General features: G+C 71.0%; 102 protein-coding genes, 2 tRNA genes and 1 riboswitch (2 of these 105 cut by a window edge). Of the genes, 62 read left to right on the top strand and 42 right to left on the bottom strand.

Features of this window, described 5'->3' with window-relative positions; translation table 11 throughout:
* From FFG40_RS16955 to FFG40_RS01345, 6 genes are all read left to right on the top strand, one after another.
* Positions 1-1,526: the 3' portion of a DUF6350 family protein gene (locus FFG40_RS16955; RefSeq protein WP_185974059.1), read on the top strand. Its footprint begins 523 nt before the window's first position; 1,526 of the gene's 2,049 nt are visible here — the last part of the coding sequence; its start codon lies off the left edge, out of view; it ends in the stop codon at positions 1,524-1,526.
* A gap of 41 nt (positions 1,527-1,567) precedes the next feature.
* Positions 1,568-2,161 carry a phosphoribosylglycinamide formyltransferase gene (purN, locus tag FFG40_RS01370; protein WP_071404669.1) on the top strand — a complete coding sequence of 198 codons (594 nt, stop codon included), beginning with the start codon at positions 1,568-1,570 and terminating at the stop codon, positions 2,159-2,161.
* Positions 2,158-3,792: a bifunctional phosphoribosylaminoimidazolecarboxamide formyltransferase/IMP cyclohydrolase gene (purH, locus tag FFG40_RS01365; protein ID WP_138802009.1), complete on the top strand. Its 1,635-nt coding sequence runs from the start codon at positions 2,158-2,160 to the stop codon at positions 3,790-3,792. The genes purN and purH overlap by 4 nt, the downstream gene beginning before the upstream one ends.
* Positions 3,793-4,381: 589 nt before the next feature.
* Entirely contained in the window at positions 4,382-6,190 is a 1,809-nt protein-coding gene (locus FFG40_RS01355) for an ABC transporter ATP-binding protein (protein ID WP_138802007.1), read from the top strand.
* Positions 6,191-6,291: 101 nt separating this feature from the next.
* Positions 6,292-8,091: an ABC transporter ATP-binding protein gene (locus FFG40_RS01350; RefSeq protein ID WP_138803384.1), complete on the top strand. Its 1,800-nt coding sequence runs from the start codon at positions 6,292-6,294 to the stop codon at positions 8,089-8,091.
* A gap of 37 nt (positions 8,092-8,128) precedes the next feature.
* Positions 8,129-8,557: a DUF805 domain-containing protein gene (locus FFG40_RS01345; protein WP_027466671.1), complete on the top strand. Its 429-nt coding sequence runs from the start codon at positions 8,129-8,131 to the stop codon at positions 8,555-8,557.
* A 49-nt stretch (positions 8,558-8,606) separates the two neighbouring features.
* On the opposite strand, the gene FFG40_RS01340 is transcribed toward FFG40_RS01345, so the two are convergent.
* The gene (locus FFG40_RS01340) at positions 8,607-8,957 is read right to left on the bottom strand and encodes an MGMT family protein (RefSeq protein ID WP_260678761.1); all 351 of its coding nucleotides are present in this window, start codon (positions 8,955-8,957) and stop codon (positions 8,607-8,609) included.
* A 29-nt stretch (positions 8,958-8,986) separates the two neighbouring features.
* On the bottom strand, positions 8,987-9,442 hold the full coding sequence (locus tag FFG40_RS01335; RefSeq protein WP_138802006.1) for a GNAT family N-acetyltransferase: 456 nt from the start codon (positions 9,440-9,442) through the stop codon (positions 8,987-8,989).
* Positions 9,443-9,527: 85 nt separating this feature from the next.
* Between FFG40_RS01335 and FFG40_RS01330 the strand changes: the two genes are divergently transcribed.
* Together FFG40_RS01330 and FFG40_RS01325 are read left to right on the top strand one after the other, a co-directional pair.
* Positions 9,528-10,811: an ROK family transcriptional regulator gene (locus FFG40_RS01330; protein WP_138802005.1), complete on the top strand. Its 1,284-nt coding sequence runs from the start codon at positions 9,528-9,530 to the stop codon at positions 10,809-10,811.
* 227 nt (positions 10,812-11,038) lie between these two features.
* The gene (locus tag FFG40_RS01325) at positions 11,039-13,477 is read left to right on the top strand and encodes a lamin tail domain-containing protein (RefSeq protein WP_138802004.1); all 2,439 of its coding nucleotides are present in this window, start codon (positions 11,039-11,041) and stop codon (positions 13,475-13,477) included.
* A 178-nt stretch (positions 13,478-13,655) separates the two neighbouring features.
* Here FFG40_RS01325 and FFG40_RS01320 read toward each other — a convergent pair whose 3' ends face one another.
* Positions 13,656-14,168, bottom strand: a complete 513-nt coding sequence (locus tag FFG40_RS01320) for a hypothetical protein (RefSeq protein ID WP_071245384.1) — start codon at positions 14,166-14,168, stop codon at positions 13,656-13,658.
* A gap of 154 nt (positions 14,169-14,322) precedes the next feature.
* On the opposite strand from FFG40_RS01320, the gene FFG40_RS01315 reads away from it, so the two are divergent.
* The 8 genes from FFG40_RS01315 to FFG40_RS01280 all read left to right on the top strand — a co-directional run bounded on the left by FFG40_RS01315 (position 14,323) and on the right by FFG40_RS01280 (position 24,742).
* Positions 14,323-15,165: a PhzF family phenazine biosynthesis protein gene (locus tag FFG40_RS01315; RefSeq protein ID WP_138802003.1), complete on the top strand. Its 843-nt coding sequence runs from the start codon at positions 14,323-14,325 to the stop codon at positions 15,163-15,165.
* A 213-nt stretch (positions 15,166-15,378) separates the two neighbouring features.
* A complete protein-coding gene (locus tag FFG40_RS01310; protein ID WP_138802002.1) occupies positions 15,379-16,737 on the top strand; it encodes an extracellular solute-binding protein in 1,359 nt (452 codons plus the stop codon).
* A gap of 106 nt (positions 16,738-16,843) precedes the next feature.
* Positions 16,844-17,794, top strand: a complete 951-nt coding sequence (locus FFG40_RS01305; RefSeq protein WP_111056610.1) for a carbohydrate ABC transporter permease — start codon at positions 16,844-16,846, stop codon at positions 17,792-17,794.
* A 5-nt stretch (positions 17,795-17,799) separates the two neighbouring features.
* Complete coding sequence (locus FFG40_RS01300; RefSeq protein WP_371836703.1) at positions 17,800-18,693, top strand: carbohydrate ABC transporter permease; 894 nt, start codon at positions 17,800-17,802, stop codon at positions 18,691-18,693.
* A 39-nt stretch (positions 18,694-18,732) separates the two neighbouring features.
* Positions 18,733-21,765 carry a glycoside hydrolase family 38 C-terminal domain-containing protein gene (locus tag FFG40_RS01295; RefSeq protein WP_138802001.1) on the top strand — a complete coding sequence of 1,011 codons (3,033 nt, stop codon included), beginning with the start codon at positions 18,733-18,735 and terminating at the stop codon, positions 21,763-21,765.
* Between the two features lie 328 nt (positions 21,766-22,093).
* Positions 22,094-23,053: a hypothetical protein gene (locus FFG40_RS01290; RefSeq protein WP_138802000.1), complete on the top strand. Its 960-nt coding sequence runs from the start codon at positions 22,094-22,096 to the stop codon at positions 23,051-23,053.
* 95 nt (positions 23,054-23,148) lie between these two features.
* A complete protein-coding gene (locus tag FFG40_RS01285) occupies positions 23,149-23,889 on the top strand; it encodes a histidine phosphatase family protein (protein WP_138801999.1) in 741 nt (246 codons plus the stop codon).
* Positions 23,879-24,742: an NAD(P)H-hydrate dehydratase gene (locus FFG40_RS01280; RefSeq protein WP_111124316.1), complete on the top strand. Its 864-nt coding sequence runs from the start codon at positions 23,879-23,881 to the stop codon at positions 24,740-24,742. The genes FFG40_RS01285 and FFG40_RS01280 overlap by 11 nt, the downstream gene beginning before the upstream one ends.
* 135 nt (positions 24,743-24,877) lie before the next feature.
* Here the strand turns inward: FFG40_RS01280 and FFG40_RS01275 are convergent, their stop codons facing one another.
* A complete protein-coding gene (locus tag FFG40_RS01275; RefSeq protein WP_138801998.1) occupies positions 24,878-25,315 on the bottom strand; it encodes a YdeI/OmpD-associated family protein in 438 nt (145 codons plus the stop codon).
* 184 nt (positions 25,316-25,499) lie between these two features.
* Between FFG40_RS01275 and FFG40_RS01270 the strand changes: the two genes are divergently transcribed.
* The 4 genes from FFG40_RS01270 to FFG40_RS01255 all read left to right on the top strand — a co-directional run bounded on the left by FFG40_RS01270 (position 25,500) and on the right by FFG40_RS01255 (position 29,582).
* Positions 25,500-26,645: an ABC transporter substrate-binding protein gene (locus FFG40_RS01270; RefSeq protein ID WP_138801997.1), complete on the top strand. Its 1,146-nt coding sequence runs from the start codon at positions 25,500-25,502 to the stop codon at positions 26,643-26,645.
* Positions 26,646-26,650: 5 nt separating this feature from the next.
* Entirely contained in the window at positions 26,651-27,604 is a 954-nt protein-coding gene (locus tag FFG40_RS01265; RefSeq protein WP_260678760.1) for an ABC transporter permease subunit, read from the top strand.
* A 104-nt stretch (positions 27,605-27,708) separates the two neighbouring features.
* Entirely contained in the window at positions 27,709-28,515 is an 807-nt protein-coding gene (locus FFG40_RS01260) for an ABC transporter permease (RefSeq protein WP_395875936.1), read from the top strand.
* Positions 28,512-29,582, top strand: coding sequence for an ABC transporter ATP-binding protein (locus FFG40_RS01255; protein WP_138801995.1), 1,071 nt, complete (start codon positions 28,512-28,514; stop codon positions 29,580-29,582). Before FFG40_RS01260 ends, FFG40_RS01255 begins: the two co-directional genes overlap by 4 nt.
* A 133-nt stretch (positions 29,583-29,715) precedes the next feature.
* On the opposite strand, the gene FFG40_RS01250 is transcribed toward FFG40_RS01255, so the two are convergent.
* On the bottom strand, positions 29,716-30,195 hold the full coding sequence (locus FFG40_RS01250) for an NUDIX domain-containing protein (protein WP_027466654.1): 480 nt from the start codon (positions 30,193-30,195) through the stop codon (positions 29,716-29,718).
* A 60-nt stretch (positions 30,196-30,255) separates the two neighbouring features.
* Here FFG40_RS01250 and nagB point away from each other — a divergent pair, with 60 nt between their 5' ends.
* Positions 30,256-31,041, top strand: a complete 786-nt coding sequence (gene nagB, locus FFG40_RS01245) for a glucosamine-6-phosphate deaminase (RefSeq protein ID WP_056071891.1) — start codon at positions 30,256-30,258, stop codon at positions 31,039-31,041.
* Positions 31,042-31,191: 150 nt separating this feature from the next.
* Here nagB and FFG40_RS01240 read toward each other — a convergent pair whose 3' ends face one another.
* Complete coding sequence (locus FFG40_RS01240; protein ID WP_138801994.1) at positions 31,192-32,367, bottom strand: MalY/PatB family protein; 1,176 nt, start codon at positions 32,365-32,367, stop codon at positions 31,192-31,194.
* Positions 32,368-32,411: 44 nt separating this feature from the next.
* A complete protein-coding gene (locus FFG40_RS01235) occupies positions 32,412-32,984 on the bottom strand; it encodes a TetR/AcrR family transcriptional regulator (protein ID WP_138801993.1) in 573 nt (190 codons plus the stop codon).
* A 77-nt stretch (positions 32,985-33,061) separates the two neighbouring features.
* On the opposite strand from FFG40_RS01235, the gene FFG40_RS01230 reads away from it, so the two are divergent.
* From FFG40_RS01230 to FFG40_RS01220, 3 genes are all read left to right on the top strand, one after another.
* A complete protein-coding gene (locus FFG40_RS01230) occupies positions 33,062-33,952 on the top strand; it encodes an SDR family NAD(P)-dependent oxidoreductase (protein WP_138801992.1) in 891 nt (296 codons plus the stop codon).
* Between the two features lie 40 nt (positions 33,953-33,992).
* Positions 33,993-34,457: a hypothetical protein gene (locus tag FFG40_RS01225; RefSeq protein WP_138801991.1), complete on the top strand. Its 465-nt coding sequence runs from the start codon at positions 33,993-33,995 to the stop codon at positions 34,455-34,457.
* 115 nt (positions 34,458-34,572) lie between these two features.
* Positions 34,573-37,020: a GH92 family glycosyl hydrolase gene (locus FFG40_RS01220; RefSeq protein ID WP_260678759.1), complete on the top strand. Its 2,448-nt coding sequence runs from the start codon at positions 34,573-34,575 to the stop codon at positions 37,018-37,020.
* Positions 37,021-37,036: 16 nt separating this feature from the next.
* Here the strand turns inward: FFG40_RS01220 and nagA are convergent, their stop codons facing one another.
* The 6 genes from nagA to FFG40_RS01190 form a co-directional block, all read right to left on the bottom strand.
* Entirely contained in the window at positions 37,037-38,203 is a 1,167-nt protein-coding gene (gene nagA, locus FFG40_RS01215; protein WP_138801990.1) for an N-acetylglucosamine-6-phosphate deacetylase, read from the bottom strand.
* Positions 38,200-38,607, bottom strand: a complete 408-nt coding sequence (locus FFG40_RS01210) for a YrdB family protein (protein WP_051596981.1) — start codon at positions 38,605-38,607, stop codon at positions 38,200-38,202. Before FFG40_RS01210 ends, nagA begins: the two co-directional genes overlap by 4 nt.
* A gap of 8 nt (positions 38,608-38,615) precedes the next feature.
* Complete coding sequence (gene purU / locus FFG40_RS01205) at positions 38,616-39,476, bottom strand: formyltetrahydrofolate deformylase (protein ID WP_110861849.1); 861 nt, start codon at positions 39,474-39,476, stop codon at positions 38,616-38,618.
* 81 nt (positions 39,477-39,557) lie between these two features.
* Entirely contained in the window at positions 39,558-40,934 is a 1,377-nt protein-coding gene (locus tag FFG40_RS01200) for an MFS transporter (protein WP_138801989.1), read from the bottom strand.
* A gap of 114 nt (positions 40,935-41,048) precedes the next feature.
* Positions 41,049-41,483: a MarR family winged helix-turn-helix transcriptional regulator gene (locus FFG40_RS01195; RefSeq protein WP_221935147.1), complete on the bottom strand. Its 435-nt coding sequence runs from the start codon at positions 41,481-41,483 to the stop codon at positions 41,049-41,051.
* Between the two features lie 56 nt (positions 41,484-41,539).
* A complete protein-coding gene (locus FFG40_RS01190; RefSeq protein WP_111032312.1) occupies positions 41,540-41,995 on the bottom strand; it encodes a MarR family winged helix-turn-helix transcriptional regulator in 456 nt (151 codons plus the stop codon).
* Positions 41,996-42,069: 74 nt separating this feature from the next.
* On the opposite strand from FFG40_RS01190, the gene FFG40_RS01185 reads away from it, so the two are divergent.
* Positions 42,070-42,942, top strand: a complete 873-nt coding sequence (locus FFG40_RS01185) for an NAD(P)H-binding protein (RefSeq protein ID WP_138801988.1) — start codon at positions 42,070-42,072, stop codon at positions 42,940-42,942.
* A 43-nt stretch (positions 42,943-42,985) separates the two neighbouring features.
* Here FFG40_RS01185 and FFG40_RS01180 read toward each other — a convergent pair whose 3' ends face one another.
* Together FFG40_RS01180 and clpS are read right to left on the bottom strand one after the other, a co-directional pair.
* The gene (locus tag FFG40_RS01180; protein ID WP_027466644.1) at positions 42,986-43,459 is read right to left on the bottom strand and encodes a DUF2017 family protein; all 474 of its coding nucleotides are present in this window, start codon (positions 43,457-43,459) and stop codon (positions 42,986-42,988) included.
* On the bottom strand, positions 43,456-43,761 hold the full coding sequence (gene clpS, locus FFG40_RS01175) for an ATP-dependent Clp protease adapter ClpS (protein WP_138801987.1): 306 nt from the start codon (positions 43,759-43,761) through the stop codon (positions 43,456-43,458). Before clpS ends, FFG40_RS01180 begins: the two co-directional genes overlap by 4 nt.
* A gap of 38 nt (positions 43,762-43,799) precedes the next feature.
* Positions 43,800-43,884, top strand: a riboswitch (ZMP/ZTP riboswitch).
* Between the two features lie 96 nt (positions 43,885-43,980).
* Between clpS and glyA the strand changes: the two genes are divergently transcribed.
* From glyA to FFG40_RS16950, 3 genes are all read left to right on the top strand, one after another.
* Entirely contained in the window at positions 43,981-45,258 is a 1,278-nt protein-coding gene (glyA, locus tag FFG40_RS01170) for a serine hydroxymethyltransferase (protein WP_017888107.1), read from the top strand.
* Entirely contained in the window at positions 45,255-46,190 is a 936-nt protein-coding gene (locus tag FFG40_RS01165) for a tetrahydrofolate dehydrogenase/cyclohydrolase catalytic domain-containing protein (protein ID WP_111091219.1), read from the top strand. The genes glyA and FFG40_RS01165 overlap by 4 nt, the downstream gene beginning before the upstream one ends.
* A 404-nt stretch (positions 46,191-46,594) precedes the next feature.
* Complete coding sequence (locus tag FFG40_RS16950) at positions 46,595-46,759, top strand: hypothetical protein (RefSeq protein ID WP_185974058.1); 165 nt, start codon at positions 46,595-46,597, stop codon at positions 46,757-46,759.
* Between the two features lie 131 nt (positions 46,760-46,890).
* Here the strand turns inward: FFG40_RS16950 and galK are convergent, their stop codons facing one another.
* Both galK and galT read right to left on the bottom strand, forming a co-directional pair.
* Positions 46,891-48,030 carry a galactokinase gene (galK, locus tag FFG40_RS01160; protein WP_138801986.1) on the bottom strand — a complete coding sequence of 380 codons (1,140 nt, stop codon included), beginning with the start codon at positions 48,028-48,030 and terminating at the stop codon, positions 46,891-46,893.
* Positions 48,027-49,124 (bottom strand): galactose-1-phosphate uridylyltransferase, encoded by a 1,098-nt coding sequence (gene galT, locus FFG40_RS01155; protein WP_138801985.1) that lies wholly within the window; start codon positions 49,122-49,124, stop codon positions 48,027-48,029. The genes galK and galT overlap by 4 nt, the downstream gene beginning before the upstream one ends.
* Before the next feature lie 64 nt (positions 49,125-49,188).
* Between galT and FFG40_RS01150 the strand changes: the two genes are divergently transcribed.
* On the top strand, positions 49,189-50,043 hold the full coding sequence (locus tag FFG40_RS01150; RefSeq protein ID WP_138801984.1) for a DeoR/GlpR family DNA-binding transcription regulator: 855 nt from the start codon (positions 49,189-49,191) through the stop codon (positions 50,041-50,043).
* On the top strand, positions 50,040-50,972 hold the full coding sequence (locus FFG40_RS01145) for an aldose 1-epimerase family protein (protein WP_138801983.1): 933 nt from the start codon (positions 50,040-50,042) through the stop codon (positions 50,970-50,972). The genes FFG40_RS01150 and FFG40_RS01145 overlap by 4 nt, the downstream gene beginning before the upstream one ends.
* An 88-nt stretch (positions 50,973-51,060) precedes the next feature.
* Here the strand turns inward: FFG40_RS01145 and FFG40_RS01140 are convergent, their stop codons facing one another.
* From FFG40_RS01140 to FFG40_RS01125, 4 genes are all read right to left on the bottom strand, one after another.
* Positions 51,061-51,381, bottom strand: coding sequence for a hypothetical protein (locus FFG40_RS01140; protein WP_027466636.1), 321 nt, complete (start codon positions 51,379-51,381; stop codon positions 51,061-51,063).
* A gap of 176 nt (positions 51,382-51,557) precedes the next feature.
* On the bottom strand, positions 51,558-52,394 hold the full coding sequence (locus tag FFG40_RS01135; protein WP_138801982.1) for an SGNH/GDSL hydrolase family protein: 837 nt from the start codon (positions 52,392-52,394) through the stop codon (positions 51,558-51,560).
* Positions 52,395-52,690: 296 nt separating this feature from the next.
* Positions 52,691-52,763: transfer RNA gene (locus tag FFG40_RS01130), tRNA-Lys, on the bottom strand.
* A 53-nt stretch (positions 52,764-52,816) separates the two neighbouring features.
* Complete coding sequence (locus FFG40_RS01125; protein WP_138801981.1) at positions 52,817-52,978, bottom strand: DUF2207 domain-containing protein; 162 nt, start codon at positions 52,976-52,978, stop codon at positions 52,817-52,819.
* A 127-nt stretch (positions 52,979-53,105) separates the two neighbouring features.
* Between FFG40_RS01125 and FFG40_RS01120 the strand changes: the two genes are divergently transcribed.
* The 3 genes from FFG40_RS01120 (at position 53,106) to FFG40_RS01110 (ending at position 55,700) form a co-directional block, all read left to right on the top strand.
* On the top strand, positions 53,106-53,735 hold the full coding sequence (locus FFG40_RS01120) for a DNA-directed RNA polymerase subunit beta (RefSeq protein ID WP_138801980.1): 630 nt from the start codon (positions 53,106-53,108) through the stop codon (positions 53,733-53,735).
* A 493-nt stretch (positions 53,736-54,228) separates the two neighbouring features.
* Positions 54,229-54,828, top strand: a complete 600-nt coding sequence (gene sigK / locus FFG40_RS01115) for an ECF RNA polymerase sigma factor SigK (RefSeq protein ID WP_027466633.1) — start codon at positions 54,229-54,231, stop codon at positions 54,826-54,828.
* On the top strand, positions 54,825-55,700 hold the full coding sequence (locus FFG40_RS01110) for an anti-sigma factor domain-containing protein (protein ID WP_138801979.1): 876 nt from the start codon (positions 54,825-54,827) through the stop codon (positions 55,698-55,700). Before sigK ends, FFG40_RS01110 begins: the two co-directional genes overlap by 4 nt.
* 215 nt (positions 55,701-55,915) lie before the next feature.
* On the opposite strand, the gene pstB is transcribed toward FFG40_RS01110, so the two are convergent.
* From pstB to FFG40_RS01080, 6 genes are all read right to left on the bottom strand, one after another.
* A complete protein-coding gene (pstB, locus tag FFG40_RS01105; protein ID WP_027466631.1) occupies positions 55,916-56,695 on the bottom strand; it encodes a phosphate ABC transporter ATP-binding protein PstB in 780 nt (259 codons plus the stop codon).
* Between the two features lie 49 nt (positions 56,696-56,744).
* Entirely contained in the window at positions 56,745-57,830 is a 1,086-nt protein-coding gene (gene pstA, locus FFG40_RS01100; RefSeq protein ID WP_027466630.1) for a phosphate ABC transporter permease PstA, read from the bottom strand.
* Positions 57,831-57,843: 13 nt separating this feature from the next.
* Complete coding sequence (gene pstC / locus FFG40_RS01095; protein ID WP_027466629.1) at positions 57,844-58,794, bottom strand: phosphate ABC transporter permease subunit PstC; 951 nt, start codon at positions 58,792-58,794, stop codon at positions 57,844-57,846.
* 143 nt (positions 58,795-58,937) lie between these two features.
* Positions 58,938-60,044, bottom strand: coding sequence for a phosphate ABC transporter substrate-binding protein PstS (locus FFG40_RS01090; protein WP_071245762.1), 1,107 nt, complete (start codon positions 60,042-60,044; stop codon positions 58,938-58,940).
* Positions 60,045-60,450: 406 nt separating this feature from the next.
* Complete coding sequence (locus FFG40_RS01085; protein ID WP_138801978.1) at positions 60,451-61,398, bottom strand: NUDIX domain-containing protein; 948 nt, start codon at positions 61,396-61,398, stop codon at positions 60,451-60,453.
* On the bottom strand, positions 61,395-63,560 hold the full coding sequence (locus FFG40_RS01080; protein WP_027466626.1) for an RNA degradosome polyphosphate kinase: 2,166 nt from the start codon (positions 63,558-63,560) through the stop codon (positions 61,395-61,397). Before FFG40_RS01080 ends, FFG40_RS01085 begins: the two co-directional genes overlap by 4 nt.
* Positions 63,561-63,767: 207 nt before the next feature.
* On the opposite strand from FFG40_RS01080, the gene FFG40_RS01075 reads away from it, so the two are divergent.
* From FFG40_RS01075 to FFG40_RS01055, 5 genes are all read left to right on the top strand, one after another.
* Positions 63,768-64,049, top strand: a complete 282-nt coding sequence (locus tag FFG40_RS01075) for a hypothetical protein (protein ID WP_027466625.1) — start codon at positions 63,768-63,770, stop codon at positions 64,047-64,049.
* Between the two features lie 117 nt (positions 64,050-64,166).
* Positions 64,167-69,587 carry a DUF6531 domain-containing protein gene (locus FFG40_RS01070; protein ID WP_138801977.1) on the top strand — a complete coding sequence of 1,807 codons (5,421 nt, stop codon included), beginning with the start codon at positions 64,167-64,169 and terminating at the stop codon, positions 69,585-69,587.
* Positions 69,588-69,670: 83 nt separating this feature from the next.
* Positions 69,671-69,910 (top strand): hypothetical protein, encoded by a 240-nt coding sequence (locus FFG40_RS01065; RefSeq protein WP_138801976.1) that lies wholly within the window; start codon positions 69,671-69,673, stop codon positions 69,908-69,910.
* 631 nt (positions 69,911-70,541) lie between these two features.
* On the top strand, positions 70,542-71,378 hold the full coding sequence (locus FFG40_RS01060) for a hypothetical protein (RefSeq protein WP_138801975.1): 837 nt from the start codon (positions 70,542-70,544) through the stop codon (positions 71,376-71,378).
* Positions 71,379-71,706: 328 nt separating this feature from the next.
* Positions 71,707-71,988, top strand: a complete 282-nt coding sequence (locus tag FFG40_RS01055; protein ID WP_138801974.1) for a hypothetical protein — start codon at positions 71,707-71,709, stop codon at positions 71,986-71,988.
* 318 nt (positions 71,989-72,306) lie between these two features.
* On the opposite strand, the gene FFG40_RS01050 is transcribed toward FFG40_RS01055, so the two are convergent.
* Positions 72,307-72,900 (bottom strand): hypothetical protein, encoded by a 594-nt coding sequence (locus FFG40_RS01050; protein ID WP_027466622.1) that lies wholly within the window; start codon positions 72,898-72,900, stop codon positions 72,307-72,309.
* Positions 72,901-73,153: 253 nt separating this feature from the next.
* Here FFG40_RS01050 and FFG40_RS01045 point away from each other — a divergent pair, with 253 nt between their 5' ends.
* From FFG40_RS01045 to FFG40_RS01035, 3 genes are read left to right on the top strand one after another with little or no spacing between them, the layout of a single operon-like run.
* Positions 73,154-75,907, top strand: coding sequence for a hypothetical protein (locus tag FFG40_RS01045; RefSeq protein ID WP_138801973.1), 2,754 nt, complete (start codon positions 73,154-73,156; stop codon positions 75,905-75,907).
* Positions 75,904-77,310 carry a hypothetical protein gene (locus FFG40_RS01040; RefSeq protein ID WP_138801972.1) on the top strand — a complete coding sequence of 469 codons (1,407 nt, stop codon included), beginning with the start codon at positions 75,904-75,906 and terminating at the stop codon, positions 77,308-77,310. Before FFG40_RS01045 ends, FFG40_RS01040 begins: the two co-directional genes overlap by 4 nt.
* Positions 77,311-77,347: 37 nt before the next feature.
* Positions 77,348-81,619 carry an FtsK/SpoIIIE domain-containing protein gene (locus tag FFG40_RS01035; protein ID WP_138801971.1) on the top strand — a complete coding sequence of 1,424 codons (4,272 nt, stop codon included), beginning with the start codon at positions 77,348-77,350 and terminating at the stop codon, positions 81,617-81,619.
* Between the two features lie 81 nt (positions 81,620-81,700).
* Here the strand turns inward: FFG40_RS01035 and FFG40_RS01030 are convergent, their stop codons facing one another.
* From FFG40_RS01030 to FFG40_RS01020, 3 genes are read right to left on the bottom strand one after another with little or no spacing between them, the layout of a single operon-like run.
* Entirely contained in the window at positions 81,701-83,716 is a 2,016-nt protein-coding gene (locus FFG40_RS01030) for a serine/threonine-protein kinase (protein WP_138801970.1), read from the bottom strand.
* Positions 83,717-83,764: 48 nt separating this feature from the next.
* Entirely contained in the window at positions 83,765-84,595 is an 831-nt protein-coding gene (gene mshD / locus FFG40_RS01025) for a mycothiol synthase (protein ID WP_138801969.1), read from the bottom strand.
* A complete protein-coding gene (locus tag FFG40_RS01020; protein ID WP_017888078.1) occupies positions 84,595-85,278 on the bottom strand; it encodes a response regulator transcription factor in 684 nt (227 codons plus the stop codon). The genes mshD and FFG40_RS01020 overlap by 1 nt, the downstream gene beginning before the upstream one ends.
* 136 nt (positions 85,279-85,414) lie before the next feature.
* Here FFG40_RS01020 and FFG40_RS01015 point away from each other — a divergent pair, with 136 nt between their 5' ends.
* The 3 genes from FFG40_RS01015 (at position 85,415) to FFG40_RS01005 (ending at position 87,517) form a co-directional block, all read left to right on the top strand.
* Complete coding sequence (locus FFG40_RS01015) at positions 85,415-85,696, top strand: hypothetical protein (RefSeq protein ID WP_128780538.1); 282 nt, start codon at positions 85,415-85,417, stop codon at positions 85,694-85,696.
* A gap of 136 nt (positions 85,697-85,832) precedes the next feature.
* Positions 85,833-86,435 (top strand): FABP family protein, encoded by a 603-nt coding sequence (locus tag FFG40_RS01010; RefSeq protein ID WP_111102485.1) that lies wholly within the window; start codon positions 85,833-85,835, stop codon positions 86,433-86,435.
* Positions 86,435-87,517, top strand: coding sequence for a folate-binding protein YgfZ (locus FFG40_RS01005; RefSeq protein WP_138801968.1), 1,083 nt, complete (start codon positions 86,435-86,437; stop codon positions 87,515-87,517). Before FFG40_RS01010 ends, FFG40_RS01005 begins: the two co-directional genes overlap by 1 nt.
* A 14-nt stretch (positions 87,518-87,531) precedes the next feature.
* Here FFG40_RS01005 and FFG40_RS01000 read toward each other — a convergent pair whose 3' ends face one another.
* Positions 87,532-88,305: a class I SAM-dependent methyltransferase gene (locus FFG40_RS01000; protein WP_138801967.1), complete on the bottom strand. Its 774-nt coding sequence runs from the start codon at positions 88,303-88,305 to the stop codon at positions 87,532-87,534.
* A gap of 44 nt (positions 88,306-88,349) precedes the next feature.
* On the opposite strand from FFG40_RS01000, the gene FFG40_RS00995 reads away from it, so the two are divergent.
* Positions 88,350-89,096, top strand: a complete 747-nt coding sequence (locus FFG40_RS00995; protein WP_071244006.1) for a phosphoglyceromutase — start codon at positions 88,350-88,352, stop codon at positions 89,094-89,096.
* Between the two features lie 183 nt (positions 89,097-89,279).
* On the opposite strand, the gene FFG40_RS00990 is transcribed toward FFG40_RS00995, so the two are convergent.
* The gene (locus FFG40_RS00990) at positions 89,280-89,828 is read right to left on the bottom strand and encodes an AAA family ATPase (protein WP_138801966.1); all 549 of its coding nucleotides are present in this window, start codon (positions 89,826-89,828) and stop codon (positions 89,280-89,282) included.
* Between the two features lie 50 nt (positions 89,829-89,878).
* Positions 89,879-90,547, bottom strand: a complete 669-nt coding sequence (gene phoU / locus FFG40_RS00985; RefSeq protein ID WP_027466613.1) for a phosphate signaling complex protein PhoU — start codon at positions 90,545-90,547, stop codon at positions 89,879-89,881.
* Between the two features lie 146 nt (positions 90,548-90,693).
* On the opposite strand from phoU, the gene FFG40_RS00980 reads away from it, so the two are divergent.
* Positions 90,694-91,860, top strand: a complete 1,167-nt coding sequence (locus FFG40_RS00980) for a cell wall metabolism sensor histidine kinase WalK (protein ID WP_027466612.1) — start codon at positions 90,694-90,696, stop codon at positions 91,858-91,860.
* Complete coding sequence (locus FFG40_RS00975; protein ID WP_027466611.1) at positions 91,857-92,537, top strand: response regulator transcription factor; 681 nt, start codon at positions 91,857-91,859, stop codon at positions 92,535-92,537. The genes FFG40_RS00980 and FFG40_RS00975 overlap by 4 nt, the downstream gene beginning before the upstream one ends.
* Before the next feature lie 96 nt (positions 92,538-92,633).
* Here the strand turns inward: FFG40_RS00975 and FFG40_RS00970 are convergent, their stop codons facing one another.
* Entirely contained in the window at positions 92,634-93,290 is a 657-nt protein-coding gene (locus FFG40_RS00970) for a hypothetical protein (RefSeq protein WP_138801965.1), read from the bottom strand.
* A gap of 141 nt (positions 93,291-93,431) precedes the next feature.
* Here FFG40_RS00970 and FFG40_RS00965 point away from each other — a divergent pair, with 141 nt between their 5' ends.
* Genes FFG40_RS00965 through rlmB form a run of 4 tightly spaced genes read left to right on the top strand, consistent with a single transcriptional unit; the run spans position 93,432 to position 97,668 of the window.
* Positions 93,432-93,914: a CarD family transcriptional regulator gene (locus FFG40_RS00965; RefSeq protein ID WP_017888066.1), complete on the top strand. Its 483-nt coding sequence runs from the start codon at positions 93,432-93,434 to the stop codon at positions 93,912-93,914.
* Positions 93,915-93,930: 16 nt separating this feature from the next.
* Positions 93,931-95,187, top strand: coding sequence for a 2-C-methyl-D-erythritol 4-phosphate cytidylyltransferase (gene ispD, locus FFG40_RS00960; RefSeq protein WP_395876581.1), 1,257 nt, complete (start codon positions 93,931-93,933; stop codon positions 95,185-95,187).
* A 32-nt stretch (positions 95,188-95,219) separates the two neighbouring features.
* On the top strand, positions 95,220-96,629 hold the full coding sequence (gene cysS / locus FFG40_RS00955; protein ID WP_138801963.1) for a cysteine--tRNA ligase: 1,410 nt from the start codon (positions 95,220-95,222) through the stop codon (positions 96,627-96,629).
* Positions 96,630-96,657: 28 nt separating this feature from the next.
* Positions 96,658-97,668: a 23S rRNA (guanosine(2251)-2'-O)-methyltransferase RlmB gene (gene rlmB, locus FFG40_RS00950; protein WP_027466607.1), complete on the top strand. Its 1,011-nt coding sequence runs from the start codon at positions 96,658-96,660 to the stop codon at positions 97,666-97,668.
* A 438-nt stretch (positions 97,669-98,106) separates the two neighbouring features.
* On the opposite strand, the gene FFG40_RS00945 is transcribed toward rlmB, so the two are convergent.
* Complete coding sequence (locus tag FFG40_RS00945; protein ID WP_111032331.1) at positions 98,107-99,423, bottom strand: DUF4032 domain-containing protein; 1,317 nt, start codon at positions 99,421-99,423, stop codon at positions 98,107-98,109.
* Between the two features lie 84 nt (positions 99,424-99,507).
* Positions 99,508-100,608 carry an ABC transporter ATP-binding protein gene (locus FFG40_RS00940; RefSeq protein WP_027466605.1) on the bottom strand — a complete coding sequence of 367 codons (1,101 nt, stop codon included), beginning with the start codon at positions 100,606-100,608 and terminating at the stop codon, positions 99,508-99,510.
* Between the two features lie 243 nt (positions 100,609-100,851).
* Here FFG40_RS00940 and FFG40_RS00935 point away from each other — a divergent pair, with 243 nt between their 5' ends.
* The gene (locus tag FFG40_RS00935; RefSeq protein ID WP_138801962.1) at positions 100,852-101,784 is read left to right on the top strand and encodes a thioredoxin domain-containing protein; all 933 of its coding nucleotides are present in this window, start codon (positions 100,852-100,854) and stop codon (positions 101,782-101,784) included.
* 103 nt (positions 101,785-101,887) lie between these two features.
* Here the strand turns inward: FFG40_RS00935 and FFG40_RS00930 are convergent, their stop codons facing one another.
* Positions 101,888-102,781, bottom strand: a complete 894-nt coding sequence (locus tag FFG40_RS00930) for a neutral zinc metallopeptidase (RefSeq protein WP_138801961.1) — start codon at positions 102,779-102,781, stop codon at positions 101,888-101,890.
* A gap of 103 nt (positions 102,782-102,884) precedes the next feature.
* Between FFG40_RS00930 and FFG40_RS00925 the strand changes: the two genes are divergently transcribed.
* Positions 102,885-104,027 (top strand): glycerol dehydrogenase, encoded by a 1,143-nt coding sequence (locus FFG40_RS00925; RefSeq protein ID WP_138801960.1) that lies wholly within the window; start codon positions 102,885-102,887, stop codon positions 104,025-104,027.
* Positions 104,028-104,038: 11 nt separating this feature from the next.
* Here FFG40_RS00925 and FFG40_RS00920 read toward each other — a convergent pair whose 3' ends face one another.
* Positions 104,039-104,842 carry an NAD(P)H-hydrate epimerase gene (locus FFG40_RS00920; protein WP_260678758.1) on the bottom strand — a complete coding sequence of 268 codons (804 nt, stop codon included), beginning with the start codon at positions 104,840-104,842 and terminating at the stop codon, positions 104,039-104,041.
* On the opposite strand from FFG40_RS00920, the gene FFG40_RS00915 reads away from it, so the two are divergent.
* Positions 104,841-105,626: an alpha/beta fold hydrolase gene (locus tag FFG40_RS00915; RefSeq protein WP_071244025.1), complete on the top strand. Its 786-nt coding sequence runs from the start codon at positions 104,841-104,843 to the stop codon at positions 105,624-105,626. The genes FFG40_RS00920 and FFG40_RS00915 overlap by 2 nt on opposite strands.
* A 53-nt stretch (positions 105,627-105,679) precedes the next feature.
* Positions 105,680-106,711, top strand: coding sequence for an aldo/keto reductase (locus FFG40_RS00910; RefSeq protein WP_138801958.1), 1,032 nt, complete (start codon positions 105,680-105,682; stop codon positions 106,709-106,711).
* A 231-nt stretch (positions 106,712-106,942) separates the two neighbouring features.
* On the opposite strand, the gene FFG40_RS00905 is transcribed toward FFG40_RS00910, so the two are convergent.
* Together FFG40_RS00905 and msrB are read right to left on the bottom strand one after the other, a co-directional pair.
* Positions 106,943-107,018: transfer RNA gene (locus FFG40_RS00905), tRNA-Thr, on the bottom strand.
* Positions 107,019-107,055: 37 nt separating this feature from the next.
* Positions 107,056-107,463, bottom strand: a complete 408-nt coding sequence (gene msrB, locus FFG40_RS00900; RefSeq protein ID WP_027466599.1) for a peptide-methionine (R)-S-oxide reductase MsrB — start codon at positions 107,461-107,463, stop codon at positions 107,056-107,058.
* A gap of 65 nt (positions 107,464-107,528) precedes the next feature.
* Here msrB and FFG40_RS00895 point away from each other — a divergent pair, with 65 nt between their 5' ends.
* From FFG40_RS00895 to FFG40_RS00865, 7 genes are all read left to right on the top strand, one after another.
* A complete protein-coding gene (locus FFG40_RS00895; protein ID WP_185974057.1) occupies positions 107,529-108,002 on the top strand; it encodes a GNAT family N-acetyltransferase in 474 nt (157 codons plus the stop codon).
* Positions 108,002-109,003 carry a DUF2332 family protein gene (locus FFG40_RS00890; protein WP_138801956.1) on the top strand — a complete coding sequence of 334 codons (1,002 nt, stop codon included), beginning with the start codon at positions 108,002-108,004 and terminating at the stop codon, positions 109,001-109,003. Before FFG40_RS00895 ends, FFG40_RS00890 begins: the two co-directional genes overlap by 1 nt.
* Before the next feature lie 97 nt (positions 109,004-109,100).
* Entirely contained in the window at positions 109,101-109,442 is a 342-nt protein-coding gene (locus FFG40_RS00885) for a DUF3263 domain-containing protein (protein ID WP_138801955.1), read from the top strand.
* Positions 109,439-110,044, top strand: coding sequence for a LytR C-terminal domain-containing protein (locus FFG40_RS00880; protein WP_138801954.1), 606 nt, complete (start codon positions 109,439-109,441; stop codon positions 110,042-110,044). The genes FFG40_RS00885 and FFG40_RS00880 overlap by 4 nt, the downstream gene beginning before the upstream one ends.
* Positions 110,045-110,224: 180 nt before the next feature.
* Positions 110,225-110,428: a cold-shock protein gene (locus tag FFG40_RS00875; protein WP_017888049.1), complete on the top strand. Its 204-nt coding sequence runs from the start codon at positions 110,225-110,227 to the stop codon at positions 110,426-110,428.
* 257 nt (positions 110,429-110,685) lie between these two features.
* The gene (gene groL, locus FFG40_RS00870; protein WP_138801953.1) at positions 110,686-112,308 is read left to right on the top strand and encodes a chaperonin GroEL; all 1,623 of its coding nucleotides are present in this window, start codon (positions 110,686-110,688) and stop codon (positions 112,306-112,308) included.
* A gap of 315 nt (positions 112,309-112,623) precedes the next feature.
* On the top strand, positions 112,624-113,520 hold the full coding sequence (locus tag FFG40_RS00865; RefSeq protein ID WP_138801952.1) for a hypothetical protein: 897 nt from the start codon (positions 112,624-112,626) through the stop codon (positions 113,518-113,520).
* Between the two features lie 202 nt (positions 113,521-113,722).
* Here the strand turns inward: FFG40_RS00865 and FFG40_RS00860 are convergent, their stop codons facing one another.
* Positions 113,723-115,343, bottom strand: the 3' portion of a protein-coding gene (locus FFG40_RS00860) for a cell wall metabolism sensor histidine kinase WalK (protein WP_138801951.1). It continues 74 nt past the right edge of the window; the window shows 1,621 of its 1,695 coding nt (coding positions 75-1,695); its start codon lies off the right edge, out of view; it ends in the stop codon at positions 113,723-113,725.

Raw genomic sequence — 115,343 nt, 5'->3', positions numbered from 1 at the left:
ACGCCGGCACCCAGCGCGTCATCGACCTGGTCGACCGCATCCCCGCCGTCTGGCGGTCCGTCGCCGGGTTCGGCCTGCGCGCCGGGACCGCCGCGACCGCCGTGGTCGTCGGCGTGGCCGCGGTGCTCGTCGGTCTGCTGCTCTTCACCTCGTTCGCCGAGGTCATCACCCTGTACGAGCAGTCGCACGCCGGGATCATCGGCGGCGTCGCGCTCACGGTCGGGCAGCTCGCGTTCCTGCCGGACTTCGTCGGGTGGGCGACCTCGTGGTTGATCGGCCCCGGGTTCGCCATCGGCACCGGGTCGAGCGTCTCCCCGATCGCCACGACCCTGGGTCCGATCCCCGGTCTGCCGGTCTTCGGCGCCTTGCCGACCTCCGGTCACACCTTCGGGCTCGTCTGGATCCTCGTGCCGGTCATCGCCGGGTTCGCGATCGGCGGCTCGATGCGACCGCGGTTGGTGCGGGCCCTGGGCGCCGCCGACTCCGCGCTGCACCGTGCGCTCGGCGGTGTCGTCGCAGGACTCGTGGCCGGTGTGCTCACGGGGCTCATCGCCTGGGTGTCGTCCGGCTCGTTCGGCCCCGGGCGCCTGACCGACGTCGGCCCGAACGCCCTGGCGGTCGGTGGGTTCGCCGCGCTCGAGGTCGGCCTGCCGGCGATCATCGCCCTCGCCGCGGGCAGCGACCTGGTCCGGCTGCCGGACCGTGGATGGACGCGGGAGCGCTGGACCGAGGCCGACGAACCCGACCATGACCACGACACGGCGCACGCCGGGGTCGACGTCGGCGAGGGGTCCCTGCTCGCCGCGCTCGACCAGGCCGGCGCCGGGCGCACCACCGACGTGCACCGCTTCGTGGTCGAGGAGTCCCACGACGGGTCGACCGCTGCACGGCCCCGCGCGACGACCGAGCACGCGACCGAGCCGGTCAGCAGCGAGCCCGCCGACGCCGCAACCGCACGGCCCACCTCCGCCCCCGCACGGCCCACCTCCCCACCCGCACCCGCACCCGCGCCCGTCGCACCGCGCGCCGGTGACACCGATCACGACGTCGAGCTCCCCGACTGGGCGAAGACCGACGCGGTGGCCGCCGACCGCCTGGCCGCCGAGCCCGGACCGGAGCGCCGCAGCGCCGGACGAGCAGCCCTGGGTGGCCTCCGCGACCGCCTGGCCGACGCGGCCGAGGGTGTCCGGGGACGAGCCGGTGCACTCCGCGACCGCGTGACCGGCTCCGACGCCGAGCCCCAGCGCCCCGGCTCCGAGCGGCCCGCAGCGCCCGCCCCGGCAGCTGCACCCACCCCGGTGCCCACCGACGCCCAGCCCGCGTTCCCGTGGAGCACCGAGGAGTTCGTCGCCGGCCGGGACGACGTCGACGAGACGGCCGAGGCGGACCGCGTGGACGTCGCGCCGGACACCCGAGCGCCCGCCTCGAAGCCGGCGGAGCAGTCCCGGCCGGCGAAGTGGGACGTCACCGACCAGATCCCCGAGGACGAACTGCCCTGGTGGCGGCAGCCGAAGGACGACCGGTAACAGCGCCCGTCGGGTGCGTGCCTGCCGGTAGGGTTGGTGCCGTGCTCGAACTGGTCGTCCTGATCTCCGGTACCGGGTCGAACCTCCGAGCCCTGCTCGAAGCGACCTTCGACGCCGAGTACCCCGCCCGTGTCGTCGCCATCGGTGCCGATCGTGACGCCGAGGGCCTCGGCCTGGGCGAGGAGTTCTCGATCCCGACCTTCACGGTGCCGTTCACCCGCTACGACTCGCGCGCCGAGTGGGGTCAGGCCCTGGCGGAGCAGATCCGCCCGTGGTCGCCCGACCTGCTCGTGCTCTCCGGCCTGATGCGCCTGCTGCCCCCGGCCGTGGTGTCCGAGTTCGCCCCGGGGATCATCAACACGCACCCGGCGTACCTGCCCGAGTTCCCCGGCGCCCACGGCGTGCGGGATGCCCTGGCCGCCGGGGTCACCGAGACCGGCGCGAGCGTCATCGCGGTCGACGACGGCGTCGACACGGGGCCGATCCTCGCGCAGGAGCGCATCCCGGTGCTGCCGGGCGACACCGAGTCGACGCTGCACGACCGGATCAAGCCGGTCGAGCGCCGCCTGCTCATCCAGACCATCCTCGACATCGCCAACGGCACCACCGACCTGAAGGGCACCCCGAGCGCATGAGCGTGCACGCAGCCGACCCCAGCCTCTACCGCGACCGTGACGTGGTCCCGGTCCGCCGTGCACTCATCTCGGTGAGCGACAAGTCCGGCCTGCTCGAGCTCGCCGGCGCCCTGGCCGACTCCGGGGTCGAGATCGTGTCGACCGGCTCCACCGCGCAGACGATCCGTGACGCCGGCTACGCCGTCACCGACGTCGCGAGCGTCACCGGGTTCCCCGAGTCGCTCGACGGCCGGGTGAAGACCCTGCACCCGTCGGTGCACGCCGGCCTGCTCGCCGACCTGCGGCTCGAGTCGCACGAGCAGCAGCTCGCCGACCTCGACATCGCGCCGTTCGAGCTCGTCGTCGTGAACCTCTACCCGTTCGTCGAGACGGTGGCGTCGGGTGCCGACACCGCGACCGTGGTCGAGAACGTCGACATCGGTGGCCCCGCGATGGTCCGTGCGTCGGCGAAGAACCACCCGAACGTGGCGATCGTCGTGTCCCCGGCGTCCTACCCCGAGGTCGTCGAGGCCGTGCGTGCCGGCGGCACCACGCTCGAGCTCCGGAAGCGCCTCGCAGCCCAGGCCTTCGCGCACACCGCCGCCTACGACACCGCGGTGGCGTCCTACTTCGCGAGCGACGTCGTCACCGCCGCTGCGGCCCCGACGACCGCCGGCGACATCCGGACCCCCGGTGCGTTCGACGAGCACCTGGCGGTCGAGGCCGAGCTGTCGGCGACCCTGCGCTACGGCGAGAACGCCCACCAGGCCGCGGCGCTCTACACGACGTCGGGCGGTACCGGCATCGCACAGGCGACGCAGCTGCACGGCAAGGAGATGTCGTACAACAACTACGTCGACGCCGACGCAGCGGTCCGCGCGGCCTTCGACTTCGACGAGCCCGCCGTCGCGATCATCAAGCACGCCAACCCGTGCGGCATCGCGATCGCCCCGGCCGACTCCGCCGACCCGATCGCCTCGGCCCACGCCGCCGCGCACGCCTGCGACCCGCTCTCGGCGTTCGGCGGGGTCATCGCCGCGAACCGCCCGGTCACCGTGGCCATGGCCGAGACCGTGAAGGACATCTTCACCGAGGTCGTCGTCGCCCCCGGGTTCGACCCCGAGGCGCTCGAGATCCTGTCGCGCAAGAAGAACATCCGCCTGCTCACGCTGCCGGCCGACTTCGCGCTCGCCGACCGCGAGGTCAAGCAGATCTCCGGCGGGTTCCTGGTGCAGGACGCCGACCGCTTCACGGGCTTCGACCAGGCCACCTGGACCCTCGTCGCCGGCGAGCCCGCCGACGAACAGACCCTCGCCGACCTGGCCTTCGCGTGGCGTGCGAGCCGTTCGGTGAAGTCGAACGCCATCCTGCTGGCGAACCAGGGCGCGAGCGTCGGCGTCGGCATGGGCCAGGTCAACCGGGTCGACTCCTGCCACCTCGCGGTGAACCGGGCCGGTGACCGCGCGACCGGCAGCGTGGCGGCGTCGGACGCGTTCTTCCCGTTCGCCGACGGCCTGCAGGTGCTGCTCGACGCCGGTGTCCGTGCGGTGGCGCAGCCCGGTGGCAGTGTCCGCGACGACGAGGTCATCGCCGCGGCGAAGGCCGCCGGCGTCACGATGTACTTCACGAGCGAGCGCCACTTCTTCCACTGATGTGAACAAATGGTGGCGAACCATTGCGCGCCGTGAGTCACTGTGAATAGTCTGTAAGGCTCCGCGGCAGGCAGCCGACGATCCCTCGGGACCGGCGGCACCGTGGACACAACGGTGACGAAGACGACGACTGGAGTGACGATGGACAACATGACCGGAACCGTGGCGACGGCCGCCCGCGCAGGTCTCGTGTCCGTCGTGGGGACCACTCCCGCACGGCGATCCCTGATCGCACCGCGGCCCCGCGCCGCGGCCGCCGTCTAGTCGGGCCGTTCCCACGGCCCCGCGGCGCAGCACCACCGGCGTCCGCGAACCACCCGCCTGAACCCGGGGGACGATCGTCCCTCGGCGCCTCCGGCCCGACCGACGTCACGCGAGTGACGGCGGAGACGCGACCACGCGCCCGGCCGATGATCACCACGCAACGCCACACCGAGCCTCCAGGCCGAAGCCGCGCCACGCGAGCAAGCAAGCAAGCAAGCAAGCAAGCAAGCAGCAAGCAAGCAAGCAAGCAAGCAAGCAAGCAAGCAGCAAGCACGCACCGCGCAGCGCGACCCGGGGACCCGGCAGACGCATGAGGACGCAACGCATGTCCAAGTCGCCCACCACGGCGCGCCCGTCCACCTTCCGCGCGATCGCGCGGATCTACCCCTACGTGAAGCCCTACCAGGGGCGCCTCATCGGCGGCATCGCCGCAGCGATGGGAGCCTCCCTGGTGGCGCTCGCAATCCCCTACGTGCTGCAGTGGCTCGTCGACGGTCCGCTGTCGTCGCGCGACTCGGCACAGATCTGGCCCGCCGGGCTCGGGGTGCTCGCACTCGGTGTGCTCGAGGCGTTCTTCATCGCCTCGCGCCGCCGGCTGGTGATGCGCCCCTCGACCCGCATCGAGACCAGCATGCGCAACTCGCTCTACGCGAAGCTGCAGGACCTGCCGGTCGCGTTCCACGACCGCTGGGAGTCCGGGCAGCTGCTGTCCCGTTCCGTGTCGGACCTGTCACTGATCCGGCGCTGGCTGGCCTTCGGGGTCGTCCTGCTCGTCGTGAACATCGTGACGATCGTCGTCGGCTTCGTCGTGCTGTTCACCTTCGGCTGGATCCTCGGGCTCATCTTCCTGATCGCGTCGATCCCGCTGTGGATCAACGGCCTGCTGTTCGAGCGCCGGTACTCCGCCGTCGCACGCCGCAGCCAGGACCAGGTCGGTGACCTCGCCACGAGCGTCGAGCAGTCGGTGCACGGCATCCGCGTGCTCAAGGCGTTCGGTCGCGGCGGCGCGAAGCTCGAGGAGTTCAGCGAGCAGGCCGAGGCCCTGCGCGGCACCGAGATCAAGAAGGCGAAGGCCATCGCGGGCATCTGGCTGTGGCTGTTGCTCGTGCCGGACGTCGCGTTCGCCCTGTGCCTGCTCGCCGGCATCTGGCTGGCGTCGCAGGGGCAGCTCAGCGTCGGCCAGCTGTTCGCGTTCTTCGCGACGGCGACGGTGCTGCGGTTCCCGATCGAGTCGATCGGCTTCCTGCTCTCGATGACGTTCGACACCCGCACGGCGGTCGACCGCTTCTTCGAGGTCATGGACTCCGAGAACACCATCACGGACCCGGAGCACCCGAAGACGATCGCCGAGCCGCACGGTGCCCTGTCGTTCAACGGCGTGCACTTCCGGTACCAGGACTCCGCGCCGCAGTACCCGGACCTGATCAACGGCGTCGAACTGCAGCTGCAGCCGGGCGAGACCATGGCGCTCGTCGGGCTCACCGGCTGCGGCAAGACGACGCTGCTCTCGCTCGTGCCGCGTCTGTACGACGTGACCGGCGGTTCGGTGACGATCGACGGGGTCGACATCCGCGACCTCACCCGCGAGGAACTGCGCCGGCACGTCGGCGTCGCCTTCGAGGATGCCACCCTGTTCTCGTCGACCGTGCGTGAGAACGTGCTGCTCGGTCGACCGGACGTGCAGGGTGCCGAGGCCGAGGCGCTCATGCGCGAGGCGCTCGACATCGCGCAGGCGTCCTTCGTGGACGACCTGCCCGACGGCGTCGACACCCGGGTCGGTGAAGAGGGGCTGTCGCTGTCCGGTGGCCAGCGTCAGCGCCTGGCACTCGCCCGAGCGATCGCCGCGCGGCCGTCGGTGCTGGTGCTCGACGACCCGCTGTCGGCGCTCGACGTCGACACCGAGGCGCGGGTCGAGGCGGGCCTGCGACGCGTGCTCGCCGACACCACGTCGCTCATCGTGGCGCACCGTCCGTCGACGGTGACGCTGGCCGACCGGGTCGCCCTGATGGAGAACGGCGTCGTCACGGCTGTCGGGACCCACCACGACCTGATGGCCACCAACGAGCACTACCGCTACGTCATCTCGTCGCTCGACGACGACGACGCGACCGCACGACAGGAGGCGATGGCATGAGCCAGCAGACCGACCAGAACCTGCCGGGAGGCACGGCGTCCGTCCCGCAGGAAGCTCCGGACGAGCAGTCTGCCGCGCCCGTCACCGCCTCGATCACCACCATGGGCGTGCGCGGCGAGGAGCGTGAGGACTTCACGAAGGCCGAGAGCAAGCGCCTGCGGCGCCGGTCCCTCGCCCTGCTCGGGTCCCTCGCCGCACCGCTGAAGCTCCGGCTGGTGCTGCTCGGCATCGTGGTCGTGGTCTCGACCGCCGGCACCGTCGCGGGTCCGGCGCTCATCGCGTGGGGCATCGACAACGCCCTGCCCGCGGTGATGGACCGGAACGACTGGGTGCCGGCGTTCGGCGTCGTCGCGACGTACATCGTCGTGGCCGTCCTCGGTGCGGTGCTCACGGCCTGGTACACGGTGCTCGCGGCACGGATCAGCCAGGCGATCCTGTTCGACCTGCGCAAGCGGGTGTTCCTGCACACGCAGCGGCTCTCGCTCGAGTTCCACGAGACCTACACGTCGGGCCGGATCATCTCGCGCCAGACGAGTGACCTCGACTCGATCCGCGAGCTGCTCGACTCCGGACTGAACCAGCTCATCCAGGGCGTGCTCTACATGGCGTTCACCGCCGTGGCCCTGGTGCTGCTCGACCCGACGTCCGGGCTCGTGCTCGCGGTGTCGCTCGTGCCGCTCTGGTTCCTGATCCGCTGGTTCCAGACGAACTCGCAGACGCTGTTCCGCTCCACCCGTGTCACCTCGGCGCGCGTCATCGTGCACTTCGTCGAGACGATGACGGGCATCCGCGCGGTGCAGGCGTTCCGCAAGGAGTCCCGCAACCGTGACGAGTACGGCGGCTACGTCGAGGACTACCGGGTGGCGAACACGAAGGTGTTCAACCTGTTCGGGACCTTCGACCCGGTGCTCGTGCTCATCGGCAACGCGACGCTCGCCGCGGTCGTCATCGTGGGTGGCTTCCGGATCGTCGGCGGGACGCTCGAGGTCGGTGCGCTGCTCGCGGTCGCGCTGTACGCCAAGCGCTTCTTCGACCCGGCGCAGGAACTCGCGATGTTCTACAACGGGTACCAGTCGGCCTCGGCGGCGATGGAGAAGATCTCCGGCGTCCTCGAGGAACGGCCGAGCGTGCCGGACCCCGTGAAGCCCACCCGTCTGGCGGACGCCACCGGGAAGATGGACTTCGACGAGGTCGTCTTCGCCTACAACAAGGGCAAGGTCGTGCTGCCGGAGTTCGACCTGCACATCCCGTCGGGGCAGACCATCGCCCTCGTCGGGTCCACCGGAGCCGGCAAGTCGACGCTCGCCAAGCTCATGGCGCGCTTCTACGACCCGACCCAGGGCTCGGTGAAGCTCGACGGCGTGGACCTGCGCGACCTCGACACGAAGGACATGCGCCGCGCGATCGTCATGGTCACACAAGAGGCGTACCTGTTCTCCGGCACCGTCGCGGACAACATCGCGCTCGGCAAGCCCGGTGCGTCGCGTGCGGAGATCGAGGCGAGCGCCAAGGCCGTCGGCGCGCACGAGTTCATCATGGCGCTGCCCGACGGGTACGACACCGACGTGAACAAGCGCGGCGGTCGTGTCTCGGCGGGTCAGCGGCAGCTGCTCTCGTTCGCGCGGGCGTTCATCGCGGACCCGAAGGTGCTCATCCTCGACGAGGCCACGGCGTCGCTCGACATCCCCTCGGAGCGACTCGTGCAAGAGGGTCTGGAGACCCTGCTCGCCGACCGCACCGCGGTGATCATCGCGCACCGGCTGTCCACCGTCGCGATCGCCCACCGGGTGCTCGTGATGGAACACGGCCGGATCGTCGAGGACGGCACCCCCGCCGACCTCATCGCCGGCACCGGGCGGTTCGCCCAGCTGCACGCGGCCTGGCGCGACTCGCTCGTCTAGGCCCCGATCGGGCTGCACCACGTGGTTGGCTTGCTCCATGAGCAACGACAGCGTGGTGCAGCCCGGCGGCGTCGCCCTGCACGACCCCTTCTACGGTGCCCCCTTCACCGAGGCCGTCCGACGGTTCTGGCGGAAGTACACCGTGTTCACCGGACGGGCATCGCGCGCCGAGTTCTGGTGGTGGTGGCTGACGTCGTTCGCGATCGGGCTCGTGCTGCAGCTCGTGCCGCAGGTGTTCACGCCGGACACCCCGGCGCTCGAGAACCCCGTCGGCTCGTACCTGTTCATGCTGTGGGTGCTCGCGACGCTCATCGGATCGCTCGCGCTCGGCGCCCGACGGCTGCACGACGCGAACCTGTCCGGGTTCTGGCAGTTCCTGCACGTGCTGCCGGGCCTCGGCTCGCTCATCGTGTACGTGCTGTGCCTGCTGCCCGCGAACCCGAAGGGTGCGCGCTTCGACCGCTGACGGCCGATCCGGGGCGGACCCCCGGCGGGCCGATCTGCGCGGACCGGGATCAGAACGGGTCGTCCGCGTCCGTGGCTGGTGACCAGCGCGCACGACGCATGTCGAGCCTCCAGGTCGACGTCCCCTGCACGAGCGGCGTCCCCTCGACGCGGTAGTGCTCGAGTGCCCGGGCCTCGTGGTGCAGCGGCGGGTGCCCACCCGCGCGCACCACGCGCCACCACGGCAGGTCGGCGCCCTCGTGCGCCATCACCTTGCCGACGGCACGCGACGCCCGCGACCCGAGGGCCGCGGCGACGTCGCCGTACGTCATGACGTGACCCGGCGGGATCATCCGCACCACCTCGGCGACGGCCGCACCGAAGTCGCCGGCATCGTCGGACGGCACGGTGTCGGATGCCACGGCGTCGGATCGTACGTCGTCGGGGAGCGCTAGAGCGTCAGGACCGCGAAGTGGTCGCCGTACTGGGTCTCGCGAACGACCTCGAAGCCCACGGCGCGGAAGAACGCCTCGGGGCTGTCGTCGCCGCCCGGCTCGTACACGACCGTCAGTCGCTCGAACCCACGGCTGCGTGCCTCGTCCGCCAGACCGTGCACGGCGAAGCGACCGACGCCCCGGCCCTGTGCGCTCGCCGCCACGTTGACGCGCCAGATGCAGCTGCGCAGCTCTTCCTGCGCGTTGTCGGCGTCGAACGAACCGATGATCAGGCCGAGGACCTCGTCGTTGTCGAGGACGACACGGGTCCACGCGGAGCTCGGCTTGACGTCGGACTCGGCGACCCCGTAGGTGGTCGGCTGCACGAACTGTTCCTGGCCCGGCTTGAGCGTCAGGGAGTTGGCCGCGGCAGCGGTCTTCGCGGAGAGTTCTTCCAGGCGCAGGTCGGACATGCGGCCAGGGTAACGGTGCTGACCCTGCGGAAGCCAGTGACGACGGCAGACCGAGACCGCACCGTTGCCGCGGTATGGTCGCGGCATGGCAGAGCATCGACGCGGAGCGAACCTCCCGTCGATCGGCGGGTTCAACCGCACCGTGGTGCTGGACGCCGTCCGCCGCTCTCCCGACGGCCTGAGCCGCGTCGAACTCGCAGCCCGCACCGGACTGAGCGCGCAGACCGTGTCGAACGTCACCCGGTTCCTGATCGAGGCCGGCATGATCGCGGAGTCCGGCACCGTCGTGTCCGGCCGCGGCAAGCCCCGCACCATCCTGCGGCTCGAACCGGGCAGCCGGTACGCGGTCGGCGTGCACGTCGACCCGGCCGTCGTCACCTACGTGCTGCTCGACCTCGCCGGCACCGTCGTCGCCGCGTCCACCACCTCGACCCCCACGGCCGACGACCCGTCCGAGGTGGTGCGCACCATCGCCTCGGCCGTCGACGGGCTCGTCGCCGACGCCGGGGTGGCCGTCGACAGCGTGCTCGGCGTCGGGATCGCGAGCCCCGGACCCATCGACGTCGAGGCCGGCATCGTGGTCGACCCGCCGTTCCTGCCCCGGTGGCGGGACGTGCCGCTGCGCGATGCGCTCGCCGAGGCCACCGGCTACCCGGTCCTGCTCGAGAAGGACGTCACGGCCGCCGCGGTCGGCGAGATGTTCCTGGCGGGGGAGTCCTCGGCCCGGAACTTCGCGTTCGTGTACTTCGGCACCGGGTTCGGCGTCGGGCTCGTCGTCGACCACGAACCCGTGCGCGGGGTGGGGTCCAACGCGGGCGACGCCGGGCACATCATGGTCGACCAGGGGGCCCTCGCGGGCACCCCGGACGGCTCGGGCACGCGCGGCGAGGTCGGTGCAGCCGTCGCGCCGGACCGGCTGGTGCGGATCGCGCGATCGCGGGGGCTCGCGCTGTCGGGCGGAGCGGTCACGGAACCAGGTGCAGACGCCGACGCCGCGGATGCCGACTCGGTCGACGCCGTGAACGCCGCGTGGGACGAGCTCGCCGCGGCGATCGCCGACGGGGACGACACCGCCGTCACGCTCGCGGCCGAGGCCGGCACCGTCATGGGGAACGCCGTCGTCCTCATCGTGAACCTGCTCGACATCGACCGCGTGGTGTTCGGCGGCCCGTTCTGGTCGCGCATCGCGAGTGCTGCGCTGCCGGCTGCGCGGACCGCCATCGTCGGGTCGCCGTTGCTCGTGCCGAAGCACGCCGTGCAGGTGGTGGAGAGCGACCGCGGTGCCGACGTCGCCGCCGTGGGTGCCGCCTGCCTGGTGCTCGACGCCGCGCTCTCGCCGCGGGCCAGCACCCTGCTGATCCGGCGCTGACGGCGCGCGCTCACCTTCTGCTCACCGGATGCGGTGAGCGCGACCGCAGGGCGGACGGGAGGCGCGGTGCGGCCCCGACCCGCGCCTCCCGTCCGCACGCCGCGCGTCCAGGGCACCGGTCGCGACCCGGGACACCGCCCGTTCACCCGTCGGCCACCGGCCGGTCGCGTGGATGCTGAACAGTCGTGCAGGTCTCCGCCCGCTCTCTCCCCCGAGAAGGACCCTGCATGCGTGCTCCTGCCCTGCGCCCACCCACGATGCGGATCGGCGCAGTCGTCGCGACCGCCCTGGTCGTCGCGGCCGGTGTCGTCACCGCCAGCCCGGCCCTCGCCGCCGTCGGTGACGACGACCCGGCCCTCGCCGCCGTCGGTGACGACGACCCGGCCGTCGGCGCCGTCGCGGCGAACGGCCTCGTCATCAACGAGGTCGAGTCGAACGCCGACGACACCGACTGGGTCGAGCTCAAGAACACCTCGGGTGCCGCGATCGACCTGACCGGGTACGCGTTCCTCGACTCCGACAGCTCGCACGACGCCTACGTCCTGCCCGCCGGCTCGACGATCGCCGCCGGCGGGTACTTCGTCGTCGACCAGCTGTCCGCGACCGCCCCCGGCTTCGACTTCGGGCTCGGTGGCGCCGACACCGTGCGTCTCTACGACCCCGCCGGCGACCTGGTGCTCCGGTACGCGTGGACGACCCACGCGGGTGTCACCTACGGTCGCTGCGCCGACGGTGTCGGGCCGCTCGTGGACACCACGGCCTCGACCAAGGGGACTGCGAACGACTGCTCCTCGCCCGTGCGGATCAACGAGGTCGAGTCGCAGGACGGCACGCCCGGCGACTGGGTGGAGCTGACCAACACCGGCAGCACCACCGTCGACCTGGGCGGCTACTTGCTACGTGACAGCGAGGACGACCACACGTACACGATCCCCGCGGGCACGACCGTCGCGGCCGGGGGCTTCACCGTCCTCGACGAGGCGGCGTTCGGCTTCGGACTCGGCAAGGCGGACTCCGTGCGGCTCTTCGACGCCCGCGGTGCGGTCGTCGACTCGACCTCGTGGACGGCGCACGCGAGCACGACGTACGGCCGCAACCCCGACGGCACCGGGGACTTCGCCGAGACGGCAGCACCCACGAAGGGCGCGGCGAACCGGTTCGCCGGCGTCGTCACCGCCGAGGCCTGGCCCGGCGGCCCGGACGAGACCGTGCTCGACGACGAGGACACCTTCACCGGTGACCTGAGCGGCCTCGACTGGACGACCTCGGGGACCTCGCGGGACGGGCAGCTCTGGGCCGTGCAGAACGGCGACGGCCTGCTCTACCACCTGACCTCGGACGGCACGGGCGGCTGGGCGCCGTCGAACGCCGCGGGCACCGACCTGCGCTACGCCGACGGCACGGGCACACCGGACGCCGAGGGTGTGACGGTCACGAGCGACGACCCCGGCGCCGTCTACGTGTCGACCGAGCGGAACAACGACGTGTCGAGCACGAGCCGCCCGTCGGTCCTGCGCTACGCCACGACCGACGGCTCCGAGGGCACCCTGCGGGCCACCGACGAGTGGAACCTCGCCGCGGACTTCCCCGGGCTCGGCGCGAACGCCGGCCTCGAGGGCATCACCTGGATCCCGGACACCTGGCTCACCGCGCACGGCTTCACCGACGAGCACACGGGGACCGCCTACGCACCGTCGCGCTACGCCGGACACGGCGAGGGCCTGTTCTTCGTCGGGGTCGAGGGCACCGCGAGCGTGTACGCCTACGCCCTGATGGACGACGGGTCCTCGGCGCGGGTCGCCACGATCGCGACCTCGCTCGCCGTCGTCGCCGACGTGCAGTTCGACCCGACGCTCGACGCGCTCTGGGTGGTCTGCGACGAGGTGTGCTCAGGTCGGACCGCGCTGTACGAGGTGACCGACGGAGTCTTCGCCGCGTCGACGCTGTACGAGGCGCCGTCGGCAGCCGACCGCACGCTCGCCAACGAGGGCTTCGCGATCTCGGGCGTCTGCACCGACGGGGAGCGCGCGACCTTCTACGCCGACGACAACGACACGGACGGGTTCTCGCTCCGCACGGGGACGTACCCGTGCGAGGGCGGCGACACCGACCCGGGCACGGAGCCGACCCCGACCCCGACCCCGACCCCGGGCGACGGTGGCACGACGCCGACGCCGGTTCCGACACCGGGTGGGACGCCCACCGCGGGTCCGACACCGGGTCCCTCGGCTGCCCCGGTTGCTCCGGTGGCGCCGTCGGGGTCGCTGTTGACGGAGGCGAGTCGTGGTGGGGTGTCTGCTCCGGCGACCGCTCGTGCGGGGGAGACGATCACGGTGACGGTGGGCACGGCGTCGGCCGGTGACACGGTGAACGTGTGGTTGTTCTCGGAGCCGACGTTGATCGGTATGGCGGTGGTGGCTGCTGACGGGACGGTTCGGGTGACGATCCCGGCGGACACGGTGGCTGGGGTGCACCGGTTGGCGGTGACGGCTGCTGACGGGTCGTTGATCGGGTGGACCCCGATCACGATCACCGCGGATGGGCAGCTCGCGTTCACGGGCGCTGCGGGGCTCGGTGCCGGTGCGGTGGTGGCGTTCCTGCTGTTCGCGGCGGGTGCGGGTGTGCTGGTCGTGCGACGCCGACGTCGGACGGTGGCTGCGGAGTAGTCCCCACGCCCCACGGGCGCACTTCGTGAGCAGGAATGGTCGGGTTCGAACAGCGGACCCGACTGTTTCTGCTCACCGGGTGCGGTGGGCGCGACCGCGCGGCGGACGGGAGGCGCGGTGCGGGGCCGCCCCGCGCCTCCAGGCCGGTGGGCGCGTGCGTTCAGTGCTCGGTGCTCGTTCAGTGCTCGGTGCCGTGCATGGTCTGGGTGTCGTCCTGACCGGGGATGGCGTCCTTCGTGGTCCAGCCGTACCAGCGGCCGTCGATCTCGGTGACCGCGCGACCGTCGCCGCAGGTGACCAGGCCCTTGGTCGGGAGTTCCTCGGGCAGGAAGTCGGCGGTCATCGCCGTGCCGCCGTACGACTCGTCGAGCGGGGTGCAGTCGTCCACGTCGACGCCGTCCTTCGAGGCGAACCCGATGACGTACCCGGGCTGCGAGACGTGGAGGCGGACGTCGATGTCCTTCGCGTCCTCCGGCACCCACTTCGGCATGAAGAACGCCAGGTCCTCGGACTCCCCGGAGCGCGGGGCGTCGGAGTACGCGTCGAAGTGCTTCTGCGGGGTCTTGTTGGGCACGATGTCCTGGATCGCGCTGCAGCCGGCGGTCAGCAGCAGGGCGGACACCGCAGCGGTGGAGGCGAGGGCGATCCGGAGGGTGCGGCGGGCGGTGGTGGGGCGCGTGTCGGTGCTCATGGATCCAGTCTCGCGACGGTCGCAGCGCTGAAACATCACGTGCGCACCCGGAAGCGGTCGGGGGTTAGCCCCACCTGGGCACCGCAGCACGCCGTGCCACCCGTCGGTGATCGGCCCGCGCACCCGGTCGTGACGCCGCAGTAGCGTCGGGGGCATGCAGCAGGAGATCCTCCGGTACACCGCCTTCGCCGCCGAGCCGGGCGGTGGCAACCCCGCCGGGCTCGTGCTCGACGCGGCCGGGCTGTCCGACGACCAGATGCTCGCGGTCGCCAGGCAGGTCGGGTACCCCGAGACCGCCTTCGTCGTCGGTGCGACGGCGACCGGGCCGCGGGTCCGCTACTTCTCGCCGAGCGCCGAGGTCCCGTTCTGCGGGCACGCCACCGTCGCACTGGCCGTCGCGTTGGCCGAGCGCGAGGGGCCGGGCCGCCGGGTGTTCACGACCCTGGCCGGCGAGGTCGCCCTCGATGCGACCGTCGGTGCGGACGGCGCGGTGCAGGTCGCGATGACGAGCGTCGAGCCCGCCACACGCGGCCTCGACCCGGCCCTGCTGGCGCGGCTGTTCGACCTGCTCGGGCTCGAGGCGGCGGACATCGCTCCGGGGTTCCCGGTGCTGGAGTCCTTCGCCGGCAACTGGCACCCGGTCCTCGTGCTGCACGACCGCGAGCTGTTCCACCAGTTCCGGTTCGCGCCGGGCCCCCTGGCCGAGCTCAAACGCGAGGCCGGATGGGCGGGGACCGTCACGGTGCTGCACCGCACCGGTGACCAGGAGTACGAGGCGCGCAACCTGTTCCCCGCCGGGCGCATCACCGAGGACCCGGCGACGGGATCGGCCGCGGCGTCGACCGGGGCGTACCTGCGGCAGATCGGTGCAGCGCTGCCGGGCGACCGCATCACGATCCGGCAGGGGCGGCACGTCGGGCGTCCGAGTCTGCTGCTCGTGGACGTCCCCGATGCCGGCGGGATCACGGTGACGGGGAGCGCGACGCCGATCTCCTGACGGACGTTCCTTCCCAGAACGCACGCGATGGGAAGCGGAATCGGGCGTACCTGGTCGAAACTTCCGACCGGGTACGCCAGATTCGACCCGGTACGCCCGGATCGACCCGGCACCCGCCCCAGAAACTCCTTGACACGGTTAAGTCAATACGGTGGACTAATCCTGCGCGCGGGCGATGGTGCCCGCGGACATCACCCGTGCAAAGGAGCACCGATGAAACGCACCCGCATCATCGCCGGACTCGCAGCTGTGGCCGTGGCCGCAGTCGGTCTGGCTGGCTGCTCGAGCTCGGGGTCCGCCTCGAGCGACACGATCAAGATCGCGTACCAGAAGTTCGGCGCCTTCCAGCAGCTCGACGCCCAGATGAAGGTCGTCAAGAAGCAGTACGAGAAGGACAACCCCGGCAAGAAGGTCACCCTCGTGCCCATCCAAGCGCAGGGCAACGACTACTACACGAAGCTCGCGCTCATGAACAAGGCACCGGCCACCGCCCCGGACGTCATGTACGAGGACACGTTCCTCGTCAAGGCCGATGCCGAGGCGGGCTACCTGCTGCCACTCGACAAGTACACGGACAAGTGGGACGAGTGGGACCAGTTCTTCGACAACGCCAAGCAGGCCGGGCAGGGTGACGACGGCAAGATCTACGGCGTCCCGATGGGCACCGACACCCGAGCCCTCTGGTACAACAAGGACATCTTCGAGAAGGCCGGGCTCGAGGTCCCGTGGAAGCCGAAGACGTGGGACGACGTGCTCTCGGCGGCGAAGACCATCAAGGACAAGCAGCCCGACGTCATCCCGTTCAACATCTACTCGGGCAAGGCGCAGGGCGAGGCCTCGACCATGCAGGGCTTCGAGATGCTCCTGTACGGCGCCGACGGCTCCGGCAACACCCTGTACAAGGACAAGAAGTGGGTCACCGGCTCGAAGCAGTTCGAGGACTCGCTCAAGTTCGTGAAGGACGTCTACCAGGGCGGCCTCGGCCCGACACCGCAGCAGGCGCTCGACACGAACGTCGGCACGACCATCGCCCAGACGTGGCTGCCGAAGGGCAAGCTCGCGATCGACCTGGACGGTTCGTGGCAGTCCGGCACGTGGCTCAAGTCCGGCACCGCGCCGTGGCCCGAGTGGAACGACGTGATGGGCCAGGCACCCATGCCGACCCAGAACGGGCAGGCTCCCGGCTACAACTCGATGTCCGGCGGCTGGACCCTGGCGGTCGGCGCGAAGTCGAAGAACCCGCAGGCGGCGTTCGACTTCATCACGAGCTTCCTCGACAAGGACGGTTCGCTGAAGTACGACACCGAGAACAGCCAGATCGCCGTCCGCAAGGACGTCGCGGACGACCCGGCCTACACGGCGGCGAACCCGACGTTCAAGTTCTTCTCGGGGCTGGTGGAGAACACCAACTTCCGCCCGGCGACGAGTGACTACTCGCAGGTGTCCAACGCGATCCAGGTCGCGATGGAAGCGGTCATGACGGGTCAGCAGTCGCCGAAGGACGCGGCTGCCGCCTACGACAAGGCCGTCACGCAGGTGGTCGGCAAGGAGAACACCGTCTCCGCTGGTTGACGGACGTCACCACTGACGGACTGGAGGCGCGGGGCGGTCCCGCACCGCGCCTCCCGTCCGCTCTTCCCCACCTTCGGAACCCCTCCGCACCCGGAAGGCACCCATCGTGTCCAGCACCCCCCTCGCGCCGACGCTGTCGGCGCCCGGTGCGCCGAAGCGCACCGATCCACCCGTGCCGCGCAAGCGGCGACCACTGCGGAACGTCGGACGAGCGGTTCCGCTCGTCCCCGCCCTGGTCCTCCTCGTCATCTTCCTGCTCGGCCCCGTCATCTCGTCGTTCTACGGGTCGTTCACCAACTCGGCCCTGACCGGCGCCAGTGCGGCCGACCAGCAGTTCGTCGGGTTCCAGAACTACGTCGAGCTGTTCCAGGACCCGGACTTCCCGAAGTCCGTCATCCTGACCGTCGTCTTCCTGCTGGCCTCGGCCGTGGTGGGACAGAACGTGCTCGGCCTCGGACTGGCTCTGCTGATGCGCTCGGCGAACAAGGCCGTCCGGGCGATCGTCGGCACCTTCGTGGTCGCCGCGTGGGTCCTGCCGGAGATCGTGGCGTCCTTCGCGGCCTACGCGTTCTTCAACGACGAGGGGACGCTCAACACGTTCCTCGCATCGATCGGGATCACCGGCGCGAACTGGCTCTACACGTACCCGATGCTCGCCGTGATCCTGGCGAACATCTGGCGCGGCACCGCGTTCTCGATGCTCGTCTACTCGGCCGCCGTGCAGGAGGTCCCCGAGGAGATCACCGAGTCCGCCGAGGTCGACGGAGCCACCGGCTGGCAGCGGCTCGTCTACATCACGCTCCCGGTGATCCGCCGGAGCATCTCGACGAACCTCATGCTCACGACGCTGCAGACCCTGTCGGTCTTCACGCTGATCTTCGTGATGACCGGCGGCGGTCCGGGCACGAACTCGTCGACCCTGCCGATCCTGGCGTACCAGGAGGCGTTCAAGTTCTCGCAGCTCGGCTTCGGGACCGCGATCGCGACCATCCTGCTCGTGGTGGGGGCGGTCTTCTCGATCATCTACATCCGGGCCCTCAAGCCGGAGGTGGACTGATGGCCATGACAGCCCCGTCCCTCGACCAGACCACGACCCGCTCGGTGACCGCACCGGGGTCGATGCACATGACGTCACCGCGCGGCCGCACGATGCGGTGGGTGTCGAACACCGTGCTGCTCGTCATCGCGGTGTGCTTCGCGGTGCCGCTGCTCTGGCTCGTGCTCGCGTCGTTCGACACCCAGGCGTCGCTGTCGGTGAAGCTGCCCTCGCAGTTCACCCTCGACAACTTCGCGAAGGTGCTCACCCCCGAGCTGTCGTTCATCCCGCTCGCGAACAGCCTGCTGCTCTCCGGCGGCACAGCGGTCGTCACCGTGGTGTTCGCCCTGCTCGCCGCGTACCCGCTGTCCCGGTACAAGATGCGGGTCAACAAGCCGTTCCTGTACAGCATCCTGTTCGGCACCGGCCTGCCGATCACCGCGATGATGGTGCCCGTCTACGCGCTGTTCGTGTCGCTCAACCTGATCGACAACGTGTGGGGCTGCATCTTCTTCCTCGCCGCCACGTCACTGCCGATGGCGATCTGGATGGCGAAGAACTTCATGGACTCGGTGCCGATCTCGCTGGAAGAAGCGGCGTGGACCGACGGCGCCTCGATGCTCACCACCCTGACCCGCATCGTGATCCCGCTCATGCGTCCGGGCATCGCGGTCGTCTTCATCTTCGTGTTCATCCAGGCGTGGGGGAACTTCTTCGTCCCGTTCGTCCTGCTGCTCTCGCCCGAGAAGGTGCCCGCCGCGGTGAGCATCTTCAACTTCTTCGGGCAGAACGGGGCGGTGGCGTACGGCCAGCTCGCCGCGTTCTCGATCGTCTACTCCGTGCCCGTCATCGCCCTCTACGTGATCGTGTCCCGAGGCCTCGGCGGCGGCAACGCCCTCGCCGGCGGCATCAAGGGCTGATCCGCCGGTTCAACCCGGCACACTCTCGAAAGGAAGCACATGCACCAGGACGAACCGCTCGTCGAGGCCCGGATCGCCCGCCTCGTGCGCGACCGCGTCGACCCCGCCGTCCTCCGTCGCTCGGCGCCGGTGACGATCGAGGCGTGGGAGGTGCCGGGCGAACCGGTGCCGTTCCACGCCGCCGTGGGCGAGACGTACACACCGTTCACGGTGGGGTCGCACTGGGGCGGACGCCCGTGGGGCACGACGTGGTTCCGGGTGACGGGGACCGTGCCGGCGGACTTCGGCACCGCGCCGGGGACCACCGCCGAGCTCCTCGTCGACCTCGGGTTCACCAAGCGGCAGCCCGGGTTCCAGGCCGAGGGACTCGCGTTCCGCGCCGACGGCTCCACGATCAAGGCGATCGAGCCGCGGAACGACACCGTGCCGCTCGAGGTCGGCCCGGGGGAGTCCTTCGAGCTCTGGATCGAGGCCGGGGCGAACCCGGACATCGGCGGCGACTCGTTCCAGGGTGCGACGCCGCTCGGCTCGCGCTCCACCGCCGGCGACGACCCGATCTACCGCCTGAAGGCCCTCGAGGTCGTCGAGCGCGACGACACCGTGTGGGAACTGCAGCAGGACCTCTGGGTGCTGCGCGGGCTGATGGCCGAGCTCCCCACCGACGGCACCCGCGGCGCCGACATCCTGCGGGCACTCGAACGCGCCGCCGATGCCCTGGACCCGGACGACGTCGCCGGCACCGCAGCGGACGCCCGTCAGGTCCTGGCGCCCGTGCTCGCCGTCCCCGCGAGTCCCGCCGCTCACCGTGCGATCGCCGTCGGGCACGCCCACATCGACTCCGCCTGGCTGTGGCCCGTGCGCGAGACGAAGCGCAAGTGCGCGCGGACGTTCTCGAACGTGCTCGACCTGATGGACCGCGACCCCGACTTCACCTTCGCCTGCTCGTCCGCGCAGCAGTACGCCTGGATCCGCGACGAGTACCCGTCCATCTGGACCCGCATCAAGCAGCGCGTCGCCGAGGGCCGGTGGATCCCGGTCGGCGGCATGTGGGTCGAGTCGGACACCAACCTGCCCGGCGGCGAGGCCCTGGCCCGCCAGTTCGTCGCCGGCAAGCGCTTCTTCCTCGAGGAGTTCGGCATCGACACCCCCGAGGCCTGGCTCCCCGACTCGTTCGGCTACTCGGGCGCCCTGCCGCAGATCGTCCGCGCCGCCGGATCGAAGTGGTTCGTCACCCAGAAGCCGTCGTGGAACGAGACGAACGTCATCCCGCACACCTCGTTCCACTGGGAGGGCATCGACGGCTCGCGCGTCCTGACGCACCTGCCCCCGGCCGACACCTACAACTCCGACGTCTCGCCCGCCGACCTGCGCCGCGGCGAACGGAACAACAAGGAACGCGGCACCGCGAACACCTCGATGCTCCTGTACGGCTTCGGCGACGGCGGCGGCGGTCCCACCCGCGAGATGGTCGGCGCCGCACACCGCCAGCACGACCTCGACGGGTCGCCCCACGTCACACTCGGCACCCCGGCGCAGGTGTTCGAGCAGCTCGAAGCCGAGCTGCCGACGCCGGGGGTCTGGTCGGGGGAGATGTACCTCGAGTTCCACCGCGGCACCTACACGTCGCAGATCCGCACGAAGCAGGGCAACCGCCGCTCCGAACACCTGCTGCGCGAAGCCGAGCTCTGGGCAGCGACCGCGGCGGTCCGGCTCGGCAGCGAGTACCCGTACGCCGAACTCGAGGACGCCTGGCACACCGTCCTGCTGCAGCAGTTCCACGACATCCTGCCCGGGTCCTCGATCGCGTGGGTGTACGAGAACGCCGAGGAGCAGTACGCCCGGGTCGCCGAGGTGCTCGAGGGGCTGATCGGCAGCGCGACGACGGCGCTCGCGGGCAGCGCGACGACGGCGCTCGCCGGCGCCGACGACGCCGCGTCGGTCGTGCGCTTCAACGCCTCGCCGGTCGCGGCAGGGGACGTGACCGCCCTGGCAGGTTCGGTCGCCCACGCACCGCGACCCGTGCCTCCCGTCCGGAGCGGCGACCGCTTCGTCTTCGACGCCGGCGTGGTCACGGCGACCATCGACGCTGCCGGCCACGTCGTCTCGTTCGTCGACCACGCCACCGGACGCGACGCGATCGCGGCCGGCGCCGCGGCGGCGGAGTACACGGTGTTCCGTGACACCCCGAACCAGTGGGAGGCGTGGGACATCGACCGCGCGTACCAGCGCAACGGCACGGTGCTGTCGGCGTCGTCCGTCTCGGTCGACGGCTCCTCGCTCGTGGTGAAACGGTCCGTCGGATCGTCGACGCTCACCACGCGCTACTCCGCCGTGCAGGGCGAACCGGAGCTGACCGTCGAGACCGAGGTCGACTGGCACGAGCACCAGAAGCTGCTGAAGCTCGCGTTCCCCATCGACGTGCTCGCGTCGTCGGCCTCGAGCGAGATCCAGTTCGGGCACATCGACCGGCCGACGCACCAGAACACCTCGTGGGACCACGCCCGGTTCGAGACCTCGGCACACCGCTGGGTGCACGTCGCGGAGCCCGGTTTCGGCGTCGCCGTGGCGAACGACTCGACCTACGGCCACGACATCACGCGCGAGACCCGGCCGGACGGCGGGATCACCACGCTCGTGCGGGAGTCACTGCTGCGCGGGCCGACGTTCCCGGACCCGAACGCCGACCAGGGACACCACGTGTTCCGGACGGTGCTGCGGATCGGGGCCTCGGTGCTCGACGCCGCCGACTCCGGGTACCGGCTGAACCTGCCGGTGCGGAGCGTCCCCGGGTCGGCCGAGGTCGCGCCACTCGTCACGGTGTCGTCGCCGCAGGTGTTCGTCGAGGCCGTCAAGCTCGCCGAGGACCGCTCCGGAGACGTCGTCGTGCGACTGTACGAGGGGCTCGGGGGCCGGGCGTCGGACGTCGGGGTCTCCTTCGGGTTCGACGTCGAGTCGGTGTCGCAGGTCGACCTGCTCGAGCGGCCGCTGGAGCGCTCGTGGTCGGGCGGGGAGCCGGTCGTGCTGACCCTGCGGCCGTTCGAGATCGTGACGCTGCGCGTGCGTCGGGCCTGAGGCAGCGGGCCCGGCGTTCGGTCGGGGAGAGACCGCGGCGCCGGACGGGACACGGGTGCGTTCCGTTCGGCGCCGTCTTGCGTGCGGGTGCGGGCGGGGTGGGCGGGTCGGGTCGGGTGGGGCGGGTGGCCTGGTCGAATCGGGCGTAGCTGGTCGAATCGGGCGTACCTGGTCGGAACTTTCGGCCAGGTATGCCCGATTCCATTTGGCATCGCGGCCGTTCTGGGAAGGAACGTCTCCCCTCCACAACCGCCCAGGCCTGGAGGCCCGTCCACAGTTCCCGACATCGGCCCCGGGAGCGGGTGGCTGAGCGGGCATCGTCACGTGCATGAACGAGTCGCTGCCCATCCTCCGAGCCTCCGCCATGCACGAGGCCGGCCTCGACGCCACCACCCTGCGCCGCCGAACCCGGACCCGGGGTGTCGGCCGCCTGGTCCGGGTCGGACCGAACGCCTTCGTCGACGGTGCCGCGTGGGACGCCGCCGGGCCTCGTCAGCGGTACGTCACCCGGGTCTTCGCGCGGCTCGGACGGCTCGGCGCGCGGGCGACGGCCTCGCACCTGTCCGCGGCGGCCCTGCACGGACTCCCGGCGCTCGGCGGGTGGGACGTCCCGGTGCACGCGACGGTGCCGGAGTCGATGTACCGGGGCAGGAGCGCCGAGCTGGTCCTGCACACGAGACCCGTCGGCCGGGGCGAGCGGGCTACGGTCGGTGCGATCGCCGTCACCTCAGTGCCCCGGACCGTCGTCGACATCGCGATGTCCGGCGACCTGCGGGCGGGCGTCGTCATCGCGGACGCCGCCCTGCGACGTGGGTTCGACGACGCCGACCTCCGACGAGCGGTTCCTCCGAAGGCCCGCGCCCGAGCCCTGGCGCAGCAGGTGCTCGACCTGGCCGACGGTCGCTCCGGGTCACCGGCCGAGTCGCTCGCTCGGGTCGTGTTCCGGGAGCTCGGACTGCCCGCGCCGGTGCTGCAGCAGGAGTTCGTCGTGGACGGCCGTCGGTCCGCGGTCGACTTCTGGTTCCCGGACCACGGGGTCATCGTCGAGATCGACGGACGGGCCAAGTACTCCCAGGAGCGCTACCTCGGCGGCCGGAGCCCGACCGAGGTGTTCCTCGACGAGAAGCGGCGACACGGTCGGTTGCTCACCGTGCCGGGTGTCCGGACGATCATCCGGCTCGAGTGGCGAGACTTCTTCGACCTCGAAGCGCTGGCACTGCGACTCCGGGCGGCGGGGCTCCCGTGCGCGGTCCGTCCGGTCCGGAGTGCTCGACGCCGCGCAGGGTGACCGTTCGACGCCGCGCAGGGTGACCGTTCGGCACCGCGTGGGGTGCCGTTCGGCACCGGTGAACCGGCACAGCACGCTCTGGCTAGCGTGGCGGCATGGCAGTGCAGGAGATCTGGCTCGTCCGTCACGGCGAATCGGTCGCGAACGTCGCGGCGGCTCGGGCCGAAGCAGCGGGCGACGACGTCATCGATGTCGAGTTCCGGGACGCCGACGTCCCGCTCAGCCCGCTCGGCACCGATCAGTCTCGCGCCCTCGGGCAGGAGCTCGCCGACCGCGGGATCGACGACGTCGCCGTCGCGCTGTGGGTGTCGCCGTACCTCCGCGCACAACAGACCATCGCGATCGCGCTCGAGGCAGCCGGCCTCGCCGAGCCCGAGAAGCGGGTGGACGAGCGGCTGCGCGACCGTGAACTCGGCGTCCTCGACCTGCTGACCCTGCAGGGCGTCCGCAACCGGTACCCGGACGAGGAACGCCGCCGGCAGTGGCTCGGCAAGTACTACCACCGTCCGGCGGGCGGGGAGTCGTGGGCCGACGTGATGCTCCGGCTCCGGTCGCTCCTCGGCGATGTCGAGCGGGTCGACGGGGCCGAGCGCCTGGTGATCGCCGCGCACGACGCCGTGGTGATGCTCGCCGTCGCGGTGTGCCTCGACCTCGACGAGCCGGCGCTCATGGAGTTCGCCCGGACCCACACCGTCGCCAACGCCTCCCTCACCCGACTCCGTCGCGACGACGCCGGATCGCCGTGGGTGCTCGAGGAGTTCTCCTCCGTCGGGCACCTGGACGACGACGAGGTCACCCAGCACACCGGCCGGAAGGACGACGAGCATGTCCACTGAACCCGTCACCCCGAACTTCCTGCGGGACTGGCCACTGCCCGAACCCGGTGCCGGCAAGTACGGCCGCGGGCAGGTGCTCGTCATCGGGGGAGCCGCACGGACGCCGGGAGCAGCGCTGCTCTCCGCGCTCGCCGCACTCCGGGTCGGCGCCGGTCGTCTCACCCTGGCGGTCGGCCGGAGCGTGGCGAACGAGGTCGCGGTCGCGGTGCCCGAGTCCGGGGTCGAACCCCTCGACGAGGACCAGGACGGGCACATCGCCGTCGGCGCGATCGAGGGCATCGCGGACAGCGCGTCGAGTGCCGACGCCGTGTTGGTCGGGCCGGGGCTCGACGAGCCGGACGGTTCCCGTGACCTCGTGGCCGGACTCGCCGACGTCGTCGGTCCGCACACCACCGTCGTGCTCGACGCCTTCGCCCTCGGGGTGGCCGCCGACGTGCGGGACCGCCTGGAACCGCTGCGCGGACGGCTCGTGATGACGCCGAACTCCGGCGAGGCCGAACGCCTGCTCGGGCGTGAGTGCAGCGACGACGACGTGGCCGACGCCGTGGCGATCGCGAACCGCTTCGGTGCGGTCGTGGCCCTCGGCGACGCCATCGCCACACCGCAGGGTCGGGCGTGGCTCAAGGGCACCGGCTCCGGCGGTCTCGGCACGAGCGGCAGTGGGGACGTGCTGTCCGGTGCGGTCACCGGCCTGCTCGCCCGCGGCGCCGATCCGGCACAGGCCGTGGCGTGGGCGTCCTACGTGCACGCTGCCGCAGGCGACCGACTCGCCGTGCAGGTCGGGCCGCTCGGGTACCTGGCGAGCGAACTCGTGACCGAGATCCCGCGGGTCCTGGTCGAGCTCGGGGCCTGAGCCCGCCCGTTCTTTCCCAGAACGCCCGCGATACCTGGTGCTTCCGGGCATACCTGGCGAGAACTTCCGACCAGGTACGCCCGAAACGACCAGGTACGCCCGGAACGACCCCGCCTGCCCCCCCGCCCCGCACCACTACCCCCGCAGGGACTCCACGGCCTTCTCGATCCGCCGGGCCCGGGTCTCCGGGGCCTTCGCCTGCGTGACCGGGTCGGCGAGCGCCCGCTGCCGCGAGTTCGACAGGGTGTCGAACGCCGCACGCACGCCGGCCTCCTGCAGCGCGGCCGCCAGGTCCTCCGGCAGGTCGACGGTCCGGGGCAGGGTGTCGACCTCGAGTGCGACCTCGACGGTGTCCCCTGCGGCGATCCCGGCGGCCTCACGGTGTGCGGCCGACAGCGGCACCAGGTACTGCTCGTCCATGACCCCGACGGTGGAGCGGTAGGTGTAGCCCCGGTCGATCGTGACGACCACCGCGGGGCGCTTCCCGGATCCGAGCGCCTCGATGACGGACTCCGGGACGGGGAGTCCGGTCGCCGTCTTCCGTGCTTGCAGGACCGTCGTCGTGAACCGCATCCGTGCCTCCAGGCCTGATGTGGGCGCGACCATGCGCCCAGATCGAGCAAAGCGTACAGCCGCACCCGCTGTTCCGCCGCCGTTCACCACCGGAGCACGGGCCGGAAACCGGCCGCGTCCACGATCGACCAGAACCCGGACCCCCGGTCACCTCAGCACCTTCCCCCACCCGAAAGGCCCACCCGTGCAGCACAAGCGCACCCTGGCCGGCATCGCCCTGGCCGCCGCAGCGATCGTCACCCTCGCCGGATGCTCGGCGACGAGCTCCGCGAGCGCCGGCTCCGACGGCGACGCCGACTGGAAGACCGCCACCAGCGCCGAGACCGCCGGCGGCATGGACACCCTCGTCAAGGCCGCCAAGGCCGAGGGCCAGCTGAACGTCATCGCGCTGCCGCCGTCGTGGGCCAACTACGGCAAGATCATCGACGGCTTCACCAAGAAGTACGGCATCAAGATCAACTCCGCGAACCCGAACGGCTCGAGTGCCGACGAGGTCGCCGCCGTGAAGTCGCAGAAGGGCCAGTCCACCGCGCCCGACGTGCTCGACCTCGGAAACGCGGTGCTGCAGGAGAACCTCGACCTGCTCACCGACTACAAGGTCGCGAACTGGGACGACATCCCCAACGAGCTGAAGGAGCAGGACGGCGCGTGGACGCGTGACTACACCGGCCTGATGTCGATCGGGTACGACTCGTCGAAGATCTCCGACGCCCCGAAGGACCTGCAGGACCTGCTCGGCAGCGAGTACAAGGGCAAGGTCTCGATCGCGGGTGACCCGACGCAGGCCAACCAGGCAGCATCGGCCGTCTACCTGGCGGCGCTCGAGAACGGTGGCTCGGCCGACGACATCACGAAGGGCGTCGACTACTTCGGCGACCTGAAGAAGGCCGGCAACTTCCAGAACGTGCTGCCGACGCAGGCCACGGTCGCCTCGGGGGAGACCCCCGTGGTCATCCAGTGGTCGTACAACAACCTGGCGTGGGGACCGGCAGCGGGCGCGAGTGGCAACAAGGACTGGAAGACCGTCGTCCCGAAGGGGCAGGCGCTCGGCTCGTACTACTCGCAGGCCATCACCAAGGACGCCCCGCACCCCGCGGCCGCCCGCCTGTGGCAGGAGTACATCGCCAGCCCGGAGGCCCAGAACCTGTACCTGCAGGCCGGTGCCTTCCCCGCCACCCTGTCGGCGATGGAGAAGTCCGGCAAGGTCGACCAGGACGCCCTCGACGCCGCCGGTGGCGCGCCGAAGGACTACGTCGAGCTGACCGACGCCCAGGTCGCCGACGCCGCGACGGTCCTCAAGGCCAAGTGGTCCTCGACGATGGGGTCCTGAGCAGCATGACCACCGCATCGGCAGACGCGCCCGCGACGAGCGCTCCGAGCACCGTGCGCCCGGCGTCCGCGCCCGCCGATGCCGTCCGTCGCGGCGCCGGACCCCGTGTCCGACGCCGCGTCGGTCTCGCCTGGCTGGGGCTGACCCCCTTCGCCGCCTACGTCCTGCTGTTCCTCGCCGTCCCCGCCGTGATCGCGATCGGCAGCGGCTTCTTCGACGGCTCCGGAGCGTTCACGTTCGCGAACCTCGCGGCCTTCGCCGACCCGTCCGTGCTGCGGGCGTTCGGCGGGTCGTTCGGCCTGTCCGCCGCCTCCGCGGTCATCGGTGCCGTGCTCGGCGCGGTCGTCTGCTGGGCGCTCTCGGCACTGCGGCCGGACGGACTGGTCCGGTCGATGATCGACTCGGCGGCGAGCGTCCTCGCCCAGTTCGGCGGCGTCATGCTCGCGTTCGCGTTCATCGCCACGATCGGCGTGCAGGGACTGGTCACGACGTGGTTGGTCACGGTCTTGCACGTCGACCTCAACGCGGACGGCGCCTTCCTGTACACCGTGCCCGGGCTCGTCATCCCCTACGTCTACTTCCAGGTGCCGCTCATGGTCCTCACGTTCATGCCCGCCCTCGAGGGCGTCAAGGCCCAGTGGGGCGAGGCCGCCGCGACCCTCGGCGCCTCGCGCCTGACGTACTGGCGCCGGATCGCGTTGCCGGTCCTGGCGCCGGCGTTCTGGGGGTCGCTCCTGCTGCTCTTCGCGAACGGCTTCTCGTCGTTCGCCACCGCCGCGGCCCTCATCTCGCAGGGCGGCATCGTGCCGCTCACGATCCGCACGCAGCTCACCAGCGAGACGCTCGTCGGCCTGCAGAACGTCGCCGGGGTGCTCGCGTTCGGCATGGTCGTCGTGATGGCGGTCGTGATGGGCGCCTACTCACTGCTGCAGCGCCGAGCCGCCCGGTGGCAGCGATGAGCGCGGCGGCGCCGGTCCGCCCGGTGCGCCGGGCGCAGCCGCTTCGGCTCGGAGGCCCGTCCCGCGTCCGCCGCTTCGGCACGGCTCCGTCCCGTGGTGCGGCGGTGACCGTGCTCACCGTGATCGGGCTGCTGTTCGCCGTCCCGCTGGTCGCCCTGCTGCAGTTCACGTTCCGGCAGGGCACCGACGGCGGCCTGACCTTCGCGCACTGGGCAGCGATCGGCGACCCGGCCAACGCGTTCACCTACCAGCCCGTGTTCGACGGGCTCGGGGCGTCGCTGCTCATCGCCGTGATCACCGTCGGGATCGTGCTGCTCGTGCTGCTGCCCGCCCAGATCATCACCGCGCTCCGTTACCCGAGGCTCCGACGCGTCCTGGAGTTCGTCTGCATCGTGCCGATCACCGTGCCGGTCGTGGTGCTCGTCGTCGGGTTCATCCCCGTCTACCAGGTCGTCTCGCAGGTCTTCGGCTCCGGCGCCTGGACGCTGGCGTTCGCGATCGGCATCGTCACGCTGCCGTTCGCGTTCCGCCCGATCGCCGCCGCCATCACCGCGATGGACCTGATCGTCCTGTCCGAGGCCGCCCGCTCACTCGGTGCCTCGTGGTGGACCGTCACCTGGCGCGTGCTCCTGCCGAACCTGCGCCGGGGCATCACCGCCGCGTGCTTCCTCACGATCACCGTGGTCCTCGGCGAGTACACCCTCGCCGCGTTCCTCTCCCGCAGCACGTTCCAGACCGGGCTCGTGCTCGTGCAGGGGACCGACCCGTACGTCGCCGCGATCTTCTCGGTCGCCGCGCTCGTGTTCGGCTTCGTGCTGCTCGTCCTCATCGGCCGCATCGGGACCCGTCGCACGGGCCGGGTCCGCCGCACCCGCACCACCCGTCGTCCCCGCACCCAGGAGTCCGCATGACCGTCACCGCTCCGGCAGCCCCCGCGTCCCTCGCCACCACCGGTGCCGTCGTCGAACTCCACGCCGTCGAGAAGCACTACGGCGCACACCGGGCGCTCGCGGGACTGTCCCTCCGTGTCGAGCCGGGGGAGTTCGTGTCGCTGCTCGGCCCGTCCGGCTGCGGCAAGACGACGGCGCTCCGGGCGCTCGCGGGCCTCGAGGCGATCGACGCCGGCTCGATCCGCATCGACGGCCAGGACGTCGCCGACACCCCGGTCAACAAACGCGACATCGGCATGGTGTTCCAGCAGTACTCGCTGTTCCCGCACATGACGGTCCGGCAGAACGTCGCCTTCGGCCTCGAGATGCGCCGGGTCCCCGCCGCCGAACGCAGGAGCCGCGTGGTCGAGGCCCTCGACATGGTCCACCTGGGCGAGTTCGCCGAGCGCTACCCGCACCAGCTCTCCGGTGGGCAGCAGCAGCGCGTCGCCCTGGCCCGCGCTCTGGTCACCCGCCCCCGGGTGCTCCTGCTCGACGAGCCGCTGTCGGCCCTGGACGCGAAGGTCCGGGTCTCGCTCCGCGACGAGATCCGCCGGATCCAGAGCGACCTCGGCATCACCACGGTGTTCGTGACGCACGACCAAGAGGAAGCGCTCGCCGTCTCCGACCGGATCGCCGTGATGCAGGCGGGCGACATCGAGCAGATCGGCACGCCCGAGGAGCTCTACCGCACCCCTTCGTCGGCCTTCACGGCGGACTTCGTCGGGCAGTCGAACCGGCTGCAGGGCGACCTGCGCGGGGGTGACGTCTTCGTGTACGGGTTCCGGGTGCCGGCGCTCGACTCCTCGGCTCCGGACGGCCCGGTGCTCGCCTACGTCCGGCCGGAGGACATCGCCTTCGCCCCCGAGGGCATCACCGGCACCGTCGTCACCTCGAGCTTCCTCGGGTCGATCCGCCGCACCACCGTCCGCCTGGACGACGACACCGTCGTGACCGTCCAGCACGAGGTCGGCGACCGCCGGGTCACCGGTGACCCCGTCGCCGTGCGCCTGCTCGGCGCACCGGTCGCGGTCGCGCCGCTCGCGTAGTCGCGACGAGGTTTCGCGCTGAGCGACAGTCCACGCGCGACCAGACGCGTGGACTGTCGCTGCGCCCGAAACGTCGGGGGACGCGGACGGGAGGCCCGTGGCGGCCTGGCACCGCGCCTCCAGGCCGGTGGGGTCAGCGCTGGAAGCGCGCCTCGCGCTCGTCCGCCAGACCGGCCTCGACGCGTGCCCGCATGTTCTCGGACATGTCGGGCAGGGCGTCGAGCCGAGCCCAGAACGCCTCCGTGTTCTCGCCGTCGGCGGGGTTCGGCGTCCCGGAGACGTACCGGCAGGCGAAGACCAGGTCGAGGTACTGCGACCGGTCGCCGTTCGGGTAGGTCATCTCGGGCAGCACCTGCACCCAGGCCAGGCGTTCGGCGACGGCGACGACGTCGGCTTCCTCGAGGACCTCGCGTTCGGCGGCGACGGCGGGTTCCTCGCCCGGGTCGACGATCCCGGTGACCGGCGTGTACGCGCCCGTGTCGGCCCGTCGCACCACGAGCAGTTCGCGCTCGGCGCCGGAGCCGCGCGTCACGATGGCGCTCACGCCCGACAGCCAGAGCGGCGCCGTGCCGATCTTCTCGCGCAGGGACAGGACGAAGTCGGGGGTCGGCATGCCTCCACGCTACCCACACGACCCCTGTCGCAGACTGGTCATGACCAGTAGGCTGGGTGTGTGGAGATCATCATCCTGCCCACGCCGGACGAGGTCGGTCGCGTCGCCGCGGCCAAGATCGCGTCCGTCGTCGCCAAGAAGCCGTCCGCCGTCATCGGTCTCGCCACCGGATCCAGCCCGCAGGGCATCTACGCCGACCTGCAGCGCCGGGTGCAGGCGGGCGAGATCTCGTTCGCCGAGGCCCGTGGGTTCGCCCTCGACGAGTACGTCGGCATCCCGCTCGAGCACCCCGAGTCCTACGCGGCCGTGATCGCCCGCGACGTCGTGGCGCCGCTCGGCTTCGACGCGTCGCGCGTGCGGGTGCCGGACGGCCGTGCCGCCGACCTGGAGTTCGCGGCCAAGGAGTACGACGCCGCGATCCGTGCCGCGGGCGGGATCGACGTGCAGATCCTCGGCATCGGGGCCAACGGCCACATCGGGTTCAACGAGCCGACCTCGTCGTTCGCCTCGCGCACCCGCATCAAGACCCTCGCGCCGTCGACCCGAGACGCCAACGCGCGCTTCTTCGACTCGCCCGAGCAGGTCCCGACGCACTGCATGACGCAGGGGCTCGGCACCATCCTCGAGGCCCGCGAGCTCGTCCTCGTCGCCCAGGGCCCGTCGAAGGCGGCGGCCGTCGCCGCTGCGGTCGAGGGGCCGCTCAGCTCCTTCGTGCCCGGTTCGGCCCTGCAGCTGCACGAGCACGCGACCGTCGTCGTCGACGAGGAAGCCGCCGCCGGGCTGCAGCTCGCCGACTACTACCGCTACACGTACGCGAACAAGCCGGCCTGGCAGCGGTTCGAGTAGCGCGCCGCCGGCGTCTTGCTGCGGTAGACGCCGGCGTCTTGCTCAGACGCCGCCCGAGCGTCGACACGCCGCCGAATCCGGGGGGCGTGTCGACGGTTGCCGGGCGTCGCACGCGGACGCCGGCGTCTTCCGGCCCGGCCAGGTCCGGTGTCAGGCGCGCGCGGCTGCGGCGAGGCGGCTGAGCCCTTCGTCGAGGGTCTCCGCCGAGCACCCGAAGTTCAGCCGCGCGAAGCCACGGCCCTGCCGTCCGAACGCCGGGCCGGAGCCGAGCGCCACCTTCGCCCGGTCGACGAGCTCCGCCGCGGGGTCGTCGCCCCACGGCAGCGCCCGCAGGTCGAGCCACGCCAGGTACGACGCCTGCGGCTGCCGGTACTCGGCGCCGGGCAGCACGTCGCCGATCCGCTCGGCCAGGGTGCGCCGGTTCGCCGCGAGCTCGGTGAGCAGTGACGCCAGCCACGGCTCGCCCTCACTGAAGGCCGCGACGCTCGCGGTGTAGCCGAGGATGCCGGTGCGCTCGACGACCTCGGTCGGCAGGCCGTCGAACCAGGCGCGGGCCCGCTCCGAGGCGCCGATCATCAGCGCGCACTTCGTGCCGGCGAGGTTCCAGGCCTTGCTCGCACTCGTCAGGGCGACCCCGAGCGATGCGGCCTCGGGGCAGGACTCCAGGAACGGCGTGAACACCGCGTCGGCGTGCACGAGCGGCGCGTGGATCTCGTCGGACACCACGACGGCGTCCCACTCGGCCGCCAGCTCCGCGAGCGCGACGAGCGACTCGCGGTCGTGCACCAGGCCGAGGGGGTTGTGCGGGTTGCAGAGCAGCACCGTGCGGGCTCCGTCGGCGAACGCCTGCGCGAGGCCGTCCAGGTCCATCCGCCAGCCGGCCGTCGTGTCGAACGGGTCGGCCGGGCCCGCGGGGGCGAGCAGCGGGACCTCGGTGACGGTGCCGCCGGCCTCGGACACGTACTCCCAGAACGGCGGGTACACCGGCGGCATGATGACCACCTGGTCGCCCGGCTCGATGACCCGGCGCAGCACCTCGACCGCCGCGACCGACACGTCCGTGGTGGTGCGGACCAGATCCGGGTCGACCCGCCATGCCCAGCGGCTCTCGGCGAAGTCGGCGAACGCCTCGGGCAGGGCCCGCCCGTGCCCGACGTACCCGGTGTCGCCGTTCGTCACCGCGGTGACCAGGGCGTCGCGGATCGGCTCGGCGAGCATGCTGTCCATCTCGGCGACGAACATGGGGAGCACGTCCGGCGGGTAGGCCGTGTACTTCTCGCTCGTGCGGGACCGGTACGCATCGAAGACGGACACCATGACGCTCATGCGCCCATCCTGACAGCGAGCCACGCCGGGCGCGAGGGCGGTGGTCAGGCCGGGCGGAGCCCCGCCAGCAGCACCTCGACGTAGCGCTCGGGGTCGTGCACCCGGGAGCCACCGGCAACGGCGGCCGCCCGCATCCCGCACAGCAGCCGTCGCAGGTCGTCCGCGTCGACGTCGGCACGCACGAGCCCCTCGGCCCGTGCCCGAGCGAGCAGTGCGTCGACGGACACCACCAGGTCTCCTGCGAGCGCAGCGGTGTCGGCGCACGAGAACCCGCCGTTCGTCAGCAGGTCGCCGAGGGCGGCATCGTCGACCATGCTCCGGAACGCAGCCGTCACGACCCCGCGGAGCGCGTCCCCGGTGTCCGGCACGGCGACGGCGACACGGACGAGGTCGAGCATGTCCTCGAGCGCGTCGATCGCGAGCGCCTCGAGCAGGTGCTGCTGCGACGGGAAGTGTCGGTAGGCGGTCCCGACACCCACACCGGCCTCGTGTGCGACGGCATTGAGGAGCGGCTGTTCGCCGCGTTCGAGGAACGACCGGGCGACGTCGAGCAGCGCGGTCCGGTTGCGCTGCGCATCGGAACGCAGCGCTTCGGGACGGGCCATCGCGATCGTCATACGGACACTCTATCCGGTTGTGCTAGCGTTCCGGATGAATCATCCGATTCGACACGGAGCGCGGACAGGAGACGACGATGGAACCCTTCACGTGGGAGCCCGGACAGATGGCGGACCAGCACGGGCGGACGGTCGTGGTCACCGGTGCAACCGGCGGACTCGGTCTGGTGGTCGCGACCCGACTGGCCGCCGCCGGAGCGCGCGTCATCGCGGCGGTCCGCAACCCGGACAAGGCGGCTCGCGTCCTGCCCGCCGGTCTGGAGGCGCGGGTCGTCGACACCGCGTCGGTCGCCTCGGTCACGGCGTTCGCCCGGCAGCTCGCCGCGGACGGCATCGTCGTGGACGCCCTCGTCAACAACGCCGGCGCGACGATCGGCACGTTCGCGCTGACCGACGAGGGCATCGAACGCACCTGGGCCACCAACGTCGTCGGGCCGGCCGTGCTCGCCGAGGCGATGCTCCCGGTGCTCGGTGGACCGTCACCTCGGGTCGTGCTCGTCGGGTCGAACCTGTCGCAGCGGACCCGCCGCGTGCCTGCACCAGGCGGGGTCGACGACGCGAGCGGCTACTCCCAGCTCGCCGTGTACACCGACTCGAAGACGGCGGCGGCGGCGCTCGCGGTCGACCTCGGTGAGCGGCTCCGCGCGACCGGCTCCGAGGTCCGCTCGGTCATCGCACACCCCGGCATCGCGGCGACGGGGATGAACGACCAGGCCGAGACCCTCACCCAGCGCCTCGGTGGCCTGGTCGCCCGCAGCATGGCCCGGACCGCGGAGGACGGCGCTCGCTCGACGCTCTGGTCGGCCACCGCACCGGGTGTCGCCGAGGGGGTCTTCGTCGGTCCGGCGCTGCGACGGGGTGACCGGCGGCTGCACGTCGTCCCCGTCCGCGGGGCAGCCGCCGACCCGGGGTTCCGGCAGCGGGTCCGCACCTTCGTCGACGAGGTCGCCGCGCGCACGACGGCCTGATCACGTACCGGTCGGCACCGTTCCGTGCGACACTCACCCGATGGTGGGGGTGGACGACGCAGCGACGGACGACCCGGTGGGCGCGGAGTACGCGCGGCTCGAGCGGGAGCGCCGGAAGGGCCGCGGCGTCCGGGTCGAGCGCCGCGTCGCGCTCGCCGCGGTGCTGGTGCTCTGCGTCGTTCCCGTCGCGATGTTCGCCACGATCGTCTCGACACTGCGCCTGTTCGGGGACAACGTCGAGAGTCCCGGTGCGGTCCACACCTACGAGTTCTTGCTCGTGCTGGGACCCGTGGCCTGCTTCGTCGCCGTGCTCCTCGGCGTCCGGACGGGGCGCACCGGCGTCGTGGTGACCGCCGTCGTCATGGTGCCGATCGTGCTCGTGGCCGCCTACGTCCTCGCCGTCCCGCAGGGGCGCTGGAACCAGACGGAGCAGGACACCCGGCGTGATCGCGAGGCGCCGGCCTGTTACAGCGGCACCGACAGCTGCGCGGAGTACGGCGGCTGACCCCGAGCGGGCACCGGAGGGCGCCGGGCCCGTTGCCGCCCCCGACGTGAACAGCAGGAGAGCGCTCGGTGACGAGAGCGGACGTCCCCCGTCCGAGGGGGCTAGCGTCACGGACGTGAACCGATCTCGCGTGCACCGTCGCCCGCTCGTCCGTCCGCTCCCGCTCGCCGCGGTGGCCACGATCGCCGCACTGCTGGGCACGGGGATCGTCGCCGCGCCGGCGGTGGGTTCGCCGTCGACACAGGCCGGACGGACCGTGAGCGATCCGGCCCGGTACGTCGACCCCTTCGTCGGCACGAGCAACAACGGCAACACCTGGCCCGGGGCCACCGCACCGTTCGGCATGGTGCAGTGGAGTCCCACCGGGACCGCGGGCGACCAGACGTCGACCCCGGTCGCGAACGGCTACTCGTACGACGTGAACCGGCTGCGCGGCTTCAGCCTGACGCACCTGAACGGGGCCGGGTGTGCTCCGGGTGCTGCGGGAGACGTGCCGATCATGCCGGTCACGACCCCGGTCACGACCTCGCCGTCGGCCGACTCGAAGGACGCTGTCTACGCCGCCGGGTACTCCCACGACCAGGAGTCCGCGAGCCCCGGCCGCTACGGCGTCACGCTCGACAACGGCGTCCGCACCGACCTCGCCGTCACCACGCGCGCCGGCGTCGGCGCGTTCACGTTCCCGGCCGGCAAGGACGCGAACCTGCTGTTCCGCACGTCGAACTCGATCAACGGCAGCGAGGCCGCGATCACCCGCGTCGACCCCCGCACCCGCACGGTCAGCGGCAGCGTCCTGACGGGCGGCTTCTGCAGCCGCCGCGCGAACGGCGGCGGCGCCACCAACCCGGACCGCCGCAGCTACTACCGCCTGTACTTCACCGCGACCTTCGACACGGCGTTCGCGAGCACCGGCACCTGGAAGGACGGTACGGTCCAGCCTGGAGGCACGTCCTCCTCCGGTGGGGAGGGCTACCTGACCGGGGCCGACCGCGCAGGACGCGGCTCCGGAGCGTGGGTCGGGTTCGACGCGCGTCGCGGAGCGACGGTGCAGGCGAAGATCGGCATCTCGTACGTGAGCGCGGCCGGGGCCGTCGCCAACCGTGACGGCGAGGTGACCGGGCGCTCGACCGTCGCCAGCGTGGCGGCCGGCACACGGGCCTCCTGGAACCGTGAACTGTCGCGCCTGCGCGTCGGCGGCGGCACGGCGGACCGGACCACCCAGCTCTACACGTCGGTCTACCACGCACTCATGCAGCCGAACACGCTGAACGACCGCGATGGGCGTTACCTCGGCCCGGACCTGCGGGTGCACCGGATGGACCGCGGACACCGGGCCGTCTACGGCACGTACTCCGGGTGGGACCAGTACCGAGCGCAGATCCAGCTGCTGGCGCTGCTGCGGCCGGACGTCGCCGGGGACATGGCGCAGTCGATGCTGCGGTTCGCCGAGCAGAACGGCGGGGTGTGGGATCGGTGGCTGCACCTCGGAGCGCCGACGCACGTGATGACCGGCGACCCCTCGGCCGCGACGCTCGCCACCTGGTACGCCATGGGCGTCCGGAACTTCGACGTCCGGGCCGCCTACGACTCGCTGAAACGCCAGGCGACGGTCGAGAACGCGGACGCCGAGAGCGACATCGGGTGCCCGGGGCAGTGCCTGGCGCAACGGCCCGCACTCGACGAGTACCTGGAGCGGCAGTACGCGGCGAACGACGACTGCTCCTGCTGGGGCGGCGCGGCCGAGACCCTCGAGGACTCGATCTCCGACAGCGCGCTCGGGTACTGGGCGGGTTCCCTCGGGCTTCGTTCCGACGCCCGGATGTTCGCCGAGCGCGGGACCTACTGGAAGAACACCTTCAACGCCGCCGTCGGGTACCAGGCCGCGCGCCAGGCCGACGGCTCGTGGACCCCGGGATGGTCGCCGTCGACGGGGACCGGGTTCGCGCAGGGCACCAGCGCGCAGTACACCTGGCTCGTGCCGCAGGACGTGCAGGGGCTGTCGAGCGCGCTCGGCGGGGACGACACCGCGGTCGCACGGCTCGACGACTTCTTCCACGACGCCTCGGGCAACTGGGCGGTCACCGGCGGCGACGCCACGAAGTTCGACCCGACGAACGAGCCCGACATCCACACGCCGTGGATGTACAACGCCCTCGGCAAGCCCTGGAAGACGCAGGAGACCGTGCGGCAGGTCGTGGACGACGCCTACTCGACCGGCCCCGGCGGCCTGCCCGGCAACGACGACCTCGGCACGATGAGCGCCTGGTACGTCTTCGCCTCGATCGGCCTGTTCCCGCAGACGCCCGGGCGAGCGGAGATGCTCATCGGCAGCCCGACGTTCAGCACGGTCGACATCCGGCGTTCGAGCGGGGAGCGGATCGTCATCCGGTCGAACGGGACCGAGCCGTACGTGCAGGGAGCCCGGTTGAACGGGCGGACGCTCGAGCAGTCGTGGGTGCCGGCGTCGTTCGTGACGCGAGGCGGCACGCTGTCGCTCCGGGTCGGGGAGACGGCGGACACGTCGTGGGCGAGCGGCGAGCGGGGGCGCCCGGTCGACCGCTGAACACACGCTGGGCGCCTCAGCGCAGCTCGCGCCCGCCGCCCCACACCCGCTGCACCTCGAGCGACCGCGACAGCGCCACGAGGTCCGCGGCGAACCCCGGCGCCAGCCGACCCAGGCGGTCGCCGAGCCCGAGCGCCGCGGCCGGCGCACTCGTCAGCGCCGCCACGGCCTCGGGCAGGGTCCGCCCGGCGAGCGAGACCGCGTTGCGGAGCGCCACGTCCTGCGTCAGCGTCGACCCGGCGATGGTGTCGGTCCCGGCAACGTGCGCGACCCCGTCGGTCACGGTGACGTCGAGCGACCCGAGCCGGTACGACCCGTCCGGAGCGCCGGCGGCGCTCATCGCATCGGTGATCAGCGCCACACGACCCGGCGTCGCCCGGAAGAGCGTGTCCGCCACGACCGGGTGCACGTGCACGGCGTCCAGGATGAGCTCGAGCGTCACGCGGTCGTCCGACACGGCGGCGCCGATCGGGCCCGGCGCGCGGTGGTGCAGCCCGGGCATCGCGTTGCACGCGTGGGTCAGGATCGTCGCGCCGGCGTCGAAGGCGGCGCGGGCCTGGTCGTACGTGCCGACCGTGTGCCCGACGGCGACCGTGACGCCGGCCGCGACGAACCGGCGGACGGCGTCGAGGGCTCCGGGCAGCTCGGGCGCGATCGTGACCTGGCGGATGACGCCCTCGCCCGCTCCGAGCAGGGCGTCGACCGCGGCGGGCGTCGGGTCGATCAGGAACGACTCGTTGTGCGCACCCTTGTTGTGCGGGGACAGGAACGGGCCCTCCAGGTGCACACCGAGCACGAGCGGGTCGGTCGCCATCACGGCGCGGACGTGGGCCAGCGACGCCGCGAGGGCGGGGACCGGGTTCGTGACGAGCGACAGGACGGAGCGGGTCGTGCCGTGCGAACGGTGCATCGCGAGCGAACGGTCGAACGAGTCGTCCTCGTACGCCTCGGTCGCCCCGCCGTGCCCGTGCAGGTCCACGAAGCCGGGCGTCAGGACCGCGTCGCCCAGGTCGACGACCCGGTCGGCCGCGGGGGCCTCGGGGCCGGAGCCGGTCGCGTGGATCGTGTCGCCGACGACCAGGACCCAGCCGTCGGCCGTGGTGCCGGCCGCGTCGACGACGCGGGCTGCGCGGACCAGCGTGCGCTGGGCCTCCTGGCCGGTCTGGAGGCCCGTGGCGCTCATGCGGTCTCCTTGCGGAACGCGATCAGGCCGCTCAGTGCGGCGATCACGATGAACACGATCCCGACGACCGGGTGGCCGATGGAGATCCAGGTCGCGCCTGCGGCGACGACCAGGGCGACCTCGACGATGGTCTTGCCGACGATGTCGGTCTCGATCGGGGACCGCGGCGACCGGAAGAAGTACCAGACGACCGCGGCGAACAGCGGGGCACCGACCATGAACAGGTAGCCGGGGAGCGGGAGCTGCCACGACCAGTATCCCCAGAAGGCCAGGGACAGCAGGCCGAACACCATCACGGCGATCCGCAGGACCATCCAGGCCTCGAACCGCCGTCGTGGCTGCCGGACGGCGGCCGGGTCGGGAACCGATTCCCAGTCGACGGGGGACTGCGGGGCGTTGGTCATGGTGCTGCCTACTTGAAGATGATGGTGCGGGCGCCGTCGAGCAGGACGCGGTCCTCCGCGATCCAGCGCACCGCCTGGGTGAGCGTGCGGGACTCCTCGTCCTGCCCGATGGACACCAGCTCGGCCGGTTCCTTGGTGTGGTCGACGCGGACGACGTTCTGCTCGATGATCGGGCCCTCGTCGAGGTCGCTCGTCACGAAGTGTGCGGTCGCCCCGATGAGCTTCACCCCGCGGGCGTGCGCCTGCCGGTACGGGTTCGCGCCCTTGAAGCCGGGCAGGAACGAGTGGTGGATGTTGACGGCACGGCCCTCGAGCGCGGCGCAGAGCTCGGGCGACAGGATCTGCATGTAGCGGGCGAGGACCACGAGCTCGATGTCGTGCTCCTCCACCGCCTGCAGCACGCGTCGCTCCATCTGCTCCTTCGACTCGGCGTCGGTGACCGGGCGGTGCTCGAACGGCACGGAGTAGAACGCGGCGAGCTCGGACAGGTCCGCGTGGTTCGACAGCACGAGGGGGACCTCGATCGGCAGCTGTCCGCCGCGCTGCCGGTAGAGCAGGTCGTTCAGGCAGTGGCCCGCCTTCGACACCAGCACGAGGGTGCGCAGCGGACGACCGACGACGTCGAGCTGGACGCGGGCGTCGTAGCGGGCGGCGACGGGGGCGAGCGCTGCCTCGAAGGCGGCGCGGTCCACCGGCGCCATCACCTGCAGGCGCATGAAGAACGTGTTCGTGTCGGCGCTGGAGAACTGCTGCGACTCGGTGATGTTGCCCTGGGCGGCGACGATCGCTCCGGAGACGGCGTGCACGATCCCGGGCTGGTCGTCGCAGACGAGCGTCAGGGTCCAGTGCGTGGGGGTCGGGTCGGTCACCGGATCAGGGTACCGGCCGCGGGGGATGTGCTTCGTGAGCAGGAACGGTCGAGTGGGCAGCGGCGACCCGACCGTTCCTGCTCACGAAGCGTCGGGCGCAGCGGCGGTTGCGTCGGGCGCAGGCGCAGGCGCCGGTGCGTCGGCGTCACGCAGGCGACGGTCGGCCAGGGTCAGCACCGTCAGGAGCACCGCGACGCCGAGGATCACCCACGCCAGCACGTGCAGGTCCGGCGTCGTCGGGGCCTGGCCGAACACGCCGCCGATCAGCGAGGACGCCGCGATCGCCCCGATGTACACCGCGGTGCGGGACAGCCCGGCCGCGGTGCCGATGTACTCCGCGGGGACGAGCCGGTACAGCGCCGCCTGGTTCGACACCGACGCCAGGGCCTGCGGCACCCCGAACAGCGCCGGGGTCAGGGCGAGCAGGACGACGGGCGACCCGGTGTGCAGGAAGAGCAGGAGCACACCGCCGAGGATCGGCACCAGCGCGGCGACGACGAGTGGCCCGCGGATCGCGGTCTTCCGTGCGACGACGAACGAGGCCACCCCGGCGACGATCGCGGCCGGCAGCTGGATGTACCCGGCGACGTCGCTCGGGTAGCCCGCGACGTCCTGCACCCACTGCGAGAACCCGTAGGTCATCGTGTAGGCGAGCAGGTACGTCAGGAACAGGCGGCCGTACGTGCGGGACAGCGCGCCGTTCCTGGCGAGCAGCCGCACGTCGACGAACGGTCGCACGGCCCGGAGCTCCCACGCCACCAGGGCGACGAGCAGCACGAGCGCCACCGCGAGCAACCACCACAGCCCGGCGGACAGGTCGAGCAGGAAGACGAGCAGCGCCGAGACGGTCCCGGTCATCAGCACCATGCCGAGCGGGTCGAGCGCCTGCAGCACCGGCAGGTCGGCCTCGTCGCGCGGACGCAGCCGGTCGGACGGCAACCAGAGCGTCGCCACGACGATGCCGAACACCGCGAGCGGCACGTTCACCAGGAAGATCGCGTGCCAGCCGAACGCGGCGATGAGCGCCCCGCCGAGCGGTGGGCCGGCGGCGGCGGACACGAGCGACGTGATCGACAACGCCCCGAGCACGAGCGGCGGCGTCGGCTTCCCGATCCGGGCGGAGTGCTGCCGGAGCGTGGTGAGCGCCGCCGGGTAGGCCGACGACGTCCCGATGCCGATGAGCACCCGGGCGAACACGGCGCCGCCGAACCCGGTCAGCACCTCGGGCACCACCCCGGCGATCCCGACGATGACGAGCCCGGTCAGGAACACCTTCTTCGGGCCGAACCGGTCGGCGAGCTTGCCCATCGTGGGCTGCGCGATCGCACTCGCCAGGTACAGGGCGGCGACGAGCCAGATCGCCTGCGCCGCACCGATGCCCAGGTCGCGGGAGATCGGGGTGAGGGCGACCGACACCATCGTGGTGTTGATCGGGTTGAGCAGGGGCCCGACGAGCACCGGGATGAGGAGCTTCGGACCGAAGCCGCTGCCCGTGGTCGTGTCGGGGGTCGTGGTGGTGGTGGACGTGAGAGCGCTTCTTCCGGTTGCAGGACTGGGCGAGGGGTGCGCGGGTCAGGGATCGACGATCGGCCCGAGCAGGTCCATCGCCCGCGCGACGACGCGGCGGTCCGCCTCGGGCAGGGTCGCGAGCCGCTCGGCGAGCTCGTGGTTCCGCGCGGCCCAGGCGGCCTGGCGTGCGTCCCGACCGGCCGCCGTCGCGCTGACGATCGACCGCCTGCCGTCCGTCGGGTCGGCCTGCCGCTCGGCCAGGCCGAGGTCGACCAGGGCCTGGACGGTCGCGCCCATCGACTGCGGTCGGACACCCTCGGCTCGGGCCAGGTCGGCGATGGTGGCCGGCCCGTGTCGCAGCAGGCGTCCGAGGGCGGCGGTCTGCGACGCCGTGACGTCGTCCGACTTCGAGGCCAGCAACGACCGCCGCAGTCGTCCGTGCATCGTCAGCACGGCGTCGGCCAGGTCGGTCGGGTCGGTCTCCGGTACGTCGGTCACGCCCCGGAGGCTAATCCGTCACCAGTCCACCTTGCAAGTTTGCCTTCCGATACCGGTCAGGGAACGGCGGAACCGTCGTCGCCCGCGTCCGGCTCGAGCAGCGGGAGCAGGGTCGCCGAGATCGGCTCCGCGCCGTCGCCGAACCACGCGTTGCTCGCCCGGACGATCGGGTGGGCGCGTGCCAGCAGCGCCTCGCCCTGGTCGGTCAGTCGCATCCGGGAGGCCCGTCCCCGGCCCGGTGCAGCACCCCGCTCCACGAGTCCCCGCGTCGAGAGCCCCCCGACGAGCGTCGTCATGCTCTGCGGTCGGACGCCGACCGCCCGCGCCAGGTCGGCCTGGCTGAGCTCGCCGGCCGCTGCGAGCTGGATGAGCGCCCCGAACTCGACGGGTGTCAACCCGAGCGGCGCCAGCTCGGCCGCGAGTCGGCGGGAGAGCGTCCGTGCGGCCCGGATCACCGTCCAGGCCACGATGCCGTCGACGTCGTCACGCGGGGCTGGGAGTTCCTGGGGCACGGGGCGATCGTACCGGCGTACGTTCACGTATCAGAAAACTGATACCAGGACGGGTCAGTGGGACGGGAGCAGACATGGGCGAGATCGTGGCGGTCACCGGCGTGACCGGGGACGTCGGGGGCAAGACGGCGGAGCTGCTGCGGGCGGCAGGGGTGACGGTGCGAGCCGTCGTCCGACGACCCGAGCAGGTCGACGCGCTCCGGGCGCGGGGCATCGACGGCCGCCTGGCCGACCTGGACGACGAGGACGCGCTCACCGCGGCGCTCGACGGGGTCGACCGGTTCTTCCTCGTGACGCCGGTCAGCCAGCGGCAGGGCGAGCAGGGCACCACCGGCGTCCGTGCGGCGCAGCGGGCCGGAGTCGGCCGGATCGTGCAGCTGTCGGGCGGGGACGCCGCCGAGCACTCCCCGATGTCGTGGGCGAGCGCCGCCTGGCACATCGACCGGATGGTGCGCGAGAGCGGGCTGGCGTGGACGATCCTGCACCCCTCGTCGTTCATGACGAACGTGCAGCCCTCGGCGCCCGCGATCCGACGGGGGTGGTTCCCGCACACCACGGGCCGCGGGGTGATCGGCTGGATCGACACCGAGGACATCGCCCGGACCGCCGCCCGGGTGCTGACGGAGGACGGCCACGACGGCACCGAACCGGTACTCACCGGGCCGGACCTGCTCGACGCGTGGGGTGTCGCCGCCGCGCTCACCGCCGGGCTCGGCCGACCCGTGCGCGCCCTGCACCTGCCGAGCCGGGTCTACGCCGGTGTGCTCCGCCTGAGCGGGGTGCCCGCCTGGCAGGCCGAGGGGCTCCGGCAGCAGTTCGGCCGGGTCGTCCGCCGCGGCCTCGACGGCGTCGACGTGATGAGCGACGACGTCCTGCGCATCACCGGCACCGCTCCCCGGAGCCTGACCGACTGGGCGCGAGCCCACCGCGACGACCTGCTGGGGTGACCCGTCGCGCCGGGGGTGATCCGGGCCTCCAGGCCGTGGGCCGTCAGCGCGACGTGAGCGTCACGACCAGGTGCTCCTGCACGTAGCCGAGCCAGTCGTAGACGTCGCGCAGGCCGACGCCCGCGTCGGCCTCGACGGAGCGCTCCTCGTCGTCGGCGTCCTCGATGCCCAGCCGGTCGGCGATCGTCAGCCGCAGGTCGGTGAGGGTGCGGAGCCACGCCTGCTCGTCCTCGGCGTCGAGTGAACCGTCGCGGGTGCCCGTCAGCCAGTCGTGCACGATCGAGGCGTTCGTCGTCTTCTGCGTGAGCAGGTCGGACTGCGTGTACTTCCGGAACTCCGCGCTCGCCTCGTCGTCACCGGGGTAGGCGTCCGGGAACATCCGCTCGCTGATCGGATCGGTGGACAGGTCGCCGCCGAGCACCTGCCGCAGCTGTTCGGTGAGCGAGGCGAGCAGGTCGCGCTCGCCGGAGGACAGGCCGAGGTGGACGCCGTCGGCGCGGCGGACGAACGGGATCACGCTTCGGGGGCCTTGTCGACGGTCGCCTGCAGCCCGTAGCCGTGCATGGACTGCACGTGGGCCTCCATCGATTCGCGCGGACCCGACGCCACGATCGCCCGACCGTCGTCGTTCACCTGGTGCATGAGTCGCTCGGCCTGCTCGCGCGGGAACCCGAAGTGCCGCTGGAAGACGTAGGTGACGTACGACATCAGGTTCACCGGGTCGTCCCACACCACCGTGACCCACGGGGTGTCCGCCCGCGCACTGGTCCGTTCGTCCGTGGTGGTCCGTTCGTCCACGTCGGGCGAGAGCAGCGTCATGCATCCAGGGTGACACAGGGCGGGGTCGCTCGGTACGATCGTCAGGTCGCGACTGGCGTTGGATGGGTCACCATCGGGGAGCGACAAAGACACGGTGCGCGGCCGTACGCCTGGGCTGCACCGACCGACCGTCCGAGTGCGACCAGCTGGTCGTCCGCACACCGTAGGAGTCCCGTGTCCATTGCCGATCTGCCCCCGTTCGTCTCCGACTCGGCCGAGGTGGCCGAGCAGGCTGCCGCCCGTGCCGCGTTCAACGCCCCGCTCACCGAGGTCGACCCCGAGATCGCCGCCGTCCTGCAGCAGGAGCTCGGCCGCCAGCGCGACACCCTCGAGATGATCGCGTCCGAGAACTTCGTGCCGCGCGCCGTGCTCGAGTCGCAGGGCTCCGTGCTCACCAACAAGTACGCCGAGGGCTACCCGGGCAAGCGCTACTACGGCGGCTGCGAGTACGTCGACGTCGCCGAGCAGCTCGCCATCGACCGTGCCAAGGCGCTCTTCGGTGCCGAGTACGCGAACGTGCAGCCGCACTCCGGTGCCACGGCCAACGCCGCCGTCCTGCACGCCATCGCCTCGGCCGGCGACACCATCCTCGGCCTCGAGCTCGCGCACGGCGGGCACCTGACCCACGGCATGAAGCTCAACTTCTCCGGCCGCATCTACAACGCCGTGGCGTACGGCGTCGACCCCGAGACGTTCGAGGTCGACTACGACGACATCCGCGCGAAGGCCATCGAGCACCAGCCGAAGGTCCTGATCGCCGGTTGGTCCGCCTACCCGCGCCAGCTCGACTTCGCGAAGTTCCGCGAGATCGCGGACGAGGTCGGCGCGAAGCTCTGGGTCGACATGGCGCACTTCGCCGGCCTCGTCGCCGCCGGTCTGCACCCGTCCCCGGTCCCGCACGCCCACGTCGTCTCGTCGACGGTCCACAAGACCCTGGGTGGCCCCCGCTCGGGCATCATCCTGTCGAACGACGAGACCCTGTTCAAGAAGCTGAACTCCGCGGTCTTCCCGGGCCAGCAGGGCGGCCCGCTCATGCACGTGATCGCCGCGAAGGCCACCGCGTTCCTGCTCGCCGGCACCCCGGAGTTCAAGGACCGTCAGGAGCGCACGATCCGTGGTGCCCAGGCTCTTGCCGCCCGCCTGACCGCCGACGACGCCAAGGCCGCGGGCATCGACGTGCTCACCGGCGGCACCGACGTGCACCTGGTGCTCGTCGACCTGCGCGCGTCCGAGGTCGACGGCAAGCAGGCCGAAGACCTGCTGCACGAGGTCGGCATCACCGTGAACCGCAACTCCGTGCCGTTCGACCCGCGCCCGCCGATGGTCACCTCGGGTGTCCGCATCGGCACCTCGGCGCTGGCGACCCGCGGCTTCGGCGACGCCGAGTTCACCGAGGTGGCCGACATCATCGCGCTGACCCTCATGCCGAACCCGGACGTCGCAGCGCTCTCGGCCCGCGTGAAGGTCCTGACCGACGCGTTCCCGCTCTACGCGTGAGCGGTTCGGTCAGCGCGGCGCTCCCGCGCGAGCTCTGGGCCGGTGAAGGGAGTGCCGTCCGCATCGACGGCACCGCCCTCGCCGCCCGGACGCTCGACGAACTCCGGGGCCGGATCGACCGCCTGCACGAGCACGGCATCCGTCCGGGCCTCGGCACGATCATGGTCGGCTCGAACCCCGGCTCGATGTCCTACGTCGCGGGCAAGCACCGCGACTCGGCGTCGATCGGGCTCGACTCGCACCGCATCGACCTGCCCGAGACGGCGTCCGCTGCCGACATCCGGGCCGCGATCCTGCAGATGAACGACGACCCCCGGGTCACCGCGTTCATCGTGCAGCTCCCGCTGCCGCAGGGCATCGACCCGACGCCGATGCTCGAGCTGATGGACCCGGCGAAGGACGCCGACGGCCTGCACCCGACGAACCTCGGCGAGCTGGTGCTCGCCGTGCCCGGTGGTGCCGGCACGATCGACGCACCGCTGCCGTGCACCCCTCGGGGCATCGTCGCGATGCTCGACGCGTACGAGATCCCCATCCGTGGTGCGCACGTGACGATCATCGGGCAGGGGCTGACCGTCGGACGGCCGCTCGGCCTGCTGCTCACGCGGCTTGAGGCGACCGCGACCCTGACGCACTCGCTGACCGCGGACGTCGCCGCGGAGTGCCGTCGCGCCGACATCATCGTCGCCGCGGCCGGGGTCGCCGGGCTCGTCAAGCCCGACTGGGTGCAGCCCGGTGCCGCCGTCATCGACGTGGGGATCACCCGCGTCGTCAACGAGGAGACCGGCAAGGCGAAGCTGCACGGCGACGTCGACCCCGCGGTCGCATCGGTCGCGGGCTTCCTGTCGCCGACTCCCGGTGGTGTCGGGCCGATGACCCGCGCCATGCTCATGAAGAACGTCGTCGAGGCCGCCGAGCGCCAGCTGTCGTAGCGCGCGGGGCGTCGCGCGCTGGTCGCGTGCCGATGGTGTGCAGCAATGGTCGGGTGGCGTCATCGCACCCGACCATTGCTGCTCACGAAGTGCACTCCGCCGGTGCTACGGTCGCGGCATGGGGGACGAACGACTGCAGACGGCGCCGGTGATGCGACCCCGGCCCGAGCCGTCGCAACTGACCAAGGACGCCCGGTGGCTGATCGTCATCGTGGCGCTCTGCGTGCTGTTCCAGGCTCCGGGGTCGACCTGGTCGATGACACTCGCGCACGCCGGCCAGGAGTACACCTTCACGTCGGGCCCCTGGTTCGGGTGGACGCTCGCGACGGTGGGGTTCGCGGTCGCCGGGGTTCGTCGTCGCGATCGCCCGCCGTGGTGCAGCCCGCTTCGACGAGCACACGGTGATGGGCCTGACCCTGGCTGCCGTGCTCGGGACGACCGTCGTGGTGTGGCTGCTCATGCCGGCGCAGACCGCGTGGGTGGAGTGGGCTGTGGAGCACGGTCGGACGCACCCGTTCGTGCTCGGGAACGTGGTGGAGCACGTCCGGTACGCGGATTCCCTCGGCTGAGCAGGCGGCGGCGGGGTGCTGCCGTTCTTTCGCGCTGAGCGACAGCTCACGGGCTGATCGCCGCGTGACCTGTCGCTGAGCGCGAAACGTCGAGCGGCCGAGCGCGCGGACGACCGCGCCCGCCGCAGCTGTCAGTCGCGCCGGGCGCCCTGCGCGGCGTGCACCGTGAACACGTTCGGCTCGCGGTACCCGGCATCGGCGAAGGCAGCGGTGACGGCGCCGCTGATCGCACCGCGCGACTCCTGGTCGACCAGCGCGATCGCCGCGCCGCCGAACCCACCCCCGGTCATGCGGGCACCGACGGCACCGTGCTCGACCGCCGTCGCGACGGCCAGGTCGAGCTCCGGCACGGAGATCTCGAAGTCGTCGCGCATCGACTCGTGCGACGCGACGAGCAGGGATCCGATCGCCCTCGGGCCCTGTTCGCGCAGCGTGCGGACGGTGTCGAGGACGCGCTGGTCCTCGGTCACGATGTGCCGAACGCGGCGGAAGGTCTCGTCGTCCAGGAGCTCCTGCGCACGAGGGAGGTCCTCGACGCTGACGTCACGCAGGGCCTCGACACCGAGCACCCGCGCACCCTTCTCGCACGAGGCGCGACGAGCCGCGTAGCCACCGGTCGCGTGGGCGTGCTCGACGCGGGTGTCGATGACCAGGACCTCGAGCCCGTTCGCCTCGAGCGCCAGGTCGACGACGGCGGTGTCGAGCGTGCGGCAGTCGAGGAACACGACGGCGTCCTGCTCGCCGAGCAGCGAGGCGGACTGGTCCATGATCCCGGTGGGGGCACCGACGGCGTGGTTCTCCGAGTACTGCCCGACGCGCGCCAGGGTCTTCCGGTCGAGGCCGAGCTCCCACAGGTCGTTGAACGCCAGCGCGACACCGCACTCGATCGCCGCACTGGACGACAGGCCGGCGCCGACCGGGACGTCGGACTCGATGAAGACGTCGAACCCGGTCTTGTCGCCCAGATCGGCTCCGGCCTGCTCGCGCAGGGCCCAGGCGATGCCGAAGACGTAGGCCGACCAGCCGTTCATGGCCTCGGGCGACAGGTCGTCGAGGGACAGCGCCACCGGCTCGCTCGTGGCGTCGAAGGCGGAGGCGACGCGGATCGTCCGGTCGTCGCGCTGCGCGATGGAGGCGGTGGTGCGACGGTCGATCGCGAAGGGCAGTACGTAACCGTCGTTGTAGTCGGTGTGCTCACCGATCAGGTTGACGCGACCCGGGGCGGAGTACCGCACCGTCGGCTCGTACCCGTAGACCTGCTGGAACGTCATGCGCGCTCGACTCCCTGTCGGATGAACTCGGCCGCCTTCTCGGGCACGAGGTCCCCGATCCAGGCGCCCATGGCGGCTTCGCTGCCGGCCAGGAACTTCAACTTGTCCGCCGCACGCCGCGGCGAGGTGATCTGCAGCATCAGCCGCACGGTGTCGCGGGCGGTGTGCACCGGTGCCTGGTGCCACGCAGCGATGTACGGCGTCGGGTCGCCGTAGAGCGCGTCGAGCCCACGGGTGAGCCGGAGGTGCATGTGCGCCAGCTCGTCCTTCTCGGCGTCGGTCAGGCCGGCGAAGTCGGGGACGTGACGGTGCGGCAGCATGTGGATCTCGATGGGCCAGCGCGCGGCGAACGGGACGAAGGCGGTGAAGTGCTCGCCAGCGAGGACGACCCGCTCGGAACCCCGCTCGTTCGCGAGGTGCTGTTCGAACAGGTCCGGGCCGAACCGTTCGATGCTCGCGAGCAGTCGCTGCGTGCGCGGGGTGATGTACGGGTACGAGTAGATCTGTCCGTGCGGGTGGTGCAGCGTGACGCCGATCGCCTCGCCCCGGTTCTCGAAGGGGAACACCTGCTGGATGCCCGGCATCGCGGAGAGTGCGGCCGTGCGGTCGGCCCAGGCTTCGACGACGGTGCGGGCACGCGACTCGGAGATGGAGGCGAAGGACCCGGAGGTCTCGGGCGAGAAGCACACGACCTCGCACCGGCCGACCGAGCGGAGCTGGCGGTTCAGGCCGACGTCGCTCAGGGACTCGAGCGACTCGGGAGCGTCGTCGGCTTCGAGTAGCGGGCCGAACGACGGCGAACGGTTCTCGAACACCGCGACGTCGTAGCGGCTCGGGATCTCGGACGGGTTGGCCGGGCTCTGGGGCGCGAGCGGGTCCTGGTCGGCCGGCGGCAGGAACACCCGGTTCTGCCGGGACGCCGCGATCGACACCCACTCGCCCGTCAGGACGTCCTGCCGCATCCGCGCCGTCTCGGGCCGCGGGTCGAGCACGCGCTCGTCGACGCTGCGTTCTGCGGGCAGCGTCGAGTCGGCGTCGTCGAAGTAGAAGAGGTCGCGGCCGTCCGCGAGCTTCGTCACGCGCTTGGTGATCACCGGAACAGCCTAGCGCCGATCCGAAGCGTTGCGAAGGACATCGGAAGCAAGCGAAACTGTCCACATGACGGACGCCGACCTCTCCTTCCTCGCCGGCGCGCTGCCCGCGCCCCTGCGGCAGGACCGCATCGTCGCGATCGTCGACGGCGCCCCGGGCATGGTCCGGACGGCCGCGTTGGCCGCGTCCCTCGGCACCAGCGAGGTGACGGTCCGCCAGGACCTCGCCGTCCTCGACCAGGAGGCCCGGATCCGCCGGGTGCACGGGGGTGCGGTCCGCCTCGGGGCCGGTTCCACCGAGCGCCCCTTCGAGGAGACCGCCGTCGAGCACCAGGTGGCCAAGGTGGCCATCGGCCGTGCGGCAGCGGCGCTGGTGCGCCCGGGGGAGTGCGTCGTCCTCGACGTCGGCACCACGCCCGCCGCCGTCGCCGAGGCGCTCGTGGCGCGCACCGAACTCACCGGCGTCACCGTCGTCACGAACTCCCTCACCACGGCGCTCGCGCTCGAGCGAGCCGTCCCGCGCTTCACCGTGATCGTCACCGGCGGCACCCTCCGGCCTCTGCAGCACTCACTCGTCGCGCCCTTCAACGGCGCGGTCCTGCCGATGATCGCCGCCGACCTCGTGTTCCTCGGTGGCACCGGCCTCGACGTCGACCACGGCCTGACGAACGTGAACCTGCCCGAGACCGAGGCCAAGCGGATGCTCGCGGGGACGGCCCGGCGTACCGTCGTGGTCGCGGACGGGTCGAAGTTCGGCCGCGCCCACATCGGGGTCGTCCGCGCGCTCGAGGACATCGACGTCGTCGTCACCGCCGAGGCCGACGCCGCCGCGGTCGCCACGATCCGGGCGGCCGGGGCCCAGGTGATCGTCGCCGACGGCGAGCAGCACACCGAACCAGCCGGAAGGAAGAACACCCCATGACCGCAGCACCCACGGGTGGCCAGTACCGCCTCCACCACGCCGGGCCCGACGGGGTCGTCGAAGCCGTGGTCACCGAGGTCGCCGCGGGCATCCGCGAACTCCGCGTCGCCGGCTTCGACATCACCGAGCCGTTCCCCGTCACCGAGCAGCCGCCGGGGGCGAACGGGATCGTCCTGGCACCCTGGCCGAACCGCGTCGCCGGTGGCGTGTGGGAGCTCGACGGCAAGCGGCAGCAACTCGACGTCTCGGAGCCGAAGTACGGCAACGCGTCGCACGGACTGCTCCGGTTCGCCCCGTACCGGGTGGTCTCGCAGACCGAGACGTCGATCCAGCAGGAGGCGACGATCCACCCGCAGCACGGGTGGCCCTTCACCCTCGAGACGCGCGTGCTCCACGAACTCGTCGACGACGGCATCCGCGTCACCCACGAGGTCACGAACCGTTCGGGTGTCCGTGCACCCTTCGCGGTCGGTGCGCACCCGTACCTGCGCGCCGGTGACACCCCCGCCGACGACCTGGTCGTCACGCTCGACGCCGCGACCGCCTTCACCGTCGACGAGCAGAAGGTGCCGAACGGTTCGGTGCCGGTCGAGGGCACGCCGTACGACCTGCGCCGGGGGCGGCGTGCCGGGGACTCGGACCTCGACACCGCGTACACGGACGTCACGCCCGATGCCGAGGGGATCCGGCGGACGACGATGCACGGGCCCGAGGGCGACGGTGTGGAGCTCTGGCAGGACGCCTCGTTCCCCTACGTGCAGGTCTTCACGTCGCGCGAGTACCCGCGTGGCGACGGGAAGGGCCTGGCGGTCGCGGTCGAACCGATGACGGCACCCGCCAACGCCCTGAACTCGGGCGAGGGCCTGCGCTGGCTCGAGCCGGACGAGACCTGGACCGGTTCGTGGGGGATCCGCCGCGTCTGGTCCTGAGGACTCCGGTCGGCGCGCACCGCTGACACGACGAAGGCCCCGCCGGGTGTCCGGCGGGGCCTTCATCGTTCGTGTCGGTCGCCGGGCGTCAGCCGCGGCGCATCCGGAGCGCCTCGACCGCGAGGGACTCGGTCGCGTACCGGCCGACCTCGTGCGCCCACGCCGGGTCGTCGCCACGGAGCGCGATGAAGTCCTTGCGCTGCCGGCAGACGTACCCGAGCACGGCGGTGGCCGTCGCGACCTCGATGAAGTCCTTGCGGATGTGGCGGGTCGTGACCTGGGCGTTGCGGCGGAGCGTGTCGAGCAGGAGCTCGTTGCTCATCGTCGTGTTGGTCGCTGCTGCGAGCTCGACGATGCGGCGCGCGTCACCGGTGGTGCTGGTCTGCGTGGCTTCGATGGGCTCGATCACGGTGTACCCCGTTCGTTCGTGGTGGTGCTGTGCTGCAGGATCCGGTGATCGGATCCGGGAACGACACTATCGGCGGCAGCCCAACAGTCCGCTGAGGACGGCCTGTGCTGTGCGGGGGATCTCCCATGAGCACGCTGGGGACGGGTTGTACCCCGTTCAGGAGCGGGCGGGCTCGCTCAGCGGCAGCGGGCGCTGCCCACGGGAGCGGCGAGGGCGTCGAGGGAGTCGCTGACCCGTTCCGCCAGGTACTGGTGGCCGGCGTCGTTCGGGTGTCCGCCGTCGACGGCGGAGTACCCGGGACTGTTGCTCGACGTGAACCACCTGCCGGCGAGGGCGTCGATGTAGGGCACACCCGCGGCCGCGGCACCCGCGGAGACCGACGCGGCGACGCCGACGGTCGAGTTCGCCCACGGCAGCGGTGCCGACGGGCCCAGCGCGACGACGACGGCGTCCGGCCAGGTCTGCTGCGCCTGGCGGAGGGTCCGCTCCACGGTGGCGCGGAGGGTGTCCGCGTCGACGAGCCAGTCGTTCTGGCTGCCCTGCACGATCACGAGCCGGGGGTCGAACAACGCATGCCGCTGGAGGCGCGGTCCGAACGTGTAGTGCGACGAACCGGTCCGACCGGTGTCGACGTAGCCCGTGCCCGGGTAGCCGTCGATCTCGGCCGTCCAGCCGCGGTCCTCGCTGATGTCCTGGGCCCATCCGCGGATCCCGGTGGTCGAGCCCCGACCCGCGGTGTACGAGTCGCCGACGATCAGGACACGCGACCCGGGCTCGATCGCAGCGGCGATGCGGTCGGCCGAGACCCCGGGGGCGGCGATGGCCGAGGCCGAGGTCGACGAGGACACCGTCTGGCAGGCGCTCGAGACGCTCGGCAGGATCAGCAGGAGCCCGGAGACCCCCAGGGCCATCGCGCCGAGGGCGAGTGCCGGCACCAGCCCGCGGCGGCGTCGGCGCATCGTCGCCGGGCCGGTGGGGGTGCCCGGCCGCCCGCGCTGCGATCGTCGGCCCATCCGTCGAATTGTAGACAAGCGGCCAGACGGAGTCTGTGAAGGCAGGCCGGGAGAGGTGGGCCCCGTGGGGCTCGAACCCACGACCCTCGGATGAAAAGCCGGTGTTCAGGAAGGTGTGGGCCCCGTGGGGCTCGAACCCACGACCCTCGGATGAAAAGCCGGTGTTCAGGAAGGTGTGGGCCCCGTGGGGCTCGAACCCACGACCCTCGGATGAAAAGCCGGTGTTCAGGAAGGTGTGGGCCCCGTGGGGCTCGAACCCACGACCCTCGGATGAAAAGCCGGCGTTCAGGAAGGTGTGGGCCCCGTGGGGCTCGAACCCACGACCCTCGGATTAAAAGTCCGGTGCTCTACCAACTGAGCTAGAGGCCCTCACCCGCAAGGCTAGCGGGTGAGGGCCTCCGGGAAGGAACCGTCGGTCCGGGTCAGCCCCGGCGTCCGGTGAGCGAGCGCAGCAGCCACGCGATGACCGCGATGACCAGCAGCACGATGCCCACCCAGAGCAGGAACTTCAGGCTCGCGGCGAACCCGCCGACGAACAGCAGGATGACTGCGATCACAGCCAGGATGATGAGCAGGGCGTTCATGGAAGATCCTCTCCTTCACGTGCAGGGAGGAGCGCCTCCCTGCCGCAACACGGTACGCGTGGCGCAGCCGTTGCGTTCTGGGCGAACGGGACGCGGGCGTGTCACCGGCCGCGCCTACACTGCTGCGGTGCCTCGCGATCACCACCGTCCCGTCCACTTCACCGACGCCGAGTTCGCCGCCATCCAGGGCGGTGAGGACCCGGCGCTGGTGAACCGTGTCGCGCACGAGACCGCGAACGCACTGCTGCACCGGGTGCGCGAGGACCCGGACCCCGCCGTGGTCGAGCGGCTCGTCACCTACACCGACGTGCACGGCATCGACGCCATCGCGGAGCTGTGGGCGCGGGTCGGCGCGCACACCCTGCCGGGGGCGCTCTGGCGGGTGTACCTGGTGCGCATCGTCATCCGGCAGAACCCGGAGGAGATCGCGTACCTGTTCGAGCGGGGCACGGCGCAGATCGGCACGATCGACCAGGCGGTCGCGGGCGCCGAGGAACCGACGGGCCCGGCCGAGATCCTGACGCTCGCCGACCGCATCCTGCACGGCCTGTACACGGGCGACCTCGCGGTGGCGCTCGACCGCGGGGCGTCGTTCTGTCGTCTGACCGCCGCCGGCGCGACCGCCGTGGCGGACGAGGCGGACCTGGTCGCGTCCGAGCGCGCGAGCGAACTCACGACGCGGGCGCTCCGCCTGACGGAGCTGGCGGCCGACCTGACCGAGGCGGCGGCGCTCTGGCGCCGCGACAGCCTGGACTGAGCGCGCGGCGGGACGGACCCGCACCGGGCCTCCAGGGCCGCGCAGCAGTCCGGAACGCATCCGGGCATGAAAAGACCGGGCCGCAGAAGCGCCTCTCGGCGCGAGGCCGCTCGAAGCGGCGAATTTTGGAGCCCGGGGCTTGCTGCGGCCCGGCGAGACCAAGTCTACGAGACGCTGGCTGATCACTCGACCCTGTTCACTCACGGTGGACAGAACCGGCCCCGGGCGTGCCCACGCGCTCCCTGCGAAGGCCCGCCGCGCCCATCCCGCCGAGAAATCCTGACCCCCATCCAATCCACAGCGGGGACCGCGCCGAATCATCTGCGTGACGGTCGGAATGCCCGTCACGAAGCGAGAGGCCCGGTGTGACCCGGACCGGCACCGCCGGTCAATTCCCTGTGGGTCACGCCGGCCCCTCGTCTCGACCGCCCATGCGGAGGCTTCGTGCTACCCGCCTGGTCAACGAAAGCAACCGAGAGGAGGGAAACCTGCAATGCTTGCCCTCGTGGATAGCGACACCGAACGCTGGAGCTCGTCAGAGCCAGCTCAGGCATCGCCGGACGACCTCCTCGCCCGGGTCGCCGCCGGTGACCAAGCCGCCTTCGCGGACCTCTACGACGCACTCTCCGGTCGGGTCCTCGGTCTGATCACGCGCCTCCTCCGGGACCGCGCGCAGTCGGAAGAGGTCACGCAGGAGGTCTTCCTGGAGGTCTGGCAGCAGGCCACCCGCTTCGACCGGAAGCGCGGTACCGCGGCCAGCTGGGTCCTCACCATGGCCCACCGCCGAGCGGTCGACCGGGTCCGTGCCTCGCAGTCGTCGCACGACCGCGACACCAAGATCGGCATCCGCGACCTCGAGGCCGGTTTCGACCAGGTCTCCGAGTCCGTCGAGATCCGCATCGAGCACGAGCGCGTCGGCCGAGCGCTGGCGAAGCTCACCGAGTTCCAGCGGCAGGCCGTGCAACTCGCGTACTACGGCGGCTACTCGCACAGCGAGATGGCCGAACACCTCGGTGTCCCCATCGGCACCGTCAAGACCCGTCTCCGTGACGGGATGATCCGACTCCGAGACGAGATGGGGGTGACCTCATGACCGAACGCCACGACGACCCCGCACTGATGACGGGTTCCCACGCCCTCGACGCGCTGTCCGACGACGAGCGCGCGCTCCTCGAGGACGCCCTCCGGACGTCCCCCGAGCTGCAGGCCGAGAACGACTCGCTGCGCGAGACCGCGCTGCAGCTCGCCTACGCCGTCGCACCGATCGAGCCCCCCGCGTCGCTCAAGGCGTCGCTGCTGGCCCAGATCGCCACCACCCCGCAGGCCGCACCCCTCGCCGACACGACGGTCGACCAGACCCCGGTCGCCGAGACCACCTCCGTCCAGGAGGCCCGTCCCGAGCCCGCCAGGCACGTCGCCTCGATCGCCGACGGCCCCACCGCCGGTGGCCGGGCTTCGTCCGAGGCTCGCCGCCGCTGGTTCCAGCGTCCGGCGGTCATGCTGACGGCCGCAGCTGCCGTCGCCGCGGTCTTCTTCGGCGGACTCGGCGTCGGATCGATCTTCGACCCGAACGGCTCCGGCACCGGCACCACGCAGGCCTCGAGCGGCCTCGACCGCATCTACGCCGCCTCGGACTTCCAGCGCACCACGACCAAGGTCGCGGGCGGGGGGTCGGCGACGGTCGTGTGGTCGAACGACCTCGGCAAGTCCGCGGTGATCCTCGACGGTGTCGAGCAGGCGCCGAAGGGCAAGACGTACGAGCTCTGGTACATCGGCTCCGAGGAGCAGGGCGGCACCATCAAGTCGGCCGGCCTGGTCGACGGTGCGGCCGACGGTGTGCACTCCGCCGTGCTCAAGGGCGCGATGTCCGAGGGCGCGACGATCGGCATGACGGTCGAGCCCGAGGGCGGTTCCGAGCAGCCGACCACCTCGCCGATCATGGCGGTCCCCACCACCACGGCCTGACGCCTCGGGCGGTCCTGCTGGACTGCCACCGACGCAGAACGACGAAGCCGCTGTCACACGACAGCGGCTTCGTCGTTCCGCGTCCGCGTGGTGATCGCACCGTGGCGCCGGGCACGACCACGAACGCCGTCGCAACCACGAAGGCCCGGTGCGCGTCCGTGGCGGACGTGCACCGGGCCTCCAGGCAGTCCGTCAGCGCGACGGACGGATGCCGATCAACCGAAGCGGCCCGAGACGTAGTCCTCGGTGGCCTGCACGGACGGGTTCGAGAACATCGTCGCGGTGTCGTCGAACTCGATGAGCTTGCCGGGTGCACCGGTGCCGGCGATGTTGAAGAACGCCGTCTTGTCGCTGACGCGCGACGCCTGCTGCATGTTGTGGGTCACGATCACGATCGTGAACTCCTTCTTGAGCTCCTCGATCAGGTCCTCGATGGCGAGGGTCGAGATCGGGTCGAGGGCCGAGCAGGGCTCGTCCATCAGGAGCACGTCCGGCTCGACCGCGATCGCGCGGGCGATGCAGAGACGCTGCTGCTGCCCACCGGACAGGCCCATGCCGGGCTTGTCGAGGCGGTCCTTGACCTCGTTCCACAGGTTCGCTCCCTGCAGCGAGCGCTCGACGATGTCGTCGGCCTCGGAGCGGGAGACGCGCTTGTTGTTGAGCTTCACGCCCGCCAGCACGTTGTCGCGGATCGACATCGTGGGGAAGGGGTTCGGACGCTGGAACACCATGCCGACCTGGCGACGGACGAGCACGGGGTCGACGCCGGCGCCGTACAGGTCGTCGCCGTCGATCTTGACCGAGCCCTCGACCCAGGCGCCGGGGATGACCTCGTGCATGCGGTTCAGGGTGCGGAGGAAGGTGGACTTGCCGCAGCCCGACGGGCCGATGAAGGCCGTGACGGTGCGGGGCTCGATGGTGATGTCGACACCCTCGACCGCCTTGAACTTCGAGTAGTAGACGTTGAGGCCGTCGACCTCGATGCGCTTGGACACGTTGATCCTTCTGGGTGGGTGGTGTCGCTGGTTCCGCGGGGGCGGAGGGTCAGCGGCTGAGCTTGGGGGCGAAGAGACGGGTGATGAACCGGGCGAGCAGGTTGAGCAGCATCACGATCAGGATGAGCACGAGGGCCGCGGTCCAGGCCCGGTCGACGAACGGCACCGGGTTGGCGCCCTGCTGCGAGTACTGCGTGTACGCGTACACCGGCAGGGTCATCATCGGGTCACGGAACAGGTTGTAGTTCATGCTCGCGGTGAAGCCGGCCGTGACGAGCAGCGGGGCGGTCTCACCGATGACGCGGGCGATCGAGAGCATGACGCCGGTGGTGATGCCGGCGAGGCTGGTGGGGAGCACGACCTTGAGGATCGTGAGGTACTTCGGCACGCCGAGGGCGTACGAGGCCTCGCGGAGTTCCATCGGGACGATCTTCAGCACCTCTTCGGTGGAGCGCACGACGATCGGGATCATCAGCACCGACAGGGCGACGGAGCCGACCAGGCCGAAGCGGGCACCCGGGCCGAGGAACAGCGCGAAGAGCGCGTAGGCGAACAGCCCGGCGACGATCGACGGGATGCCCGTCATCACGTCGACGAAGAACGTGATGCCCTTCGCCAGTGCGCCGCGACCGTACTCGACCAGGTAGATCGAGGTGAGCAGGCCGATCGGCACCGAGATGAGCGCCGCGAACAGCGTGATCTCGAGCGTGCCGATGAGGGCGTGGACCGCGCCGCCGCCCTCGGAGATGACCCCGCGCATCGAGTACGAGAAGAAGTTCGCGTCGAAGCGGGCGATGCCCTTGGCGATGACCGTCCAGAGCAGCGACACCAGCGGCAGGACCGCGATGACGAACGCCGTGATGACGAGCGAGGTGACCAGGCGGTCGACCGCCTTGCGGCCACCCTCGACGATGCGCGAGATGACGACGATGAGGACGTCGAACAGGACCGTGCCGAGGAAGATCGCGGCGACGACGTTGAAGTCCTTGACGGCGCCACCCGCGTTGAGCAGCGCGAAGACCAGGACGAGGGCGACCCAGCTGCCGACCAGCAGCAGCCACGGGACGGAGGCGTGCAGCTTGCCGTTGGCGTAGACGTTGCCGGCGGTGCCGGTCTGACGGAGCGCGAGGGACATCGGGTGCGACCTCTCAGCTGACTCGGCTGCGGACGATGTACCGCGCGAGCATGTTGATGACCAGGGTGATGACGAAGAGGATCAGACCCGACGCGATGAGCGCGTTGAGTGCCGTGCCCGAGGCCTCGGCGAACTGCAGGGCGATGTTCGCGGCGATCGTCGAGGGGTTCTGCGACGTCAGCATCTGGAACGTGACGTTCGTCGAGACCGACAGCACCAGCGCGATCGCCATCGTCTCGCCGAGTGCACGGCCGAGGCCGAGCATGATCGCGGAGACGATGCCGGACTTCGCGAACGGCAGGACCGACAGGCGGATCATCTCCCAGCGGGTCGCGCCGAGGGCCAGGGCCGCTTCCTCGTTGAGGGTCGGGGCCTGCAGGAAGATCTCACGCATGACCGCGGTCATGATCGGGATCGCCATGACGGCGAGGACGATCGACGCCGTCAGGATCGTGCGGCCGGTGCCGGACACCTGCCCGGAGAACAGCGGGAACCAGCCGACGTACTCGTTCAGGAACACGTAGAACGGCTTCACCAGGGGCGCCAGCACGGCGATGCCCCAGAGGCCGTAGACGACCGACGGCACGGCGGCCAGCAGGTCGATCACGTAGCCGAGGACCGGCGCGAGTCGACGCGGCGCGAAGTGCGAGATGAAGAGGGCGATCCCGAGGGACAGCGGCACGGCGATCACGAGCGCGATGAGCGCGGACCATACGGTGCCGAAGACCAGGGGGCCGACGAAGTCCCAGAAGTTCGTGGCCTTGCCAGGCAGCTCGCCGACCTTGGCGGAGAAGGCCGGGATGCTCTGCCACACGAGGAACGCGGCGACGAGCACGAGCACGAAGAGGATGAGGCCGCCGGCGATGACCGACGCGGCGGAGAAGACGCGGTCGCCGACACGGACGACGGCCTTCGGCTTGATCGGGGTGACGGTGGCCCCTGGCTGGGCCGGTGCGGTCGTCATGGGGTACTCCTGTCGGAGGAACGCCGGGGGAGGCGACGGGTTCTGGGGTGGTTGTGCGGTGTCCGTCCGGGTGCGGTCCTGGACGGCTGAGTGCCCGGACGCCGGTCGTGTGGGTGGACCGGCGTCCGGGCGCTCAAGGGGCCTTACTTGATGGACGCGACCGCGTCCTTGGCCTTCGACGCGAGGTCGGAGGAGAGGGCGGCCGACTTGGCCTCCTTGGCAGCGGCGTCCTGAGCGGCGCTCGAGACGACGTAGTCGAGGTAGCCCTTCACGAGCTCGGCCTTGTCGGCGTCCTTGTACTCCTGGCACGCGATGGCGTAAGAGACGAGGACCAGCGGCCAGGCACCGTCAGCGGTGTCCTTGCGGTCGATGTCGATCGCGAGGTCGTTGTCCTCGCGGCCGGTCGCGATCTTCGAGTCGGCGACGACCTGCGCGGCACCGTCGGCCGAGATCTCGGTCGCCTTGTCGCCGACCATCAGCTTCGCGCGGTCGAGGTCGCCCGCACCGGAGTCGTCGATGTAGGTGATGGCGTTGGTGGCGTTGCCCATCGCGGAGGCGACACCGGAGGTGCCCTTCGCGCTGTCACCGACCGAGTACGGGAAGGTCTGGCTGGGCTCTTCGGTCCAGACGTCAGAAGCGTTCGCGGAGACGTACTCCGAGAAGTTCTGCGTGGTGCCCGAGTCGTCCGAGCGGTGCACGACCGTGATGTTCGCGTCCGGCAGCTTCGCGTCCTTGTTCAGGCCGGCGATCTCCGAGTCGTTCCACTTGGTGATCTTGCCCGAGAAGATCCCCGCGATGGCCTTCGCGTCGAGGGTCAGGTCGCTGACGCCGTCGACCTTGTACGCGATCGCGATCGGGGAGATGTAGACGGGGATGTCGATGCCCTTGGTGTCCGCCTTGCAGGACTCGAACTTGCCCGAGAGCTCCTCGTCCTTCAGCGCGGCGTCGGAGCCGGCGAAGTCCGCGGCACCCGACATGAAGTTCTCGCGGCCGGCGCCGGAGCCGTCCGGCGTGTAGTTGACGGTGACGCCCGAGGCTTCGTTCTGGAAACCGGCGGCCCAGGTGGCCTGCGCGGTCTGCTGTGCGGACGAGCCCGAGCCGGTCAGGGTGCCGGAGAGCTTCGAGTAGTCGCTGCCGCTGGTGGAGGAGGACTCGGTGCTGCCCGCGTCCTCGTTTGCCGCGCACGAGGAGAGCACGACTGCGCCGGCGATCGCGATTGCTGCGATCGAACCGATTCGCTTGATGTTCACAGGGGTCCCTTCGGGAATGGAATGCAGTGGGACCACTGCGGTCCCTGGGCCGGTGCCGACCCGGGAGCGACTGTAGGGACGCGAGGTGACCGCAATCACCCCCGCTGGTGAACGGGAGGTGAACGAGGGGTTGTCCGCGTCGGGGCGGCGTGCGCCGCACCCGCGCAGGGAGCAGGATCGGGGGCACTGTGCGCTCGTTTGGAAGATGCGCACGCATGATCGCGGACGAGCGGTCGGGAGGCCCGGATCGCGTTCCCGGGCGCGGCGCGGCCCCGTCCTGTGGCCGGGTGCCGGGCGCGTCGGCAGCCGTGCGGCGACGCTGCGGTCCGCCGACGCTGCCGTCCGCCAGCGCTGCGGTCGGGCGGCGCTGCGGGCAGCCGGACCGCTGCGGTCCGCCGGTGGCGGGCTACGCCGGGATCGTGTTGCGGTGCGTCTCGACCGCGACGAGCGTGTCCCCGGCGATGTGCATGACGGAGAAGTCCCCGACCGACAGCATCGCGGCGCGGCGCAGGTCGAAGCGGCCGGACTCGTCGGCGGTCGCGGTGGCGATCCGGGCGATGATGTCGGGCAGCACCGGGCCGTGCGAGCACAACACGGCGGTCTTGCCCTTGTCGAGCCGGCGCCGGACGACGCCCTTGACGTCGGCGGCTCCGCGGTCGTGGGCGTCCTGGCTGAGGTCCGGGGTGCTCGAGACGCCGAGCTTCGTCGTGGCGGACAGCGGTTCGACGGTCGCGAGGCACCGCGCCGCCGTGCTGCTCACGATCTTCTTCGGGCCGAACGCCGCGACCGGTGCCGCGGCGGCCTTGGCCTGCGAGCGGCCGACGGGCAGCAGCGGACGGGTGGCGTCGGGGCCGTCCCAGTCCGAGCCGGGCACCGTCTTCGCGTGGCGCAGGGTGATCAGGGCGAACGTGCGGTGCTGTCCGGCGGCGGCGCGTTCGGCGAACCGGTCGAGGATCGCGACGTCCCGCTCGTACGTCAGACGGTTGCGGGCGTCGTCGATGGTGACCCACTCGAGCGCCGCGACCTCGTGGTTCGGCACGAAGGCGCCCGCGCGGGCGTACTCCTTGGCCGAGACCCGGGCCGCCCAGTAGTGCACGACCTTGTCGCGGCCGTTCGGCAGCACGTACTCGGCGGTGCCGAGCGGTGCGCCGAGGTGGACGCGGTACCCGGTCTCCTCGTCGATCTCGCGCACGGCGGTCGTCGGGACGGCCTCGCCCGGGTCCACCTTGCCCTTGGGCAGGGAGACGTCCTTGTGGTGGTCGCGGTGGATGAGCAGCACGAGGGGTGTGCCGTCCTGTTCGCGCCAGACGACCGCACCCGCAGCGACGACGGGACCCGAGGGACCGCCGCTCACCGAGTCGAGCGCTTCCGGGCCGAGATCTTCCGCATGGTCACATTCTGCACGTCCTCGAGCGGACGGCCCGCATCGTCGGTGGAGTGCCGCGTCCACTCGCCGTCGGACTCCAGGTGCCACGAGCTGGCGGTGTCGGCCATCGCCAGGTCGAACATCTCCTGGACCTCGTTGATGTGGTCCGGGGCGACCAGTCGCACGAGCGCCTCGACGCGGCGGTCGAGGTTGCGGTGCATCATGTCGGCGCTGCCGATGAACACCGCCGGGTCACCGTCGTTGTGGAACGCGAACGCGCGGGAGTGCTCGAGGTAGCGCCCCACGATGCTCCGCACGCGGATGGTGTCGCTGACGCCTTCCATGCCCGGCTTGAGCGAGCAGATGCCGCGCACCCACACGTCGATCGGCACCCCGGCCTGGCTCGCCAGGTAGAGCGCGTCGATGATCTGCTCGTCGACCATCGAGTTGACCTTGATCCGGATGCCCGAGGGCTTGCCGGCGCGGGCGTTGGCGGCCTCGGTCTGGATGCGCTTGAGCAGGCCCTTCCGCAGGTGCAGCGGTGCCACGAGCAGGCGCTTGAACTTCTTCTCGATGGCGTAGCCGGACAGCTCGTTGAACAGGCGGGTCAGGTCCTTGCCCACCGTGTCGTCCGAGGTGAAGAGCCCCATGTCCTCGTAGATGCGCGAGGTCTTCGGGTTGTAGTTGCCCGTGCCGATGTGGCTGTAGTGCTTGAGCGTCCCGCCCTCTTGCCGGATGACGAGCACCAGCTTCGAGTGCGTCTTCAGCCCGACCAGGCCGTAGACGACGTGCACGCCGGCCTTCTCCAGCTTCCGGGCCCAGGTGATGTTGTTCTGCTCGTCGAAGCGAGCTTTGATCTCGACCAGGGCGAGGACCTGCTTGCCGGCGGCCGCAGCGTCGATCAGCGCCTCGACGATGGGGCTGTCGCCGGAGGTGCGGTACAGGGTCTGCTTGATCGCCAGGACGTTCGGGTCGGCCGCGGCCTGCTCGAGGAACGCCTGCACGCTCGTGGCGAAGGACTCGTAGGGGTGGTGGACCAGGACGTCGTTCGCCTTGATCGCGCGGAACAGGTCGGGCTTCGTGTTCGGTTCACCCGGCTGGAACTGCACCGGGGTGGTCGGCACGTGCTTGGGGTAGTGCAGGTCGGGACGGTTGATCTTGGAGATCTCGAACAGCCCGCCGAGGTCGAGCGGCGACGGCAGCCGGAAGACCTCTTCCTCGGTGATGTCGAGTTCACGCACGAGCAGGTCGAGGGTCACCGGGTCCATGTCCTCGGTGATCTCGAGGCGGATCGGCGGACCGAACCGGCGGCGCAGGAGCTCGCGCTCGAGGGCCTGGATGAGGTTCTCGGCCTCGTCCTCCTCGATCTCGACGTCCTCGTTGCGGGTGACCCGGAACACGTGGTGCTCGAGGACCTCCATCCCTGGGAACAGGTCGTCGAGGTGGTTCGCGATGAGGTCTTCGAGCGGGATGAAGCGCATCCGGCCGGAGTTGTCGTCGGGGAGCTTGATGAAGCGGGAGAAGTTCTGCGGCACCTTGAGGCGCGCGAACTCCTGGCGCTGCGACTTCGGGTTGCGGACCCGCACCGCCAGGTTGAGCGAGAGCCCGGAGATGTAGGGGAACGGGTGCGCCGGGTCGACGGCCAGGGGCATGAGCACCGGGAAGATCTGCTCGTTGAAGTACTCCCGCATGCGCTGCCGGTCGGCTTCGTCGAGGTCGGACCAGTGCTCGATGTGGATGCCCGCGGCGTCGAGGTCGGGCTTGAGCGACCCGATGAAGGCCTGGGCGTGCCGGTCCTGCAGCTCGTGGGCCTTCTTCGCGATGTCACGCAGGACGTCGCTGGGGGCACGGCCGACGTTGGTCGGGACGGCGATGCCGGTGTCGATGCGGCGCTTGAGGCCGGCGACGCGGACCATGAAGAACTCGTCGAGGTTGGACGCGAAGATCGCCAGGAAGTTCGCCCGCTCCAGCAGGGGCTGCGTGCGGTCTTCACCCAGCTCGAGCACGCGCTGGTTGAACCGGAGCCAGCTGAGCTCGCGGTCGAAGTAGCGGTCCGTCGGCAGTGACTCGTGCTCGATCTCGATGACTTCGTCGAAGTCGTCGAGGTCGGGTGCGACGGATTCGCCGTCGAGCTGCGGTTCGGTGTCCATCCCCACATCCTGCCACCCGGCCCCTGCCACCGGAGGGGCCTCGGTGGACGCTGTGGAAACCGCCGGTGAACCGTTCGGATGTGGAGGAAGGATCACGATATACCGACGGTGACATCTGCCTGGGTTTGTGGGTATGGTGGGCCGTGTCAGAGCCTCCGGGGGGATTCCACTGCGCGGGGGTGCAGCTACGAATGAAAGAGGTTCATCATGTCGCGTGTCCTTTCGACCGAGCAGGCCAAGACCGCCATCCGTCAGGTCCAGTCGATCATCAACGGTGGTTTCACCGACCAGATCTCGCAGCTCGACGCTCAGGGCCGGATCCTTTCCGACTCGAACGTCTGGGACGGCCCGCTCGCGGCGACGTTCCGCGGGTCCACCTGGCCGGAGACCAAGGCTGCTCTGGACAAGGCGAAGACCGAGCTCGAGCAGCTCCGCACGCAGCTCGACAAGATCTCGCAGGACATCTTCACCGCAGGTGGCGGCGCGTAAGCACCGGCCTGTTCCCGCCCGGACCGTCGCACTCGCGGCGGTCCGGGCGTTCGCGGTCGGTGGGGCCGCTTCACCAGCACGATCAGCACGACCAGCACCGACCCTGGGGGGACGACCATGGCGAAGATCCACGCCAACACGGATTCGATCGAGTTCGACGATGCCACCGCGGATGCGCTCAAGAGCTCGCTGACCGCGTCGGCTGACGCGATCAGCGGACAGAAGGCATCGAGGCAGTCGTACGTGACGACCGCCTCCCAGGAGTTCCGCGGGCACTTCTCGCAGCTCTTCACGCAGAACGCGGGGACGGCATCGAGCGACGCCACCAACATCGTCGACGCCCTCGAGACCGTCGCCGGGTGGATCGACACCATGAAGGCCGCCGCCGCGGACGAGCGCGCGCGGCGCAAGACCGCCCGCGAGTGGCAGGAACGCGAGGACGGCCGCAACGGCTTCCAGGACTTCCTCAACGACACGGTCCACTACGACCCGATGCCGACCGTCGAGAACGAACCGGCGCCGAAGTTCGACCCGCCGGCCGTGACGACGAAGCCGCGTGAGACCCCGAACCCCGGAGCCGGCGGCGGTGGTGGCGGCGGCGGCACGTCGTCCGCCCGGCCCGCTGACCTCCGCTCGTTCGCGACCGGTTCCTCGGGGCTGAACCGCGCCCTCGACGGCAAGCCCGGGGCGCTCCGCGGCAAGCTCGCCGACTTCGCCACGAAGTGCTCGTGGGCGCACATCGACGCCGGCAGCGTCGTGACGGCGTTCGAGCAGTGGATCGCGGCGAACGACCAGGATGTCACGTGGGCCAACACCGTCGCCGACGCCTTCGCGGCGGCCGGCGGCGAGGGCGAGGTCTCGACCGTCGCGGACTCCGGGCTCGCAGCCGCGCTCGCCGCGGCCGGCGTCTCGCAGACCCGCACCGATCTGCAGTTCGAGCCGCCGACGGCCTACGGCGCCCAGCCCACCACCGGCTTCTCGATGGACCCGGTGAACACCACGACGGGCAACTTCCTCGAGCCGGAGCTCGACCTGGCGTTCACCGGTGCATCTGCGGCGCTGCAGGTGACCCGCATGTACAACTCCCTCGACCAGCACGTCGGGCTCTTCGGTCCGGGGTGGGCGTCGATCCTCGAGACCCGCCTGCTCCTCGACGACGAAGGCGCGTCGTTCGTCGGCGCCGACGGTCGTCAGGTCCGGTTCCCGCGCGACGGCGAGGGGTGGGCGCGCGGTGTCGGCGAGAACCGCTGGCTCGCGGCCGAGGGCGACCGGCTCGTCGTCCGCGACAACCAGGGTGAGCGCATCGATTTCTCGCCGTCCGGGCTGTGGCTCGGACAGCGCGGCGGTGCCGGCACCGCGGTCCGCGTCGAGCGGGACGCCGACGACGTCGTCGTGCGCCTGCTGCACGAGCGCGGGCGCTCGATCGACATCGACCACGTCGACGGCCGGGTGGCGGTGCTCCGCGCCTCCGACGGCCGCCGGGTCGAGTACGGGTACGACGAGCGCGGCCGACTCGTCTCGGTGACCGACGCCGTCGGCACCCGGACCTACGGCTGGAACGACGACGACCTCATCACGACGGTCACGAGTGCGGCCGGTGTCGTCGAGGTCGACAACACTTACGACGACCAGCGCCGCGTGGTCGAACAGATCAGCCCGCACGGCCGCACCGTGCGCTTCGCGTACCTGCCCGGTCGCGTCACGGTGGTGTCCGACCACGACGGCTCGCGGTCGAACTCCTACATCGCCGACGCCAAGGGGCGTCTGGTCGGGATCATCGACTCCGACGACCGACGCCAGTCGATGAGCTACGACCGGCACGGCAACCTGGTGTCGGCGACCGAGCGCGACGGGTCGGTGACCGTCCACGCGTACGACGACCGCGGCCGGAAGACCCGGACCGTCACGCCGTCCGGCGGCGACCTGACCTACGGGTACGACGACCAGGACCGCGTGACGACGGTCGTCACCGAGGCCGGTGCCGTCGTGAGCTACGAGTACGTGGGCGACGACCGCGACCCGTCGGTCATCGTCGACCCGGTCGGCGGCCGGACGGAGCTGACCTGGCAGGACGGCTCCCTCACCCATGTCGTCGACCCGACCGGCGTGGTCCTGACTCTTTCCTACGACGCGTTCGGTGAGCTCGTCTCGACCACCAACGCCGTCGGCGACACCGCTCGGATCGAGCGCGACGCCGCCGGTCACCCGGTCGCCGCGATCAGCCCCTCCGGCGCACGGAGCGAGTACCGCCACGACGCCGCCGGGCTCCTCGTCGAACGACGTGACGCCGACGGAGCGGTCTGGCGTTTCGAGTACGCCGCCGGAGCACGGATCGCTGCGATCACGGACCCGCTCGGAGCACGGACGACGCTCGAGTACGCCCCGAACGGCGAACTCGCGACCACGACCGACCCACTGGGTCGACGCGTCTCACGGACGTTCGACGACCAGGGGAACCTGGCGGAGCTCGCGTTGCCGGGCGGCGCGGTCTGGACGTTCGCGCACGACGCCTTGTCGCGCCTCCAGGCCGTCACCGACCCCGCCGGCGCGACCTGGCGTCGCGAGTACGACGTCGTCGGCGAGCTGACGGCGACCGTCGACCCGACGGGCGTCCGTCAGGAGTTCTCGGACGACGTCGCGACCGGCGTCGCGACGCTGCGCGACGCCTTCGACACCGCGACCGTCCGGTTCGACGAGTACGGCCGACCCGTCGAGTCCACGTCTGACGAGACCGGTTCCGAACTCATCACCTACGACGCCGCCGGTCGCCCCGTCGAACTCGTCGACGGCGAAGGCGGACTGACCCGACTCGAGCGCGACCTCGCCGGTCGCGTCGTCGCGTTGGTCGCCCCCTCGGGCGCGCGCTCCACGTACGAGTACGACGCCTGCGGGCGTCCCGCCGCAGCCACCGACGCCGCGGGGGCGCGGACGACGCTCACCTACGACGCGGACTCCCGTGTCGTGGCCCGGACCCTGCCCACCGGTGAGGTCGAGGAGATCACGTACGACGCAGTCGGGCGCGTGGTCACGCAGACGACTCCGGGTTCCGGCACCGCGCGGTTCCGCTACGACCAGGCCGGGAGGCTCGTCTCCAGCCACGACGCACGCTTCGGCCGTCGTCGGTTCCGCTACGATCCCGCCGGGCAGCTGATCCAGGTCGTCAACGGTCTCGACGGGGTCACCTCGTTCGAGTACGACGAGCGCGGGCGCCTGGTGACGATCACCGACCCTGCCGGCGGGACCACTCGACGGGAGTACGACGCCGCCGACCACGTGGTAGTTGTCACCGATCCGCTCGGACGGACGACCACGGCGGCCTACGACCCGGCCGGGCGCCAGATCCGCCAGACGGATCCCGACGGCCGCACCACCGAGTGGACGTACGACGCAGCCGGCCGCCAGCGGGCCGTGCTCGTCGACCGTGCGGTGCAGTCGGAGATCACCCGCGACACCGTCCACCGAACTGTCGTCGTGTCGGACCACACCCGTGGTGCAGGCCGGACGATCGAGCACGAGCTGCAGCACGACCGCCGTGGCCTGCTCGTCCGCCGAACCCGCGGCGACCAGTCCGTCGCGTGGGAGTACGACGCTGACGGCAACCGCACTGCACGGGTCGACCCGAACGGCACCCGAACCACCTACCGTCGCGATGCCGTCGGCCGTGTCGTCGAGGTGGACCGTGACGGCACCGCTGCCGGCGCGTTCACCTACGACGCCTCGGGTCGTATCGTCCAGGCGGCCACGGGCGACCTGGTGCAGTCGTGGTCGTACGAGGGAGGCGCCCTCTTCGCGCACACCTCGACCACGCTCGACGGTGCCACCAGCACGCGGATCGAGCGCGATGCCGACGCGCGGATCACCGCGGTCGACGGACCGTCCGGGGCGGTGTCGTACGAGTACGACGCCGCCGGGCAGCTCGTGCGCGCCGGGGACTCGACGTGGGCCTACGACGATGGTGGGCGACTCGTCGTCGAATCCGTCGGCGATGTCGAGACGCGCCACGAGTACGACGCTGCCGGACAGCTGGTCGCGACGACCACCGAGGCCGGCCGCACCGAGTACGTCCACGACGGTCTCGGCCGCCGCATCCGGCGGACAGCAGCCGATGGTTCGACCACCGAGTACGCATGGTCCGACCTGGGGTACCTCGCCGCCGTCGTCGACCGCGACGCTTCGTACGCCGAGACCGCTCGGCTCGACGTCTGGGTCGACGCGCTCGGTGAGCTCGCCGAGGTGGGTGGGGTCGCCGCGTGGTGGGACTCCGCCGCGGTCGTGCCGTCACTCATCAGCATCGCCGACACGTCGCTGCTCGACCTGCCGGGGGGTGTCACCGCGATCGGCGATGCCGTGACGCAGCCCGCCTGGCGCAGTGCTCGCGCGACCGATGCTGCGGACCCGTGGGCTGCGCTCGCTGCCGTCACCGACGTCGGGCTGCCCGCGGGGGTGTCCCTGACCGGCTCGGGTGGGGTGTCCGTCGCAGGGCTGGAGTGGCTCGGGGCCCGTGTGTACGACCCTGCGGCGCGGGGCTTCCTGTCGGTTGATCCGCTCGCGCCGATCCTGGGTGCCGCGTGGTCGGGGAACCCGTACTCGTACGCGGGCAACGACCCGTTGCAGGCCGTCGACCCGCTCGGGCTGCGGCCGGCGACCGATGCCGACATGCAGGCGTACCGGGATGCGAACCAGGGGTTCATCTCGTCGGCAGTGAACTGGACGAAGGACAACTGGGAGTACATCGTCGCGGGGGCGGCGATCGTGGCCGGGGTTGCGCTGATGTTCACCGGGGTGGGTGGTGTTGCAGGCTTGGCGCTGCTCGGAGCATCTGGTGCTCTGATGAGTGGCGGCATCTCGGTCGCGTCCCAGAAGGCGACGACCGGACGCGTCGACTGGGGGGAGGTCGGCAAGGAGACTGCGATCGGCGCTGTGACGGGCATGATCGGTGGCGGAACTGGCGCCGCGCTCACCCGGCGCCTCGGGTCAGGCATACTCAAGCGGGCGGCCGCCGGCGCCGGTTCCGGAGCGACTGAGGGAGGCGCGACAGGACTTGCGGACTATGCGACCTCGCCGGGGCCGCACACGGTAACCGGTGCGCTCGGGGCGATGGCTTCTTCCGCAGTCGTCGGCGCAGCTACAGGAGGTGCGACTGCTGGAGGGCCGAAGTGGCTCAACTTTGACGACACTAAGAAGTTCGCCGGATGGTCCTACCACATGGGTCACGTTGATGAGAGCACCGTGCTACACCGCTCGGGTGACATCGACGGCCGTCACACCGGGAACTGGTGGTCAACGGATGCGCCAACGAGCATCGAGAAGGTCCGGAGTGAGAAGGCGCTTCCAGAGACATGGCCGGACGGAAGCGCTTCAAACCAAAACTCCGGGTTTACGGCGCGATTCGACCAGAAGATGCCTGCGTATCGAGGATACGCAGCACCTCAGCGTGATTTGAACGGTTCTGTGTACCGCGGCGGGGGAAATCAGACATACGTTCCAGACGGATGGTCCCATGCCGATGTCATCAAGAGCTGGCCCTTGGCTCCGTAGAAGGATGGATGATGTCAAGAAAAAGTGATCGGCGCGACAGGGTAGTGACTCTAAGTCGACAAATGGCCGCATTCTTAGGGCGCATGGACATGCATTCAGCGCAATCCTTCTACCTGCGGCATGCCGACGCATTGTGTGCGGAAGAGACCATGCTTGGGCGGAGGCGTATCTATCGCACGATCTATTCAGCGGCGAATACGGGAGCAGGAGGGATGAGCGATCTCTACGTGACCAAACCAGACGGGACCGGCGATGTGCCTGCGACCAAGGCCTTTGAAGCTTGCCTCCACGCGCTGCTGAAGGAAACTCGTACGTTCCCGTGATGGTTTTGGCCCTACGTCGCTCCATGACGAGAGGTGTACTGATTGCGCGAGCCAGCCGCCGCGTCGGAGCCCCCGAAGAAGGGGAATCGAAGAGCCTGGATCATCCTGGCCGTCTGGGCTTTCGGCGTCGTGGTGTCGCTGGTATTGCTGCTGGTGTGGCCATATTGGATGAGCGCGTACGACGAAACGCACCGGGGAACCATGCCGTGCAGCGTCTCTAGCGCAGAGGTCTACGCGGGGTCAACGGTGAGCCGCACTGGATTGGGGGCACCGTTCTCCTACGTGAAGGTGGAGACGGAAGACTGCGGCGTTCTCATCTTGCAGGGGGTGACAAAGTCTTCACAGGAGCGCGTTGCGCGGGATTTGTCCGGAGGCGGGACGTTCCAGTTCTCGGTTGGCGCATCTTCCTGGTGGTTCCGAGATGCGCTCCAGGTGACAAATCGGTATCCGACAGCCTTCGAGTATAAGCGATGAATTGCAGCAGCCAATGGCTGCTTTCGTGGGAGTGCTGTTGGGCAGGTTCATTTTTGGTTGCGAGGGATAGGTACGTGACAAGAGGGTGACTGGGGAACACGTGCTGGAAACTTCTCAGGGCGAGCCGGTGCTGGTCCGCGGGAACAGGGTGGTGCCAGTGGCGTGGTTGCTGCTGTCAACTGGGATAATCGCCGCAGGAGCGTGGTTGGCGTGCTCGGCGGATGTGTTCGGTGGCGCGTGGTTCACCCGCATCTGGTGTAGCGCGCTCCTGCTGTTCTTCGGGCTGCTGGGACTGTTCCTGGCGGTGACCACGGTCCGCACTCGCGTCAAGGTGTTCCCTGACCGACTCGAGGCGACCGTGAACCTCGGCCGCACCAGGACCATCCGTCCTGGCGAACTTGCCCACTTTCGAGCGTCAGGGAAGGGCAACGACGACCTCAGCGCTGCAACCGCTCGCGGACGACGTGGGTTCCAATCGAACCGGTTCCACCGCCGCTACGACGCGCTGAACGACTGGCTCGATCAGAACGGCGGCGAGCCTTGGGCCCAGCACCAGGCGTTCTTCAGCAAGCTCACTCACCAGACGAAGCCGAAGCCGGTCCGCAACGCAATATCGATGCTGACCATCGTCGCCTTCTACCTCTTCACGCTCGCCATGTTCCCGGGCCTGTTCGTCATGAACGCATACGACAGCGCGCACCGGGAGCGGGTCACATGCACGGTGACGTCTGCGGAAGCAGTCACGCTGTCGAGTCGGTCCGCGAAGGGCGTCGGCGCTTCTTACGCTGGTGTGGGGTTCGACACATCTGATTGTGGCCGTCTGACCTATTCGAAGACGATCTCGTTCGGGAACCAAGACGCTTTCGCCCGCCGCTACGACCGTGCCCTCGGGGCGTACGCATTCACCGTCGGGGGTGCGTCGTACTGGGTCAGGCAGCATGCACCGTGGGTGCCGCTGGCCCCGGAGGTGTACGGCGTCAGCGAGCCCCCGTAACTTTCCGGCCGATGTCGATGCGTCACACGAGGGGTGAACGACGCGCACCGTGAAGGTGCGTGCGGCAGGACAGGATCGCGACTTCGATCGTCGTCTTCGTCGTCATCCCTCTGCTGGGCTTGTTCGGCGGCGGATCTACCGAAGGATCTACTCCGCGTCGAACACGGGGGCAGGGGGCATGGGCGACATGTTCGTGGTCACGCCTGACGGCGCGGGCGATGTCCCTGCGACCGAAGCTTTCCAGCGGTCACTCTCAGCGCTGCTTCGGGCGACGCGCACATTCCCGTGATGGACTCGCTGTTCCAGCGCTGAAGGGGCACGGCAGAACATGACCTTGTCGGAATTGCTCAAGCAACTCGACGATCACGCCGTCGAGGACGCCGCGTCGGCTGTGCAGATAGCCGCCGTACGATCTGCCCTCATTGCCGCATTCGAGCAGGCGCCCGGTCATCCGGCGTACCGCAGCGGGATACAGGGCGCCGCCCGCCTTGTTGCCGACACCTGGCCCTACGAGAGCGAGCTGGGGGCGCTGGTGCTGGCCTTTTCCGAAGCGGTGCGACGCGACATTGCCCCGCACCGCACGACGGACACTGGGGCTGCGGTCGAGTGATCCAGGACTGAACGACTCGCACCGTCAGCTCCGCACACAGCACTGCGGGCTCGCTTCACTCCCTGACAGCCATCGGCTCGTCGACGTCGCAGGTCGTGTTCGAGACGTCCGACTGCGGGGCGCTTGTGCTGTCTGGGTTGCGGATCGTGACAAGAGGCTGACCTGGCCGAGAGGGAGCGCTACCGGTTCGACGTCGGCGAGGGTTCCTTCACGATGCGGGAGTTCCTGAACACGATCCGCCAGGCCGTGTACGTGAAGAGCTTCGAGCCCGTGCGAACACGGTAGGTCCGTCGGCCCAGTGCAGCAGCAGCGCGCCGCTCAGCGCCCGAAGGCCCCGACGAACTCACCCCACTGCGCCGGCGCCCGCTGCTCGAGCCATGCGCAGAGCTCGGGGTAGGCGGCGTCGATCGACAGGACGCTGATCACGCCGCGTTGGCCGTTCACCTTGATGTCCAGGCCACCGAACCGGTTGGTGGTGGGCCGGATGCGCTTGATCGCCGCCGGGTCGACGGTCCGCGCGGCACGGAACATCGGCGTCACGACCAGCTGCGAGTCGTACGCCTCGACGCGACGGCGCTTCTGACCGACGCCGAGGTAGACGAACAGGATCCCGAACAGCACCATGCCGACGCCGGCGATGAGCATGCCGATCGCGTCGGGGTCGTCAAGCAGGCTGAGCGTGGCCAGGAAGAAGAACCCGCCGACGACGATGACGACGATCCCGATGATCCGGAGCAGCAGGTAGCTGAACCGGCGAGCACGGACGGTGAAGAGCACGCCGTACGCCTCGTCGCCCACGACGGTGGACGGTGGCCGCTTCCGGTCGTTCTGACGGACGAGCGCGCTGACGGCGGCCGGGATGGTGATCATGGCGATCAGCGCGATGAGCACCGGCGACAGGTTGATGTTCACCGGTCCGCCCCCGTTCGTGCGTTCGTGCGCCGTCGTTCGAAGGGCGCGACGCCCTGGTCCCCCTGGATCATGCGTGCAGAGTATCAGCGCCCTGTGGACAGGCCCGAGCACCCTCGCGGATGCTCTATGTTGGATTTCAGTAGCGAGCTGTGGCCCGAACGGGGGTGGCTCCCGGGGAAGAGCAGCCCGGACCTGACGCCGTTCAGCAACTAGCATCGATGTGCTCGACGATTCTCTTGGGGGGAAGACCGTGATGAACCAGCGTGCCGGGAACACCGGAGCACGACGGACCGGACGACGGATCGCGGGGACGGTCGCCGTCACGGGGATCGCTGCGCTGGTGCTCGCCGGCTGCACCTCCGACGACAAGCCTGTCGCCGACCCTTCGAGGGTCCTGCAGACCGTCGACACGCGCCTCGCCGCGGACGGCTCGATCACGTCGATCTCGGACACCGCGATCTCCGTCGCAGGCAAGGACTCCTCGTCCGCGACGACCGAGCACGACCCAGCGAAGGCGGCGAGTGACCTGCCACTGCGCATCACGACGCAGTACTCGACCAAGAAGAAGACCGGCACGGACCTGGCCGACCTCGACGGGTACTCGGGCCGGGTGGCGATCGACCTGACGATCGAGAACCTGACGGTCACCTCGAAGAACCTGACCTACGACGTCGCCGGCACGTCGCGTTCGACCCCGGCACTCGTGGGCGCGCCCTTCAGCATCGCGGCGTCGACCGTGCTGACGGGGACCGCCGCCGACCGCGTCGTCACGGACTCGGCCGACTCCGGCTCGTCGACCGATGGTGTCGTGAGCACCAACGAGGACGGCGACGCGGTCGTCCAGTGGGGCCGGTTGCTCGCCCCGCCGACCTCCGGTGCGAGCAGCACGCTGCACCTCGTCGCCGACGTCGAGGACTTCACCGCGCCGACCATCGACGTCGCCGCGCAGCCCGGGCTGTCCACGGACCTGTCCTCCACGGGCGTCGTCAACGCGGCCTTCGGGTCCGACAGTGACTCCGAACTCGCGCTCCAGCGCCGCACGATCGACCTGATCTCGCAGGTGAACGAGGTGCTGGCGCGTGCCGGTGGCACCATCACCGAGGTCCGGTCGAACCTCGAGACCACGTCGGAGACCCTCGGCGTCAGCACGGCCGAGCGCCTCAAGGAGAGCAGCTCCTCCCTGGCCAGCACGATGCAGTCCCTCTCCGGACAGCTCGGCTCACTGAACAGCGACCTCGGCACCACGGTCAAGGCCACGCAGTCGACGGTGTTGCAGCAGCTCCAGCAGACCACCACGAGTCTCGACAGCCTGCTCGGCGACACGTCCGCGACCGCGCCGGCAACGGTGCTCGACGGCAACGGGTGCGCGGCCACGCCGAAGACCCCGTCCGCCGGGGGCAGTGTCTACGGCAACCTCCTCCGCGTCTCGGCGCAGCTCACCGGCTACGCCGATGCGAGCGAGGCGTGCAAGCAGCAGGTGAGTGCGCAGCTCACCGCTGCCGTCGGCCCGAAGGACCCGGACGCGACTACCTGCGCCGCGACGGACGCGCGAGACTCGCTGACCTGCACACTCTACGAATCGTCCACCGCGATCAACGGTTCGCTGATCGGGCTGGTGAGCACCGGGCAGGCACTCGCCGCGCGGCTGCAGCCCGAGACGGTCGACGCCGCGATCGCGAGCGCTGCCGGCCTCGACGCGCAGCTCACCAGCATCTCCGATGCCCTCGACGAGTACGAGAACGGTGGCGACGGCGGCACCGGTGACGCCCTGCGCGCGCTGTCGGCGAGCGCGGACCAGATCGGCACGCGAATCGACGCACTGGCGACGGCCGTGCAGACCACGCACGACCGTGCCGAGGCGGCACGTGACCTGGTCGACGGCGCAGGGTTCCCGCTCTCGATGCAGCGCCAGAACTCGGCGGTCGCGGACCAGCTCTGCACCCTCGCGACGCTCGGACAACTCGACCAGGCCGACGCCGATCGCCTCCGCGGCTACCTGACGGCCGAGCCCTGCGCCGGTGCGCCCGAGGGCACCGTGCTCCAGCCCGGCCTCGGGTTCACCGACCCGATGGACGAACGACTGGACGACCAGACGGCGCGCTGGCAGGAAGTCGTCGACTCAACCAGTGCCGACGCGACGGCTGAGGGGTCCATCGGCAGCGCGATCGCCGGCCTGCGGACTGACCTGACCGCTCTCGACGACAGCATCCGCGCTGTCCGAGATGCCGTCCGTGGTGGCAGCGACGACGTGGGTTCGACGATCGAACGACTTCGCGCAGCGGTTTCGGACGCCGACAGGTCGCAGACGGTCATCGCGACGCAGCTCGGGACCGTCCGCCAGACGCAGATCGACCTCGCTGCCGAGGTCGAGAAGACCTTCAAGGACGCCTCCGACCAGTCGTCGGAGACCTTCAAGAAGGCCATCGACGCACAGGTGCGGAAGGTCTCGACCACGGCGTCCGCGAGCAACCAGGCCGTCCGCGACGCCTTCGACAAGTCGATTGCCGGGCTCCGGTCCACCTCGGGCGAGGTCACGAAGGACTCGAAGGGCACGATCGACGAGCAGCGGGGCACACTCGAGCAGGAAGGCTCCGAGCTTTCCTCCGCCGTCGACCGTCAGACGGCCTCGAGTCTCGAGCAGATCGCTGCGAGCACGAGCGCCTCGACGCGCGACGTGCAGGGAGCCTCCACGCTGCTGACCGGCGACCTCAACCGGGTGATGCTCGACCTGGGCGACCGCAAGGTCAACGGATCCGGCATCCTCGGCGCGATGGCCACGAGCGCGGCGAAGTCCGACTCCGCCGACTACCAGCTCGCCCTGGCCTCGCAGAACGCCGCAGGCTACGCGAACGTCCGCGCCGAGGACGTCGCCGGGATCCTGCTCCAGCAGGAGCAGTTCCGGGCCTCCCTCGACGCCGCGACGACGCTGCCCGCCTTCCAGCTCAAGGTGCCGGCCAGCGCGACCTCGACCACGCTGTACACCTTCCGGATCGGGGCGGACCGATGAGCGACCAGACGATCGACGAGTCCGATGGCACCGAGGCGGGACGTCCGCGCAACCGCCGTCCGCTGGTCATCGCCGCCATCGCGGTGCTCCTGGTCGCCGCGGTGGTCGCCGCCGTCCTGACCTTCCGGGCGATCGGCAGCAGCACGCCGGCCGAGGCCGTCCCGGCCACCGTGCCGGTGGAGATCACCGTCAAGCACGTCCCCGACACCACGAAGATCGGCGTCGTCGTCACCCTGGGCGACGGTGAAGGCTCCGAGTGGAACGAGGCGGCACAGGGTGCCCTGGTCGCCGAGCGACGACTGGCACTCGGCGGGACCGACATCACCCTCGTCACGAAGAACGACGGCGGAACGTCCGCGGGCGCGAAGACCGCGGTGGAGTCCCTGGCGAAGAGCGGCGTCGCCGGCATCGTCGTCGCGTCGTCCGGCAAGCACGTCTCCGGAGCGCTGACGACGGCGGCCGAGAAGCACATCCCGGTGGTGGTGCCCTACACCTCGGCCGAGAAGGACTCGTGGTCGACCGCCCCGACCGCCGAGTCGATCGGCGCCGCGATGACGACGGCGCTCGGCGACGCGAAGTCGCCGCTCCTGGTGAACCTCGGCGGTGGTGCGCCCGCAGGCCTCCGAGTGGCGCACGTCCTCGACGGCGACGACACCGCTGACACCGGCGAGCTCGCCGAGACCATCGCCTCGCGGACCGGCGCGACCGACGCAGACGACGACACCGCCGAGGCCGCGGACGCCGACCCGAAGGCCGCGCCGGACTCGGACGCTGTCGTCGTCAGCGGATCCGCGCAACGACAGGGTGCCCTGGTGGCGGCACTGCAGGCCGCAGACGTCACCGTGCCGGTCGTCCTCACCCCGGACGCGACGAGTCCGGCCTTCGGCGCCGCACTCGTCGACGCCGGCGGCAGCCTGAGCGGCTCCTTCCGCACCGTCGGGGTGGCCACCGACGATGCACGGGCGCTCTCCTCGGACGCCGAAGGTCGGGCGATGTCCGCGTTCCTTGGTGGGGTCCGGGTGCTCGCCGACGATCCCGACTCCCAGAACCTGACGGGTGACCGGCCGTTCTCGGCGGTGGCCGGCGCAGCGGACTCCCGCAGCCACGACGCCGTCGTCGCCCTGGTCCGCGCGGTCGGCAAGGCCGGCAGCAAGGAGCCCTCCGACGTGACCGATGCCCTCGCCGCACTCGACCTCGACTCCGCGGCGGGCATCGCCGGTCCGGCGCTCGACTTCACGCGGCAGCAGGCGCTCGGTGCGTCCGCGACGGTGTTGGCGGCCTCGGCACAGCCACTCGGACTCCGACCCGACGACACCGCCGCTGCTGGCTCCGAAGACGCATCCGGCGACGACGCGGCTCAGGCCACCTCGCTGGTGTGGTTCGCGGACTCCACCGCACGCTGACCCACCCACGCACAACCCCGAGAAGGACACCGCGAGCATGCGCCTGCTGATCGAGCTCGACGACCGACGTGAAGCGGTCGAGGTCGACGGGTGGTCCGGTGCGTCCTCGCTGGGGGAGCTCATCGCGGCGGCGATCGGCGTCGAGCTCGATGCCGAGACGACCCTCGCGGTCGACGCTCACCGCACCAGCGCGGCGACCCCGCTGCGCGACCTCGTCCTGCTCGAGGGGTCCCGCATCGGCCGCGCACCGCAGGAGCGGCCGCAGACGATCGACGGGTGGAGCGTCACCCTCGCCGGGGGACTCGACGCGGGTCTCGTCGTACCGGTCCCGCGCAGCCGGAAGCTCGTCGTCGGCCGGGCGCCGCAAGCCGATGTCGTGCTGCCCACCGAGAGCGCTTCGTGGGAGCACTGCACGATCGAGCGCGAGGACGACGGGGTCCGGGTGCGGGACGCCGGTTCGACGAACGGCACCGTGATCGCGGGCGAGCGCATCGATGCCGAGGGCGTCCTGCTCACCGGGACCACGAGCGTCATCGTGGGCGGCGCCGTGCTGCTGGTCCGGCCAGCGTTGGACGAGGTCCCCGTGCCGGCCGCGGGCTCGCTGGCCAACCTTACGCCCGCGGCGACCGCGCCGTTCAACCGCCCGCCCCGAGCCGGGCGGAACACCGAGACCGAGACCGTCGACCCACCGGCCAAGCGCGAGGTCCCGCAGGCCTCGAAGTTCAGCTGGATCACCGTCGCAGCGCCACTGGTCCTCGCCGGCGCGATGGTGCTCCTGCTCGGCGACGCCCGGTTCGCCCTGTTCGCGCTGCTGTCGCCGGTCACCGCGATCGGCATGTGGTTCGAGCAGAAGCACCGTCGGGCGAAGAACCTGAAGGAGGAGGACACCCGCTTCGCCGAGGCCGTGGAGTCCTTCCGGGGTGAGATCGCCGAGGCCGCGGCGGTCGAGGCCGCCCGTCGGCAGGAACTCGTCCCCGACCCGGCCACCGTCGTCCGCCGGGCCGAGCTCCCCACCACCCTGCTGTGGCAGCGACGCTCCGAGGACGCTGACTTCCTCAGCCTGCACGCCGGCACCGGTGACGCACCGTGGCGCCCCGAACTCGATCAGCGGGCGGCGTCGTCCAAGCTCGAGGACGAGGCGAAGGCCGCAATCGCCGACAGCCGCCTCACCGCTGCGCCGGTCGTGGCGGACCTGTCCGATGCCGGAGTCGTCGGCATCGTCGGCGACCGCGAGGGTGCGCTCGCACTGGCGCGCAGTCTGCTCACGCAGGCCACCGTGCACTGCGGACCCGCCGACCTGACGGTGGGCATCTTCTGCGACGCCGGCCGCGCGGACGACTGGGGATGGGCCTCCTGGCTGCCGCACGCGCGCGTGGCGGGGAGCAGCACCGGTGCCCGCTGGATGTCGGCGCAGCGCGACCAGAGCGCCGCGATGCTCCGGGGACTGCGGGAGTCGCTCGACGAACTCCCGACCCCGAACCTGCTCGTCGTGGTCGACTCCGAGGTGCTCACCGAGGGCCGCGACGCACCCGCCCGGAACCTGCTCGGCGAAGGGCGCACCGTGCCCGGACAGTCGCTCCGTCCCGGCGAGCAGCCCCGCCGGGTGAGCGGGATCGTCATCGCGACCAACGAGCAGCAGCTCCCCGCAGCCTGCACGACGATCATCACGGTCGGTGCCGACGCCGCAGCGACGGTCTACCGGCCGGAGGACCGGACCCGAGTCGAGGACGTCGTGCTCGCCGGCCTCAGCGCCGAGACCGCCGAACGGAGCGCCCGCAGCGTGGCGCACTTCGACGATCCCGAACTGCTGGTGCCGGGGGCGTCGTTGCCGTCGCTCGTCCGCCTGCCGGAGCTGCTCGCGGGTGACGACACGGTCGCGCGAACCCCGACGGGCACGAGCCCCGCCGATGCGATCCGCGCGGCCTGGGACGCCCGCACCGGATTCTCGACCCCGATCGGGTCGTCGGAGAGCGGCGTCCTCGAGATCGACCTCGTCCGCGACGGACCACACGGCCTGGTCGGTGGCACGACGGGTTCGGGCAAGAGCGAGTTCCTGCGGTCGCTGGTCGCCGGGCTCGCTGCGCGGAACGACCCGACGCGCCTGAACTTCCTGCTCGTCGACTTCAAGGGCGGGGCCGCGTTCGCCGCCTGCGAGCGGCTGCCGCACACCATCGGCACGATCAGCAACCTCGACGAGCAGCTCGCCGACCGGGCGATCCGTGCGCTCGAGGCCGAGCTCGAGCGACGGCAGCGGGTGTTCGCCGCGGCCGGGGCGGACATCGACAACCTCGACGCCTACCTGGCGACGAAGCCGGACGAGCCGATGCCGCGCCTGCTCCTCGTCGTGGACGAGTTCGCGATGCTGGCGAAGGACTTCCCCGACGTCCTGACCTCGCTCGTCGCCGTCGCGGCGGTCGGGCGCACACTCGGCGTCCACATGATCCTGGCCACCCAGCGGCCGGCCGGCGTGGTGAGCGAGGACATCCTGGCGAACACCAACATGCGTGTCGCGCTGCGGGTGCAGAGCCGCGAGGACTCCACCAACGTGATCGGCGTCCCCGCGGCCGCCGGCATCGGTCGCCAGCAGACCGGTCGCGCCTACGTGAAGCTGGGGCAGGACGACATCACCCCGGTGCAGACCGCCCTCGTCACCGGCCGCGCCCGTGACGAACGCGCCGAACAGCCGGTGTCCGTCCGTCCGACGGACGTCTTCGGCGTACCCGCGCCGATGCCCGCCCCGGCTCCGACGGCGTCCGACGTGACCGACCTCGACCAGCTCATCGGGTCGATCGGGCAGGCGAACGCCGCCGCCGGCTACGCTCCGCCGCGCCCGATCTGGCCCGAGGCACTCGGCGACCGCGTCGAGCTGGGTGCGCTGGCAGCAGCCGACGCCGCTGACACGTCGCGGACGGTGCCCGTCGCCCTGGCGGACGACCCGGACCACCAGCGTCAGGTCACCACCGGATGGGACCTCGACGAGGGCAACCTCATGCTCATGGGCATCCCCGGCAGCGGGACGAGCACCGCGCTCGCCACCCTCGCCCTGCAGCTCGCCGACCGGACGAGCCCGGAGGACCTCGACCTGCTGGTGCTCGACATGGGCCCAGGGGACCTCGCTCCGCTCGCCCGGCTGCCGCACACCACGGCCTACGTCGGCTCCGGAGCCGGCGCGGGGGAGTTGCAGGCGCGGTTCCTCCGCCACCTGCGCGTCGAGCTCGAGCGCCGTCGTGCCACTCCGGGCGGCCGCCGTGCCGTCGTGCTGATCGACGGTCTCGCGGCACTGCGCGACGAGTACCAGGACTTCGAGGGCCAGCTGCTGCTCGACGCCCTGTACCGCGTCTACGCCGAGGGGCCCGCGCTGGGCATCTCGTTCGCCGTGTCGACGACGCGGGCCAAGGCCGTGCCGTCCGCGATGGACGAAGTGACCACCCAGAAGTGGATGTTCCGCCTGGCTGACCCGTACGACTACGCCTCGATCGGCGTCCGCCCCAAGGACGTCCCGCCGCCGGTGCCGGGTCGATTCATCGACTCGGTCATGCGCCTGCAGTCGCACGTGGCGACGCCCGACGTCTCGCTCGCGCAGGCGGTCGAGCGCCTCGCGGAACGCTGGTCCGGCACCGCTCCGAAGGCGAGTGCGGTCGGGCGGCTGCCCGACGCCGTCCTGGTCGACGAGCTCGGCGCGCACGCGGTCTTCTCCAGCGAGCCGTGGCGGCTGCCGGTCGGGATCGCCGAGGACGACCTCGCTCCGGCCACGCTCGAGGTCTACGACGGCGAGCACGTGCTCGTCGCGGGGCCGGCGCGCTCGGGCAAGTCGACGGTCCTGCTGGCGTTGGCGGCACTGGCGCGCGCTGCAGAGGGCGTCCGCCCGGCCGTCTGGGCGATCTGTGACCGTCGGTCACCGCTCGCCTCGGGAGCGTTCGACCGCATCGCCGTCGGACCCGACGAGGTCCCCGCACTGCTGGCCGGGCTGCGGCTCGAGCGCGGTCCGGTCCTGCTGCTCATCGACGACGCCGAACGCTTCGACGACGGCGACCAGGCGATCGCCACCCTGCTCGCGACCGAGCGTCCCGGTCTGTGCGTGGTCGCCGCCGGTCGCTCCGCTGACCTCCGGTCGCTCTACAGTCACTGGACCCGCGCCGTCCGCAAGTCGCGGTGCGGCGTGCTCCTGCAGCCGGACGTCGACTACGACGGCGAGCTGCTCGGCGTCACGCTGCCGCGCCGTGCACCGGTCGCGCTGACCGTGGGGCGCGGCTACGCGTCGTCCGGCGGCGCCGTCCGCCTGGTCCAGACCGCGTCCGCAGGCAGCTGACCGACCGACTGACGGGCTGGAGGGCCGTGGTGACGCCGCCACGGGCCTCCAGTCCGTCAGCTGGTCGCGCGACGGACGCGCTCAGTCGCGCGTCGTGATCCCGAAGGGCGAGCTCTCGAGGTTCGTGAAGTTCCCCACCGTCGCCCGGACGGTGCACGACGGGGCGACGGAGAGTGCGGTGACCACGAGCCCGTCGGACGACACGGCCAACGCGCCCGAGCAGCCGTCGGCGAACCGTACGCCGGACTCCCCGCCGGCCACGTCGACGAGCATCTGCGACGGGCGCCCGCTGCTCGGACTGCGGTACAGCGGGTTGAGCTCGTCGGCACCGTTCGGCCAGACCGGCACCAGGGTCACCGGCAGTGCCGTCTGGCTGACCGTCCGGTCGGGCGTCCGGACCTCGACGCCCTGCAACCGCTGGACGGGGTAGGCGGTCCCTCGCACGGCGTCGTCGGTCACGGCTGCGGTGGTCGCCTCGCCGACGCCGTCGAGCCAGGTCTGCAGCGCTGCACCGTCCTTGACAGTGAGTGGCACCGAGGCCTCGACCGTGACGTCTCCGCCAGCCGGGACCTCGACGCCGGACAGGCTCCACGCGCACGCGGTGTCCACGCCGGTCAGTGACGGCTGGTTGCGCTTCGCGGTGATGCCCTCGCCGGACCAGGTGACGGCGGGGCAGGAGGCTCCCGAGCGGGCACCCGGCAGCACCTCGAGGAACGGTCCGCTGAGGGTGGCCGCCTGCGCCGCGTACGTGACGCGCAGGTCCACGGTGCCCTTCGCCGGGTCGACGGTGGCGCGCCGTGTGGTCGCCAGCCCGGTGGGCAGTGGCCGGTCCTGCTGGTAGGCGTTGGCGGCCTGTGCGGTCGCGGTACCGGTGCCCGGCGTCTTCCGGAGGGCCCCGGGCAGCCACACGACGCCACCGACGACCAGCGCGGCGACGAGCACGACGCCGATGCCGCCGAACAGGAGCGCACGGTCGGTCAGCCACTCCGGGCGGGCGAACCGACGCGTCGGTTCGGGCTCAGCGGCCGGTGCGGCGGGCAGCGGCTGCCGCGCCATCGGCCGGATGACGGTCTGCGACCCGGCGGGGCCGAGCTCCGGGGCCGGCCCGACGACCGCGGCGTCGTCCCCGGTGGCGGTGGTCCGGGATCCCGTCGCGTCGTCGGGACGGACCCCGCGGACGACGGTCGCCGGACGCTCGACCTCGTCGAACGAGTCCGGGTCGCTGGAGGCGACCAGTGCGGGTGCCGAGGCGAGGGACCGTGCGAGCCGACGGAGGGTCCCCGCCGCGTCGGCCGCCGACGGACGGGCGTTCGGGTCCTTCGCGAGCAGGGCGGACACCGCGGCCCACAGGGCGTCGGGCACGTCGAGCGGGGGCGGGTTCGAGGTGACGTGGCGGTAGGCCACGGCGAAGTCCGTGCCCGGTCCGGCGAACGGCGTGCGACCGGACAGTAGCTCGTAGAGCATGACCCCGGCACCGTAGACGTCGGCTGCCGGACCCGAGCGTCCGTGGCTGATCGACTCGGGTGCCATGTACTGCGGCGTGCCGAGGAGCCCGGTGGTCGTGCGTTCGCGTTCGGCGACGACCGACGCGATCCCGAAGTCGGTGACCCGGACGTCACCGGTGGCACCGGGGACCCACGCGGTCTGGAGCAGGACGTTGTCGGGCTTCACGTCACGGTGGGTGACGTCCTGCTCGTGCGCCGCGGTGAGTGCGTCGAGGGTCTCGGCGGTGATGGTCAGGGCGTCCCTCGGGAGGAGCGGACCGTTCGCCGCGAGCAGGTCGCGGGCGGACCCACCCGGCACCAGGTCCATGACGATCGCGAGCCGGTCGCCCTCGACGACGAGGTCGCGGACGCGCACGATGGACGGGTGCTGCAGGGCGAGGAGCACCGAGCGTTCGCGGACGAAGCGCTCGACGATCTGCGGGTCGGCGGCGAGTTCGGCACGCAGGAGCTTGGCCGCGAAGGCCTCGCCGGTCGCGGAGTGCTCGACCCGCCAGACCTCTCCGCTGGCGCCGGTCCCGAGCAGTTCGACCAGTCGGTAGGACGCACCGAGCGGTTCGCCCTGGCCGTACTGCCCTTGACGGTCCTGCGCCACGCGTTCCCCGATCCCCCCGATGGCCGACCCCTCGCCGACCACGCAATGTTACCGGCCGGCGGCCTGCTCCGGCGCCGCGTACTGCACGTCGATCGCGTGCTGCGTGAACCCCGAGCGCCGGTACAGCGCCAGCGCCGGCTCGTTGTCGCCCTCGACGTACAGTGCGGCGGCGGTCAGGCCGCGGCCGCGCAGCCGAGCGGTGCCCGCACGCATGAGCACACCGCCGAGCCGCTGCCCCTGCAGGTCGGGCCGCACGGCGACGGCGTAGAACTCGCCGATGCCGTCCTCGACCTTGAGCCAGCACGAGCCCGCGAGCTGCCCGGAGGCGTCGCGGAGCAGCAGCAGGTCCTCGCCTGCGAACCAGTCGTCGGCCTCGCGTGCGTGCAGGTCGTCGAGCGTCATCCGACCCTGCTCGGGGTGGTGGGCGAAGGCGGCGGCGTTCAGCGCGAGCCAGTCGGTCTCGTCGTCGGTGCCGGGGCGGAACGCCGACAGGGAGTAGCCGTCGGGCAGCTCGACGTCGGCGGCGACGTCCACATCGGACTCGGCGACGGGTGCCCGGAGCTGCAGCAGCGTGCGGGCCGCGCGCCAGCCGAACCGGTCGGCCAGCGCACGCGCTGCCGGGTGGTCCCCGTGCGCCCACGCGAGCCGGGGAGCGGCCCCGCCGCCCAGCGCGAGTGCCTGCGACACCAGGGCCGTGCCGATGCCCCGGCCACGGGCCTCCTGGGCGACGACGAACTCCAGCTCGCCGTCACGGACCACCGCGACCCCGTGGTCGACGGTCAGGACGGTCGCGCGCCCCGCGCGGACGTCGACCAGGGTCTGGTCGGAGAACGGGGGAGCCTCGCCGGGGGCGACGAAGCTGCCGAGGTCGGGCAGCACTACTGCCCCATCAGGCGCTCGGCCTCGTCGTCGTAGACGTTGAAGCGGTACCCGACGTTGCGGACGGTGCCGATGAGCGACTCGAGGTCGCCGAGCTTGGCGCGCAGTCGTCGGACGTGCACGTCGACCGTGCGGGTGCCACCGAAGTAGTCGTAGCCCCAGACCTCGCTGAGCAGCTGCTCGCGGGTGAAGACGCGTGACGGGTGGGTGGCGAAGAAGCGCAGGAGCTCGAACTCCTTGAACGTCAGGTCGAGCGGCCGGCCGCGCACCTTGGCGGAGTAGCTGGCCTCGTCGATGACGACGCCGGACGCCTGGATCTTCGAGCTCGTCTGGCCCTTCGCCGCACGACCGGCCGACAGCCGGATGCGGGCGTCGATCTCGGCCGGGCCGGCGCTCTCGAGCACGACGTCGTCGACGTTCCAGTCGCTGTTCACGGCGGTCAGCCCGCCCTCGGTGACGACGAGCACGATCGGCGTGGTCGACCCCGACGAGGCGAGGATCTTGCACAGGGCCTTCGCGCTGACCAGGTCGGTGCGGGCGTCCACGAACATCAGGTCGCTCTGCGGGGCGTTGACCAGCTGTGCGGCCTCGGCCGGCACGTGGCGGATCCGGTGGCTCAGGAGGCCCAGGCTCGGCAGGACGTCTCCGGGCGCGGTCGAGGTGAGTACCAGGAGCTGTGCCACAGGACCTCCGGAGGTGGATGACGTCGTGGAGACATCCTAGTGATGCTCGGGAAGGACTCATCCGGCCGGACGGATTGCGCGTCGTCCCGCACCGCACGGTGCGTGCGTTCCGCACGTCCCTGACATGATGGAGCGCGTGACCGAGCCCGTGCACCCCACCGACCAGCGTCGCCTGCGGCTGACGTCCGTCCTGCCGGTCTGGGTGCTGGCGGTCGTCGGGGCCGTGCTCGTGCTGACCGTGGCCGAGCGCGATGCCTTCGCTTGGCTGCTGCTCGTCTTCGTCGCCTGCGTGATGGTCAGCTTCGTGCTGCAGCTCATCACCGCCACGAAGGACGGTCTGGTCGAACGGATCAGCATCGCGTCGTCCGGGGCGTTCGTCGTGGTCCTCGTCACCGCGGTGGTGCTCCTGGCGCGTTGAGCCGAGCCGCGTAGACTCCGAGCATGGATTCGCTGCTTGCGCTCGAGCTCTTCTACGTCGGCCTCCTCGGCCTGGCGTCGCTCGCGATCGCGTTCATCTCGGTGGTCGTCGTCGTGAAGCTGTTCAAGGGCCAGCGTTGATCGAGCTGCCCGAGGGCCTCGCCCCCGAACTGGTCCCGCTGTCGTGGCTGGTCGGCGTGTGGGAGGGCACCGGTGTGGTCGAGTACCCGGTCGGTGACGACGACGAGGTCCGGAACTACGAGTTCGGCCAGCGCGTCAGCTTCAGCCACGACGGCCTGCCGTACCTGAACTACTCGTCGACCACCTGGCTGCTCGACGACGACCGCACCCCGCTCGCCGCCGAGATGGGCTACTGGCGGATCGACCGTCCGACCGAGCCCGGCGACCGCGGCCCCGCGATGCTCCTGGGCGACGGGCCCACGCCCTTCAGCACGGTCGAGAGCGTCGAGGCGCTCCGCAACACCACGGACGGCTTCGACGTCGAGGCCGCGATCATCCACCCGACGGGCGTCAACGAGCTCTACGTCGGCCGTGTGCTGAAGGGCCGGATCGACCTGTCGACCGACGCCGTGCTGCGCTCGCCGAACGCGAAGGACTACTCCGCCGCGACCCGCCTGTACGGACTGGTCGAGGGCAAGCTCTTCTGGGCGTGGGACATCGCCGCGCTCGGTCGCGAACTCACCTCGCACGCCTCGGGGCAGCTCGCGAAGGTCGACTGATGTCGGTGTTCGCCGCGCGTGACGGCTTCGTCGCCGCCGACTCCGTCGCCGCGCACTTCGGCAACCCGATCGGGGAGCAGCGCCTGCTGACCCGGGGGCGTGCCGTCGTCGAGCTCGGACTCGGTGTCGTCACCGTCACCGGACCGGACCGGCTGTCGTGGCTCAACTCGATCACCTCACAGCAGCTCACCGGGTTGCCGACCGGCGTCAGCACCGAGACGCTCGTGCTCGACCAGGCCGGACGCGTCGAGCACGCGGCCCGCGTCGTCGACGACGGTGCGACGGTCTGGCTGCTCACCGAACGCGCTGACGCTGCGCCGCTCGCCGGGTGGCTCGACTCGATGCGCTTCATGCTCCGGGTCGAGGTCGCCGACCGCTCCGCCGACTTCGTCACCCTCGGCTGGTTCGCGGCGGACGCCCCGTTCGCGTCCGTCGAACTGCCGGAACCGCCCGTCGCCGAGTGGGTCGACCCGTGGGGCGCCGTCACGCCGGGCGGGTGGGGCTACGCCGCCCCGGAGGCCCACCCCGGCTCCGACTGGACCCTCCGCATCGCCGTGGTCACCCCCGGCACCGCGACCGCGATCGCCGCGTCGGACGTGCCCGTCGCTGGGCTGCTCGCGCACGAGGCACTGCGGATCGCCGCGTGGCGCCCGACCCTGTCCGACGTGGACGAGCGGACGATCCCGCACGAGCTCGACTGGCTGCGCTCCGCCGTGCACCTGTCGAAGGGCTGCTACCGCGGGCAGGAGACCGTCGCCAAGGTCCACAACCTCGGGCACCCGCCGCGACGGGCCGTGCTGCTGCACCTCGACGGGTCCGACGGCGTGCTGCCGGCGCCCGGCACGCCGGTGCTGCTCGACGACAAGCCCGTCGGCCGGCTGTCGGCGTCGGCGATCCACCACGAGCTCGGGCCGATCGGGCTCGCCGTGGTGAAGCGCTCGCTCGACCCCACCGCGATCCTGCGGCTCGAGGCCGACGACGTCGTGGTGACCGCGGCGCAGGAGACCATCGTCCCGCCCGAGGCCGGTGCCACGGCGAACGTGCCGCGCCTGCCCCGCCTCGGAGCCGTCAAGCGCTCCTAGCCTGCGCGCTGGCGTCAGGCGGGCTCGACGGCCGACCACGGGACGCTGAGCTCACCGAGCCGCCAGCGCGTCACCCCGTGCAGCACGGGCCAGCCGCGGTCACGCATCCCGCGCACGGTGGCGATCCACCGCTGCCGGGGCCCGTACGTGCCGAGCGGTGCGGCGACCGCCCACGACAGGTCGAGGTCCCGCAGGAACGCGTGCACCCGTTCGCCGGGCACGTTGCGGTGGATCAGCGCCTTCGGCAGGCGCTCGGCGACGATCGAGGGCACGTCGAGCCCGGCGAGCCGGAGCGACACCGTGAAGGTCTGCGGAGCGACGTCGTCGAGCGTCACCCACGAGGCCACCCGACCGACCTCGTTGCAGGTCCCCTCGACGAGCGCACCGCCGGGCTGCAGCCGGTCCTGCATGATCCGCCACGACCCGACCACCGCGGACTCGTCGTACTGCCGCAGCACGTTGAAGGCCCGGATGACGGCGGGCCGGCGCTGCCCGGGCGTCGGCGTCTCGAAGCCCCCCAGGCGGAACGTCACGCCGTCGCGGGTCCCGGCGTTCGCGAGCGCGACCCGCGAGGGCTCGATCTCGACGCCGGTCACCTCGACGTCGGGTCGGACGGCGGCCAGCCGGTCGCGCAGTTCGAGGGTGGTGGTCGGCGAAGCCCCGTAACCGACGTCGGCGACGAGCGGGTCGTCCGTCCGGCGCAGCACCGGCAGGGTCGCGATCCACCGGTCGACGCGGCGGAGCCGGTTGTACCCGGTGGTCCCGCGCGTCACGTTCCCGATGGGCATGCGTCAAGGGTACGGGGCCGGTACCGCTCGGTAGACTCGGAGGCATGACCTCCACGCTCGTCCTGCTCCGTCACGGCAACAGTGACTGGAACCAGAAGAACCTGTTCACCGGTTGGGTCGACGTCCGGCTCAGCGAGCTGGGCGAGAAGGAGGCGAAGCGCGCCGGCGACCTCATCGCCGAGTCCGGCATCGTCCCCGACGTCCTGTACACCTCGCTCCTGACCCGTGCGATCCAGACGGCGGACATCGCGCTGTTGCAGGCCGACCTGGCCTGGCTGCCGGTGAAGCGCGACTGGCGCCTCAACGAGCGCCACTACGGCGACCTGCAGGGCAAGGACAAGGCCCAGACGCTGGCCGAGTACGGCGAGCAGCAGTTCATGGAGTGGCGCCGCTCGTTCGACGTCCCGCCGCCCCCCATCGCCGACGACGCCGAGTGGTCGCAGTTCGGTGACCGCCGCTACGCCGAGCTCGGCGACCAGCTGCCCCGCACCGAGTCGCTCAAGCTCGTGATCGACCGTCTGCTGCCGTACTGGGAGTCCGACATCACGAAGGACCTCGCCGCCGGCAAGACCGTGCTCGTCACGGCCCACGGCAACTCGCTGCGTGCGCTCGTGAAGCACCTCGACGGCATCTCCGACGACGACATCGCCGGCCTGAACATCCCGACGGGCATCCCGCTGGTGTACGAGCTCGACGACGACTTCACGCCGACGAAGCCCGCGTACTACCTGGACCCCGAGGCCGCCGCCGCCGGCGCCGCCGCCGTGGCCGCCCAGGGCGCCAAGAAGTAGCACCCACGCAGAACGCCCCGTCCGGCATCCGGGCGGGGCGTTCGTGCGTGTGCCGGGCTTCGCGAGGGCGACAGTGGGCCGCCGACGTCCCGCCGACTCCTGTCGCTCTGCCAGGAGGAACGGATCGCCCCGTCGACGACCTGTCGCTTCGGCAGCACGGTCGGCTCGACGAGCCGTGGCTGGTCAGACGAAGTGCGACGCGATCTCCTGCACCAGGGCCCCGACGTCGTAGGGCTTCGTCGTGTCGACCCGGATCACCGGGACGCCGGGCAGCCCGACGGGCCGGGCGTCGTCGCCGTGCTCGTCCCAGAAGGCCAGCACGTCGGCCAGGTCCCCGTGCACCTCGTGCCGCACCGGCACGGTGCCCGGTTCGTACCGGTCGCGCAGCCGCTGTTCGGCGGTGGCGCGGTCCGTGTCGCACCACACCTCGACGGCGCGAGGCGACCCGGCGGACGCGAGTCCGGCCTCCAGTCGGTTCCGGTCACGCGACGGCAGCCAGACGGCGTCGAGGACGACCCCGTTCTCGACGGCCCGCGCCATGGACCACATCGTGTCCATCGCGATGCCACCGAGCGGCCGCGAGGCGATCATCGGGCCGACGACGTCGGCGAGGGGCTCCTTGATGCGGTCCTTCGACAGGAACGGGCAGCCGAGCACCTCGGCGAGTGCCGTGCCGATGCTGCTCTTGCCGGAACCGGGCATGCCGTTGACGATGATCGCGACCTGGGCCATGCCACGATCCTCGCAGACCGATCGGGCCGGGTCAGACCGATCGGGCCGGGTCAGACCGCCGCGGTCGAGGTGGACGCGCCGGTCCAGTCGCCGGTCGCCAGGTACTCGACCTTCTTGGCGATCGAGACCGCGTGGTCGGCGAAGCGCTCGTGGTAGCGGGAGGCCAGGGTGGCGTCGACGGTGTCGATCGGACCGCCCTTCCAGGCCTCGCCGAGCACGAAGTCGAAGACGCTGGCGTGCAGCTCGTCGACGGCGTCGTCCTCGTCGCGGATCTCGGCCGACAGCGCGATGTCCTCGGTGGCGAGCAGCCGCGTGAGCTTCTGCGCCATCGCGACGTCGTGCCGGCCCATCTCCTTGAACGTGCTGCGCAGGCCCTTCGGCACGACCTTCTCGGGGAAGCGCTGGCGGGCGAGCTGCGCGATGTGCTCGGCCATGTCGCCCATGCGCTCGAGCGAGGAGCTGACGCGCAGCGCGGTGACGACGACGCGCAGGTCGCGGGCCACCGGTGCCTGGCGGGCGAGGATGTCGATCGCGATCTCGTCGAGGCTGTTCGCGGCGAGGTCGATCTTCTCGTCGTCGGCGATCACCTCTTCGGCGAGGGCGACGTCGGAGTCGCTGAAGGCCTGGGTGGCTCGGGTGATGGCGGACTCGACGAGCCCGGCGATCTCGGTCAGTCGCTCCTGGACGTCCTGGAGTTCCTGCTGGAAGACTTCGCGCATGGGGGAGTACCTCTCTCTGCGTACCGGACGAGTGTCGTCAGCCCAGGTGAACGAACGGTGACGCGGGGCTGAACGCTTCGCGTTCTGGCCTTCCGCAGACGGTGAACGGTACCGGAACCCCGCATGACCATCCCTACACTGGCGGCATGGACAACGCGTGGCTCGTGCCACTGTCGATGCTCCTCGGCGGGGTCTTCGGCGCGGGCGTCGTGGTGCTGATCATCACCGCCGAGCGGACGGCTCGTGCTGCCGACGTGGCGGAGCGGACCCTGCCGGACGGCGTCGCAGCGGTCATCGCGACGATGCACAACCCGGCGGTCGTCATCGACCCGTCGAACACCGTCGTCGCGGCATCCCCCCAGGCCCTCACGGCGGGGCTCGTCGTGCGCCGACGCCTGGTGCACCACGAACTGCTCGAGCTCATCGACCGGGTGCGCAAGAGCGGGGAGATGGGGTCGGAGGACCTCGAGCTGCCGCGCGGCCGCCACGGGGAGCTCATCGGCTACCTCAGCTTCCGTGCCGCCCAGCTCGGCAACCGGTACGTCCTGCTCACGGCCGACGACCTGACCGAGAGCCGGCGCATCGACGAGGTCCGCCGCGACTTCGTCGCCAACATCTCGCACGAGCTGAAGACGCCGATCGGTGCCATCGGCCTGCTGTCCGAGACCCTCGTCCTCGCCGCCGACGACCCCGCGCACGTGAAGAAGTTCGCCGCGCAGCTGATCACCGAGTCCGAGCGGCTCGGGGCGCTGACGAAGGACATCATCGAGCTGTCCCGGCTGCAGTCCGTCGACGCGCTCGAGAACAGCGAGGAGACCGGTATCGACAAGATCGTGCAGGCCGCGATCGACGCGAACGAGGTCGTCGCCCGCGCCCGCTCGATCGAGATCATCCGCGCCAAGAAGTCGAAGCTGCGGGTGATGGGCGACCGCGGGCTGCTGCAGGTCGCGGTGTCGAACCTCATCGCCAACGCGGTGAAGTACTCGCCGGACAACACCCGCGTCGGTGTCGGCGTGCGGTCGTCGAAGGGCTTCGTCGAGATCGCGATCACCGACCAGGGCGTCGGCATCCCCGAGGCCGACCTCGACCGCGTCTTCGAACGGTTCTACCGTGTCGATCCCGCACGGTCGCGCGCCACCGGGGGCACCGGCCTCGGGCTCGCGATCGTCAAGCACGTCGTCAGCAACCACGGTGGTGACGTGCGCGTCTGGTCGCAGCCCGGCAAGGGCTCGACCTTCACCATCCGTCTGCCCGAGGCAGATCCCGAACTGACCACAGCACTCGAAGAGCAACTGGAAGAGCAGCCATCGTGACCAAGATCCTCATCGTCGACGACGAGCCGGCCCTGAGCGAGCCCCTGGAGTTCCTGCTGCAGCGTGAGGGGTACGAGACCTCCGTCGCCGCCGACGGCGTGACCGCGCTGTCGAAGTTCGACGCGGAGAACCCCGACCTGGTGCTCCTCGACCTGATGCTGCCGGGCCTGAGCGGCACCGAGGTGTGCCGGCAGATCCGGACCCGGTCGAACGCGCCGATCATCATGCTGACCGCGAAGGACTCGGAGGTGGACATCGTCGTCGGGCTCGAGCTCGGCGCCGACGACTACGTGACGAAGCCGTACTCGACCCGGGAGCTCCTGGCCCGGATCCGCGCCGTGCTCCGTCGCCGGACCGAGGACGACCCGGCGGACAGCGGGATCCTGCAGGTCGGCGGCATCCGGATGGACGTCGAGCGGCACACGGTGTCGGTCGACGGGTCCGAGACCCCGATGCCGCTCAAGGAGTTCGAGCTCCTCGAACTGCTGCTCCGGAACGCCGGCCGTGTGCTGACCCGCGGGCAGCTCATCGACCGGGTGTGGGGTTCCGACTACTTCGGCGACACCAAGACCCTCGACGTGCACATCAAGCGCATCCGTTCGAAGATCGAGCGGGTCCCGTCGACCCCCGAGATCCTGGTGACGGTCCGCGGCCTCGGCTACCGCATCGAGGCCTGAGGCGGACGGACAGGAGGCCCGGTGCGAGTCCTCGGGACTCGCACCGGGCCTCCTGTGCGAACGATCCGGGCGCGGTGTCAGCCGCGCCCGTCGGCGTCAGTCGGTGCCGTTGTCGCCCTCGGACGAATCCGTCTGCGAGTCGGTCGGCTGCGTGCCGGGGACGGCCTCGCCGGTCGACTGTGCGCCGCTCTCGGACGGCGACGTCGAGGTGGGCGTCGGGGTCGGGCTCGGCGCGAGGGTCTGGTACTCCTCCTGCGAGCTCGTCAGCACCGGCACGTTCGCCGAGACACCCTCGGCGTCGGGGTAGCTGAAGTAGACCTTGACGAGCGAACCGGGCTTCGCGTCCGCGTTGTCGAACACGATCGGCTCGGCGTCACCGGCGGTGGTGCCCTGCGTGGTGTCGCCCTCTTGCACGCTCGACTCGTCGTCGCTGCCCGCACCCGCGGCCATGGCGAGGTCGACGTGGGTGTTCGCCGGCACGTCGACGGTCTGGGTGTCGCCGCCGATCTCGATCGAGACGGTGTAGTCGTCCTGGTCGTCGTTGTTCACGAGCGTGCCGATGAAGCGGGCGCTCTCACCGTCGTCCGAGATCAGGAGGGCGTTCCGCACGTCGACCTTGCCGGTCGAGACGTCCACGCCGTCGGTGATCTGCTTGATGTCGACGGTGTGGGCCGGCGACATGAACTCGCACCCGGTGGCGCCGAGCGCGATGGTTGCCGCAACGGCGACGGACACGAGTACCCGAGGTCGCAAGAGATTCCTCCGTAAGTCACGATGAGGACCGGGCGGTCCCCGCGTCCATCCTAGCGATCACCGGGAGGGGCGAGCGTTGAGGGTCCCCTTACCGGAACAGCCCCTGTGGTAAACTGGATGTCTGGGAACGGAGCCTGATACATGCAATTCGAGGTCGGCGAGACCGTCGTCTACCCCCATCACGGGGCGGCAACCATCTCTGAAGTCAAGACTCGCGTCATCAAGGGCGAGGAAAAGGTCTACCTGAAACTGCGGGTGACGCAGGGTGACCTGACGATCGAGGTCCCGGCGGACAACGTCGACCTGGTCGGCGTCCGCGACGTGATCGGCAAGGAAGGACTCGACAAGGTGTTCGAGGTCCTCCGGGCGCCGTTCACGGAAGAGCCCACCAACTGGTCACGCCGCTACAAGGCGAACCTCGAGAAGCTCGCTTCCGGTGACGTCATCAAGGTGTCCGAGGTCGTCCGCGACCTCTGGCGGCGCGATCAGGACCGCGGGCTCTCCGCGGGTGAGAAGCGGATGCTGGCCAAGGCCCGGCAGATCTTGATCTCCGAGCTCGCGCTTGCCGAGAAGACCGACGAGGACAAGGCATCGACCGTCCTCGACGAGGTCCTGGCTTCCTGAGCCTGACGACAGCGCACTGAACGCGACAGCACGAACGACGACCGCACGGTTCCCCGAAGGGGTGGACCGGGCGGTCGTCGTCGTTGCGGCCGGCTCCGGCACCCGGCTCGGCATCGGGACCGCGAAGGCGTTCGTGCCCGTTGCCGGTTCCCTCATGCTCGCGCGGGCGCTCGAACCCCTGTTCGCCTTGCCGTCACCGACGCTCGTCGTCGTGGTCGCACCGGCGTCGCACCTGGAGGAGTGCCGGCAGGTGGTCGGTTCGGTCGCGGGTGCTGCGGTCGCGTACACGGCCGTCGTGGCCGGAGGCACGGATCGCCACGGTTCGGTCGAGGCCGGCCTGGCCGTCCTGCCGGACTCCGTCGCCACGGTGCTCGTGCACGACGCGGCGCGGTGCCTCACGCCCGCGGCACAGTTCTCGCGGGTGTTCGACGCCGTCGCCGCCGGTGACGGTGCGGGCGTCGTGCCGGCGCTCCCCGTCACGGACACGGTGAAGCGGGTCGACGGTGACGTCGTCGTCGAGACCGTCGACCGTGCGGCGCTCGTCGGGGTGCAGACGCCCCAGGGCTTCCCGCTCGCGGCACTGCGGCGGGCGTACGCGGTGTCGTCGCAGTCCGAGACGGACGACGCCGGGGTGTTCCAGGCCGTCGGGGGCACCGTCCGGTTCGTGCCGGGTGACGCCGACGCCTTCAAGATCACGACGCCGTGGGACCTCGGCCGGGCCGAGTCGATCGTGCGGGTGCGGACCGAGGCGGCTTGTGCCGGAGCCGGCACCGAAGCCGGTGCGGGGACGCCCGACGCCGTCGTCGCGGTCCGACTCGGGCTCGGGGTCGACGTGCACGCCTTCGACGACGCCTCGCCCTGCCGTGTCGGGCTGCTCGACTTCCCCGGCGAACCCGGCCTCTCCGGGCACAGCGACGGCGACGCGGTGGCGCACGCGGTGTGCGACGCCCTGCTCTCCGCCGGGGGCCTCGGCGACATCGGCGGACGCTTCGGCACCGCTGATCCGCAGTACGCCGGCGCCACGGGCGACGTCTTCGTCCGGGGTGCGGTCGCGCTGCTCGCCGACGCCGGACTCGTGCCGGTGTCCGTCACCGTGCAGGTCATCGGCAACCGGCCGCGCATCGGTCGTCGCCGCGCCGAGATGCAGGACGCCCTGTCCGCGGTCGTCGGTGCGCCCGTCGCCGTGTCCGGCACGACGACCGACGGCCTCGGGTTCACCGGCCGCGGCGAGGGGCTCGCGGCGATCGCCACGGCACTCGTGCGTCCCTCCTGAAACCGCGGCCCCGCGCCGATTAGGGTTGAGGCGTGACCGTTCGCCTCTACGACTCCCGCGCCGCAGCCGTCGTCGACCTCGTGCCCCTGGTCGACGGACACGTGAGCGTCTACGTCTGTGGTCCGACCGTGCAGTCGTCGCCGCACATCGGGCACCTGCGGTCCGCGCTCGTCTACGACATCTGGCGTCGGTGGCTCACCCACCGCGGGTACCGGGTGACCCTGGTGCGCAACGTCACCGACATCGACGACAAGGTCCTCGACCTGGCGGCCGGCACGGACGAGGAGTGGTTCGCCCGCGCCTACCGGGTCGAGCTCGAGTTCACGGCCGCGTACAACACCCTCGGCATCCTGCCCCCGACCTACGAGCCGCGGGCCACGGCGAGCGTGCCGCAGATGCACGAGATCATCCAGCGCCTCATCGACCGCGGGCACGCCTACGCCGCCGACGACGGCTCGGGCGACGTCTACTTCGACACCGGCAGCTGGGCCGACTACGGGGTGCTCACCCGGCAGCGGCGCGAGGACATGGTCGAGGCCGCCGACGCCGACCCGCGTGGCAAGCGCGACGCCCGTGACTTCGCGCTCTGGAAGGGTGCGAAGCCCGGTGAGCCGTCGACGGCCAACTGGGACTCCCCGTGGGGCGCCGGCCGCCCGGGCTGGCACATCGAGTGCTCGGCGATGTCCCGTCGGTACCTCGGCCCCGCGTTCGACATCCACGGCGGCGGGCTCGACCTGCGCTTCCCGCACCACGAGAACGAGCTGGCGCAGTCCACGGCCGCCGGGGACCCGTTCGCGTCCTACTGGCTGCACAACGGCCTGGTGACGGTCGAGGGCCAGAAGATGTCGAAGTCGCTCGGCAACTCGATCTTCGCGGCGGACTTCCTCGGATCCGCTCGTCCCGCCGTCGTGCGCTACTTCCTCGGCGCCGCCCACTACCGCTCGTCGATCGACCACCACGAGGGGTCCCTGGCCGAGGCCGAGGCGGCGTACGACCGCATCGCCGGGTTCCTCGAGCGCGCCGAGACCCGGCTCGAGGGCGTCCACCTCGCCGACGCCCCGACCGTGCCCGAGGCCTTCGCCGCGGCCATGGACGACGACCTCTCCGTGCCCCAGGCCCTGGCCGTGCTGCACGAGACCGTGCGCACCGGCAACGCCGCCCTGGACGCCGACGATGCGGAAACGCTCGGGACCGCGTACCATCAGGTGGCTGCGATGGTGGAGGTGCTCGGCATCGACCCGCGAGCCGCCCACTGGTCGGGCGGCGGCCACGACACCTCGGCAGGCCCGCTCGCCGCCCTCGTCGAACGCCTCGTGCAGGAGCGCGCGGACGCCAGGGCAGCACGGGACTTCACCGCGGCCGACCGCGTGCGCGACGACCTCGCCGCCGCGGGCATCACGATCGAGGACACGCCGTCCGGAACACGCTGGAGCATCGCCTGAACACGGCAGTGCCGAACAGGAGCTACGCATGAAGAACGTCTCGGGAAGCAAGAAGGGTCGGCCCGGCGCCGTCCGCACCGGTCGCAAGGGCAACAAGCAGGTCGGTTCCGGCGGACAGGGGGCCCAGGCGCTCGAGGGCCGCAAGCCGACCCCGAAGGCCGAGGACCGCCCGTACCACCCCGCCGGCAAGCGCAAGGCCGCGAAGGACCGCTTCGAGGCGGCCAAGGGCCGGCACGGTTCCTCGAGCACCCCGCAGGGTCGCACGGGCCGTCCGCCGGCACGCAAGACCGACGACTCCGAGCTGGTGACCGGGCGCAACTCCGTGCTCGAGGCCCTGCGCACGAAGACCCCGTCGTCGACGCTCTACATCGCGTCGCGCATCGAGGTCGACGACCGCGTGAAGGAGATCCTCGCGCTCGCCAACCACCGTGGCGTGCCGATCATCGAGCTCATGCGTCCCGAGCTCGACCGCATCACCGGACACGACAGCGTGCACCAGGGCGTCGCCCTCAAGGTGCCGGCGTACCAGTACGCCGTGTCCGAGGACATCGTCGAGCAGGCGTTCTCGCGCGACCAGGTCCCGCTGCTCGTCGCGCTCGACGGCATCACGGACCCCCGCAACCTCGGCGCGATCATCCGCTCGACCGCGGCCTTCGGCGGACACGGCGTCATCGTGCCGCAGCGTCGTTCGGTCGGCGTGACGGCGTCGGCGTGGAAGACCTCGGCCGGTGCCGCCGCCCGCACGCCCGTCGCGATGGCCCCGAACCTCACGCAGACGCTGAAGTCGCTGAAGTCGATGGGCCTGTTCGTCCTCGGCCTGGACGGCGACGGTGACGTGGAGCTCGACGGCCTCGAGCTCGCCGACCGTCCGATCGTGATCGTCGTCGGTTCCGAGGGCAAGGGCCTGTCGCGCCTGGTCACCGAGACCTGCGACGCGATCGTGTCGATCCCGATCTCGAGCGCCACCGAGTCCCTGAACGCCGGCATCGCCGCGAGCGTCACCCTGTGGGAGGTCGCGCGGCGCCGTCGCACCGCGTAGCCACAGCACTTCGTGAGCAGGAATGGTCGCCTCCCCGAGCGGGAGGCGGCCATTCCTGCTCACGGTGCTGGCTGGGGCGGGCTCGAAGGGTCAGGACACGTCGGCTGATGCCTGCCGTGCGGTCACGGGTCGTCGCTGCGCGACGCGGCAGGTGACGGTCCGTGACCGGTCGGCGCCCACCCGGCGGGGTGTCGTGACCGCTCGACGTCCGACGTCACCACCGGCGGGGCTGGGCGTGACGGTCTGGAGGGCCGGCGCCGGTCTCCGGGACGCGGGACGGGCCTCCAGGCGGTCGCGTTTCCGACCCCCGAACGGTCAGGACACGTCGGCTGGTGCCCGCCGCGTGGTCACGAATCGTCGCTGCGCGACGCCGCAGACGACGGTCTGCGACCGGTCGGCGCCCACCCGGCGGGGTGTCGTGACCGAGCGGGGACCGCGTCAGACCGTGGCGCGCCAGTCGTCGACGTCGTCGGACTCGTCGGACCCGTCGGCGTCGTCGTCGTCCAGCACCGGGATCGGGACGGTGATCGACGAGGTCGGCGGGTTGATGAGCAGGCGCTCGTCGCGACGGTGTCGGAGCACGTCGTTGATGTAGGCGGTCGTGGCCTCGGGCAGGGAGACGGAGCGCTCCTCTTGCTGGGACATGAACCAGCGGTGCTCGAGCAGCTCGTGGAACACCTCGGCGGGTTCGAGCCGGCCGCGCAGGTCACGGGGGATCGAGCGGACGACGGGCTCGAAGACCCGTGAGACCCACTCGTGCGCCACCATCTCCTCGTCGAGTTCGTCACGGCCGTTGCGGGCACGGTACGAGTCGAGGTCGTTGAGCAGGCGCCGGGCCTGGTTCTCGCCGGCGTCGAGCCCGGTGAGCCGCAGCAGTCGGCGCTGGTGGTGCCCGGCGTCGACGACCTTCGGCTGGATCCGGACCTGCGAGCCGCCCTCGGTCGTGTGGATCGAGAGCTCCTCGATGTCGAAGCCGAGCTCGTTCAGGCGCTCGACGCGGTCGTTGATGCGCCAGCGTTCCTTGATGTCGAACTGCTCGGTGCCGGTGAGCTCGGTCCAGAGCGTCCGGTACTGGGCGACGATGCGGTTCGAGACGTCGACGGGGTCGGCGTTCTCGTCGAGTCGTCCGCCGGCCTCGAGGTCGAGCAGCTCGCCGGCGATGTTCACGCGGGCGACCTCGAGGTCGTTCTCGCGCTGGCCGTTCGACAGCCCGCCGGGGTAGAGCTTGCCGGTCTCGGCGTCGACCAGGTACGCGGCGAAGGCTCCGGCGTCGCGACGGAACAGCGTGTTCGACAGGGACACGTCGCCCCAGTAGAAACCGATGACGTGCAGGCGGACGAGCAGCAGCGCGAGGGCGTCGACCAAGCGGGTGGCGGTCTCGGGGCGCAGCGTCTGCGAGTAGAGCGCGCGGTAGGGCAGGGAGAACCGCAGGTGGCGGGTCACCAGCACGGGGTGGAGTGGTTCACCGTCGGCGTCGACGCGGTTCGTGATGACCGCGACCGGGTCCACGCACGGCACGTCCATGCGCTGCAGGGTCCGGAGCATCTCGTACTCGGACCGGGCGACCTCTTCGCCGGTCTCCTTCACCGCGGCGACGTACCCGCTCAGGTGCACGAACCGCACGAGGTGCCGCGAGATGCCCTTCGGCAGCGCGACGATCGTGTCGTCGGGCCAGTCGGCGAGCGGCAGGTCCCACGGCAGGTCGAGCAGGCCGGGGTCGACGGTGGCGGCGGTGATGGACATCGAGTCGGGCACGGTGGTTCCTCTGGTGTCGGGGACAGCCGAGAGCCCGCGTCCGCCCTTGTGAGGCGGGCGCGGGCTCTCGGGGGAGTGCGCTGGTTACGCGCTGACGACGGCCTTGTCGTCGAGGCGGTCGCCCGACTCGGTGTCGAAGGCGTGGACGTGGCCCTGCTTCGGCGTGATGACGATCGTGTCACCGATCGACGGGTGCGCACGACCGTCGACACGGGCGACGATGTCGGCGCGCTGGCCGTTCACGTCGGCGTGACCGTAGAGGTAGCCGTCGGCGCCGAGCTCCTCGACGACGTCGACCGTGACGGGCAGGCCCTCGCCGGACTGCGACACGATGACGTCCTCGGGGCGGATGCCGACCGTGATCTGTGCGGCACGGGCGTTCGACAGGGTGTCACGGTCGATCGCGTGGTTGAGCGTGCCGAACCTGATGCCGCCCTCGATGACGTCGGCGGGCAGCAGGTTCATGGCCGGCGAACCGATGAAGCCGGCGACGAACACGTTGTTCGGCTTCTCGTACAGGTCGCGCGGGGTGCCGACCTGCTGCAGGATGCCGTCCTTGAGCACCGCGATGCGGTCACCCATGGTGAGCGCCTCGGTCTGGTCGTGCGTGACGTAGACCGTGGTGACGCCGAGACGACGCTGCAGCGACGCGATCTGCGTGCGGGTCTGGACGCGGAGCTTGGCGTCGAGGTTGGACAGCGGCTCGTCCATGAGGAACACCTGCGGCTGACGGACGATCGCACGGCCCATCGCGACACGCTGACGCTGACCACCGGAGAGCGCCTTCGGCTTGCGGCCGAGGTAGTCCTCGAGGTCGAGGAGCTTGGCGGCTTCCTGCACGCGGGTGGCGCGCTCTTCCTTGCCGACGCCGGCGATCTTGAGCGCGAAGCCCATGTTCTCGGCGACGGTCATGTGCGGGTACAGCGCGTAGTTCTGGAACACCATCGCGATGTCGCGGTCCTTCGGCGGGACGTCCGTGACGTCGCGGTCGCCGATGCGGATCTGACCGGAGTTGACCTCTTCGAGGCCGGCCAGCATGCGGAGCGAGGTGGACTTGCCGCAGCCCGAGGGGCCGACGAGGACGAGGAACTCGCCGTCGGCGACGTCCAGGTCGAGGGAGTCGACCGCGGGACGGTTGCCTCCGGGGTAGAGACGGGTTGCCTTGTCATAGGTGACGGACGCCATGAGCGTTCGGTCCTTCCTTCACCGGCAGGTACGTGCCGGACGATCCGAGTGAAGCGGTGTGCCCGTACGGGCCCCGGACAGTCGCCGTCGACTGTCGAGGTTCATACAACACGAGTTCACCCGGGTGCGCCAGTGTTTTCCCCCTTGGTCGGCGGCTTCCCAGAGCGCCCCACTACAATCGCCGGGTCCGTCCGCCGAGCAGGGGAACGCCGAGCGGACACCGATCAGGAGGACGACGCACCGATGAACAACCGCCCCGAGGGTGCCGCCCGCGCCGCGCGGAACGAGCGCCGTGAAGCCGCCCGCCAGCGAGCCCAGCGTGCCCGGACCCAGCAGAAGCGACGCCAGCGTGGTGTCCGGCTCGGCCTGCAGATCGGGCTCGGGGTCGTGCTGCTCGCCGCCGCGACGATCGTCACGCTCGTGCTGGTCGACTCCGTGAAGCCCGCCGGCCCCGGCCCGTCGACCATGTCGCAGGGCGGGATCACCATCGGGCAGGGTCTGAAGCCCGTCGCAGCGTCCGCGTCCGGATCGGCCTCCGCGTCGCCGAGCAGCGCCGCGACCGAGGGGGCCGGCACCGTCCGGATCACCCTGTACGTCGACTACCTCTGCCCGGGCTGCGGCCAGTTCGAGCGGGCGAACGGCGACTACATCAAGGACCTCGTCGACTCCGGTGCAGCCACGGTCGACATCCACCCCGTCGCGATCCTGTCGAACCGCTCGCAGGGCACGAAGTACTCCCTCCGCGCCGCGAACGCCGCCGCCTGCGTGGCCGAGCACTCCCCGAACCAGTTCTACGCGGTGAACCAGGCGCTCTTCGCGAAGCAGCCGGACGAGGGCACCGCGGGCCTGACGGACGCCGAGCTCACCGACGTCGTCACGGGCGTGCAGGGGCTGCAGGAACGCAGCGCCGTCCGGAGCTGCATCGCCGACCAGGACTACGCCAAGTGGGTGGACGAGCAGACGACGGCGGTGTCCGGGGGCACGATCCCCGGGTCGACGCTCAAGGAGTTCCCCGGTACCCCGCTCGTGCTCGTGAACGGGCAGCGCTACGAGCTGACCTCCCCGGTCACGAACGACGACTTCCGCACCTTCGTGGTGACGGCCGCCGGGGCGACCGACGCGACCCCGACGCCCACGCCCAGCGCGACCCCGTCTGCCACGCCGACCAAGCGCTGACAGCCGGACGGGCGCTGACGTCTGGACGAGCGCTGACGCGCTGACCAGGGACTGGAGGCCCGGTGCCAGCTGGCACCGGGCCTCCAGTCCGTGACCGGTGCGGCTACAGGGCCGAACCCGGGATGCTCAGGGTGTCGCAGCTCGTCGCGCCCTGCTGGTAGCCCCGCAGGAACCAGCGCTGTCGCTGCTCGCTCGACCCGTGCGTGAACGAGTCCGGGTCGACGCGGCCGGTCGCACGCTCCTGGATGCTGTCGTCGCCCACGGCGCTCGCCGCCGACAGGGCGTCGGTGATCTGGGAGCGGGTGATCGGTTCGAAGAAGGTCTCGCCGTTCGCGTCCTTCGTCGTGGCGGCGTCGCCGACCCAGGCTCCGGCGTAGCAGTCCGCCTGCAGCTCGACGCGGACACTGCCCGACGACGCACCCGTGCCGGAGCGGTCGGTGTTCGCGAACGACCCCTGCAGCTGCTGCACGTGGTGGCCCCACTCGTGTGCGACGACGTACATCTGCGCGAGCGGACCGCCGGACGAGCCGTACTGCGACTGCAGGTCGTCGTAGAACGCGGTGTCCAGGAAGATCGCACGGTCCGGCGGGCAGTAGAACGGGCCGGTCGCGGCCGAGGCCTGCCCGCACGAGGTGTCGGTGGAGTCCTGGAACAGGAAGAAGTCCGGTGACGTGTACGAGATGCCGAGCGACCGCGCCTCGGAGGTCCAGTAGGCGTCGAGCGACTCGGCCGCGCCCTCCATCCGGCACTCGACGCGCAGGTTGGCGTCGCGCCCGGTCCGGCACTCGGGGGCGGCGTCGGGTGACTCACCCTCCTGCTGGATCGTCGTCAGGCCGTTGCCGCCGCCGACGATCCCGCTCAGGTCGAAGCCGGTGAACTGCGCGATCACGAACACCACGATGGCGGTGAGGCCCACGGCACCTCCGCCGATCGCCGTGGTGCGACCCCGCCGCTTGACCTTGCCGCCCCGGAGTTGCGAGTCGTCGTTGAACGTCATGATCCCGAACCTACCGATCAGCACCTCCCGATCAGTGGCCCCGCGTACCGTCGGCGGCGTCGGCCACCCCGACACCTCTCGTACAACCGGAAGGAACCGCACAATGGCCACTCCCATCAGCACCGTGATGAGCCCCGCCCGCTACGTCCAGGGCAAGGACGCGATCACCCGCGTCGGCGAGTTCATCGCCCCGATCGGCAAGCGGCCCCTGATCGTCGCCGACGACGTGGTCTGGGGCATCGTCGAGACCGCCGTCACCGAGAGCTTCCGATCCGCCGACCTGGCCGTGGAGCGGGTCGGGTTCGGCCGCTTCGCCACCCCCGAGGCCGTCGACGAGCTCGTCGAGCAGATCCGCGCGAAGGACGCCGACGTCATCGTGGGCCTCGGCGGTGGCTCCGCGATCGACGCCGCGAAGGCCGCTGGGCACCTCGCCGGCATCCGGTGGGCGAGTGTGCCGACCGCCGCGTCCACCGACGCCCCGACCTCGGCGCTCGCCGTCATCTACACCGCCGAGGGCGAGTTCATCGAATACCGCTTCTTCCCGCACAACCCGGACCTGGTGCTCATCGACACCAGACTCGTCGCCAACGCGCCGGTGCAGTTCCTGGTCGCGGGCATCGGCGACGCGCTGGCGACCTGGGTCGAGGCCCGTGCCGCGAAGCGCGCCAACGCCGACACCATGGCCGGCGGCCTGCAGACCCAGACCGGCGTCGCGCTCGCCGAGCTGTCGTGGAAGCTCCTGCACGAGAACGCCCTGCAGGCGATCGAGGCCGTCAAGGCCAAGGTCGTCACCCCGGCGCTCGAGAAGGTCGTCGAGGCGAACACGCTGCTGTCCGGCCTGGGCTTCGAGTCCGGTGGGCTCGCCGCCGCCCACGCGATCCACAACGGGCTGACCGCGGCTCCGCAGGCGCACGGCCTGGCGCACGGTCAGAAGGTGAACATCGGGACGATCGCGCAGCTGGTGCTCGAGGGTGCCCCGGCCGAGGAGATCGAGGACTTCGTCGTCTTCACCACGAAGGTCGGCCTGCCGAACACCCTGACCGAGATCGGCCTGACGGTGGACGATCGTGACGTGCTGCGCGCCGTGGCCGAGGCTGCGACGGTGGAGGGCGAGACCATCCACAACATGCCGTTCCCGGTGACGCCGGAGCTCGTGGTCGACGCCCTGGTCGCCATCGAGGGCATCGCACGCAGCATCCGCGCCGAGCACGGTCTGCCGGAGCCCGTGCTGTACGAGCACCGCTGACTGTCGAGGGGTCAGGTGCGGATCAGCGGCTCCATCGTGGCCAGGTCCGCACCGATCCCGACGTCGACGAGTTCGATCCGCCCGGCGAGGGTGGCGGCGGGTCCGGTCAGCAGGCCGGCCTTCACACCGCCGAAGGTGACGGTGACGTCGGCGTGCAGGATGTGGTCGTCCGCGACCCCGCCGGTGTCCACGTCGATGCCGCTCGGCACGTCCACCGCGACGACGAACGGCGCACGCTGGTCGCGGGCGAGCTCACGGATGGCGTCCACGACCTCGCGCGCGGGGGACCGCAGCGCGTTCGCGCCCCGTGCCCCGATGCCGAGGATGCCGTCGAGCACCAGGTCGGCCTCGAGTGCCGCCTCGGTCGCGACGTCCGCCAGGCGTTCGCCGTCGCTCCGGCCGGCGGCTCGCAGGATGTCGGCCGCTCCGCCCGCGTTCGGTCCCGAGGCGCCGGACGGGCCGTCGAGCAGACGGGCGCCGGCGTCCAGCGCCGCTGCCAGGCCGGCCTCGTGGACACGGGCACCGACGCGCAGGACCGCCACGTGCCTCCCGTCCGCTGCCAGGCGAGCACCCGCGAACAGGGCGTCACCGCCGTTGTCGCCGCTGCCGGCGAGCACGAGGACGGATCCCGGCCCGTCGACCGGCCGCACGGCCGGGTCGTCCAGGAGGTCGCCGACGATGGACGCGAGCCCGTCGGCGGCGCGCTGCATCAGGGGTTCCCCCGCGTCGAGGTGGGGGCGTTCCGCCGCCCGGATCTGATCGCCGCCGTAGCCGTCCATGGCCACCACACTGCCCCGATACGCTTGAGAGGACATGTCACTCGTCCCCGAAGCGCCCCGCCCCCGGTTCGTGATGTCGCCCGACGGCCTGCGACTCGCGACCTACGACTTCGGCGACCCCGACGCCCCGGCCGTCATCGCGGTGCACGGCTTCGCGTCCGGTGCGGTGCTCAACTGGCACGCCTCGGGCTGGACGCGGCACCTGGTCCGTGCCGGCTACCGGGTCCTGGCGCTCGACCAGCGCGGGCACGGCGCGAGCGCGAAGCCGCACGACCCGGGTGCCTACTCGATGGACCTGCTCGTCGCCGACGTCACCACGGTCATCGACACGTACCTGCTCGACGACGTCGCGTTCCTCGGCTACTCGCTCGGCGCACGGGTCGGCTGGCACACCGCCGAGCGGCTGCCGGGCCGGATCTCGCGCGCGGTGTTCGGCGGGATCCCGGACGCCGACCCGATGCGTCGGGTCCGCGTCGACCAGGCGAAGGCGTACATCGCCGACGGCACCCCGATCGAGGACCGCGTCACCAACGGCTACCTGACGATGGCGGGCAACGTCGAGGGCAACGACCTCGGCGCGCTCGTGGCCATGGTCGAGGGGATGCGGAACAGCATCGAGCCGACCCCGGAGAACGCCCCGGCGCAGCCGCTCCTGATCGCCGCGGGCAGCGAGGACGGCATCCGCGACAGCGCGGTCCGGCTCGCCGAGGCCGCACCGGACGCCACCTTCTTCGAGATCCCGGGGCGCAACCACTTCAACGCCCCGACCTCGCGGCCGTTCCGCGAAGCGGCGCTGCGGTTCCTGTCCGCCCCGCGCTGAGGGGTACTCGTGGGTCCCCTCGGTCGGGCGGCACCGGGCGTACCGTCCCCGCCATGGACTACAGACTCCTCGGCAACAGCGGGACATCGGTGTCGACGCTGACCCTCGGCACCATGACGTTCGGCAGCGAAGCCGACGAACCCACCTCACACGCCATCCTCGACGCCTTCGTGGCCGCCGGTGGCACGCTCGTCGACACGGCGGACGTCTACTCCGGCAACGAGTCCGAGCGGATCATCGGCCGCTGGCTCGCAGCGCACCCCACCGAGGCCGCACAGGTCGTCCTCGCCACCAAGGGCCGGTTCCCGCAGGGCGACGGCCCGAACGACCTCGGCCTGTCCCGACGACACCTGCGCGTGGCCCTCGACGCCTCGCTCGAGCGGCTCGGCGTCGACCACATCGACCTGTACCAGATGCACGCGTGGGACGCACTGACCCCCGTCGACGAGACCCTGCGGTTCCTCGACGACGCCGTGTCCGCCGGCAAGATCGGCTCCTACGGGTTCTCGAACTACCTCGGCTACCAGGTCACCAAGGCCGTCTACGAGGCGAAGGCCCACGGCTGGGCGCCGCCGGTCACCCTGCAGCCGCAGTACAACCTGCTCGTCCGCGACATCGAGCACGAGGTCGTGCCCGCCTGCCTCGACGCCGGCATCGGCCTGCTGCCCTGGTCGCCGCTGGCCGGCGGCTGGCTCTCCGGCAAGTACCAGCGCGACGAGGCCCCGACCGGCGCCACCCGCCTGGGCGAGAACCCGCAGCGCGGCATGGAGGCGTGGGAAGCCCGCAACGGCGACGAGCGCACGTGGGAGGTGCTCGACGCCGTCTCCGAGGTGGCCGACGCCCACGACGCGTCGAAGTCACAGATCGCACTCGCCTGGCTGCTGGCCCGGCCCGCGGTCACGAGCGTGATCCTGGGCGTCCGCACCCTGTCGCAGCTCGAGGACAACCTCGGTGCCGCGGACCTGGTGCTCACCGACGGCGAGCTCGACCGGCTGACCGACGCCAGCGCTCCCCGCATCGACGACTACCCCTACGGAACGGCCGGCGTCGCACAGCGGGAGCGGAAGATCACCGGCGGGCGCTGAGCCGGCGGGTGCCGAGCTGGCGGACGGTGACCGGACAGGGCCGCTGCGCGTTCGTGCACATCGTGCGGATTTCCGCGGATGTGGGGTCAGGGTGTGGACGTGCGGGTCGGTGAGGTGTCATCCTCGTCGCACGACCGGCTGGTTACCGCGTCCAGCGCCCGGAACGCCCCCTGATCCGCGTTCCGTGTGCCGATGCCCCGGGCGAGACTTCGCCCGGGGCATCGCTTCGTCTGGGGCCGGCAGCGGGACTTGAACCCGCAACCCCCGTATTACAAGTACGGTGCGCTACCAATTGCGCCATGCCGGCTGACGCCGCTCATCCTACCGGTGAGGGCGTCCGGGGCTCACTCGCCCGACTTCTCCGAGAAGTTCAGCGAGATCGAGTTCATGCAGTACCGGTCACCCGTGGGGGTGCCGAACCCGTCCGGGAACACGTGGCCCAGGTGCGAACCGCAGTTCGCGCACCGGACCTCGGTGCGGGCCATGCCGAGGGAGTTGTCCTCGATGAGCTGCACGGCGTCCGGGTTCACCGACTCGTAGAACGACGGCCAGCCGCAGCCGGAGTCGAACTTCGTGCCGCTCTTGAACAGCTCCGCGTTGCAGGCCGCACAGGTGTAGACGCCGGCGCGCTCCTCGTCGAGGAGTTCACCGGTCCACGGTCGTTCGGTCCCCGCCTGGCGGAGGACGGCGTACTGGTCCGGGGAGAGCTCCTCGCGCCACTGGGCGTCGGACTTGTCGACGTTGTATGCCATTGGTTCCTCCTGCTTCCGGCCGGGCTCTTCCGGGCACTCCCGACCACTTCACTAAACTCGCCACGATGTCCGAGCATTCCGTACACCACGCCCGCTGGACCCGTCTGACGACGGACGAACTGTACGGCATCGTCGTCGTCCGCAACCGCGTGTTCGCGCTCGAGCAGCGGGTCACCGCCGAGGACTTCGACGGCCGTGACCGCGAGCCCGACACCGAGCACTGGTGGTTCGGCACGGACACCGATGCGGTTGGGTACCTGCGGCTCATCCGTCCGGCAGTCGACGAGGTCCACCCCGACGGCGCGGAGCCACCGGCGTGGGTGATCGGCCGGGTCGCGACCGACCCCGGACACCGTGGGCAGGGGATCGCCGGCCGGCTCGTCGCCGCCGTCCTCGACGAACACGGGCACGACCCGTTCGTCCTGCACGCCCAGGAGTACGTCGCCGCCCTGTACGAGCGGTACGGCTTCGTGCGGTTCGGGGAGGCGTACGACGAGGCCGGCATCCGCCACGTCGGCATGCACCGGCCCGGGCGCTGATGGACACCCGCACCCGGTACGACGCGTACGCCGACCGCGTCCAGGCCGTCTCGCCGTCGTACGCCGCCTGGGCACGGTCGCTCGACGACTCCCTCGTCGCGCTCCTCGCCGAGGTCCCCGAGCAGCAGCGGCAGCCGGAACTGTTCTTCGCGGTCGCGCGGCGACTGGGCGCGGACCCGTCGGACCCGGGTGCGCTGCGCGCGCTCGGCCTGGAGGCCCGCCCCGCGCTGGTCGCGGCCCTCGCCTCCGCCACGGTGCAGGCCAACGACCCGCAACGGCTCGCACCGGTCGTCCCGCTGTTCGCGGCGCTCGCCGAACGGTCCGCGCGGCCGCTCGGCCTGGTCGACGCCGGTGCCGCCGCCGCGCTGTGCTCGATCCCGGACCGGGTGACCCTGGACTACCGGGTCGGTTCCGGGGCCGCGGTCCTGCGGATGCACACGGCCGTCGCCGATCCCTCGGTCCGGCTGGCCGCGGACGCCTCCGGGGCCGTTCCCACACCCGCGACCGTCCCGATCAGGGTCGGCGCCCGGGTGGCGCTCGACCCGAACCCGATCGACCTGTCGGTCCCCGGTGCGTTCGACCGGCTGGTCGAGGCGGTCCCGCCCGAGGCGTCGGACCGGACCGCCCTGATGCGTCAGGCTGCGCGCGCAACGCTCGCCGTGCCTCCAGACCGGCTCGTCGGCGCCGTGCCCGGTGACCTCGACCGTGCACTGGACGCCCTGCCGGACGACGTCGAGCCGGTCGTCCTGACCACCGGGACCCTGGTCTACGTGCCGGGCGCGGACCGGCAGCGGCTCGTGGACCGGATCCGTGAGCGGGGTGTGCACTGGATCGCGCTCGAACGCACCGGGATCCTGCGCGGGGTGGCGGCGACGCTGCCCGACGACGTCGACGCGGCCGACCCGGACGCCTTCGCGACGGTCTCGCTCGACGGTGTCGCGGTCGCCGTCTCCGACCCGTTCGGCACGCGTGTGCGCTGGTTCCGCGCGCCGAACCTGTGACCGGTGTTCGCGACAGTCCAGCGCCGTGCCAGGGTCCGGATCGACTCCACCCCTACGATGTGCGAGACCCGTTACCCGATACGTGATCGGAACCGCCGTGACCAGCCCCACCGACGAACGCCGCGTCGACCAGCTCGGTGCTGACCAGCTCGGTGCTGACCAGCTCAGTGAGCTCGCGAAGCACGTGCTGTCGTTCGAGCAGGACCGGGCACGGCACGACCGCACGAAGGAAGCGGAGATCCGGGTGGAGTTCGAGATGTCGGCGGCGCGCTACTACCAGGTGCTGAACCGCGTGATCGACTCACCCGCGGCACTCGCGTACGACCCGCAGCTCGTCACCCGGCTGCAGCGGCTCCGTCACGCGCGCACCAGCGCCCGGGCGACGCGCAGCTTCGTCGCGCCCGGTGCAGCTCCCGAAGGACGTGAAGAGGAACGATGAGCACGAGATTCCCCCGAGACCGGTTCGACGACGTCGCCGACGGCCCGCGGGTCGGTGCGCACCGCGGTGCCCAGCGTCGCGGCCGTGGCTGGATCGTCTTCGCCTGGGCGGCGTTCGCCACCGGTGTGCTCGTCGGCATCGGGGTGCTCTCCCTCGCGGTGCTGAACGGCAGCTACTCCTTCAACGGATCCGATTCGCCCTCGGCGTCGACGTCGGCGTCCGCGACCGCCAAGCCCTCGGCGACGTCGAAGCCGTCCGCGTCCTCGTCCGCCGGTTCCGGTTCGGCCGGGGCGGACAGTGCTGCGGCCGCGACGCCGGCACAGCAGGGCACCACCACCGTCGTCGTCCTGAACGGCACGACCACCACGGGCCTCGCAAGCCGGGCGAGTGCGGCGCTGACCGGCGCCGGTTGGCAGGTCGCCTCCACCGGAGACGCCGGCACGACGGGCTCCACGTCGACGATCGTCTACTACCAGCAGGCGTCGCAGGCGGCGGTCGCGCAGGGCATCGCGAAGCAGCTCGGCGTCACGGCCGTGCAGCAGTCGGCGGCGTTCCCGAACGCCGACGTGAGCGTCGTCCTCGGCGCCGACTACACCGGCTGATCCCGGTTCCACCGCGTTATTCGCGCATTTTGTGACGGCTGTGTTTCGGGCACGTTGATTTCTGACGGAATCGACGTGAAACAACGTCACACCTCTTGCCTGATCGGACCGGTTCGGTCAGAGTCCCATGCAGACGACGATCACGTCGTTCCGCACTGCAGTACCAGGGAGCAAGAGATCATGGCCAACGGAACCGTGAAGTGGTTCAACGCTGAAAAGGGCTTCGGCTTCATCACCGTGGATGGAGGGGGCCAGGACGTGTTCGTGCACTACTCGGCCATCGACATGTCGGGTTACAAGGTCCTCGAGGAGGGCCAGGCCGTCGTGTTCGACGTCGGCACCGGGTCGAAGGGCCCGCAGGCAGAGTCCGTCCGCCCCGCCTGAGCACGACCACTTCCAGAACGCGCCGTCCCGTCAGGGGCGGCGCGTTCGTCGTGTGCGGGGACGGTGAGCGGTACGGGGAGCGCGACCGCGGCGGTGGTGCGGGGTCCGCCGGACGCGACGTGTCCTGGGAAGTCGTCACGAGCCTCCCGACTGTGTTGCACTCACACCCGGCGAGTGCCAGAATCGGCGTTGGCACTCGCTCACGCTGAGTGCCAGCACGACCCCCAAGACGACGTCCGGGAGGGACGAAAAACCACATGGCTAAGATCATTGCTTTCGACGAGGAGGCCCGCCGTGGCCTCGAGCGCGGCCTGAACCAGCTGGCCGACGCCGTGAAGGTGACGCTCGGCCCGCGCGGCCGCAACGTCGTCCTCGAGAAGAAGTGGGGCGCCCCCACGATCACGAACGACGGTGTCTCCATCGCCAAGGAGATCGAGCTCGACGACCCGTACGAGAAGATCGGTGCGGAGCTCGTCAAGGAGGTCGCCAAGAAGACCGACGACGTCGCCGGTGACGGAACGACCACCGCGACCGTCCTCGCCCAGGCGCTCGTCCGCGAAGGCCTCCGCAACGTCGCCGCCGGTGCCGACCCCGTGTCGCTCAAGCGCGGCATCGAGAAGGCCGTCTCCGCCGTCTCCGACCAGCTCCTCGCCAACGCGAAGGACATCGAGACCAAGGACCAGATCGCCGCGACCGCGTCGATCTCGGCCGCTGACCCGACCATCGGCGCGCTCATCGCCGAGGCCATCGACAAGGTCGGCAAGGAAGGCGTCGTCACCGTCGAGGAGTCGAACACCTTCGGCACCGAGCTCGAGCTCACCGAGGGCATGCGCTTCGACAAGGGCTACCTGTCGCAGTACTTCGTCACCGACCCCGAGCGCCAGGAAGCCGTCTTCGAGGACGCCTACATCCTGATCGTCAACTCGAAGATCTCGAACATCAAGGACCTCCTGCCGGTCGTCGACAAGGTGATCCAGGCGGGCAAGCAGCTCCTGATCATCGCCGAGGACGTCGACGGCGAGGCCCTGGCCACGCTCGTCGTGAACAAGATCCGCGGCATCTTCAAGTCCGTCGCCGTCAAGGCCCCGGGCTTCGGCGACCGCCGCAAGGCCATGCTGCAGGACATCGCGATCCTCACCGGCGGCCAGGTCATCTCGGAAGAGGTCGGCCTCAAGCTCGAGAACGCGACGCTCGACCTGCTCGGTCGTGCCCGCAAGGTCGTCATCACCAAGGACGAGACCACGATCGTCGAGGGTGCCGGCGACGCCGAGCAGATCGCCGGCCGTGTCCGCCAGATCCGTGCCGAGATCGAGGCGACCGACTCCGACTACGACCGCGAGAAGCTCCAGGAGCGCCTCGCGAAGCTCGCCGGTGGCGTGGCCGTCATCAAGGCGGGTGCCGCGACCGAGGTCGAGCTCAAGGAGCGCAAGCACCGCATCGAGGATGCCGTCCGCAACGCGAAGGCTGCCGTCGAAGAGGGCATCGTCGCCGGTGGTGGCGTCGCCCTCATCCAGGCCGGTGCCGTCGCACTCGAGGCCCTCGAGCTCGAGGGTGACGAGGCGACCGGTGCGAACATCGTCCGCGTGGCCATCGACGCGCCGCTCAAGCAGATCGCGCTGAACGCCGGTCTCGAGCCGGGCGTCGTCGCCGCCAAGGTCCGCGAGCTCGAGTCGGGTTGGGGCCTCAACGCCGCGACCGGCGAGTACGTCGACCTGATCGCCGCCGGCATCATCGACCCCGCCAAGGTCACGCGTTCGGCGCTGCAGAACGCTGCGTCGATCGCCGGTCTGTTCCTGACCACCGAGGTCGTCGTCGCCGAGAAGCCCGAGCGCACCCCCGCTGCTCCGGCTGGCGACCCGACGGGTGGCATGGACTTCTAGAGTCCGTCTGACGGAAGGGCCCCGCACGCTGCGCGTGTGGGGCCCTTCTGTGTGTGTGTGTGTGTGGGCGGGCGGGAGGTCACAACACCCCGCTCAGGTCCGCCGAGCGGTCACGAATCGTCGGCTCGGCCCGTTCCAGTCGACAGATCGTGACCGTCCGGCGGCGCAGGAGCGGGGAGTCGTGGCCGGCTCGTGCGTGCGGCTTGCGCTTGTCCGGGGGTCGTCTCTCCCGCACAGGAGGCCCGGCTCACCTCGTTCTCCACAGGTTGCGAGTGCGCGTGGCCGGCTCACCTGCCCCGCAACGACCATGACGGCATGTCAACTGCCCGTCGCCTCCCTGCTCCGTTCGACCGCACCACCTTCCGCGTGGCCGATGCGGTCGGTCACGGCATCGATCCGGAACGACTCCGACGCACCGACCTGGCATCCCCGGTCCACGGTGTGCGTGCTCCGATCGACTCGGTGGACTTCATCGCCGCCGTCGCCCTGGTCATGCGTCCCGGCCAGTTCTTCAGCCACACGACGGCCGCCACGATCTGGGGTGCGCCACTGCCGCAGTCGGTGTGCTCGGTCGGCCCGGTGCACGTCTCGACCACGAGGGACGGGTGCCGGATGCGTCGGCCCGGCGTGGTCGCGCACCGGCTGGACCAGCCGAGGACCGTCGAACACCGCGGGTTCCCGGTCAGCGTTCCCGCACAGATGTGGTTCGAGTGCGCCGGCGTGCTCGCGCGCGACGCGCTGGTCGCCGTCGGGGACCACCTCGTCGGACCAGCCGGGCTGGCGACGGCGGACGACCTCCGTGCGTCGATCCGCCCCGGCACACGCTTCGCGCTCGCTGCTCGGCGTGCGCTGGACCTCGTCCGGGCAGGGGCGGAGTCGCCGCAGGAGACCTGGTTCCGTCTGGCAGTGGTCGAAGCGGGGTTCCCCGAGCCGGAGCTGAACGTCGATGTGCATGACGGTGCAGGTCGGTTCCTCGGCCGCGTCGACATGGCGTGGCCGGAGTTCCGCATCGCGTTGGAGTACGACGGCGATCACCACCGGGAGCGCGACACCTTCCGACACGATCAGCGACGAGACAACGGGTTCGTGGTGAACGACTGGCTCGTGATCCACGCGACGGCGTCGGACGCACACCGACCCGCGGTCGTGTTCGAGCGACTCCGCCAAGCGTTCGAGGTCCGAGCGGTCGGAAGTCGTCGGCGGTCAGCGTGACGGCCGTGATCGCCACGTCGAAGTTCTGGTCGCTGGGCGGTCACGACATGTCGTCGGCTGTGCGCCGGTCGGTCACGAACTGTCGGTCAGCGGGCGCGCAGACGACAGATCGTGACCACTCGGCGGCGTCGGACGGGGTGTTGTGACCGCTCGGGACGCACGCGGGACGGCAAGGCCGCCCGGGCCGCACGGCCCGCGCGGGTCAGGCGGAGAAGTCGCGCGGGAGCAGGGGGAGCCAGACGCGGAAGGTGGCCCCGCCGCCCTCGGTGTCGAAGACCTCGACCGAGCCGTTGTGCGCCGCGACGATGCCGGACACGATGGCGAGCCCGAGGCCCGAACCGCCGGTGTCCCGGGCGCGGGAGGTGTCCGCACGCCAGAAGCGCTGGAAGATCTTCTCGCGCAGCTGCGGCGGGATGCCCTCACCGTGGTCGATCACGTCGAGGTGCGCCATGCCCCGCTCGTCGTCCACGCCGATGCCGATCTCGATCGGGTCGTCGTTCGCCGTGAACCGCATGGCGTTGCCCATCAGGTTCGTGACGATCTGGCGGATCTTGTTCTCCTCCGCCAGGACGATCGGCGGGCGCTTCGGCAGCACGACCGTGGGCAGCGGGGTGGTCTCGTCGGTCGGCGCGGCACCGGCGTCGATGTTCATGGCACGGGTGCGACGGGCCCGGAGTCGAGCGATGGTCTGGCGCGAGAACGCGATCGGCCCGGTGGTGTTCGCCGAGGTGGGCGACACGGGCGGTGCTTCGCCGGAGTCCGGAGAGCCGATGGACGACGACGCCGACGGGCGGACGGCCTGGGGCACGCTCTCGCCGGTCAGGGAGTCCTCGACGAGGACCTGGATCTCGCGGTCGGGGTTGGAGGCCATCGTGTCGAGCGCCGAGTCACGGGCGATGGCGACGAGGTCGACCGGGCCGAGCTCGAGCGGCTTCGACTCGTCGATGCGGGCGAGCTGCAGCAGGTCCTGCACGAGCAGGCCCATCCGCTGCGCTTCCTTCTCGATGCGCTCCATCGCCTGGGCGACGTCCTCTTCCTTGCGCAGGGCGCCCATCCGGTACAGCTCGGCGTACCCGCGCAGGGACACCAGCGGCGTGCGGAGCTCGTGCGAGGCGTCCCCGACGAACCGGCGCATCTGGGCGATGGTGCGCTCGCGGTCCTCGAACGCGGAGTCGATCCGTTCGAGCATGACGTTGAGGGAGCGGTTGAGCCGGCCGACCTCGGTGTTCGGGGTGTCGGCCTCGAGGCGCTGGTTGAAGTCACCCGCGGCGAACCGTGCAGCGGTGTCCTCGACGTCGCGCAGCGGGTCGAAGGTCGCGGTGACGAGCAGGCGGGTGAGCATGGCACCGAGCAGGATGACCGAGGCCCCGAACCCGAGGAAGATCGCGGTGAACTTGCCGATGGTCTCGTCGGTGCCGGCACTGGAGACGGCGATGAGCACGTAGCCGGTCTCGGTGGTGCCGTCGGACTGGTTCTGCAGCGACGCCGGGATGATCTGGGCGCGCCACTCGTGGTTGTGCTGGCTGTCGTACAGCGAGATGCGCTGGTTCGACTGCGAGGCCTCGACCAGGGTGGCTTCACGGACGTCGGGTCGACTCGACGCCTTCGTCTGGCAGATCCGGTCACCGTCGGCGTCGTACGCGGCGACGTAGGCGCTCTGCGACACCACGACGGACAGCTTGCAGTACTGCTCGCCGTCACTGATGTTCTGACCCTCGAGCTGCTCGGTCGTCTGCTTGACCGTGTTGTCGAGCTGCTGCATGAGGTAGGTGGACAGCACCGTCATCGTGCCGAGTCCGGCGACGAGCAATCCGAGCGCGACG

This window comes from Curtobacterium sp. KBS0715 (assembly GCF_005938005.2).
Taxonomy (GTDB): Bacteria; Actinomycetota; Actinomycetes; order Actinomycetales; family Microbacteriaceae; genus Curtobacterium; species Curtobacterium flaccumfaciens.
Note: the sequence above shows the minus strand (reverse complement) of the source record. Positions and strands in the feature narration are given on the sequence as shown.

Bases quoted from the DNA above. Each gene is read 5' to 3' on its own strand.
- FFG40_RS01325 (WP_138802004.1), top strand. From the start codon at position 11,039: ATGCGTGCTCCTGCCCTGCGCCCACCCACGATGCGGATCGGCGCAGTC.
- FFG40_RS01040 (WP_138801972.1), top strand. From the start codon at position 75,904: ATGAGCGACCAGACGATCGACGAGTCCGATGGCACCGAGGCGGGACGT.
- FFG40_RS00920 (WP_260678758.1), bottom strand. From the start codon at position 104,842: ATGTCCTCTCAAGCGTATCGGGGCAGTGTGGTGGCCATGGACGGCTAC.
- FFG40_RS01135 (WP_138801982.1), bottom strand. From the start codon at position 52,394: ATGGGCCGACGATCGCAGCGCGGGCGGCCGGGCACCCCCACCGGCCCG.
- FFG40_RS01300 (WP_371836703.1), top strand. From the start codon at position 17,800: ATGACAGCCCCGTCCCTCGACCAGACCACGACCCGCTCGGTGACCGCA.
- FFG40_RS16950 (WP_185974058.1), top strand. From the start codon at position 46,595: ATGGGCCTGACCCTGGCTGCCGTGCTCGGGACGACCGTCGTGGTGTGG.
- FFG40_RS01145 (WP_138801983.1), top strand. From the start codon at position 50,040: ATGACCGCAGCACCCACGGGTGGCCAGTACCGCCTCCACCACGCCGGG.
- FFG40_RS00980 (WP_027466612.1), top strand. From the start codon at position 90,694: ATGGACAACGCGTGGCTCGTGCCACTGTCGATGCTCCTCGGCGGGGTC.
- FFG40_RS01185 (WP_138801988.1), top strand. From the start codon at position 42,070: ATGGGCGAGATCGTGGCGGTCACCGGCGTGACCGGGGACGTCGGGGGC.
- FFG40_RS01110 (WP_138801979.1), top strand. From the start codon at position 54,825: ATGACCGAACGCCACGACGACCCCGCACTGATGACGGGTTCCCACGCC.
- FFG40_RS01240 (WP_138801994.1), bottom strand. From the start codon at position 32,367: ATGAGCGTCATGGTGTCCGTCTTCGATGCGTACCGGTCCCGCACGAGC.
- FFG40_RS01345 (WP_027466671.1), top strand. From the start codon at position 8,129: ATGAGCAACGACAGCGTGGTGCAGCCCGGCGGCGTCGCCCTGCACGAC.
- FFG40_RS00990 (WP_138801966.1), bottom strand. From the start codon at position 89,828: ATGGCCCAGGTCGCGATCATCGTCAACGGCATGCCCGGTTCCGGCAAG.
- FFG40_RS01310 (WP_138802002.1), top strand. From the start codon at position 15,379: ATGAAACGCACCCGCATCATCGCCGGACTCGCAGCTGTGGCCGTGGCC.
- FFG40_RS00875 (WP_017888049.1), top strand. From the start codon at position 110,225: ATGGCCAACGGAACCGTGAAGTGGTTCAACGCTGAAAAGGGCTTCGGC.
- FFG40_RS01290 (WP_138802000.1), top strand. From the start codon at position 22,094: ATGAACGAGTCGCTGCCCATCCTCCGAGCCTCCGCCATGCACGAGGCC.
- phoU (WP_027466613.1), bottom strand. From the start codon at position 90,547: ATGCGCGAAGTCTTCCAGCAGGAACTCCAGGACGTCCAGGAGCGACTG.
- FFG40_RS01230 (WP_138801992.1), top strand. From the start codon at position 33,062: ATGGAACCCTTCACGTGGGAGCCCGGACAGATGGCGGACCAGCACGGG.
- FFG40_RS00935 (WP_138801962.1), top strand. From the start codon at position 100,852: ATGAACAACCGCCCCGAGGGTGCCGCCCGCGCCGCGCGGAACGAGCGC.
- FFG40_RS01320 (WP_071245384.1), bottom strand. From the start codon at position 14,168: ATGAGCACCGACACGCGCCCCACCACCGCCCGCCGCACCCTCCGGATC.
- nagA (WP_138801990.1), bottom strand. From the start codon at position 38,203: ATGAGCGCCACGGGCCTCCAGACCGGCCAGGAGGCCCAGCGCACGCTG.
- FFG40_RS01065 (WP_138801976.1), top strand. From the start codon at position 69,671: ATGGACATGCATTCAGCGCAATCCTTCTACCTGCGGCATGCCGACGCA.
- FFG40_RS01235 (WP_138801993.1), bottom strand. From the start codon at position 32,984: ATGACGATCGCGATGGCCCGTCCCGAAGCGCTGCGTTCCGATGCGCAG.
- sigK (WP_027466633.1), top strand. From the start codon at position 54,229: ATGCTTGCCCTCGTGGATAGCGACACCGAACGCTGGAGCTCGTCAGAG.
- FFG40_RS01080 (WP_027466626.1), bottom strand. From the start codon at position 63,560: ATGGACACCGAACCGCAGCTCGACGGCGAATCCGTCGCACCCGACCTC.
- msrB (WP_027466599.1), bottom strand. From the start codon at position 107,463: ATGGCATACAACGTCGACAAGTCCGACGCCCAGTGGCGCGAGGAGCTC.
- FFG40_RS01045 (WP_138801973.1), top strand. From the start codon at position 73,154: ATGAACCAGCGTGCCGGGAACACCGGAGCACGACGGACCGGACGACGG.
- FFG40_RS01150 (WP_138801984.1), top strand. From the start codon at position 49,189: ATGACGGACGCCGACCTCTCCTTCCTCGCCGGCGCGCTGCCCGCGCCC.
- FFG40_RS01265 (WP_260678760.1), top strand. From the start codon at position 26,651: ATGACCACCGCATCGGCAGACGCGCCCGCGACGAGCGCTCCGAGCACC.
- FFG40_RS01335 (WP_138802006.1), bottom strand. From the start codon at position 9,442: ATGTCCGACCTGCGCCTGGAAGAACTCTCCGCGAAGACCGCTGCCGCG.
- FFG40_RS01255 (WP_138801995.1), top strand. From the start codon at position 28,512: ATGACCGTCACCGCTCCGGCAGCCCCCGCGTCCCTCGCCACCACCGGT.
- FFG40_RS00995 (WP_071244006.1), top strand. From the start codon at position 88,350: ATGACCTCCACGCTCGTCCTGCTCCGTCACGGCAACAGTGACTGGAAC.
- FFG40_RS00965 (WP_017888066.1), top strand. From the start codon at position 93,432: ATGCAATTCGAGGTCGGCGAGACCGTCGTCTACCCCCATCACGGGGCG.
- FFG40_RS01005 (WP_138801968.1), top strand. From the start codon at position 86,435: ATGTCGGTGTTCGCCGCGCGTGACGGCTTCGTCGCCGCCGACTCCGTC.
- groL (WP_138801953.1), top strand. From the start codon at position 110,686: ATGGCTAAGATCATTGCTTTCGACGAGGAGGCCCGCCGTGGCCTCGAG.
- FFG40_RS01055 (WP_138801974.1), top strand. From the start codon at position 71,707: ATGACCTTGTCGGAATTGCTCAAGCAACTCGACGATCACGCCGTCGAG.
- FFG40_RS01225 (WP_138801991.1), top strand. From the start codon at position 33,993: ATGGTGGGGGTGGACGACGCAGCGACGGACGACCCGGTGGGCGCGGAG.
- clpS (WP_138801987.1), bottom strand. From the start codon at position 43,761: ATGACGCTGCTCTCGCCCGACGTGGACGAACGGACCACCACGGACGAA.
- FFG40_RS00865 (WP_138801952.1), top strand. From the start codon at position 112,624: ATGTCAACTGCCCGTCGCCTCCCTGCTCCGTTCGACCGCACCACCTTC.
- purH (WP_138802009.1), top strand. From the start codon at position 2,158: ATGAGCGTGCACGCAGCCGACCCCAGCCTCTACCGCGACCGTGACGTG.
- FFG40_RS01315 (WP_138802003.1), top strand. From the start codon at position 14,323: ATGCAGCAGGAGATCCTCCGGTACACCGCCTTCGCCGCCGAGCCGGGC.
- FFG40_RS00930 (WP_138801961.1), bottom strand. From the start codon at position 102,781: ATGACGTTCAACGACGACTCGCAACTCCGGGGCGGCAAGGTCAAGCGG.
- FFG40_RS01125 (WP_138801981.1), bottom strand. From the start codon at position 52,978: ATGAACGCCCTGCTCATCATCCTGGCTGTGATCGCAGTCATCCTGCTG.
- FFG40_RS01035 (WP_138801971.1), top strand. From the start codon at position 77,348: ATGCGCCTGCTGATCGAGCTCGACGACCGACGTGAAGCGGTCGAGGTC.
- pstC (WP_027466629.1), bottom strand. From the start codon at position 58,794: ATGACGACCGCACCGGCCCAGCCAGGGGCCACCGTCACCCCGATCAAG.
- FFG40_RS01275 (WP_138801998.1), bottom strand. From the start codon at position 25,315: ATGCGGTTCACGACGACGGTCCTGCAAGCACGGAAGACGGCGACCGGA.
- FFG40_RS01210 (WP_051596981.1), bottom strand. From the start codon at position 38,607: ATGACCAACGCCCCGCAGTCCCCCGTCGACTGGGAATCGGTTCCCGAC.
- FFG40_RS00910 (WP_138801958.1), top strand. From the start codon at position 105,680: ATGGACTACAGACTCCTCGGCAACAGCGGGACATCGGTGTCGACGCTG.
- FFG40_RS01285 (WP_138801999.1), top strand. From the start codon at position 23,149: ATGGCAGTGCAGGAGATCTGGCTCGTCCGTCACGGCGAATCGGTCGCG.
- FFG40_RS01070 (WP_138801977.1), top strand. From the start codon at position 64,167: ATGGCGAAGATCCACGCCAACACGGATTCGATCGAGTTCGACGATGCC.
- pstA (WP_027466630.1), bottom strand. From the start codon at position 57,830: ATGTCCCTCGCGCTCCGTCAGACCGGCACCGCCGGCAACGTCTACGCC.
- rlmB (WP_027466607.1), top strand. From the start codon at position 96,658: ATGAAGAACGTCTCGGGAAGCAAGAAGGGTCGGCCCGGCGCCGTCCGC.
- FFG40_RS00915 (WP_071244025.1), top strand. From the start codon at position 104,841: ATGTCACTCGTCCCCGAAGCGCCCCGCCCCCGGTTCGTGATGTCGCCC.
- FFG40_RS01355 (WP_138802007.1), top strand. From the start codon at position 4,382: ATGTCCAAGTCGCCCACCACGGCGCGCCCGTCCACCTTCCGCGCGATC.
- FFG40_RS01330 (WP_138802005.1), top strand. From the start codon at position 9,528: ATGGCAGAGCATCGACGCGGAGCGAACCTCCCGTCGATCGGCGGGTTC.
- FFG40_RS01350 (WP_138803384.1), top strand. From the start codon at position 6,292: ATGGGCGTGCGCGGCGAGGAGCGTGAGGACTTCACGAAGGCCGAGAGC.
- FFG40_RS00880 (WP_138801954.1), top strand. From the start codon at position 109,439: ATGAGCACGAGATTCCCCCGAGACCGGTTCGACGACGTCGCCGACGGC.
- FFG40_RS01000 (WP_138801967.1), bottom strand. From the start codon at position 88,305: ATGCCCATCGGGAACGTGACGCGCGGGACCACCGGGTACAACCGGCTC.
- FFG40_RS01280 (WP_111124316.1), top strand. From the start codon at position 23,879: ATGTCCACTGAACCCGTCACCCCGAACTTCCTGCGGGACTGGCCACTG.
- FFG40_RS00925 (WP_138801960.1), top strand. From the start codon at position 102,885: ATGGCCACTCCCATCAGCACCGTGATGAGCCCCGCCCGCTACGTCCAG.
- FFG40_RS00940 (WP_027466605.1), bottom strand. From the start codon at position 100,608: ATGGCGTCCGTCACCTATGACAAGGCAACCCGTCTCTACCCCGGAGGC.
- FFG40_RS01295 (WP_138802001.1), top strand. From the start codon at position 18,733: ATGCACCAGGACGAACCGCTCGTCGAGGCCCGGATCGCCCGCCTCGTG.
- FFG40_RS00895 (WP_185974057.1), top strand. From the start codon at position 107,529: ATGTCCGAGCATTCCGTACACCACGCCCGCTGGACCCGTCTGACGACG.
- FFG40_RS00890 (WP_138801956.1), top strand. From the start codon at position 108,002: ATGGACACCCGCACCCGGTACGACGCGTACGCCGACCGCGTCCAGGCC.
- FFG40_RS01250 (WP_027466654.1), bottom strand. From the start codon at position 30,195: ATGCCGACCCCCGACTTCGTCCTGTCCCTGCGCGAGAAGATCGGCACG.
- FFG40_RS01075 (WP_027466625.1), top strand. From the start codon at position 63,768: ATGTCGCGTGTCCTTTCGACCGAGCAGGCCAAGACCGCCATCCGTCAG.
- galK (WP_138801986.1), bottom strand. From the start codon at position 48,030: ATGACGTTCCAGCAGGTCTACGGGTACGAGCCGACGGTGCGGTACTCC.